At 73.0% G+C, this 115,343-nt stretch carries 99 protein-coding genes, 1 pseudogene and 1 riboswitch (1 of these 101 running past the window's edge); of the genes and pseudogenes, 71 read left to right on the top strand and 29 right to left on the bottom strand.

What is annotated here, in order from left to right:
* The 14 genes from rpsD to nusB all read left to right on the top strand — a co-directional run.
* On the top strand, positions 1-493 hold the 3' portion of the coding sequence (rpsD, locus tag ACGFSH_RS21910; RefSeq protein WP_069771900.1) for a 30S ribosomal protein S4. 122 nt of this gene lie to the left of the window's left edge; 493 of the gene's 615 nt are visible here — the last part of the coding sequence; its start codon lies beyond the left edge, outside the window; it ends in the stop codon at positions 491-493.
* 197 nt (positions 494-690) lie between these two features.
* The gene (locus tag ACGFSH_RS21905; protein WP_329407914.1) at positions 691-1,131 is read left to right on the top strand and encodes a DUF948 domain-containing protein; all 441 of its coding nucleotides are present in this window, start codon (positions 691-693) and stop codon (positions 1,129-1,131) included.
* 9 nt (positions 1,132-1,140) lie between these two features.
* A complete protein-coding gene (locus ACGFSH_RS21900; protein WP_393351065.1) occupies positions 1,141-1,512 on the top strand; it encodes a hypothetical protein in 372 nt (123 codons plus the stop codon).
* A complete protein-coding gene (gene alaS / locus ACGFSH_RS21895) occupies positions 1,512-4,184 on the top strand; it encodes an alanine--tRNA ligase (protein ID WP_393351063.1) in 2,673 nt (890 codons plus the stop codon). The genes ACGFSH_RS21900 and alaS overlap by 1 nt, the downstream gene beginning before the upstream one ends.
* 8 nt (positions 4,185-4,192) lie before the next feature.
* Positions 4,193-4,657, top strand: a complete 465-nt coding sequence (gene ruvX, locus ACGFSH_RS21890; RefSeq protein ID WP_393351633.1) for a Holliday junction resolvase RuvX — start codon at positions 4,193-4,195, stop codon at positions 4,655-4,657.
* Positions 4,658-4,780: 123 nt separating this feature from the next.
* Positions 4,781-6,580 carry an endolytic transglycosylase MltG gene (mltG, locus tag ACGFSH_RS21885; protein WP_393351062.1) on the top strand — a complete coding sequence of 600 codons (1,800 nt, stop codon included), beginning with the start codon at positions 4,781-4,783 and terminating at the stop codon, positions 6,578-6,580.
* Positions 6,561-7,418 carry a shikimate dehydrogenase gene (locus ACGFSH_RS21880; RefSeq protein ID WP_393351060.1) on the top strand — a complete coding sequence of 286 codons (858 nt, stop codon included), beginning with the start codon at positions 6,561-6,563 and terminating at the stop codon, positions 7,416-7,418. The genes mltG and ACGFSH_RS21880 overlap by 20 nt, the downstream gene beginning before the upstream one ends.
* 172 nt (positions 7,419-7,590) lie before the next feature.
* The gene (gene aroC / locus ACGFSH_RS21875) at positions 7,591-8,775 is read left to right on the top strand and encodes a chorismate synthase (RefSeq protein ID WP_393351058.1); all 1,185 of its coding nucleotides are present in this window, start codon (positions 7,591-7,593) and stop codon (positions 8,773-8,775) included.
* Complete coding sequence (locus ACGFSH_RS21870) at positions 8,772-9,287, top strand: shikimate kinase (protein WP_393351056.1); 516 nt, start codon at positions 8,772-8,774, stop codon at positions 9,285-9,287. Before aroC ends, ACGFSH_RS21870 begins: the two co-directional genes overlap by 4 nt.
* Complete coding sequence (gene aroB, locus ACGFSH_RS21865; protein WP_393351054.1) at positions 9,284-10,378, top strand: 3-dehydroquinate synthase; 1,095 nt, start codon at positions 9,284-9,286, stop codon at positions 10,376-10,378. The genes ACGFSH_RS21870 and aroB overlap by 4 nt, the downstream gene beginning before the upstream one ends.
* A gap of 228 nt (positions 10,379-10,606) precedes the next feature.
* Positions 10,607-11,500 (top strand): Pro-rich N-terminal domain-containing protein, encoded by an 894-nt coding sequence (locus tag ACGFSH_RS21860; RefSeq protein WP_393351052.1) that lies wholly within the window; start codon positions 10,607-10,609, stop codon positions 11,498-11,500.
* A 144-nt stretch (positions 11,501-11,644) separates the two neighbouring features.
* Entirely contained in the window at positions 11,645-12,751 is a 1,107-nt protein-coding gene (locus ACGFSH_RS21855; RefSeq protein ID WP_393351050.1) for a M24 family metallopeptidase, read from the top strand.
* A 51-nt stretch (positions 12,752-12,802) separates the two neighbouring features.
* Complete coding sequence (efp, locus tag ACGFSH_RS21850) at positions 12,803-13,369, top strand: elongation factor P (RefSeq protein WP_020117452.1); 567 nt, start codon at positions 12,803-12,805, stop codon at positions 13,367-13,369.
* A 2-nt stretch (positions 13,370-13,371) separates the two neighbouring features.
* On the top strand, positions 13,372-13,800 hold the full coding sequence (gene nusB, locus ACGFSH_RS21845; protein ID WP_393351048.1) for a transcription antitermination factor NusB: 429 nt from the start codon (positions 13,372-13,374) through the stop codon (positions 13,798-13,800).
* Between the two features lie 222 nt (positions 13,801-14,022).
* On the opposite strand, the gene bldD is transcribed toward nusB, so the two are convergent.
* Positions 14,023-14,523: a transcriptional regulator BldD gene (bldD, locus tag ACGFSH_RS21840; protein WP_030785871.1), complete on the bottom strand. Its 501-nt coding sequence runs from the start codon at positions 14,521-14,523 to the stop codon at positions 14,023-14,025.
* A gap of 240 nt (positions 14,524-14,763) precedes the next feature.
* Between bldD and pyrR the strand changes: the two genes are divergently transcribed.
* The 14 genes from pyrR to ACGFSH_RS21770 all read left to right on the top strand — a co-directional run bounded on the left by pyrR (position 14,764) and on the right by ACGFSH_RS21770 (position 31,694).
* Entirely contained in the window at positions 14,764-15,342 is a 579-nt protein-coding gene (gene pyrR / locus ACGFSH_RS21835) for a bifunctional pyr operon transcriptional regulator/uracil phosphoribosyltransferase PyrR (RefSeq protein ID WP_393351046.1), read from the top strand.
* Between the two features lie 105 nt (positions 15,343-15,447).
* Complete coding sequence (locus tag ACGFSH_RS21830; protein ID WP_393351044.1) at positions 15,448-16,428, top strand: aspartate carbamoyltransferase catalytic subunit; 981 nt, start codon at positions 15,448-15,450, stop codon at positions 16,426-16,428.
* Positions 16,429-16,432: 4 nt separating this feature from the next.
* The gene (locus ACGFSH_RS21825) at positions 16,433-17,719 is read left to right on the top strand and encodes a dihydroorotase (protein WP_393351042.1); all 1,287 of its coding nucleotides are present in this window, start codon (positions 16,433-16,435) and stop codon (positions 17,717-17,719) included.
* Complete coding sequence (locus tag ACGFSH_RS21820; protein ID WP_393351039.1) at positions 17,716-18,339, top strand: hypothetical protein; 624 nt, start codon at positions 17,716-17,718, stop codon at positions 18,337-18,339. Before ACGFSH_RS21825 ends, ACGFSH_RS21820 begins: the two co-directional genes overlap by 4 nt.
* Positions 18,336-19,493, top strand: a complete 1,158-nt coding sequence (gene carA, locus ACGFSH_RS21815) for a glutamine-hydrolyzing carbamoyl-phosphate synthase small subunit (RefSeq protein WP_393351037.1) — start codon at positions 18,336-18,338, stop codon at positions 19,491-19,493. Before ACGFSH_RS21820 ends, carA begins: the two co-directional genes overlap by 4 nt.
* Positions 19,486-22,794, top strand: a complete 3,309-nt coding sequence (carB, locus tag ACGFSH_RS21810; RefSeq protein ID WP_393351035.1) for a carbamoyl-phosphate synthase large subunit — start codon at positions 19,486-19,488, stop codon at positions 22,792-22,794. The genes carA and carB overlap by 8 nt, the downstream gene beginning before the upstream one ends.
* A gap of 63 nt (positions 22,795-22,857) precedes the next feature.
* Positions 22,858-23,964: a quinone-dependent dihydroorotate dehydrogenase gene (locus tag ACGFSH_RS21805; protein ID WP_393351034.1), complete on the top strand. Its 1,107-nt coding sequence runs from the start codon at positions 22,858-22,860 to the stop codon at positions 23,962-23,964.
* Positions 23,961-24,803, top strand: coding sequence for an orotidine-5'-phosphate decarboxylase (gene pyrF, locus ACGFSH_RS21800; RefSeq protein WP_393351032.1), 843 nt, complete (start codon positions 23,961-23,963; stop codon positions 24,801-24,803). Before ACGFSH_RS21805 ends, pyrF begins: the two co-directional genes overlap by 4 nt.
* A gap of 309 nt (positions 24,804-25,112) precedes the next feature.
* The gene (locus ACGFSH_RS21795; protein WP_003977346.1) at positions 25,113-25,436 is read left to right on the top strand and encodes an integration host factor; all 324 of its coding nucleotides are present in this window, start codon (positions 25,113-25,115) and stop codon (positions 25,434-25,436) included.
* 60 nt (positions 25,437-25,496) lie between these two features.
* Complete coding sequence (gene gmk, locus ACGFSH_RS21790; protein WP_329407881.1) at positions 25,497-26,090, top strand: guanylate kinase; 594 nt, start codon at positions 25,497-25,499, stop codon at positions 26,088-26,090.
* 70 nt (positions 26,091-26,160) lie between these two features.
* On the top strand, positions 26,161-26,433 hold the full coding sequence (gene rpoZ / locus ACGFSH_RS21785) for a DNA-directed RNA polymerase subunit omega (protein WP_003988945.1): 273 nt from the start codon (positions 26,161-26,163) through the stop codon (positions 26,431-26,433).
* A gap of 124 nt (positions 26,434-26,557) precedes the next feature.
* Positions 26,558-27,760 (top strand): bifunctional phosphopantothenoylcysteine decarboxylase/phosphopantothenate--cysteine ligase CoaBC, encoded by a 1,203-nt coding sequence (gene coaBC, locus ACGFSH_RS21780; protein WP_393351028.1) that lies wholly within the window; start codon positions 26,558-26,560, stop codon positions 27,758-27,760.
* 240 nt (positions 27,761-28,000) lie between these two features.
* Positions 28,001-29,209: a methionine adenosyltransferase gene (gene metK / locus ACGFSH_RS21775; RefSeq protein ID WP_329407877.1), complete on the top strand. Its 1,209-nt coding sequence runs from the start codon at positions 28,001-28,003 to the stop codon at positions 29,207-29,209.
* Positions 29,210-29,531: 322 nt separating this feature from the next.
* Positions 29,532-31,694, top strand: coding sequence for a primosomal protein N' (locus ACGFSH_RS21770; protein WP_393351026.1), 2,163 nt, complete (start codon positions 29,532-29,534; stop codon positions 31,692-31,694).
* A 201-nt stretch (positions 31,695-31,895) separates the two neighbouring features.
* Here the strand turns inward: ACGFSH_RS21770 and ACGFSH_RS21765 are convergent, their stop codons facing one another.
* On the bottom strand, positions 31,896-32,495 hold the full coding sequence (locus tag ACGFSH_RS21765; RefSeq protein ID WP_393351023.1) for a hypothetical protein: 600 nt from the start codon (positions 32,493-32,495) through the stop codon (positions 31,896-31,898).
* Positions 32,496-32,759: 264 nt separating this feature from the next.
* Here ACGFSH_RS21765 and fmt point away from each other — a divergent pair, with 264 nt between their 5' ends.
* Positions 32,760-33,692 (top strand): methionyl-tRNA formyltransferase, encoded by a 933-nt coding sequence (gene fmt, locus ACGFSH_RS21760; RefSeq protein WP_393351022.1) that lies wholly within the window; start codon positions 32,760-32,762, stop codon positions 33,690-33,692.
* Between the two features lie 270 nt (positions 33,693-33,962).
* Positions 33,963-35,390, top strand: a complete 1,428-nt coding sequence (locus ACGFSH_RS21755) for an RsmB/NOP family class I SAM-dependent RNA methyltransferase (RefSeq protein ID WP_393351020.1) — start codon at positions 33,963-33,965, stop codon at positions 35,388-35,390.
* A gap of 120 nt (positions 35,391-35,510) precedes the next feature.
* Here the strand turns inward: ACGFSH_RS21755 and argG are convergent, their stop codons facing one another.
* A complete protein-coding gene (gene argG, locus ACGFSH_RS21750) occupies positions 35,511-36,965 on the bottom strand; it encodes an argininosuccinate synthase (protein ID WP_393351018.1) in 1,455 nt (484 codons plus the stop codon).
* Between the two features lie 27 nt (positions 36,966-36,992).
* A complete protein-coding gene (locus ACGFSH_RS21745; protein ID WP_393351016.1) occupies positions 36,993-39,143 on the bottom strand; it encodes an MMPL family transporter in 2,151 nt (716 codons plus the stop codon).
* A 161-nt stretch (positions 39,144-39,304) separates the two neighbouring features.
* Here ACGFSH_RS21745 and rpe point away from each other — a divergent pair, with 161 nt between their 5' ends.
* The 6 genes from rpe to ACGFSH_RS21715 all read left to right on the top strand — a co-directional run bounded on the left by rpe (position 39,305) and on the right by ACGFSH_RS21715 (position 45,328).
* Entirely contained in the window at positions 39,305-39,991 is a 687-nt protein-coding gene (gene rpe / locus ACGFSH_RS21740) for a ribulose-phosphate 3-epimerase (protein ID WP_393351014.1), read from the top strand.
* 90 nt (positions 39,992-40,081) lie between these two features.
* Entirely contained in the window at positions 40,082-41,125 is a 1,044-nt protein-coding gene (locus ACGFSH_RS21735; protein WP_393351012.1) for a sugar-binding transcriptional regulator, read from the top strand.
* Positions 41,126-41,273: 148 nt separating this feature from the next.
* Positions 41,274-41,579, top strand: coding sequence for a barstar family protein (locus ACGFSH_RS21730; protein ID WP_393351010.1), 306 nt, complete (start codon positions 41,274-41,276; stop codon positions 41,577-41,579).
* Positions 41,580-41,710: 131 nt separating this feature from the next.
* Positions 41,711-43,153, top strand: coding sequence for a GuaB1 family IMP dehydrogenase-related protein (locus ACGFSH_RS21725; protein ID WP_393351629.1), 1,443 nt, complete (start codon positions 41,711-41,713; stop codon positions 43,151-43,153).
* Between the two features lie 236 nt (positions 43,154-43,389).
* Positions 43,390-44,865, top strand: a complete 1,476-nt coding sequence (locus ACGFSH_RS21720; RefSeq protein WP_393351008.1) for an amino acid permease — start codon at positions 43,390-43,392, stop codon at positions 44,863-44,865.
* Between the two features lie 10 nt (positions 44,866-44,875).
* Positions 44,876-45,328, top strand: a complete 453-nt coding sequence (locus ACGFSH_RS21715) for an Lrp/AsnC family transcriptional regulator (RefSeq protein WP_055638498.1) — start codon at positions 44,876-44,878, stop codon at positions 45,326-45,328.
* Here the strand turns inward: ACGFSH_RS21715 and ACGFSH_RS21710 are convergent.
* On the bottom strand, positions 45,317-45,784 hold the full coding sequence (locus tag ACGFSH_RS21710) for a hypothetical protein (RefSeq protein WP_393351006.1): 468 nt from the start codon (positions 45,782-45,784) through the stop codon (positions 45,317-45,319). The genes ACGFSH_RS21715 and ACGFSH_RS21710 overlap by 12 nt on opposite strands.
* Before the next feature lie 169 nt (positions 45,785-45,953).
* On the opposite strand from ACGFSH_RS21710, the gene ACGFSH_RS21705 reads away from it, so the two are divergent.
* The 3 genes from ACGFSH_RS21705 to ACGFSH_RS21695 all read left to right on the top strand — a co-directional run bounded on the left by ACGFSH_RS21705 (position 45,954) and on the right by ACGFSH_RS21695 (position 50,259).
* Positions 45,954-47,114: an MFS transporter gene (locus ACGFSH_RS21705; protein WP_393351627.1), complete on the top strand. Its 1,161-nt coding sequence runs from the start codon at positions 45,954-45,956 to the stop codon at positions 47,112-47,114.
* Positions 47,115-47,719: 605 nt separating this feature from the next.
* Positions 47,720-48,508, top strand: coding sequence for a carbon-nitrogen hydrolase family protein (locus tag ACGFSH_RS21700; protein WP_393351004.1), 789 nt, complete (start codon positions 47,720-47,722; stop codon positions 48,506-48,508).
* Between the two features lie 53 nt (positions 48,509-48,561).
* The gene (locus ACGFSH_RS21695) at positions 48,562-50,259 is read left to right on the top strand and encodes a flavin monoamine oxidase family protein (RefSeq protein WP_393351002.1); all 1,698 of its coding nucleotides are present in this window, start codon (positions 48,562-48,564) and stop codon (positions 50,257-50,259) included.
* 23 nt (positions 50,260-50,282) lie between these two features.
* Here ACGFSH_RS21695 and ACGFSH_RS21690 read toward each other — a convergent pair whose 3' ends face one another.
* Together ACGFSH_RS21690 and ACGFSH_RS21685 are read right to left on the bottom strand one after the other, a co-directional pair.
* Entirely contained in the window at positions 50,283-50,933 is a 651-nt protein-coding gene (locus ACGFSH_RS21690; RefSeq protein ID WP_393351625.1) for a DUF5995 family protein, read from the bottom strand.
* 181 nt (positions 50,934-51,114) lie between these two features.
* On the bottom strand, positions 51,115-52,494 hold the full coding sequence (locus tag ACGFSH_RS21685; RefSeq protein WP_393351000.1) for a uracil-xanthine permease family protein: 1,380 nt from the start codon (positions 52,492-52,494) through the stop codon (positions 51,115-51,117).
* Positions 52,495-52,624: 130 nt separating this feature from the next.
* On the opposite strand from ACGFSH_RS21685, the gene ACGFSH_RS21680 reads away from it, so the two are divergent.
* On the top strand, positions 52,625-53,083 hold the full coding sequence (locus tag ACGFSH_RS21680) for an acyl-CoA thioesterase (protein ID WP_393350999.1): 459 nt from the start codon (positions 52,625-52,627) through the stop codon (positions 53,081-53,083).
* Here ACGFSH_RS21680 and ACGFSH_RS21675 read toward each other — a convergent pair.
* Positions 53,043-54,263 carry an MFS transporter gene (locus ACGFSH_RS21675; RefSeq protein ID WP_393350997.1) on the bottom strand — a complete coding sequence of 407 codons (1,221 nt, stop codon included), beginning with the start codon at positions 54,261-54,263 and terminating at the stop codon, positions 53,043-53,045. The two genes, ACGFSH_RS21680 and ACGFSH_RS21675, sit on opposite strands and share 41 nt — an antisense overlap.
* 133 nt (positions 54,264-54,396) lie before the next feature.
* Here ACGFSH_RS21675 and ACGFSH_RS21670 point away from each other — a divergent pair, with 133 nt between their 5' ends.
* From ACGFSH_RS21670 to ACGFSH_RS21625, 10 genes are all read left to right on the top strand, one after another.
* The gene (locus ACGFSH_RS21670; protein ID WP_393350994.1) at positions 54,397-55,776 is read left to right on the top strand and encodes an ROK family transcriptional regulator; all 1,380 of its coding nucleotides are present in this window, start codon (positions 54,397-54,399) and stop codon (positions 55,774-55,776) included.
* 292 nt (positions 55,777-56,068) lie between these two features.
* Positions 56,069-56,199: riboswitch (FMN riboswitch) on the top strand.
* Between the two features lie 146 nt (positions 56,200-56,345).
* A complete protein-coding gene (locus tag ACGFSH_RS21665; protein WP_393350991.1) occupies positions 56,346-56,969 on the top strand; it encodes a riboflavin synthase in 624 nt (207 codons plus the stop codon).
* Positions 56,966-57,607 (top strand): nicotinamide riboside transporter PnuC, encoded by a 642-nt coding sequence (gene pnuC, locus ACGFSH_RS21660; protein ID WP_393350989.1) that lies wholly within the window; start codon positions 56,966-56,968, stop codon positions 57,605-57,607. Before ACGFSH_RS21665 ends, pnuC begins: the two co-directional genes overlap by 4 nt.
* Complete coding sequence (locus ACGFSH_RS21655) at positions 57,604-58,893, top strand: bifunctional 3,4-dihydroxy-2-butanone-4-phosphate synthase/GTP cyclohydrolase II (RefSeq protein WP_393350988.1); 1,290 nt, start codon at positions 57,604-57,606, stop codon at positions 58,891-58,893. The genes pnuC and ACGFSH_RS21655 overlap by 4 nt, the downstream gene beginning before the upstream one ends.
* Positions 58,894-58,978: 85 nt before the next feature.
* Positions 58,979-59,464 (top strand): 6,7-dimethyl-8-ribityllumazine synthase, encoded by a 486-nt coding sequence (gene ribH / locus ACGFSH_RS21650; RefSeq protein ID WP_109001591.1) that lies wholly within the window; start codon positions 58,979-58,981, stop codon positions 59,462-59,464.
* A 33-nt stretch (positions 59,465-59,497) separates the two neighbouring features.
* Positions 59,498-59,770 carry a phosphoribosyl-ATP diphosphatase gene (locus ACGFSH_RS21645; protein ID WP_018534786.1) on the top strand — a complete coding sequence of 91 codons (273 nt, stop codon included), beginning with the start codon at positions 59,498-59,500 and terminating at the stop codon, positions 59,768-59,770.
* Positions 59,771-59,839: 69 nt separating this feature from the next.
* A complete protein-coding gene (gene hisG / locus ACGFSH_RS21640) occupies positions 59,840-60,697 on the top strand; it encodes an ATP phosphoribosyltransferase (protein WP_393350985.1) in 858 nt (285 codons plus the stop codon).
* 14 nt (positions 60,698-60,711) lie between these two features.
* Entirely contained in the window at positions 60,712-61,194 is a 483-nt protein-coding gene (locus ACGFSH_RS21635) for a PH domain-containing protein (RefSeq protein ID WP_393350983.1), read from the top strand.
* Positions 61,195-61,400: 206 nt separating this feature from the next.
* Positions 61,401-62,726, top strand: a complete 1,326-nt coding sequence (locus ACGFSH_RS21630) for a hemolysin family protein (RefSeq protein WP_393350981.1) — start codon at positions 61,401-61,403, stop codon at positions 62,724-62,726.
* Positions 62,723-63,808, top strand: coding sequence for a hemolysin family protein (locus ACGFSH_RS21625; protein ID WP_393350979.1), 1,086 nt, complete (start codon positions 62,723-62,725; stop codon positions 63,806-63,808). Before ACGFSH_RS21630 ends, ACGFSH_RS21625 begins: the two co-directional genes overlap by 4 nt.
* A gap of 18 nt (positions 63,809-63,826) precedes the next feature.
* On the opposite strand, the gene ACGFSH_RS21620 is transcribed toward ACGFSH_RS21625, so the two are convergent.
* Entirely contained in the window at positions 63,827-65,704 is a 1,878-nt protein-coding gene (locus ACGFSH_RS21620; protein ID WP_393350977.1) for an AAA family ATPase, read from the bottom strand.
* A gap of 440 nt (positions 65,705-66,144) precedes the next feature.
* A complete protein-coding gene (locus tag ACGFSH_RS21615; protein ID WP_393351624.1) occupies positions 66,145-66,765 on the bottom strand; it encodes a uridine kinase in 621 nt (206 codons plus the stop codon).
* 294 nt (positions 66,766-67,059) lie between these two features.
* Between ACGFSH_RS21615 and ACGFSH_RS21610 the strand changes: the two genes are divergently transcribed.
* The 3 genes from ACGFSH_RS21610 (at position 67,060) to ACGFSH_RS21600 (ending at position 69,416) form a co-directional block, all read left to right on the top strand.
* The gene (locus tag ACGFSH_RS21610) at positions 67,060-68,436 is read left to right on the top strand and encodes a peptidase C39 family protein (RefSeq protein WP_393350975.1); all 1,377 of its coding nucleotides are present in this window, start codon (positions 67,060-67,062) and stop codon (positions 68,434-68,436) included.
* Between the two features lie 90 nt (positions 68,437-68,526).
* Positions 68,527-68,667, top strand: a complete 141-nt coding sequence (locus tag ACGFSH_RS21605) for an SCO1431 family membrane protein (protein ID WP_329407820.1) — start codon at positions 68,527-68,529, stop codon at positions 68,665-68,667.
* 74 nt (positions 68,668-68,741) lie between these two features.
* The gene (locus ACGFSH_RS21600) at positions 68,742-69,416 is read left to right on the top strand and encodes a TetR/AcrR family transcriptional regulator (protein ID WP_393350972.1); all 675 of its coding nucleotides are present in this window, start codon (positions 68,742-68,744) and stop codon (positions 69,414-69,416) included.
* Between the two features lie 84 nt (positions 69,417-69,500).
* On the opposite strand, the gene ACGFSH_RS21595 is transcribed toward ACGFSH_RS21600, so the two are convergent.
* Together ACGFSH_RS21595 and ACGFSH_RS21590 are read right to left on the bottom strand one after the other, a co-directional pair.
* Entirely contained in the window at positions 69,501-69,716 is a 216-nt protein-coding gene (locus ACGFSH_RS21595; RefSeq protein ID WP_393350970.1) for a hypothetical protein, read from the bottom strand.
* Positions 69,717-70,092: 376 nt separating this feature from the next.
* Complete coding sequence (locus ACGFSH_RS21590; protein WP_329407814.1) at positions 70,093-70,548, bottom strand: hypothetical protein; 456 nt, start codon at positions 70,546-70,548, stop codon at positions 70,093-70,095.
* Between the two features lie 241 nt (positions 70,549-70,789).
* Here ACGFSH_RS21590 and ACGFSH_RS21585 point away from each other — a divergent pair, with 241 nt between their 5' ends.
* From ACGFSH_RS21585 to fxsA, 4 genes and pseudogenes are all read left to right on the top strand, one after another.
* The gene (locus tag ACGFSH_RS21585) at positions 70,790-71,230 is read left to right on the top strand and encodes an Lrp/AsnC family transcriptional regulator (RefSeq protein WP_393351622.1); all 441 of its coding nucleotides are present in this window, start codon (positions 70,790-70,792) and stop codon (positions 71,228-71,230) included.
* A 45-nt stretch (positions 71,231-71,275) separates the two neighbouring features.
* Positions 71,276-72,892: an amidohydrolase gene (locus ACGFSH_RS21580; RefSeq protein ID WP_393350966.1), complete on the top strand. Its 1,617-nt coding sequence runs from the start codon at positions 71,276-71,278 to the stop codon at positions 72,890-72,892.
* A gap of 569 nt (positions 72,893-73,461) precedes the next feature.
* Positions 73,462-74,265 (top strand): annotated as a pseudogene (locus ACGFSH_RS21575) (polyprenol monophosphomannose synthase); the annotation flags it as partial.
* Between the two features lie 310 nt (positions 74,266-74,575).
* Positions 74,576-75,106, top strand: a complete 531-nt coding sequence (gene fxsA / locus ACGFSH_RS21570) for an FxsA family membrane protein (protein ID WP_393350963.1) — start codon at positions 74,576-74,578, stop codon at positions 75,104-75,106.
* A 299-nt stretch (positions 75,107-75,405) separates the two neighbouring features.
* Here fxsA and ACGFSH_RS21565 read toward each other — a convergent pair whose 3' ends face one another.
* The 4 genes from ACGFSH_RS21565 to ACGFSH_RS21550 form a co-directional block, all read right to left on the bottom strand.
* Complete coding sequence (locus ACGFSH_RS21565) at positions 75,406-75,780, bottom strand: RNA polymerase-binding protein RbpA (RefSeq protein WP_020128921.1); 375 nt, start codon at positions 75,778-75,780, stop codon at positions 75,406-75,408.
* A 279-nt stretch (positions 75,781-76,059) separates the two neighbouring features.
* Entirely contained in the window at positions 76,060-77,415 is a 1,356-nt protein-coding gene (locus ACGFSH_RS21560) for an MFS transporter (RefSeq protein ID WP_393350960.1), read from the bottom strand.
* A gap of 52 nt (positions 77,416-77,467) precedes the next feature.
* On the bottom strand, positions 77,468-78,235 hold the full coding sequence (locus ACGFSH_RS21555; protein WP_393350958.1) for a glycerophosphodiester phosphodiesterase: 768 nt from the start codon (positions 78,233-78,235) through the stop codon (positions 77,468-77,470).
* Positions 78,232-78,918, bottom strand: coding sequence for a YitT family protein (locus tag ACGFSH_RS21550; protein WP_393350956.1), 687 nt, complete (start codon positions 78,916-78,918; stop codon positions 78,232-78,234). The genes ACGFSH_RS21555 and ACGFSH_RS21550 overlap by 4 nt, the downstream gene beginning before the upstream one ends.
* A gap of 99 nt (positions 78,919-79,017) precedes the next feature.
* On the opposite strand from ACGFSH_RS21550, the gene ACGFSH_RS21545 reads away from it, so the two are divergent.
* Positions 79,018-80,514, top strand: a complete 1,497-nt coding sequence (locus ACGFSH_RS21545; RefSeq protein WP_393350954.1) for a PLP-dependent aminotransferase family protein — start codon at positions 79,018-79,020, stop codon at positions 80,512-80,514.
* Between the two features lie 205 nt (positions 80,515-80,719).
* Here ACGFSH_RS21545 and ACGFSH_RS21540 read toward each other — a convergent pair whose 3' ends face one another.
* Both ACGFSH_RS21540 and ACGFSH_RS21535 read right to left on the bottom strand, forming a co-directional pair.
* Complete coding sequence (locus tag ACGFSH_RS21540) at positions 80,720-82,687, bottom strand: hypothetical protein (protein WP_393350951.1); 1,968 nt, start codon at positions 82,685-82,687, stop codon at positions 80,720-80,722.
* 40 nt (positions 82,688-82,727) lie between these two features.
* Positions 82,728-82,922, bottom strand: a complete 195-nt coding sequence (locus ACGFSH_RS21535) for a hypothetical protein (RefSeq protein ID WP_069772012.1) — start codon at positions 82,920-82,922, stop codon at positions 82,728-82,730.
* A 263-nt stretch (positions 82,923-83,185) separates the two neighbouring features.
* On the opposite strand from ACGFSH_RS21535, the gene ACGFSH_RS21530 reads away from it, so the two are divergent.
* Entirely contained in the window at positions 83,186-83,593 is a 408-nt protein-coding gene (locus tag ACGFSH_RS21530; protein WP_329407794.1) for an ankyrin repeat domain-containing protein, read from the top strand.
* A gap of 311 nt (positions 83,594-83,904) precedes the next feature.
* Positions 83,905-85,326: a HEAT repeat domain-containing protein gene (locus ACGFSH_RS21525; RefSeq protein WP_393350948.1), complete on the top strand. Its 1,422-nt coding sequence runs from the start codon at positions 83,905-83,907 to the stop codon at positions 85,324-85,326.
* A gap of 747 nt (positions 85,327-86,073) precedes the next feature.
* Here the strand turns inward: ACGFSH_RS21525 and ACGFSH_RS21520 are convergent.
* Genes ACGFSH_RS21520 through ACGFSH_RS21500 form a run of 5 tightly spaced genes read right to left on the bottom strand, consistent with a single transcriptional unit; the run spans position 86,074 to position 90,536 of the window.
* Positions 86,074-86,943, bottom strand: coding sequence for a biotin-dependent carboxyltransferase family protein (locus tag ACGFSH_RS21520; RefSeq protein WP_393350946.1), 870 nt, complete (start codon positions 86,941-86,943; stop codon positions 86,074-86,076).
* Positions 86,940-87,566 (bottom strand): allophanate hydrolase subunit 1, encoded by a 627-nt coding sequence (locus ACGFSH_RS21515; protein WP_393351620.1) that lies wholly within the window; start codon positions 87,564-87,566, stop codon positions 86,940-86,942. Before ACGFSH_RS21515 ends, ACGFSH_RS21520 begins: the two co-directional genes overlap by 4 nt.
* 2 nt (positions 87,567-87,568) lie before the next feature.
* Positions 87,569-88,363 carry a LamB/YcsF family protein gene (locus tag ACGFSH_RS21510; RefSeq protein WP_393350944.1) on the bottom strand — a complete coding sequence of 265 codons (795 nt, stop codon included), beginning with the start codon at positions 88,361-88,363 and terminating at the stop codon, positions 87,569-87,571.
* A 20-nt stretch (positions 88,364-88,383) separates the two neighbouring features.
* Complete coding sequence (locus ACGFSH_RS21505) at positions 88,384-89,238, bottom strand: putative hydro-lyase (RefSeq protein ID WP_393350941.1); 855 nt, start codon at positions 89,236-89,238, stop codon at positions 88,384-88,386.
* Complete coding sequence (locus ACGFSH_RS21500; RefSeq protein ID WP_393350939.1) at positions 89,235-90,536, bottom strand: MFS transporter; 1,302 nt, start codon at positions 90,534-90,536, stop codon at positions 89,235-89,237. The genes ACGFSH_RS21505 and ACGFSH_RS21500 overlap by 4 nt, the downstream gene beginning before the upstream one ends.
* A gap of 176 nt (positions 90,537-90,712) precedes the next feature.
* On the opposite strand from ACGFSH_RS21500, the gene ACGFSH_RS21495 reads away from it, so the two are divergent.
* The 4 genes from ACGFSH_RS21495 to ACGFSH_RS21480 all read left to right on the top strand — a co-directional run bounded on the left by ACGFSH_RS21495 (position 90,713) and on the right by ACGFSH_RS21480 (position 98,979).
* Complete coding sequence (locus ACGFSH_RS21495; protein WP_393350937.1) at positions 90,713-91,420, top strand: GntR family transcriptional regulator; 708 nt, start codon at positions 90,713-90,715, stop codon at positions 91,418-91,420.
* A gap of 332 nt (positions 91,421-91,752) precedes the next feature.
* Positions 91,753-93,279 carry a hypothetical protein gene (locus tag ACGFSH_RS21490; RefSeq protein ID WP_393350935.1) on the top strand — a complete coding sequence of 509 codons (1,527 nt, stop codon included), beginning with the start codon at positions 91,753-91,755 and terminating at the stop codon, positions 93,277-93,279.
* A gap of 124 nt (positions 93,280-93,403) precedes the next feature.
* Positions 93,404-94,282, top strand: a complete 879-nt coding sequence (locus tag ACGFSH_RS21485) for a hypothetical protein (protein WP_393350933.1) — start codon at positions 93,404-93,406, stop codon at positions 94,280-94,282.
* A 65-nt stretch (positions 94,283-94,347) separates the two neighbouring features.
* Positions 94,348-98,979, top strand: a complete 4,632-nt coding sequence (locus ACGFSH_RS21480) for a hypothetical protein (RefSeq protein ID WP_393350931.1) — start codon at positions 94,348-94,350, stop codon at positions 98,977-98,979.
* 128 nt (positions 98,980-99,107) lie between these two features.
* Here ACGFSH_RS21480 and ACGFSH_RS21475 read toward each other — a convergent pair whose 3' ends face one another.
* The gene (locus ACGFSH_RS21475) at positions 99,108-99,686 is read right to left on the bottom strand and encodes a hypothetical protein (protein WP_393351618.1); all 579 of its coding nucleotides are present in this window, start codon (positions 99,684-99,686) and stop codon (positions 99,108-99,110) included.
* A 421-nt stretch (positions 99,687-100,107) separates the two neighbouring features.
* Between ACGFSH_RS21475 and ACGFSH_RS21470 the strand changes: the two genes are divergently transcribed.
* The 4 genes from ACGFSH_RS21470 to ACGFSH_RS21455 all read left to right on the top strand — a co-directional run bounded on the left by ACGFSH_RS21470 (position 100,108) and on the right by ACGFSH_RS21455 (position 104,526).
* Positions 100,108-102,957, top strand: coding sequence for a nitrate- and nitrite sensing domain-containing protein (locus ACGFSH_RS21470; RefSeq protein WP_393351615.1), 2,850 nt, complete (start codon positions 100,108-100,110; stop codon positions 102,955-102,957).
* Positions 102,954-103,385: a roadblock/LC7 domain-containing protein gene (locus tag ACGFSH_RS21465; protein WP_329407772.1), complete on the top strand. Its 432-nt coding sequence runs from the start codon at positions 102,954-102,956 to the stop codon at positions 103,383-103,385. Before ACGFSH_RS21470 ends, ACGFSH_RS21465 begins: the two co-directional genes overlap by 4 nt.
* A 9-nt stretch (positions 103,386-103,394) precedes the next feature.
* Positions 103,395-103,790 carry a DUF742 domain-containing protein gene (locus ACGFSH_RS21460; RefSeq protein WP_393350929.1) on the top strand — a complete coding sequence of 132 codons (396 nt, stop codon included), beginning with the start codon at positions 103,395-103,397 and terminating at the stop codon, positions 103,788-103,790.
* 130 nt (positions 103,791-103,920) lie between these two features.
* A complete protein-coding gene (locus ACGFSH_RS21455) occupies positions 103,921-104,526 on the top strand; it encodes an ATP/GTP-binding protein (protein WP_393350927.1) in 606 nt (201 codons plus the stop codon).
* A 41-nt stretch (positions 104,527-104,567) separates the two neighbouring features.
* Here the strand turns inward: ACGFSH_RS21455 and ACGFSH_RS21450 are convergent, their stop codons facing one another.
* The gene (locus ACGFSH_RS21450; RefSeq protein ID WP_393351613.1) at positions 104,568-105,758 is read right to left on the bottom strand and encodes a lipid-transfer protein; all 1,191 of its coding nucleotides are present in this window, start codon (positions 105,756-105,758) and stop codon (positions 104,568-104,570) included.
* Positions 105,755-106,201, bottom strand: a complete 447-nt coding sequence (locus ACGFSH_RS21445; protein WP_393350925.1) for a Zn-ribbon domain-containing OB-fold protein — start codon at positions 106,199-106,201, stop codon at positions 105,755-105,757. Before ACGFSH_RS21445 ends, ACGFSH_RS21450 begins: the two co-directional genes overlap by 4 nt.
* A 209-nt stretch (positions 106,202-106,410) precedes the next feature.
* Between ACGFSH_RS21445 and ACGFSH_RS21440 the strand changes: the two genes are divergently transcribed.
* Positions 106,411-106,947: an NUDIX domain-containing protein gene (locus tag ACGFSH_RS21440; RefSeq protein WP_393350923.1), complete on the top strand. Its 537-nt coding sequence runs from the start codon at positions 106,411-106,413 to the stop codon at positions 106,945-106,947.
* Here ACGFSH_RS21440 and ACGFSH_RS21435 read toward each other — a convergent pair.
* Positions 106,938-109,313 carry a TIM-barrel domain-containing protein gene (locus ACGFSH_RS21435; RefSeq protein WP_393350921.1) on the bottom strand — a complete coding sequence of 792 codons (2,376 nt, stop codon included), beginning with the start codon at positions 109,311-109,313 and terminating at the stop codon, positions 106,938-106,940. The genes ACGFSH_RS21440 and ACGFSH_RS21435 overlap by 10 nt on opposite strands.
* Before the next feature lie 214 nt (positions 109,314-109,527).
* On the opposite strand from ACGFSH_RS21435, the gene ACGFSH_RS21430 reads away from it, so the two are divergent.
* A complete protein-coding gene (locus tag ACGFSH_RS21430; protein ID WP_393350919.1) occupies positions 109,528-111,495 on the top strand; it encodes an acetoacetate--CoA ligase in 1,968 nt (655 codons plus the stop codon).
* Positions 111,496-111,707: 212 nt separating this feature from the next.
* Positions 111,708-112,604 carry a hypothetical protein gene (locus tag ACGFSH_RS21425; protein ID WP_393350917.1) on the top strand — a complete coding sequence of 299 codons (897 nt, stop codon included), beginning with the start codon at positions 111,708-111,710 and terminating at the stop codon, positions 112,602-112,604.
* Between the two features lie 87 nt (positions 112,605-112,691).
* Here the strand turns inward: ACGFSH_RS21425 and ptsP are convergent, their stop codons facing one another.
* A complete protein-coding gene (gene ptsP / locus ACGFSH_RS21420; RefSeq protein ID WP_393350915.1) occupies positions 112,692-114,362 on the bottom strand; it encodes a phosphoenolpyruvate--protein phosphotransferase in 1,671 nt (556 codons plus the stop codon).
* Between the two features lie 80 nt (positions 114,363-114,442).
* On the bottom strand, positions 114,443-114,892 hold the full coding sequence (locus tag ACGFSH_RS21415; RefSeq protein WP_393350912.1) for a PTS glucose transporter subunit IIA: 450 nt from the start codon (positions 114,890-114,892) through the stop codon (positions 114,443-114,445).
* Between the last annotated feature and the right edge of the window lie 451 nt (positions 114,893-115,343).

Below are 115,343 nucleotides of genomic sequence, written 5' to 3'. Positions count from 1 at the left end.
CAAGCAGAACTCGGACTACAAGGTCCGTCTGCTCGAGAAGCAGCGTCTGCGCGCGCAGTACGACGTGTCCGAGCGTCAGCTCGTGCGCGCCTACGAGCGTGCCTCCAAGGTCCAGGGCAAGACCGGTGAGGCCCTGATCATCGAGCTCGAGCGCCGTCTCGACGCGCTGGTCCTGCGTTCGGGCATCGCCCGCACGATCTACCAGGCCCGCCAGATGGTCGTCCACGGCCACATCGAGGTCAACGGCCAGAAGGTCGACAAGCCCTCCTTCCGCGTCCGTCCCGACGACGTCGTGATGGTCCGCGAGCGCAGCCGCGGCAAGACGCTCTTCGAGGTCGCCCGCGCCGGTGGCTTCGCCCCCGACGGCGAGACCCCGCGCTACCTCCAGGTGAACCTCGGCGCCCTGGCCTTCCGCCTGGACCGCGAGCCGAACCGCAAGGAGATCCCGGTGATCTGCGACGAGCAGCTCGTCGTCGAGTACTACGCCCGCTGATCCCCTCCCGGATCGGTCCGCGGCCGTCGTAGGACTTCCGCGCCCCGGCCCGTCGTCCCGCTGCCCTTCGGGGCGGGCGGGGCGGCGGGCCTTCGCGCACCCCTAATCCGGTACGGAACGGCCGCGTCGGCGCGATAGGCTCGCCTCCAGAGGAGCAGCAGAGACAGCTGTCCGTCAGCACAGGGAGCGGGTGCGCAGTGTCCGGTGGAGAGGTGGCCGGCATCCTGGTGGCCGTGTTCTGGGCGATCCTGGTCTCCTTCCTCGCCGTCGCGCTGGCGAGGCTGGCCCAGACGCTCAGAGCGACGACCAGGCTCGTCGCGGACGTGACCGAACAGGCCGTCCCGCTGCTCGCCGACGCCTCCGCCGCGGTCCGCTCCGCGCAGACCCAGATCGACCGGGTCGACGCGATCGCCACCGACGTCCAGGAAGTCACGTCGAACGCCTCGGCGCTGTCCACCACCGTCGCCTCCACCTTCGGCGGCCCCCTGGTGAAGGTCGCCGCCTTCGGCTACGGCGTGCGGCGGGCCCTCGGCGGCCGCAAGGACGGCATGCCCGCCGGGGACCCCCGGCGTACCGTGATCGTGGGCCGCACGGTCTCCCGGCGGGAGAAGCGCAAGCCCCGTGGAAAGAGGGACTGAGAGCCAGCGATGTTCCGCCGCACCTTCTGGTTCAGCACGGGCGTCGCCGCCGGTGTCTGGGCCACCACCAAGGTCAACCGCAAGCTGAGGCAGCTGACCCCCGAGAGCCTCGCCGCCACCGCGGCGAACAAGGCGCTCGAGACGGGCGCCCGCCTCAAGGACCGGGCGGTCGGCTTCGCGCTCGACGTCCGCGACAACATGGCCCAGCGCGAGGCCGAACTGGGGGAGGCGCTCGGGATCCACGAGGACCCCGCGCTCCCCGCACCCAGGCGGTATCCCGCCATCGAGAACGGCCGCGGCCCGTCCGGGCGCTCCGGCCGCCTCGACGACACGACGTACTCGCAGCAGAAGAACCCGTACAACCGGAATGAGGACCACTGATGGAGTCGGCCGAGATTCGCCGCCGCTGGCTGAGCTTCTACGAGGAGCGCGGGCACACCGTCGTCCCTTCGGCGTCGCTCATCGCGGACGACCCGACTCTGCTCCTCGTCCCCGCCGGCATGGTCCCCTTCAAGCCGTACTTCCTCGGTGAGGTCAAGCCGCCGTGGGCGCGCGCCACCAGCGTGCAGAAGTGCGTGCGCACGCCCGACATCGAAGAGGTCGGCAAGACCACCCGCCACGGCACGTTCTTCCAGATGTGCGGCAACTTCTCCTTCGGCGACTACTTCAAGCAAGGCGCCATCGAGTACGCCTGGGAGCTGCTCACCAGCGCCCAGGACAAGGGCGGTTACGGCCTGGACCCGGAGCGGCTCTGGATCACCGTCTACAAGGACGACGACGAGGCCGAGCGCATCTGGCACGAGGTCGTCGGCGTGCCCAAGGAGCGCATCCAGCGCCTCGGCATGAAGGACAACTACTGGTCCATGGGCGTCCCCGGACCCTGCGGCCCCTGTTCCGAGATCAACTACGATCGCGGCCCCGAGTTCGGCGTCGAGGGCGGCCCCGCCGTCAACGACGAGCGGTACGTGGAGATCTGGAACCTCGTCTTCATGCAGTACGAGCGCGGCGAGGGCATCGGCAAGGACAACTTCGAGATCCTCGGCGAGCTGCCGAGCAAGAACATCGACACGGGCCTCGGCCTGGAGCGCCTCGCCATGATTCTGCAGGGCGTGCAGAACATGTACGAGATCGACACGTCCATGGCCGTCATCAAGAAGGCCACCGAGCTGACCGGCGTCGCCTACGGCGAGGCCCACGACTCGGACGTCTCGCTGCGCGTGGTCACCGACCACATGCGCACGTCCGTGATGCTCATCGGCGACGGCGTCACCCCCGGCAACGAGGGCCGCGGTTACGTGCTGCGCCGCATCATGCGCCGCGCCATCCGCAACATGCGCCTCCTGGGCGCCACCGGCCCGGTCGTCAAGGACCTCATCGACACCGTCATCGAGATGATGGGGCAGCAGTACCCGGAGCTGGTCACCGACCGGCAGCGCATCGAGACGGTCGCCCTCGCCGAGGAGGCCGCCTTCCTCAAGACGCTGAAGGCCGGCACGAACATCCTCGACACGGCCATCAGCGAGACGAAGCAGTCCGGCGGCGCCGTCCTCGCCGGCGACAAGGCCTTCCTGCTGCACGACACGTGGGGCTTCCCGATCGACCTCACCCTGGAAATGGCCGCCGAACAGGGCCTCTCCGTGGACGAGGACGGCTTCCGCCGCCTGATGAAGGAGCAGCGGGACAAGGCCAAGGCCGACGCCCAGGCCAAGAAGACCGGCCACGCCGGCGTCGGCGCCTACCGCGAGATCGCCGACCAGGCCGGAGCCACCGAGTTCATCGGCTACTCCGACACCGAGGGCGAGTCCACGATCGTCGGCATCCTCGTCGACGGCGCCTCCTCGCCCGCCGCCTCCGAGGGCGACGAGGTCGAGATCGTCCTCGACCGCACCCCGTTCTACGCCGAGGGCGGCGGCCAGATCGGCGACACCGGCCGGATCCGGGTGGACACCGGCGCGATCGTCGAGATCCGCGACACCCAGAAGCCGGTGCCCGGCGTGTACGTCCACAAGGGCGTCGTCCAGGTCGGCGAGGTCACGGTCGGGGCCAAGGCCCACGCCTCGATCGACCGGCGCCGGCGCACGGCCATCGCCCGCGCCCACTCCGCCACCCACCTCACCCACCAGGCGCTGCGCGACGCCCTCGGCCCGTCGGCCGCCCAGGCCGGTTCCGAGAACCAGCCCGGCCGCTTCCGCTTCGACTTCGGCTCCCCGGCCGCCGTTCCGACGGCCGTGATGACCGACGTCGAGCAGAAGATCAACGAGGTGCTCGCCCGCGAACTCGACGTCCAGGCCGAGGTCATGGGCATCGACGAGGCCAAGAAGCAGGGCGCCATCGCCGAGTTCGGCGAGAAGTACGGCGAGCGCGTCCGCGTCGTCACCATCGGCGACTTCTCCAAGGAGCTGTGCGGCGGCACGCATGTGCACAACACCGCCCAGCTGGGTCTGGTGAAGCTGCTGGGCGAGTCGTCCATCGGTTCCGGCGTGCGCCGGATCGAGGCCCTCGTCGGCGTCGACGCCTACAACTTCCTCGCCCGCGAGCACACGGTCGTGGCCCAGCTCCAGGAGCTGATCAAGGGCCGCCCGGAGGAGCTCCCGGAGAAGGTCTCCGCCATGCTCGGCAAGCTCAAGGACGCCGAGAAGGAGATCGAGAAGTTCCGCGCGGAGAAGGTGCTTCAGGCCGCCGCCGGTCTCGTGGACTCCGCCAAGGACGTCCGCGGCGTCGCCGTCGTCACCGGGCAGGTCCCGGACGGCACCACGCCGGACGACCTGCGCAGGCTGGTCCTCGACGTGCGCGGCCGCATCCAGGGCGGCCGGGCCGCCGTGGTCGCCCTCTTCACGGTCAACAACGGCAAGCCGCTGACGGTCATCGCCACCAACGAGGCCGCCCGCGAGCGTGGTCTGAAGGCCGGCGAGCTGGTCCGCACGGCCGCCAAGACGCTCGGCGGCGGCGGTGGCGGCAAGCCGGACGTCGCCCAGGGCGGCGGCCAGAACGCGGCCGCCGTCGGCGACGCCGTGGACGCCGTGGAGCGGCTCGTGGCGGAAACGGCCAAGTGAGCGAGCCGATGCGCAGGGGCCGGCGGCTCGCGATCGACGTCGGGGACGCCCGGATCGGGGTCGCCTCGTGCGACCCCGACGGGATCCTCGCCACTCCGGTGGAGACGGTCCCCGGCCGGGACCTCCCGGCCGCCCACCGCCGGCTGAAGCAGCTGGTCGAGGAGTACGAGCCGATCGAGGTCGTCGTCGGCCTCCCTCGCTCCCTCAAGGGGGGCGAGGGGCCCGCCGCGGTGAAGGTGCGCGGATTCGCACAGGAACTGGCGAACAGGATCGCGCCCGTATCCGTACGTCTGGTCGACGAGAGGATGACGACCGTGACGGCCGCTCAGGGACTGCGCGCCTCGGGCGTGAAGGCCAAGAAGGGCCGTTCGGTGATCGACCAGGCAGCGGCCGTGATCATCCTTCAGCAGGCGCTGGAATCCGAACGAGTGTCAGGCGAGGCGCCCGGCGAGGGCGTCGAAGTGGTCGTCTGATCGCGATACGGTAACGTTCCGCGCGATGTGGTGGTGTTCGAACAGCCACCGCACAGAGAGAGGCGGCACGGTGACGGACCCGCGACAGCCGAGTGATCGCCGCCTCGCGGCTCTAGGGGATCGATGACTGAGTATGGCCGGGGCCCAGGCTCCGAACCGTGGCATCCGGAGGACCCGTTGTACGGGGACGGCGGATGGGAGGGGCAGCAGGCCCCCACGGGTCATCAGCCTGCCTACGGCGGCCAGCAGCACCACTACCCGCAGCAGCAGCACCCCCAGCAGCAGCATCCCCAGCAGGGCGAGTACGGAGACTGGAGCCAGGGTCAGGGGCAGGGCCAGCAGTACGACGGGCAGCAGGCCCCGTACGACCCGCAGTACCAGCAGGGCTACGGCCGGCAGCAGTACCCCGACCAGGGGCAGCAGCAGTACGCCCAGCAGAACCAGCAGCACGGTTACCACGAGGGATACCAGGAGGGCGGCTGGGACGGGACGGGCACGCACGCCCACGTCCCCTACGCGGCCGACCCCGGTGACCCCTACGGCCAGCAGGCCGCCGCCTACGGCGCGCAGCAGCCGGACTTCTACGGCACCCAGGACGCGTATCCGCCGCCGGAGCCGCCCGCCCGGCGGCGTCCCGAACCCGAGCGCGAACCGGAGCCCGAGGCGGCGCCGGAGACCGGAGCGGGGCAGAACACCGACTGGGACCCGGGACCCGACCAGGGTGAGCACGCGTTCTTCGCGGGCGACGACGAGGCCGACGAGGACGAGGAGCCGGGCCGCGGGAAGAGCCGCGGCCGGGGCGGCAAGGGCGCCGGCGGCGCGAAGAGCGCCAAGGGCAAGAAGAAGAGCCGCAACGGCTGCGCCTGTCTCGTCGTCGTCCTGGTGTTCGCCGGCGGCCTCGGCGGCGTCGGCTACGTCGGGTACCACTACTACAAGAATCGTTACAGCGCGGCTCCCGACTTCGCGGGCGCGGGCACCGCCCAGACGGTGAGCGTGCAGGTGCCCAAGGGCTCGGGCGGCGCGGACATCGGCAGACTGCTGAAGGAGGCCGGCGTCGTCAAGAGCGTCGACGCCTTCGTGTCCGCGTGCACCAGCAACCCCGACGGCGGGAAGATCCAGGCGGGCGCCTACATCCTGAAGAAGCAGATGTCGGCGAAGAGCGCCGTCGCGATGATGCTCGACCCCAAGAGCCAGGCCAACGTGCTGGTGACGCCGGGACAGCGGAACGTGGCGGTCTACCGCGCCATCGACGCCAAACTCGGCCTCGCCCCCGGCACGACCCGGAAGGTCGCGGAGACCAAGTACGCGTCGCTCGGGCTGCCCAAGTGGGCCGGTGACAATGAGGACATCAAGGACCCGCTGGAGGGCTTCCTCTTCCCGGGCACCTACGGCGCGGCCAAGGGCATGAAGCCCGAGACCGTCCTCAAGGCGATGGTCGACCACGCCAACGACGTCTACGGCACGTACGACTTCGCGGCCAAGGCCAAGGAGCTCAAGCTGGAGAGCCCGCTCCAGGTCGTCACGGTCGCCAGCCTGGTCCAGGCCGAGGGCAAGACGCACGACGACTACCGCAAGATGGCGGAGGTCGTCTACAACCGGCTCAAGCCCACCAACGACCAGACCAACCAGCTGCTCCAGTTCGACTCGACCTTCAACTACCTGAAGGGCGAGAGCAAGATCCACATCAGCGAGTCCGAGATCAACAAGAACAAGGACCCGTACAACACCTACACCAACAAGGGCCTGCCGCCCGGTCCGATCGGCAACCCTGGCGAGGACGCGCTGAGGGCCACGCTCAAACCGACCTCGGCCGGCTGGATCTACTTCGTCGCCACCGACGGCAAGAGCAACACCGAATTCGCCAAGACCTACGCCGAGTTCAAGCGACTCAAGGAAAAGTTCGATGCCAGCTCGGGCAACTGACGCCCGCCGGGCCGCCGTGCTCGGCAGCCCCATCGCCCACTCCCTCTCCCCGGTGCTGCACCGCGCCGCGTACGAGGCGCTGGACCTCACGGAGTGGACGTACGACCGCTTCGACGTCGACGAGGAGGCCCTGCCCGCCTTCCTCGACGGGCTGGGCGCCGAATGGGCCGGTCTGTCGCTGACCATGCCGCTCAAGCGCGCGGTCATCCCGCTGCTCGACGAGATCAGCGAGACCGCCGCCTCCGTCGAGGCCGTCAACACCCTCGTGTTCGCCGAGGACGGCCGCCGCCTCGGCGACAACACCGACATCCCCGGCATGGTCGCCGCCCTGCGCGAACGCGGGATCGAGCAGGTCGAGTCGGCCGCGGTCCTCGGCGCCGGCGCCACCGCGTCCTCCGCGCTGGCCGCCCTCACCCGGGTCTGCGCCGGCCGGATCGTCGCCTACGTCCGCAGCGAGGCCCGAGCCGCCGAGATGCGGCAGTGGGGCGAGCGGCTCGACGCCGAGGTCGTGATCGCCGACTGGGCGGACGCCGCCGACGCGCTGCGCTTCCCGCTGGTCGTCGCCACCACCCCGGCGGGCGCCACGGACGCCCTCGCCGCCTCGGTGCCGGAGCGTCCCGCCGCCCTCTTCGACGTGCTCTACGACCCCTGGCCGACCGAGCTGGCCGCACGCTGGTCCATGGCCGGCGGCGCCGTGGTCGGCGGCCTCGACCTGCTGGTGCACCAGGCGGTGCTCCAGGTGGAGCGGATGACCGGCCGGGCCCCGGCGCCGGTGGAGGCCATGCGCAGGGCGGGCGAGCGGGCCCTGGCCGCCCGCGGGGCGTCGCACCACCCGTAGCCGCCCCGCGCGCCCCCGCGTCCGCTTGCTGGACCGGCGACCGGCGCCGCGGCCCGGACGTGGGAGGATCGGGGGTGGCGGGCCAGGGCCGCGCACCCGGTCACGCCGACGACGTACGCGAAGGACACGCGTGCGCAGAGCAGTACCAGGGCGCGAGCACTGAGGAGCATCGTTGAGCAGGCTGCGTTGGCTGACCGCGGGGGAATCCCACGGTCCCGCACTTGTCGCGACGCTGGAGGGCCTTCCCGCCGGCGTGCCGATCACCACCGAGATGGTCGCCGACCACCTCGCGCGGCGGCGGCTCGGCTATGGACGCGGCGCGCGGATGAAGTTCGAGCGCGACGAGGTCACCTTCCTCGGCGGTGTCCGCCACGGTCTGACCATGGGCTCTCCCGTCGCCGTCATGGTGGGCAACACCGAGTGGCCCAAGTGGGAACAGGTCATGGCGGCCGACCCGGTCGATCCGGAGGTCCTCGCCGGCCTCGCCCGCAACGCCCCGCTCACCCGCCCGCGCCCCGGCCACGCCGACCTCGCCGGCATGCAGAAGTACGGCTTCGACGAGGCCCGGCCGATCCTGGAGCGGGCCTCGGCGCGGGAGACGGCCGCCCGGGTAGCGCTGGGCGCGGTCGCCCGGTCGTACCTGAAGGAGACGGCCGGCGTCGAGATCGTCTCCCACGTCGTGGAGCTGGCCGCGGCCAAGGCGCCCTACGGCGTCGTGCCGACCCCGGCCGACGTCGAGAATCTGGACGCCGACCCGGTCCGCTGCCTGGACGCCGACGCGTCGAAGGCGATGGTCGCCGAGATCGACCAGGCCCACAAGGACGGCGACACCCTCGGCGGCGTCGTCGAGGTGCTGGCCTACGGCGTCCCCGTCGGGCTCGGCTCGCACGTGCACTGGGACCGCCGCCTGGACGCCCGGCTGGCCGCCGCGCTGATGGGCATCCAGGCCATCAAGGGCGTCGAGGTCGGCGACGGCTTCGACCTCGCGCGCGTGCCCGGCTCCAAGGCGCACGACGAGATCCTCGCCACCGGCGACGGGATCAGGCGCGCCTCCGGCCGCTCCGGCGGCACCGAGGGCGGGCTGACCACCGGCGAGCTGCTGCGTGTGCGCGCCGCGATGAAGCCGATCGCGACCGTGCCGCGGGCCCTTCAGACCGTCGACGTCGCCACGGGCGAGGCGACCCAGGCCCACCACCAGCGCTCCGACGTGTGCGCGGTCCCGGCCGCCGGGATCGTCGCCGAGGCGATGGTGGCGCTGGTGCTCGCGGACGCGGTGGCGGAAAAGTTCGGCGGCGACAGCGTCGCCGAGACCCGCCGCAACGTGCGCTCGTACCTCGACAACCTGCACATCCGATGAGCGGGCCCCGGGTCGTCCTGGTCGGCCCCATGGGCGTCGGCAAGTCGACCGTCGGCCACCTGCTCGCCGAGCGGCTCGGCGTCGCCTTCCGCGACACCGACGACGACATCGTCGCCGACGCGGGCCGCGCCATCGCGGAGATCTTCGTCGACGAGGGTGAGGACGCCTTCCGCGCGATGGAGAAGCGGGCCGTGCGGCGCGCCCTCACCGAGCACGACGGCGTCCTGGCGCTGGGCGGCGGCGCGATCCTGGACCCGGACACGCGCGGCCTGCTGGCCGGGCAGCGCGTGCTCTACCTGGCCATGGACGTGGAGGAGGCCGTCAAGCGGACCGGCCTGAACGCGGCCCGCCCGCTGCTCGCCGTCAATCCGCGCAAGCAGTGGCGCGAGCTGATGGAGGCCCGCCGCCATTTGTACGAGGGCGTCGCCACCGCGGTCGTCGCCACGGACGGCCGCACCCCCGAAGAGGTCACCCGAGCAGCCCTGGACGCACTGGAGTTGAAGGAAGCATGAGCAGCGAATCCGTGACGCGGATCCGGATCGGCGGCAGCGCGGGGTCGGAGCCCTACGAGGTGCTGGTCGGCCGCCGGCTGCTGGGCGAGCTCGGCGCGCTGATCGGCGACCGCGTCAAGCGGGTCGCCGTGATCCACCCCGAGGCGCTCGCCGAGACCGGGGACGCGCTCCGCGCCGACCTGGCCGAGCAGGGCTTCGAGGCCGTGGCCATCCAGGTGCCCAACGCGGAGGAGGCCAAGACCGCCGAGGTCGCCGCGTACTGCTGGAAGGCGCTCGGCCAGTCCGGCTTCACGCGCACGGACGTCGTCGTGGGCGTCGGCGGCGGCGCGACCACCGACCTGGCCGGATTCGTCGCCGCGACCTGGCTGCGCGGGGTGCGCTGGATCGCCGTCCCGACGACCGTGCTCGCCATGGTCGACGCGGCCGTCGGCGGCAAGACCGGCATCAACACCGCCGAGGGCAAGAACCTCGTCGGCTCCTTCCACCCGCCGGCCGGGGTCCTCTGCGACCTCGCCGCGCTGGACTCGCTCCCGGTCAACGACTACGTCTCGGGACTCGCCGAGATCATCAAGGCCGGCTTCATCGCCGACCCGGTGATCCTCGACCTCATCGAGTCCGACCCGGAGGCGGCCCGCACCCCGCAGGGCCCGCACACCGCCGAGCTGATCGAGCGGTCCATCAGGGTCAAGGCGGACGTCGTGTCGTCCGACCTCAAGGAGTCCGGGCGGCGGGAGATCCTCAACTACGGCCACACCCTGGCGCACGCCATCGAGAAGAACGAGCGCTACAAGTGGCGGCACGGCGCGGCCGTCTCCGTCGGCATGCACTTCGCCGCCGAACTGGGCCGCCTCGCGGGCCGGCTGGACGACGCGACGGCGGACCGGCACCGCACGGTCCTGGAGTCGGTGGGCCTCCCGCTGCACTACCGCTACGACCAGTGGCCCAAGCTGCTGGAGAACATGAAGGTCGACAAGAAGTCCCGCGGCGACCTGCTGCGCTTCATCGTCCTGGACGGCCTGGCCAAGCCGACCGTCCTGGAGGGCCCCGACCCGGCCGTCCTGCTCGCCGCCTACGGCGAGGTGGGCGAGTAGGACCCGCCGGACGCCCGCGCGGGACCGCCCGGGCGCCCTCGCGGCCCTTGTGCCGGATTCGCCGTGCGCACCGGGCACTTCGGACCGCCCCCGGCCGTTCACCGAACGACAGCCGGGGGCGATACCGTTCGGACGGGGCCACCTCCCACGCCCTTTAGGCTGTGATCCGAACGGGGGTCCGCCCCCACAGCCAGCGCCCATTGCCTGTACGAGACGGAGTGGCACCGGATGCAGCACGCAGTGGGTTCTCCGCTGCCGCCGCCCCACCAGCCGGGGCACGGTCCGGCCGCCGGCTGGTCGCCGGCCGCCCAACACCCGGGCCCGCACCAGCCGGGCGGCGCCCCGCACCAGCCGGGTCAACTCGGCGCCCCCGCGGGCCCCGTCCCGCCCGCGCCCCAGCCGCCGGTCCCGGCGGCGCCGCCGCCCGCCCCTCAGCACGCCCCGGCCCCCCAGCACGCCCCGGCCCCGCAGGCCCCGGACGCCACCGGGCACGTCCCGCTGCCGCCCGGCGCGCCCGTCCCCATGCCCGGCGCGCCGCCCGCCGCCGCGGTCCCCGACCCGGCGGGCACCACGCTGGCGGTGCTGCTGATCGGCCCGGCGGGCGCGGGGAAGACCAGCGTCGCCAAGTTCTGGGCCGAGCACCGCCGGGTGCCCACCGCGCATGTCAGCCTCGACGACGTGCGCGAATGGGTCCGCTCGGGCTTCGCCGACCCGCAGTCGGGATGGAACGAGCACTCCGAGGCCCAGTACCGGCTCGCCCGCCGCACCTGCGGCTTCGCCGCCCGCAACTTCCTGGCCAACGGCATCTCGTGCATCCTGGACGACGCGATCTTCCCCGACCGCCCGGCCGTGGGCCTCGGCGGCTGGAAACGCCATGTGGGGCCGGGCCTGCTGCCCGTCGTCCTGCTGCCCGGTCTGGAGGTCGTCCTGGAGCGCAACGCCGAGCGCTCCGGCAACCGCCGCCTCACCGACGAGGAGGTCGCCCGCATCCACGGCCGGATGGCCGGCTGGTACGGCTCCGGCCTGCCCATCATCGACAACTCCCAGCTCGACGTCCCCACCACGGCCAGGGTCCTGGACGACGTACTGGCGCGGGCGATCGCCAGCCCGCCCAAGTGGTGACCGGCGCGGCGGGGGAGCGGCGCGGCCGCTGACGACGGCCCGGCGGTCCCGCGCCGGAGGGGAGCGGTGCGCGCCCGGGGGCGCCGCGTCCCCCGAACGCCTTCCCAACCGGCGCGATCCGGTCGGCGCTCCTACGCTCGTGTCATGTCAGAGGTGCACGAGTCCCGCCGAAACCGCCTACGGGAACGTTGCCGCGCGGCCGGCACCGCGGCGGCGCTGATCTCCCGTCCCGCCAACGTGAGGTATCTCGCGGGCGCCGCCCCGAACGGCTCCGTCCTGCTGCTGGGCGGACGCGAGGATCTCCTGGTCTGCTCCGGACCGCTCGACGAACGTCCCGGCGACGCCCGGCCGGACGACGCCCTGCGCGTCCACTGCCTGCCGCACGCCGACGGCGACCCGGCGGTCGCCGCCGCCGGCCTCCTGGCGGCCGGGGGCGACGACTCCCTCGCCATCGAGGAGCACCACCTCACCGTCTCCCGGCACCGCGAGATCCGCTCCGTCGCGCCCCGGCTGCGCCTGGCCGACCTCGGCGGCGCGGTGGAGCAGGCGAGGGTGGTCAAGGACGAGGAGGAGATCTCCTGCCTGCGGATCGGCGCAGAGATCGCCGACCAGGCCCTCGGAGAGCTGCTGGAGTCCATCCTGGTCGGACGGACCGAACGCCATCTCGCCCTCGAACTGGAGCGGCGTCTCGTCGACCACGGCGCGGACGGCCCGGCCTTCCCCACGTCCGTGGGCACCGGCCCGAACTCCGGCCGCCGGGGGCACCGGCCGACGGACCGGCGGGTCGAGGAGGGCGACTTCCTGTCGGTCTGCCTGGGAGCCGCCTACCGCGGCTACCGCTGCGAGATCGGCCGCACGTTCGTGATCGGCACCTCTCCGGCCGATTGGCAGATCGAGCTGTACGACCTCGTCTTCGCCGCCCAGCGTGCCGGGCGGGAGGCCCTGGCACCCGGTGTGGCCTGCCGTGACGTGGACCGCGCGGCACGCCAGGTGCTGGCCTCGGCGGGGCACTGCGAAGGGCTCCCGGCGTTCGTCGGGCACGGTGTCGGACTCGAAATCGAGGAGGACCCGCAGTTGACTCCCGCGGCCATGGGTAAACTGGACGCTTGCGTGCCGGTCACCGTCGAACCCGGGGTCCACCTACCGGGTCGGGGCGGCGTCCGGATCGATGACACGCTCGTCGTGCGCCCCGAGGCGGACGGCGGACCCGAGCTACTCACCATCACGACCAAGGAGCTGCTCGCCCTCTAGGCAGGTGCGTGCCCCGGGGTCGTCCACGTCAGTCCAGGAGATTCCGCAACCGTGGCTTCCACGAACGACCTCAAGAACGGCCTGGTGCTCAAGCTCGAAGGCGGCCAGCTCTGGTCCGTCGTCGAGTTCCAGCACGTCAAGCCCGGCAAGGGCCCGGCCTTCGTGCGCACCAAGCTCAAGAACGTGCTGTCCGGCAAGGTGGTCGACAAGACCTTCAACGCCGGCGTCAAGGTCGAGACGGCCACTGTCGACAAGCGCGACATGCAGTTCTCGTACATGGACGGCGAGTACTTCGTCTTCATGGACATGGAGACCTACGACCAGCTCATGGTCGACCGCAAGGCCGTCGGCGACGCCGCCAACTTCCTGATCGAGGGCTTCACGGCCACCGTCGCGCAGCACGAGGGCGAGGTGCTCTTCGTGGAGCTGCCGGCCGCCGTCGAGCTCGTGGTGCAGGAGACCGAGCCGGGCCTTCAGGGCGACCGCTCCACCGGCGGCACCAAGCCCGCCACCCTGGAGACCGGTCACCAGATCCAGGTCCCGCTCTTCATCACCACCGGTGAGAAGATCAAGGTCGACACCCGCACCAGCGACTACCTCGGCCGGGTGAACAGCTAACCGTGGCTGCCCGCAACACGGCCCGCAAGCGCGCCTTCCAGATCCTCTTCGAGGGCGACCAGCGCGGAGCCGACGTCCTGACGGTCCTCGCGGACTGGGTGCGGCTCTCCCGGGCCGACACCCGGCAGCCGCCGGTGAGCGAGTACACGATGCAGCTGGTCGAGGGCTACGCGGAGTACGCGCGGCGCATCGACGACCTGATCTCGCAGTACTCGGTCGGCTGGACGCTGGACCGGATGCCGGTCGTCGACCGCAACATCCTGCGACTGGGCGCCTACGAGCTGATCTGGGCCGACGAGACCCCGGACGCCGTCGTTCTCGACGAGATGGTGCAGCTGGCGAAGGAGTTCTCGACGGACGAGTCGCCCTCGTTCGTCAACGGCCTGCTCGGCCGCCTCAAGGAGCTCAAGCCGTCCCTGCGGCGCGAGTAGTCCGCGCCGGGCGGGCCGGGACGCCGCAGGCCGTCACAGGCGGTCTGCGGGCCGTCAGCGGCTCGTGGCGGTGTCCCCGCGTCTCTCGGGGGCGTGACCATGCCGGAGGGCCCACAGCGCACGCTGTGGGCCCTCCGGCATGGTCACGCCTTTCGCGGACGTGGCCGGAACCGTCGGGTTCCGGCCACGGCGAGGGGACGTTTCTGCTCAGCCGCTGGGCGGCTAGTTCTCCTCGTGGGAGACGGCGCGGCGCGCGTCCGCGTCCAGGACGCCCCAGCTGATCAGCTGCTCGGTCAGGACCGAGGGCGACTGGTCGTAGATGACGGCGAGGGTGCGCAGGTCGTCCTGGCGGATCGACAGCACCTTGCCGTTGTAGTCGCCGCGCTGCGACTGGATGGTGGCCGCGTAGCGCTGGAGCGGGCCCGCCTTCTCGACCGGCACGTGGGCCAGTCGCTCCAGGTCCAGGACCAGCTTCGGCGGGGGCTCGGCCGCTCCGCCCGGGGTGGTGCCCGGCAGCAGTTCCTGCACGGGGACGCCGTAGAAGTCCGCCAGTTCGGCAAGGCGCTGCACGGTCACGGCGCGGTCGCCGCGCTCGTACGAACCGACCACGACCGCCTTCCAGCGTCCCTGGGACTTCTCCTCGACACCGTGGAGGGAAAGGCCCTGCTGGGTGCGGATCGCGCGGAGCTTGGCCCCGAGCTGTTTGGCGTATTCGCTGGACATATAGCTCCCCGGCACTGGGTCGACGCGGCACGAGCCGCGTGCTGGTAACTCACTGTGAGGTTACGCAGCGTGATTCTCCCGCGTCAAGCCGAATGGTCCACACCGACTCTTCCGTGGTAGTGGCGACCGGTTAGGCCAAGGGGGTGACGGCGCCGCCCTCCCGGCCTGCTACCGTGGATGGCGCAAATCCGACGTCCTTTAAGGTCCGTCCCGTGAGGCGGAGAAGGAGGTCCGTTTCGTATGGACAAGCAGGACATTGAGCAGGACCCCCGGCAGGCCGACGCGCGGCCCGTCCTCGAGGGCCCCGACATCGCGCGTGTGCTGACCCGTATCGCCCACGAGATCGTCGAACGCGCCAAGGGCGCCGACGACGTGGTGCTGCTCGGCATCCCGACCCGCGGCGTGTTCCTCGCCCGGCGGCTCGGCGCCAAGCTGGAGCAGATCACCGACCGCAAGATCCCCGTCGGCTCCCTCGACATCACCATGTACCGCGACGACCTGCGCATGCACCCCCCGCGCGCGCTGGCCCGCACCGAGATCCCCGGCGACGGCCTCGACGGCAGACTGGTCGTCCTCGTCGACGACGTGCTCTTCTCCGGCCGCACCATCCGCGCCGCCCTCGACGCGCTGAACGACCTCGGGCGCCCGCGCGCGGTGCAGCTCGCGGTCCTGGTCGACCGCGGCCACCGCGAACTGCCCATCCGCGCCGATTACGTCGGCAAGAACCTCCCCACGTCGCTGCGGGAGACGGTCAAGGTCCAGCTCGCCGAGGAGGACGGACGCGACACCGTCCTGCTCGGCGTCAAGCAGACCCAGTAGCAGACGGATCGCGTACGCCGCCGTCGTGCGCACGTACGCCCCTTCGGCACGCCTCCGCCTGCCCGGAACCTCCCGAATCCTGAACTGCCTTACGGAGCCTGACAGATGCAGCGTCATCTCATCTCGGCCGCCGACCTCACCCGCGACGACGCCGTCCTGATCCTCGACACCGCCGAGGAGATGGCCCGGGTGGCCGACCGGCCCATCAAGAAACTGCCGACCCTGCGCGGCCGCACGATCGTCAACCTCTTCTTCGAGGACTCCACGCGCACGCGCATCTCCTTCGAGGCCGCCGAGAAGCGGCTGTCCGCGGACGTGATCAACTTCTCCGCCAAGGGGTCGAGCGTGTCCAAGGGCGAGTCCCTGAAGGACACCGCCCAGACGCTGGAGGCCATGGGCGTCGACGCCGTCGTCATCCGGCACGGCGCCTCCGGGGCGCCCTACCGGCTGGCGACCTCGGGCTGGATCGACGCCGTCGTCGTCAACGCCGGCGACGGCACCCACCAGCACCCCACCCAGGCCCTCCTGGACGCCTTCACCATGCGCCGCAGGCTGGTCGGCCGGGACGCCGGGATCGGCCAGGACCTCTCCGGCAGGCGCATCACCATCGTCGGCGACGTCCTGCACAGCCGGGTCGCCCGCTCCAACGTGGACCTGCTGCACACCCTCGGCGCCGAGGTCACCCTGGTCGCCCCGCCCACTCTGGTCCCGGTCGGCATCGAGAGCTGGCCCTGCGCGGTCTCCTACGACCTCGACAGCACGCTGCCCAAGTCCGACGCGGTGATGATGCTGCGCGTGCAGCGCGAGCGGATGAACGCCGCGTTCTTCCCGACCGAGCGCGAGTACTCGCGCCGCTACGGCCTCGACGGCGACCGGATGGCGCGCATGCCCGAGCACGCGATCGTGATGCACCCCGGCCCGATGGTGCGCGGCATGGAGATCACCGCCGAGGTCGCCGACTCCGACCGCTGCACCGTCGTCGAACAGGTCGCCAACGGCGTGTCCATCCGGATGGCCGTCCTCTACCTGCTCCTGGGCGGCAACGAACCCGCCGTCAGCCACGCCCGCACCACCGAGGAGAAGTAAGAACATGAGCAAGATCCTGATCCGTGGTGCGAAGGTGCTCGGCGGCGAGCCCCAGGACGTCCTCATCGACGGGGACACGATCGCCGAGGTGGGCACCGGCCTGAGCGCCGACGGCGCCGAGGTCGTCGAGGCCGCGGGCAAGGTGCTGCTGCCGGGCCTGGTCGACCTGCACACCCATCTGCGCGAGCCGGGCCGCGAGGACTCCGAGACCGTGCTGACCGGCACCCGCGCCGCCGCCTCCGGCGGTTACACGGCCGTCTTCGCCATGGCCAACACCTTCCCCGTCGCCGACACGGCCGGCGTGGTCGAGCAGGTCTACCGCCTGGGGCAGGAGCACGGCTACTGCGACGTGCAGCCCATCGGCGCGGTCACCGTCGGACTGGAGGGCCGCAAGCTCGCCGAGCTGGGCGCCATGCACGAGTCGGCAGCCGGGGTCACCGTCTTCTCCGACGACGGCAAGTGCGTCGACGACGCCGTGATCATGCGCCGGGCCCTGGAGTACGTGAAGGCCTTCGGCGGGGTCGTCGCCCAGCACGCGCAGGAGCCGCGGCTGACCGAGGGCGCCCAGATGAACGAGGGCGTCGTCTCCGCCGAGCTGGGGCTGGGCGGCTGGCCCGCGGTCGCCGAGGAGTCGATCATCGCCCGGGACGTCCTGCTCGCCGAGCACGTCGGCTCCCGCGTCCACATCTGCCACCTCTCCACCGCGGGATCCGTCGAGATCGTCCGCTGGGCCAAGTCCCGCGGCATCGACGTCACCGCCGAGGTCACCCCGCACCACCTGCTCCTCACCGACGAGCTGGTCCGCTCCTACAACCCCGTCTACAAGGTGAACCCGCCGCTGCGCACCGAGCGGGACGTCCTCGCCCTGCGCGAGGCGCTCGCCGACGGCACGATCGACATCGTGGCCACCGACCACGCCCCCCACCCGCACGAGGACAAGGACTGCGAGTGGGCCGCGGCCGCCATGGGCATGGTCGGCCTGGAGACCGCGCTGTCGGTGGTCCAGGAGACCATGGTGCAGACGGGCCTGCTGGACTGGGCCGGAGTCGCCGACCGCATGTCCTGCGCGCCCGCCCGGATCGGACGGGCCGCCGGCCACGGTCGTCCCGTCTCGGCTGGTGAGCCCGCCAACCTCACGCTCGTCGACACGGAATACCGTGGGTCCGTGGACCCCGCGGGCTTCGCCTCGCGCAGCCGCAACACCCCGTACGAGGGGCGTGAGCTGCCGGGCCGGGTCACGCACACCTGGCTGCGGGGCAAGGCCACGCTCGTCGACGGGAAGCTCACGTGACATCTGCAGCACTACTGCTCGCGGCCGAGAAGGAATCGGCCCAAGTGACCGACTGGGCCGCACGGGTCGGCTGGGTGGTCGGCCTCGGCCTCTTCGTCGCGCTCGTCTACTGGCTGATGCGCGAGGGCTGGAAGTGGCGCGGGACCCTCCAGGGCGACCTGCCCGAGCTGCCCGCCCGCCCGTCTCCCACCACCACCCTCAACGGAGGCGGCGAGCCGCCGCTTCCTGGAATGCCGGACGAGCCGGGCCCGGTGAGACTGGGCATGAGCGGCCGCTACCACGGCTCCACCAGCGCCGGGCAGTGGCTCGACCGCATCGTGGCGCACGGCCTGGGCACCCGCAGCCGGGCCGAGCTCACCCTGACGGACGCGGGACTGGACGTCGTGCGCCCCGGCGCGAGCGACTTCTTCGTCCCGGCCGCCGCCCTGCGCGGGGCCCGGCTCGACAAGGGCATCGCCGGCAAGGTCCTCACCGAGGGCGGGCTGCTGGTGGTGACCTGGGCGCACGGCGACCGGCTGCTCGACTCCGGGTTCCGCTCGGACCACGCGGCCGAGCACACCGCCTGGGTCGACGCCATCAACTCCATGATCAAGAACGACACGACGGAAGGCGCACGATGACGACCTCCACCAGGGGAGCCGCCAGGACTCCCGCCGTACTCGTCCTGGAGGACGGCCGCATCTTCCGCGGACGCGCCTACGGGGCCGTGGGGGAGACCTTCGGCGAGGCGGTGTTCTCCACCGGCATGACCGGCTACCAGGAGACCTTGACCGACCCGTCGTACGACCGCCAGATCGTCGTCGCGACCGCCCCGCAGATCGGCAACACCGGCTGGAACGACGAGGACGACGAGTCGGGCCGCATCTGGGTCGCCGGCTATGTCGTGCGCGACCCCGCGCGCGTGCCGTCCAACTGGCGCGCCAAGCGCTCCCTGGACGACGAGCTGGCCGCCCAGGGCGTCGTCGGGATCTCCGGCGTCGACACCCGCGCTCTCACGCGCCACCTGCGCGAGCGCGGCTCCATGCGCGCCGGCGTCTTCTCCGGCGAGGCGATCGCCCCCGACGGCGAGCTCCTCGCGCGCGTGCAGGCCCAGCCCCACATGAAGGGCGCGAGCCTGTACGAGGAGGTCGCCACCAAGGAGGCCTACGTGGTGCCCGCGGTCGGCGAGAAGCGCTTCACCGTCGCCGCCATCGACCTCGGCATCAAGGGCATGACCCCGCACCGCATGGCCGAGCGCGGCATCGAGGTGCACGTGCTCCCGGCGACGGCGACCGTCGACGACGTCTACGCCGTCGCCCCGGACGGCGTCTTCTTCTCCAACGGTCCGGGCGACCCGGCCACCGCCGACGGCCCCGTCGCGCTCATGACCGCCGTGCTGGAGCGCAGGACGCCCGTGTTCGGCATCTGCTTCGGCAACCAGATCCTCGGCCGCGCCCTCGGCTTCGGCACCTACAAGCTGAAGTACGGCCACCGGGGCATCAACCAGCCCGTGCAGGACCGCACGACCGGCAAGGTCGAGGTCACCGCGCACAACCACGGCTTCGCCGTGGACGCGCCGCTCGACAAGGTCAGCGAGACGAAGTTCGGCCGCGTCGAGGTCTCGCACGTGTGCCTCAACGACGACGTCGTGGAGGGGCTGCACCTGCTCGACCAGCCGGCCTTCTCCGTGCAGTACCACCCCGAAGCGGCAGCGGGCCCGCACGACGCCGCCTACCTCTTCGACCGCTTCACGACCTTGATGAGCACCGTCCCGATGGAGGGCCAGCGTGCCTAAGCGCACCGATATCCAGTCCGTCCTGGTCATCGGCTCCGGCCCGATCGTCATCGGCCAGGCCGCCGAGTTCGACTACTCCGGCACCCAGGCGTGCCGCATCCTGCGCGCCGAGGGCCTGCGGGTGATCCTGGTCAACTCCAACCCGGCGACGATCATGACCGACCCGGAGATCGCCGACGCCACCTACGTCGAGCCGATCACCCCCGAGTTCGTCGAGAAGATCATCGCCAAGGAGCGGCCCGACGCCCTGCTGCCCACCCTGGGCGGCCAGACGGCCCTCAACACGGCGATCTCGCTCGCCGAGAACGGCGTCCTCGACAAGTACGGCGTCGAACTGATCGGCGCCAACGTCGAGGCCATCAACAAGGGCGAGGACCGCGACCTGTTCAAGGGCGTCGTGGAAGCCGTCCGTGCCAGGACCGGTCACGGCGAGTCCGCCCGCTCGGTCATCTGCCACACCATGGACGAGGTGATCGCCGGAGTCGACGAACTGGGCGGCTACCCGGTCGTCGTGCGCCCGTCCTTCACCATGGGCGGCGCGGGCTCCGGCTTCGCCCACGACGAGGAGGAGCTGCGCCGCATCGCCGGCCAGGGCCTCACCCTCTCGCCGACCACCGAGGTGCTCCTGGAGGAGTCCATCCTCGGCTGGAAGGAGTACGAGCTGGAGCTGATGCGCGACAAGCACGACAACGTCGTGGTCGTCTGCTCCATCGAGAACTTCGACCCCATGGGCGTGCACACCGGCGACTCGATCACCGTCGCCCCCGCGATGACGCTGACCGACCGCGAGTACCAGGTGCTGCGCGACGTCGGCATCGCGATCATCCGCGAGGTCGGCGTCGACACCGGCGGCTGCAACATCCAGTTCGCGGTGAACCCCGAGGACGGCCGCGTCATCGTCATCGAGATGAACCCGCGCGTGTCGCGGTCCTCGGCGCTCGCCTCCAAGGCGACCGGCTTCCCGATTGCGAAGATCGCGGCCAAGCTCGCCGTCGGCTACACCCTCGACGAGATCCCCAACGACATCACGCGGGAGACCCCGGCCTCCTTCGAGCCCACCCTCGACTACGTCGTCGTCAAGGCTCCGCGATTCGCCTTCGAGAAGTTCCCCAGCGCCGACTCCACGCTGACCACGACCATGAAGTCGGTCGGCGAGGCCATGGCCATCGGCCGCAACTTCACCGAGGCCTTCCAGAAGGCGCTGCGCTCCCTGGAGAAGAAGGGCAGCCAGTTCACCTTCGTCGGCGACCCCGGCGACAAGGACGAGCTGCTGCGCGAGGCCGAGCGCCCCACCGACGGCCGCATCAACACCGTCATGCAGGCCATCCGCGCGGGCGCCACGCCCGAGGAGGTCTTCGAGTCCACGAAGATCGACCCCTGGTTCGTCGACCAGCTCTTCCTGATCAAGGAGACCGCCGACGAGCTGGCCGCCGCCGACCGCCTCGACGGCGAACTGCTCGCCGAGGCCAAGCGCCACGGCTTCTCCGACCAGCAGATCGCCGAGATCCGCGGGCTGCGCGAGGACGTGGTGCGCGAGGTCCGCCACGCGCTGGGTGTGCGCCCGGTCTACAAGACGGTCGACACCTGCGCCGCCGAGTTCGCCGCGAAGACGCCGTACTTCTACTCCTCCTACGACGAGGAGAGCGAGGTCGCGCCGCGCGAGAAGCCCGCCGTGATCATCCTGGGCTCCGGCCCCAACCGCATCGGCCAGGGCATCGAGTTCGACTACTCCTGCGTCCACGCCTCCTTCGCGCTGAGCGACGCGGGCTACGAGACCGTTATGGTCAACTGCAACCCCGAGACCGTCTCCACCGACTACGACACCTCCGACCGCCTGTACTTCGAGCCGCTGACGCTCGAGGACGTGCTGGAGGTCGTCCACGCGGAGGCGCAGGCCGGCCCGATCGCCGGCGTCGTCGTCCAGCTCGGCGGACAGACCCCGCTCGGCCTGGCGCAGGCGCTGAAGGACAACGGGGTGCCGATCGTCGGCACCCCGCCCGAGGCCATCCACGCGGCCGAGGACCGGGGCGCCTTCGGACGCGTCCTCGCCGAGGCGGGCCTGCCGGCCCCCAAGCACGGCACCGCCACCACCTTCACCGAGGCCAAGGCCATCGCCGACGAGATCGGCTACCCGGTCCTCGTCCGGCCGTCCTACGTGCTCGGCGGCCGCGGCATGGAGATCGTCTACGACGAGACCCGGCTGTCGTCCTACATCGCCGAGTCCACCGAGATCAGCCCCACCCGGCCGGTCCTGGTCGACCGCTTCCTCGACGACGCCATCGAGATCGACGTCGACGCCCTGTACGACGGCGAGGAGCTGTACCTCGGCGGCGTGATGGAGCACATCGAGGAGGCCGGCATCCACTCCGGCGACTCGGCCTGCGCCCTGCCCCCGATCACCCTGGGCGGCTTCGACATCAAGCGCCTGCGGGCCTCCACCGAGGCGATCGCCAAGGGCGTCGGCGTGCGCGGCCTGATCAACATCCAGTTCGCGATGGCCGGCGACATCCTCTACGTGCTGGAGGCCAACCCGCGCGCCTCGCGCACCGTGCCCTTCACCTCGAAGGCCACCGCGGTGCCGCTGGCGAAGGCCGCCGCCCGGATCTCGCTGGGCGCGACCGTCGCCGAGCTGCGCGCGGAGGGCATCCTCCCGGCGACCGGCGACGGCGGCGAGCTGCCGCTGGACGCGCCGATCTCCGTCAAGGAGGCCGTGATGCCGTGGACCCGCTTCCGGGACACCTCCGGCCGCGGCGTCGACACCGTCCTCGGCCCCGAGATGCGCTCCACCGGCGAGGTCATGGGCATCGACTCCGTCTTCGGCACGGCGTACGCCAAGTCGCAGGCGGGCGCCTACGGCCCGCTGCCCACCAAGGGCCGCGCGTTCATCTCGGTCGCCAACCGCGACAAGCGCTCGATGATCTTCCCCGCGCGCGAACTGGTCGCCCACGGCTTCGAGCTGCTCGCCACCTCCGGCACCGCCGAGGTCCTGCGGCGCAACGGCATCAACGCCACGGTGGTGCGCAAGCAGTCCGAGGGCACCGGCCCCAACGGCGAGAAGACCATCGTCCAGTGCATCCACGACGGGGAGGTCGACCTCATCGTCAACACCCCGTACGGCACCGGCGGCCGTCTCGACGGCTACGAGATCCGCACGGCGGCCGTGGCCCGGTCCGTGCCGTGTCTGACGACGGTCCAGGCGCTCGCCGCCGCCGTCCAGGGCATCGACGCCCTCAACCACGGCGACGTGGGCGTCCGCTCACTCCAGGAACACGCCGAACGGCTGACCGCGGCCCGCGACTAGCAGCCCTGAGGGGGACACCGGAAACGGTGTCCCCCTCTTCATGAGGCTCTTCATGAGGGAACCATGTACAAGATCTTCTTCAAGCTCGTCTTCCGCCGGATGGACCCCGAACGGGCCCACTACCTCGCCTTCCGCTGGATCCGCCTCGCCGTCCGCGTCCCCGTGCTGCGCACCTTCGTCGCCGCCGCCCTCGCCCCCCGCTACAAGGAACTGCGCACCGAGGCTTTCGGGCTGCGCATGCACGGCCCCTTCGGACTCGCCGCCGGCTTCGACAAGAACGCGATCGCGATCGACGGCATGGCGATGCTCGGCTTCGACCACGTCGAGATCGGCACCGTCACCGGCGAGCCGCAGCCCGGCAACCCCAAGCGGCGGCTCTTCCGTCTCGTGAAGGACCGGGCGCTCGTCAATCGGATGGGCTTCAACAACGACGGCTCGCTCGCCGTCGCCGCCCGCCTGGCCTCCCGCACGCCCGTCTTCAAGCCCGTGGTCGGCGTCAACATCGGCAAGACCAAGGTCGTCCCCGAGGAGGAGGCCGTCGGGGACTACGTGAAGTCGGCCGAGCGGCTCGCGCCCTACGCCGACTACCTGGTCGTGAACGTCTCCTCGCCGAACACGCCCGGCCTGCGCAACCTTCAGGCCACCGAGGCCCTGCGGCCGCTGCTCGTCGCCGTCCGCGAGGCCGCCGACCGCGCGGTGCGCGCGCGCCGGGTCCCGCTGCTGGTGAAGATCGCCCCGGACCTGGCCGACGACGACGTCGACGCGGTCGCCGACCTGGCCGTGGAGCTGGGCCTGGACGGCATCATCGCCACCAACACCACCATCGCGCGCGAGGGCCTCGGACTGACCTCCGACCCCGCGCTGGTCAAGGAGACGGGCGGACTGTCCGGCGCCCCGCTCAAGGCCCGCTCCCTGGAGGTGCTGCGCCGCCTCTACGCGCGCGTGGGCGACCGGATCACCCTGGTGGGCGTCGGCGGCGTGGAGAACGCCGAGGACGCCTGGCAGCGCGTCCTGGCCGGCGCCACGCTGGTCCAGGGGTACAGCGCGTTCGTCTACGAAGGGCCCTTCTGGGGCCGGGCCGTCCACAAGGGCCTCGCCGCCCGCCTGCGGACGAGCCCGTACGCCACCCTCGCCGACGCGGTCGGCGCCGACGTGAGGAGGACGGCATGACCATGGAGCCCTTCGGCGCCCGGCTGCGCCACGCGATGGACGAGCGCGGCCCGCTGTGCGTGGGCATCGACCCGCACGCCTCCCTGCTCGCCGAGTGGGGCCTGAACGACGACGTCAGCGGTCTGGAACGGTTCAGCCGCACGGTCGTCGAGGCGACGGCCGACCGGGTCGCCCTCCTGAAGCCGCAGAGCGCCTTCTTCGAGCGGTTCGGCTCGCGCGGGGTGGCCGTCCTGGAGAAGACGGTCCAGGAGGCGCGGGCGGCCGGCGCCCTGGTCGTCATGGACGCCAAGCGCGGCGACATCGGCTCGACCATGGCCGCCTACGCCGAGTCGTTCCTGCACAAGGACGCGCCGCTGTTCTCCGACGCCCTGACCGTCTCGCCGTACCTGGGCTACGGATCGCTGGCGCCGGCCGTGGAGCTGGCCCGGGAGAGCGGCGCGGGCCTGTTCGTCCTGGCGCTCACCTCCAACCCGGAGGGCGGCGAGGTCCAGCACGCGGTGCGCGCCGACGGGCGGGACGTGGGCGCGACGATGCTGGCGCACCTGGCGGCGGAGAACGCGGGGGAGGAGCCCCTGGGCTCCTTCGGGGCGGTCGTCGGGGCCACTCTGGGCGATCTCTCGGCGTACGACCTGGACGTCAACGGGCCGCTCCTCGCGCCCGGCGTCGGGGCCCAGGGGGCGACCCCGGCGGATCTGCCCCGGGTCTTCGGGTCCGCGGTGCGCAACGTGGTGCCGAACGTGAGCCGGGGCGTGCTGCGCCACGGCCCCGACGTCGTCGCTCTGCGTGACGCCGTGGAGCGGTTCGCGCGAGATGTGCGCACGGCCCTGACCTCCGCCTGACGGGCGCGGGCCGCCCGACCGGGGATTCGGCCGGGCGGCCGAGGGCGGACTCGGGCAGGGATACATCCTCGAATCCAGGGCAGTATGTCCTAAATGTCCGGCCCTACGGAGGCTGACCAGGACTTTTCCGCTGTTCTCGCTGACTCTGGCGGAGTTGGCCGCTAGTCTCCGACGAGTGGGGGCACCCCCACGCTTTTCGAAGCAGTGGGGGAGAACGGGCAAGCGTGTCGCCCGTGCCTCCCTGGTGAGGGGCGATCACGTTCCTCGCCGGTCCGTATCCGACAGTTCGACATCCGAGGTGACGTAGGCGTGGCTCTTCCGCCCCTTACCCCCGAACAGCGCGCAGCCGCGCTCGAAAAGGCCGCCGCGGCTCGCCGGGAGCGGGCCGAGGTCAAGAATCGACTGAAGCACTCCGGCGCCTCTCTTCACGAGGTCATCAAGCAGGGTCAGGAAAACGACGTCATCGGCAAGATGAAGGTCTCCGCCCTCCTGGAGTCGCTCCCCGGCGTGGGCAAGGTCCGCGCCAAGCAGATCATGGAGCGACTCGGCATCTCCGAGAGCCGCCGGGTTCGCGGCCTCGGTTCCAACCAGATCGCCTCCCTGGAGCGTGAGTTCGGCAGCACCGGCTCCTGATGGCCGGGTCTTGCCGGCAGGGAGTCCCGGGCACTCCGGGATTGCTGGAATAATCGCTGCATGGCTGCAACATTCCGGGGGACGACCCCCGAGCCCCCGGACGTACGTCCGCGGCTGACCGTGCTCTCCGGCCCCTCCGGGGTCGGCAAGAGCACGGTCGTCGCTCATATGCGCAAACAACACCCTGAGGTGTGGCTCTCGGTGTCGGCGACGACCCGCAAGCCCCGCCCCGGCGAACAGCACGGCGTCCACTACTTCTTCGTCACCGACGAGGAGATGGACAAGCTGATCGCCAACGGCGAGCTGCTGGAGTGGGCCGAGTTCGCCGGCAACCGCTACGGCACCCCGCGCGCCGCCGTCCTGGAGCGCCTGGAGTCGGGCGAGCCGGTGCTGCTGGAGATCGACCTCCAGGGCGCCCGGCAGGTCCGCGAGTCCATGCCCGAGGCCCGGCTGGTGTTCCTGGCCCCTCCGTCCTGGGAGGAGCTGGTGCGCCGGCTCACCGGGCGGGGCACCGAACCGCCCGAGGTCATCGAACGCCGGCTGGCCGCGGCGAAGATCGAACTCGCCGCCGAGCCGGAGTTCGACGTGACCCTCGTCAACACCTCCGTCGAGGACGTGGCGCGTGAGCTGCTAGCCTTGATGGATGTTGTGTGATCGCGAGCCCGTTCTCCTCGCGGCCTTCGTGATCACGACCGGTCTTTTCCCATCCATCGGAAGGTAGAGCGTGTCCTCTTCCATCTCCGCGCCCGAGGGCATCATCAACCCGCCGATCGACGAGCTCCTCGAGGCCACCGACTCGAAGTACAGCCTCGTGATCTACGCGGCCAAGCGGGCCCGCCAGATCAACGCGTACTACTCGCAGCTCGGCGAGGGCCTCCTCGAGTACGTCGGTCCGCTCGTGGACACCCACGTCCACGAGAAGCCGCTCTCGATCGCCCTCCGCGAGATCAACGCCGGACTGCTGACGTCCGAGGCCGTCGAAGGCCCCGCCCAGTAGTATTTTCGGCTCGCAGTTGGTTTTTCCACAGGCCCGGCAGCACGACTGCCGGGCCTGTGGTGTGTGATGGACTCGTACGCCGGCAGTCACGGCGGACGCAATCGTCGAGGTCCGGGGAGAGACGGTGGACACACCGAAGGTCGTTCTGGGGGTCAGCGGCGGCATCGCCGCCTACAAGGCCTGTGAGCTGCTGCGCCGGCTGACGGAGTCCGGGCACGACGTGCGCGTCGTCCCCACCGCCTCCGCGCTGCACTTCGTCGGCGCCGCCACCTGGTCCGCCCTCTCCGGCCACCCGGTCTCCACCGAGGTCTGGGACGACGTCCACGAGGTCCCGCACGTGCGCATCGGCCAGCACGCCGACCTCGTCGTCGTCGCCCCGGCCACCGCCGACATGCTCGCCAAGGCCGCCCACGGCCTGGCCGACGACCTCCTCACCAACACCCTCCTCACGGCCCGCTGCCCGGTCGTCTTCGCCCCCGCGATGCACACCGAGATGTGGGAGCACCCCGCCACCCAGGAGAACGTGGCGACGCTGCGCCGCCGGGGCGCCGTCGTGATCGAACCGGCCGTCGGGCGGCTCACCGGCGTCGACACGGGCAAGGGCCGCCTGCCCGACCCCGGCGAGATCTTCGAGGTCTGCCGCCGCGTCCTGGCCAGGGGCGTGCGCGAGCCCGACCTGACCGGCCGGCACGTCGTCGTCAGTGCCGGCGGCACCCGCGAACCCCTGGACCCGGTCCGCTTCCTCGGCAACCGCTCCTCCGGCAAGCAGGGCTACGCCCTGGCCCGCACCGCCGCCGCCCGCGGCGCCCGCGTCACCCTGGTCGCGGCGAACACCGGCCTGCCCGACCCGGCGGGCGTCGACGTCGTCCAGGTCGGCACGGCCGTCCAGCTGCGCGAGGCGGTCCTGAAGGCGGCCGCCGACGCGCACGCCGTCGTCATGGCCGCCGCCGTGGCCGATTTCCGGCCGGAGACCTACGCGGCCGGAAAGATCAAGAAGAAGGACGGCAAGGAACCGGACCCGATCGTTCTCGTGCGGAATCCGGACATCCTCGCGGAGCTGTCCGCCGACCGGGCGCGCGCCGATCAGGTGGTCGTCGGCTTCGCCGCCGAGACCGACGACGTCCTGGCCAACGGCCGGACGAAGCTGCGGCGCAAGGGGTGCGACCTGCTGGTGGTGAACGAGGTGGGGGAGCGCAGAACGTTCGGTTCCGAGGAGAACGAGGCGCTCGTGCTGGGCGCCGACGGCAGCGAGACACCCGTGCCCCACGGGCCCAAGGAGGCCCTGGCCGAAATCGTGTGGGACCTGGTGACGCAGCGGCTGGGCTGACTGTTTGATGCGCTTCGTCGTCGGCCATCGCCCGGCTCGATCGGGACGCGGCGCCCCTGGCCAAGCGTGCTCGGCTTTCGGCACAATGCCCGTGCCGCAGGTCACAGCGCTCCCGAGAGGCGAGACGGGTGGGCCGGTGGCGGGGTATCACCGATAAACTGTTCTCGGACGACGCCGGGCGCAGCTCCCGTCGCGTCCGCCAATGATCAGCCAGCAGCCGCTGCAACCCCAGGGAGCGTTGTGTCCCGTCGCCTGTTCACTTCGGAGTCTGTGACCGAGGGTCACCCCGACAAGATCGCTGACCAGATCAGCGACACCATTCTCGATGCCCTGCTGCGTGAGGACCCGACCTCCCGGGTCGCCGTCGAGACCTTGATCACGACCGGTCTGGTGCACGTCGCCGGCGAGGTCACCACCAAGGCCTACGCGCCCATCCCCCAGCTGGTGCGCGACAAGATCCTCGAAATCGGCTACGACTCCTCCAAGAAGGGCTTCGACGGCGCCTCCTGCGGCGTCTCGGTGTCCATCGGCGCGCAGTCCCCGGACATCGCCCAGGGCGTCGACACCGCGTACGAGAACCGCGTCGAGGGCGACGAGGACGAGCTGGACCGGCAGGGTGCGGGCGACCAGGGCCTGATGTTCGGCTACGCGTCCGACGAGACCCCGACCCTGATGCCGCTGCCGATCTTCCTGGCGCACCGCCTGTCGAAGCGCCTCTCGGACGTCCGCAAGAACGGGACCATCCCCTACCTGCGCCCCGACGGCAAGACCCAGGTCACCATCGAGTACGACGGCGACAAGGCGGTCCGCCTGGACACCGTCGTCGTCTCCTCGCAGCACGCCTCCGACATCGACCTGGAGTCGCTGCTCACCCCCGACATCCGCGAGTTCGTCGTGGAGCCGGAGCTCAAGGCGCTGCTCGACGACGGGATCAAGCTCGACACCGAGAACTACCGTCTGCTGGTCAACCCGACCGGCCGTTTCGAGATCGGCGGCCCGATGGGCGACGCCGGCCTCACCGGCCGCAAGATCATCATCGACACCTACGGCGGCTTCGCCCGCCACGGCGGCGGCGCCTTCTCGGGCAAGGACCCGTCCAAGGTGGACCGCTCGGCGGCCTACGCCATGCGCTGGGTGGCGAAGAACGTCGTCGCGGCGGGTCTCGCGGCCCGCTGCGAGGTCCAGGTCGCCTACGCGATCGGCAAGGCCGAGCCGGTGGGTCTCTTCATCGAGACCTTCGGCACCGCCAAGATCGACGCCGAGAAGATCGAGAAGGCCATCGACGACGTCTTCGACCTCCGCCCGGCGGCGATCATCCGCGACCTCGACCTGCTGCGTCCGATCTACGCCCAGACCGCCGCCTACGGTCACTTCGGCCGTGAGCTGCCCGACTTCACCTGGGAGCGCACGGACCGCGTGGACGCCCTGCGCAAGGCCGCGGGCCTGTAGGACCGCACAGGCCGCGCCGGACCGCACGCCTGCCCGCCCCGGAGCCCTCCGGAGCGGGCCGGGCCGTCCGTCCGGCTCCCGTCGTGCGTGACGTCGGCTCCCGAGACCCGGTGCGGTCTCGGGAGCCGACGTCGTCTGCGGCCTCCGCCGCCGGGTCGCGCCCTTGCGCCCCGGCGCCCTCGGACCGTCGTCCGGCTCCTGCCGACCGGTGACGAGGTGATGCGGGGCACGGTCCTTCGGTGTGAGTGACGGTGTCGGTTTCGGAGTCGGTCGGTTCGGGCGTCGGCGACCGTTGTCAGTGGCGTTTGGTAAGAATGCAGGCGTGAGCAGCGAGAACGGGCAGGGGGGCGGTGGGGCGGCCGGGGAGGGCGCCCCGCCGGAGCAGCTCGCGCTCATCCGCGAGAGCGTGCGCAGGGCCAAGACGCCCCGGGCCAAGCCCCGGACCTGGCGGGGGGCAGCGCTGGCCGAGGAACTGCCGGTCGCGCGGGTGCTCGTCGACAAGGGCGTCCTGCATCTCGACCGCTACTTCGACTACGCCGTCCCGGCCGAGCTGGACGCGGACGCGCAGCCCGGAGTCCGGGTCCGGGTGCGGTTCGGGGCAGGGCGGGGCCGGGTGCGCGACGGTCGGCGTGAGGGAGGCGGGCTGATCGACGGGTTCCTCGTCGAACGGCTCGCGGTCTCGGACTACTCGGGGCCGCTCGCGGCGCTCGCCCAGGTGGTGTCGCCCGAGCCGGTGCTGGGGCCGCGGCTCCTCGGGCTGGCGCGGGCCGTCGCCGACCGCTACGCGGGGAGCCTCGCCGACGTGCTGCAACTGGCCGTGCCGCCGCGCAACGCCAGGGCCGAGCAGCGGCCCTCGCCCGCTCCGCTGCCGCCGCCGGCGGTGCCTCGCACGGGCACCTGGTCCCGGTACGAGCAAGGAGGCGCGTTCCTGGAGTCGCTGGCGTCCGGCGGCGCGCCGCGCGCCGTGTGGAACGCGCTGCCCGGGCCCGAGTGGAGCGAGGAACTGGCGCGGGCCGTCGCCGCCACGCTCGCCTCGGGGCGCGGGGCGCTGGTCGTCGTGCCGGACGGACGGGCCGCCGCGCGGGTCGACGCGGCGCTGACGGCGTTGCTGGGGGAGGGACGGCACGCCCTGCTCACCGCGGACGCGGGCCCCGAGAAGCGCTACCGGGAGTGGCTGGGGGTGCGACGCGGGTCCGTGCGCGCCGTCGTCGGAACGCGCGCCGCGATGTTCGCGCCGGTCCAGGACCTCGGCCTGGTCGCGCTCTGGGACGACGGGGACGACAGCCACAGTGAGCTGCACGCCCCGCAGCCGCACGCGCGCGAGGTGCTGCTGCTGCGGGCCGCGCAGGACAAGTGCGGCTTTCTGCTGGGGGGTTGGAGCTGCACCGTGGAGGGCGCCCAGCTCGTCGAGAGCGGGTGGGCGCGGCCACTGGTCGCCGGACGGGAAGCGGTACGACGGGCGGCCCCGCTGGTGCGGACGGTGGGCGACCACGACCTCGCGCGGGACGAGGCGGCCCGGGCCGCCCGGCTGCCCACCCTCGCCTGGCAGACGGTCCGTGAGGGGCTGCGGCACGGGCCGGTGCTCGTGCAGGTGCCCCGGCGCGGGTACGTGCCGCGGATGGCGTGCGCGCAGTGCCGGGCCGCGGCCCGCTGCCGTCACTGCTCCGGCCCCCTGGAGGCGCGGGACGGGGACGCGGGAGGCGCGCTGTGGTGCGCCTGGTGCGGGCGCGAGGAGAACGCCTGGCACTGTCCGGAGTGCGGCTCGTTCCGGTTGCGGGCCCAGATCGTGGGAGCGCGACGGACCGCCGAGGAGCTGGGCCGGGCGTTCCCCGCCGTGCCCGTGCGCACCTCGGGGCGCGAGCAGGTGCTGGACACGGTGTCGGCGTCGCCCGCGCTCGTCGTGACCACGCCCGGCGCGGAGCCGGTCGCCGAGGGCGGGTACGCGGCGGCCCTGCTGCTGGACGGCTGGGCCATGCTGGGCCGTCCCGACCTGCGGGCCGGGGAGGACGCCCTGCGCCGCTGGATCGCCGCCGCCGCGCTCGTGCGCCCGCAGGAGGCCGGGGGGACCGTGGTCGTCGTCGCCGAGCCGACGCTGCGGCCGGTGCAGGCGCTGGTGCGGTGGGACCCCGTGGGGCACGCGGTGCGCGAACTCGCCGAGCGGGCAGAGCTGGGCTTCCCGCCGGTGTCGCGGATGGCGTCCGTCGCGGGGACCGCGGAGGCGGTGACGGGGTTCCTGGGGGCGGTCGAACTGCCCAGGGAGGCCGAGCTGTTGGGGCCGGTCCCGGTCCCGGCGGCCCCCGCCGGCCGGCCCCGCCGGCCCGGTTCGCCGCCGCCGGGGGAGCAGTGGGAGCGCGCGCTGATCAGGGTGCCGCCGGGCCGGGGCGCCGCGCTGGCCGCCGCGTTGAAGGCGGCTCAGGCGGCGCGGATGGCCCGCGGTGGCGAGGAAGCGGTGCGGGTGCGGATCGACCCGCCGGACATCGGATGAGCCCTTGCGGCCGGTGCCGCCCGGTGGGCTGAGGCCTGTGCCGCTCGGCGCCGCCCGAGGCCCGTGCGGGGTGTGGCACCGGTGGGCCGGTCGGAACCGGCGGGCGCGCAGGCGTCGGCGGGGGCGAGCCGGCCGCGCCGGGAATGCGGCTGCCCTCTCGGATGCGGCCGAGAGGGCAGAGGGGGGTTCGGGGCGAAGGCGTCAGCCGTTGCGGGGGCCGGGGAAGGCGGTCGGCCGCACCTCGTCGCGCAGGGCGGGGCTGCCGGCCGTCGGCTGGGTCGGCATCGATCGCGCGGCGGGGACCGTGGGGACGGTCGGGAACCCCGTGTTGACGCCGAGCGGGCGCCCGACCGCGGGCTCCGCCGGACGTTCGGCCTCGGCCGTCACCGTGGCCGCGCCGGCGCCCGTGGCCGTCGTGGCGGCCGTGCCCGTGGCGGCCGCGCTCTGCGCGGTGGCGCGGCGGGCGCCGTAACGGCGGTGGACCGCCTGCTTGGTGACGCCGAGCGCGGAGCCCACCGCGTCCCAGGAGAAGCCGAGCGAGCGGTCGAAGTCCACGGCCGCCGTGACGAGCGTCTCGACGCTGTCGCGCAGTTCCTGGGCGAGGCGGACGGTGGGGGCGGGGGCGCGTCCGTAGACGACGAAGCCCGTGGAAGGGCCGGAACGGCGCGGGCGGTAGACGTTGCCCAGCTGGGCGGTGAGGGTGCGCAGCGCGTCCACCTGCCGGCGGACCCGCTCGATGTCCCGCACCAGCAAGTGCAGGCTGGCCCGGGCCTGGGCGTCGTGGGTTGCATGGTCGGCCATGAACAAGCCTCTCGAACCGGCGTCGAAGAAAGTGGGTCAACTCTTTCTTGACAACGCGGGGGCGCTCCGCTGGTCACGGTGTGGGGGCGTATGGGCATATGCGTACGCCCCTGGGGGCCCGGTGCGCGCGGCTCGGCCCCGGCGGGGCGCGCGGCCGTCGGCCGACCCCGCCGGGCGGTGACGAGCCGTCTGCGGCGGTCGCGGCGGTCGTCATAAACTTGTGTGCTGCCCGCCGTCCGTCCCTTCGAGAGGCACCGCCCACTCATGAAGCTCGTCTTCGCCGGCACCCCCGAGGTCGCCGTTCCCGCCCTGGACGCTCTGATCGCCTCCGGGCGCCACGAGGTGGCCGCCGTCGTGACCCGGCCGGACGCGCCGGCCGGCCGCGGGCGCAGGCTGGTCGCCTCCCCGGTCGCCCAGCGGGCCGAGGAGGCCGGCATCGAGGTCCTCAGGCCCGCGAAGCCCCGGGACCCGGAGTTCCTGGAGCGGCTGAGGGAGATCGCGCCGGACTGCTGCCCCGTCGTGGCCTACGGGGCGCTGCTGCCGAAGGCGGCGCTGGACATCCCGGCGCACGGCTGGGTCAACCTGCACTTCTCGCTGCTGCCCGCCTGGCGCGGAGCCGCTCCGGTGCAGCACGCCATCATGGCGGGCGACGAGATCACCGGCGCCTCCACCTTCCTCATCGAGGAGGGCCTCGACTCGGGGCCGGTGTACGGGACGGTCACCGAGGAGATCCGGCCCACCGACACCAGCGGCGACCTGCTCACCCGGCTGGCGTTCGCCGGCAGCGGCCTGCTCGCCGCGACGATGGACGGCATCGAGGACGGCGCCCTGAAGGCCGTGCCGCAGCCGGGCGACGGCATCACCCTCGCACCGAAGATCACCGTGGAGGACGCGCAGGTCGACTGGGCCACGCCGGCCCTGCGCGTGGACCGCGTCGTGCGCGGCTGCACCCCGGCCCCGGGGGCGTGGACCACGTTCCGCGGCGAACGGCTCAAGCTGATCCAGGTCCACCCCGTCCCCGAGCGGACCGACCTCGCGCCGGGCGCGCTCGCCGTCGGCAAGAACAGCGTGCACGTCGGCACGGGCTCCTGCGCGGTCGAGCTGGTGTGGGTGCAGGCCCAGGGCAAGAAGCCGATGCGGGCCGCCGACTGGGCGCGCGGCGTGCGGATCGCGGACGGCGAGACCGTCGGGGCGTAACGCTCCTGCACGGACCGGTGCCGTGAGCGGCCCGGCCCTTCCCGCCGTGTGCGGCTCACCGGAGCGTGCCCGTTCGTCCGGCGGAACCGGGCGTCCGTGCGGCCCGGCCCGGCGAGGAGCACCGGCGTTCCCCTGCCGGGCGGGCCCCGTTCGTCCCTGTGCCCCCGCCGTCACTCCCGCCCGCCCTTGCCCCGCCCCTCGACACCGTCCCGCGTGTGCGTCGACGTACGCTGGACGCGTCTTCCCTCCTGCAATCCGGAGCACCTTTTCGTGAGCGATCAGCCACAGCGTCCCCGCAAGTCGGGCAAGCCCTACCGCCGGCCCCAGAAGGACCCGGTCCGTCTCCTCGCCTTCGAGGCGCTGCGGGCCGTGGACGAGCGGGACGCGTACGCCAACCTCGTGCTGCCGCCGCTGCTGCGCAAGGCGCGGGAGAAGGAGGGGCCCGACAAGTTCGACGGGCGGGACGCGGCCCTCGCCACCGAGCTGGTCTACGGCACGCTGCGCCGGCAGGGGACGTACGACGCCGTCATCTCCGCGTGCGTCGACCGGCCCCTGCGCGAGGTCGACCCGCCGGTCCTCGACGTCCTGAGCCTCGGCGCGCACCAGCTGCTGGGGACGCGGATCCCGACGCACGCCGCCGTGTCCGCGTCCGTGGACCTCGCCCGGGTGGTGCTCGGCGACGGGCGCGCCAAGTTCGTCAACGCCGTGCTGCGCAAGATCGCCCAGCACGATCTCGACGAGTGGATCGAGAAGGTCGCCCCGCCCTACGACGACGACCCCGAGGACCACCTCGCCGTCGTGCACTCCCACCCGCGCTGGATCGTCTCCGCGCTGTGGGACTCGCTCGGCGGCGGCCGGGCCGGCATCGAGGACCTGCTGGAGGCCGACAACGAGCGGCCCGAGGTGACGCTGGTCGCCCGGCCGGGACGCGCCACGACCGAGGAACTCCTGCGGGAGGACGCCGCCGTCGCCGGGCGCTGGTCGCCGTACGCCGTCCGGCTGACCGAGGGCGGCGAGCCGGGCGCCGTCGACGCCGTCCGGGAGGGACGGGCGGGCGTCCAGGACGAGGGCAGTCAGCTCGTGGCGCTCGCGCTGGCCGCCGCGCCGCTCGACGGGCCGGACACGAAGTGGCTGGACGGGTGCGCCGGCCCCGGCGGCAAGGCCGCGCTGCTCGCCGCGCTCGCCGCCGAGCGCGGAGCGGTCCTGCTGGCCTCGGAGAAGCAGCCGCACCGGGCGGGCCTCGTCGCCCGGGCGCTGGCCGGCAACCCCGGCCCCTACCAGGTCATCGCCGCCGACGGGACGCGGCCGCCGTGGCGGCCGGGCTCCTTCGACCGGGTGCTGATGGACGTGCCGTGCACCGGCCTCGGTGCGCTGCGCCGGCGGCCGGAGGCGCGCTGGCGGCGCCGGCCGGAGGACCTCGACGGGTTCGGGCCGTTGCAGCGCGGACTGCTGCGCACGGCCCTGGATTCGGTCCGGGTCGGGGGCGTCGTCGGGTACGCGACCTGTTCGCCGCACCTCGCCGAGACGCGGGCCGTCGTCTCCGACGTCCTCAAGCAGTGCCCGGAGGCCGAGCTGATCGACGCGCGGCCGCTGCTGCCCGGCGTGCCGGCCCTGGGGGACGGCCCCGACGTGCAGCTGTGGCCGCATGTGCACGGCACCGACGCCATGTACCTGGCGCTGATCAGGAAGACCGGCTGACACCTCCCGACCGCGAAGCGAAGCAGGGCCGGGCCGCACGCTGTGGGCGTGCGGCCCGGCCCTGCTTCACGGTCCTCGCCGGGCTTCGGCCCCGCAGGGGCCGGCCCGTGCCGAGGGCGTTCAGTCCGTGCCGAACTCCATGGCGGCGCGGTCCAGCAGCGCGTCGTCCTCGGAGACCTCGCCGCGCGAGGCGATGGCCTCGGCGCCGCCCTCGGGCATCTCCGGCATGGTGCCGATCAGACCGGTCGCGGCCGCCTGGGCCGCGCCGATGGCCGGGCTGCCGGTGCCGATCAGCCCGAGCCCCGCGTACTGCTCCAGCTTGGCGCGCGAGTCGGCGATGTCGAGGTTGCGCATGGTGAGCTGGCCGATCCGGTCCACCGGACCGAACGCGGAGTCCTCGGTGCGCTCCATGGACAGCTTGTCCGGGTGGTAGCTGAACGCGGGGCCCGCGGTGTCGAGGATCGAGTAGTCCTCGCCGCGCCGCAGCCGCAGGGTGACCTCGCCCGTCACGGCCGCGCCGACCCAGCGCTGGAGCGACTCGCGGATCATCAGCGCCTGCGGGTCCAGCCAGCGTCCCTCGTACATGAGGCGGCCGAGGCGCCGGCCCTCGTTGTGGTACTGGGCGACGGTGTCCTCGTTGTGGATCGCGTTGACCAGCCGCTCGTAGGCGGCGTGCAGCAGGGCCATGCCGGGCGCCTCGTAGATGCCGCGGCTCTTGGCCTCGATGATGCGGTTCTCGATCTGGTCGGACATGCCCAGGCCGTGCCGGCCGCCGATGGCGTTGGCCTCCATGACCAGGTCGACGGGGGAGGCGAACTCCTTGCCGTTGACGGTGACCGGGCGGCCCTGGTCGAAGCCGATCGTCACGTCCTCGGCGGCGATCTCGACCTGCGGGTCCCAGAACCGGACGCCCATGATGGGCTCGACGGTCTCGACGCCGGTGTCCAGGTGCTCCAGGGTCTTGGCCTCGTGGGTGGCGCCCCAGATGTTGGCGTCGGTGGAGTAGGCCTTCTCGGTGCTGTCCCGGTAGGGCAGGTCGTGGGCGACCAGCCACTCCGACATCTCCTTGCGCCCGCCCAGCTCGGTCACGAAGTCCGCGTCCAGCCAGGGCTTGTAGATGCGCAGGTGCGGGTTGGCGAGCAGACCGTAGCGGTAGAACCGCTCGATGTCGTTGCCCTTGAAGGTCGAGCCGTCGCCCCAGATCTGGACGTCGTCCTCGAGCATCGCCCGGACCAGCAGCGTGCCGGTGACGGCACGGCCCAGCGGCGTGGTGTTGAAGTACGCGCGCCCGCCCGAGCGGATGTGGAACGCCCCGCAGGTGAGCGCGGCCAGGCCCTCCTCGACCAGCGCGGCGCGGCAGTCGACCAGGCGCGCGATCTCGGCGCCGTACGTCTTGGCGCGGCCGGGCACCGAGGCGATGTCGGGCTCGTCGTACTGGCCGATGTCGGCGGTGTAGGTGCACGGGACGGCGCCCTTGTCACGCATCCACGCGACCGCGACCGAGGTGTCGAGCCCGCCGGAGAAGGCGATGCCGACGCGCTCGCCGGCGGGAAGGGAGGTGAGGACCTTGGACATAGGAAGATTATGCATGAACTCGCATGGTCATGCAAAGGGCTCTTTCTGCTCTTCCGGTTCCGGCGGCCGCCGCGCCTCGGCGGCGCCGTCCTCGCGGGACAGCCGGTGCGGCCACCACACCCGTGGGCCGACGTCCAGGAACAGCGAGGTGACCAGGATCGAGCGCACGATGAAGGTGTCCAGGAGGACGCCGAGGGCCACCGCGAATCCGATCTCCGCGAAGGCGACCATGGGCAGCGTGCCGAGCGCCGCGAAGGTCCCGGCCAGGACCAGGCCCGCCGAGGTGATCACCGCGCCGGTCGCCGCCAGGCCCGTCACCACGCCCTCGCGGGTGCCCTGGTGGACGGCCTCCTCGCGGATCCGGGTGGTCAGGAAGATGTTGTAGTCGATGCCCAGGGCCACCAGGAAGACGAAGACGAACAGCGGGAAGTCGGTGGACTCGCCCGCGTAGTCGAAGACATGGCGGAACGCCAGCGCGCTGAGGCCCAGGGCCGCCGCGAACGACAGGATGACCGTGCCGACCAGCAGCAGCGGCGCGACCAGGGCGCGCAGCAGGCCGCACAGGATCAGCAGGACCACGGCCAGGACCAGCGGGATGATCACGAGGTTGTCGTGCGTGGTCGCCGCGTCCATGTCCAGCAGGGCCGCCGTGCCGCCGCCGACGAGGGCGTCGGCGCCGGGCACCGCGTGCACCGCGTCCCGCACCCGTTCCACGGTCCGCTTCGCGGCCTCGCTGTCCGACGGCGCGGTCGTCGTCGCCTCGAACAGCACCTTGCCGTCATGGACCGGCCGGGTTCCCGGCGGCACTGCGAGGGACGTCGGCACGACCCCGTCGGTGGCGGCCACCGCCCGGCTCACCTGCCGGGCCCGCGCCTGGTCCGCCACGATGACGAGGGGGTCGCCGCTGCCCGCCGGGAAGTACCGCTCCGACACCTCCTGGCCGGTGATCGAGTCGGGCTTGCCGGTGAAGGCGTCCGCGTTGGAGATCCCCTCGGCGCGCAGCTGGATCAGCCCCAGGGAGCAGACCGCGAGCACGAGCGTCGTCACGGCCCAGATCATGCGCGGGCGGCGGGCGATGCCCCGGCCGGTGCGGGCCCAGGCGCCGCGCCCGGTGGGGTCGGCCGAGCCGGAGTGCGGGATCACCGGCCAGAAGATCCAGCGGCCCAGGATCACCAGCAGCGCGGGGAACAGGGTCGTCATCGCGAGCAGCGCGACCGCCACGCCGATGGCCGCCACCGGGCCCAGCCCCGCGGTGGAGTTCATCTCGGCGACGGTCAGCACGAGCATGCTCAGCACGACCGTGGCGCCCGAGGCCAGCACCGCCGGGCCCGCCCGGTGCAGGGCGCGGGCCATCGCCTCGTGCCGGTCCTCGTGACGGCGCAGCTCCTCCCGGTAGCGGGCGACCAGCAGCAGGGCGTAATCGGTCCCCGCGCCGAACACCAGCACCGTCAGGATGCCGGCGCTCTGGCCGTTCACCGTCAGACCGGCGTGCTGCGCCAGGAAGTAGATCAGCGCCTGTGCGGTGAAGAGCGCGGCGACCACGCCGAGCACCGGGACGAGCAGCAGCGTGGGGCTGCGGTAGGTGATCAGCAACATGACCACGACCACGCCCATCGCGGACAGCAGCAGGGTCGAGTCGATGCCCTCGAAGGCCTCGGAGAAGTCGGCCGAGGTGCCGCCCGGCCCGGTGATGTGCACGGCCGGCCCGGCGCCGCCGTCGTCGACGACGTCCCGGATCGAGTCGACGGCCGGCACGATGCGCTGCCAGCCCTTCTCGTCCATGGTGATCGGCACGTAGATCTGGGCGGCACGCGGGTCGGCCGGGCGGTCGTAGACGGGGCCGCGGGTCTCGGCGCCCCGGATGCCGTGGTCGGTGAGCCGCCGCAGAGCGGCGGCGTCCTCGGCGATCCGGGCCCGGTCCCGCGCCGTCAGGCCGTCGTCGCGGGCGTAGACGACGACCGCCGGGATCTGTTCCGGCCTGAAGTCCTGCGAGATCTCCAGGACCTGGGTGGACTCGGCCGACCCCGGCAGCCAGGAGGCCGCGTCGTTGTCCTGGGCGTCGGAGAGCTTCGAGGCGAAGGGCGCCGTCAGGAACAGCACCACCACCCACAGCGCGAGCACCAGCCACTTGGCCCGCCGCCCGCAGACCAGATGTGCGACCCCGCGCCGCTGGTTCATCGCCGCCCCCCGAGTCCGTTCCCCGCCGCCGGCCGCGACCGCGTCCCGCGCGAGGCGCGCGGCGCCGCAGGACCGGCCGCGCCCGGTCCGCCGACGACGAACCACGTTCGCCCCGCCGGACCGGTGCCCGCAACCCCCGCGGGGCATGGCAGGCTTGGGTCATGGCCGTGCAGATCAACCCCAGCATCCTGTCCGCCGACTTCGCCCGCCTCGCGGACGAGGCGAAGGCGGTCGAGGGAGCCGACTGGCTCCACGTCGACGTCATGGACAACCATTTCGTCCCGAACCTCACGCTCGGTGTGCCGGTCGTAGAGTCACTGGCCCGTGCGACGGACACTCCGCTGGACTGCCATCTGATGATCGAGGCCCCCGATCGCTGGGCCCCGCAGTACGTCGAGGCGGGCGCCTCGTCCGTCACCTTCCACGTCGAGGCCGCCGCCGCGCCCGTGCGGCTCGCCCGCGAGATCCGGGCGAAGGGCGCGCGCGCCTCCATGGCGCTCAGGCCCGCCACGCCGATCGAGCCGTACGAGGACCTGCTGCCCGAACTGGACATGCTGCTGATCATGACGGTCGAACCCGGCTTCGGCGGTCAGGCCTTCCTCGACATCATGCTCCCCAAGATCCGCCGCACCCGCGAGTTGATCAGCAAGCACGGTCTCGACCTGTGGCTGCAGATCGACGGCGGGGTCTCGGCGGCCACGATCGAGCGGTGCGCCGAGGCGGGCGCGGACGTCTTCGTCGCGGGCTCGGCCGTGTACGGTGCCGACGACCCGGCCGAGGCGGTCCGTGGCCTGCGCGCTCAGGCGGAGGCGGCGACCGCCGGCGCCACCTGGGGTTGTGCCCACTGAACCGACCAGTTGCCGACAGGAATGTGAACGGCTCCCACCAGAGCTGATCAACTGCGCCGGATCTGCGAGGATGAACGGCGTATCCAGAGTGTGAACAGCAGTGAGGAGAACGCCGTGTCGGGTATGTCGGCGGGCCGGTCAGCCATGCGGATGGGACCCGCTGAGCTGGTGCAGGCGGCGGCCATGGCCCGCCGCTTCTACCTCGAGGGCAAATCCAAGATCCAGATCGCGGAGGAGTTCGGCGTCAGCCGCTTCAAGGTGGCCCGGGTCCTGGAGACCGCCCTCGAACGGGATCTCGTACGGATCGAGATCCGCGTGCCGGCCGAACTGGACGCCGAGCGCTCCGACGCGCTCCGCGCCAGGTACGGCCTCAGGCACGCCGTCGTGGTCGAGTCCCCGGCCGAGGCCGAGGAGACCACGGACCCCGAGAACCTGGGGGAAGTGGCCGCCGACCTGCTCGGCGAACTGGTCGACGAGGGGGACGTGCTGGGACTGGCCTGGGGCCGGTCCACGATCCACATGGCGGCGGCGCTGGACCGGCTTCCGCCCTGCACGGTCGTGCAGCTGACGGGCGTCTACGACGCCGGGACCGCCGAGCGCGGCTCCGTCGAGGCGGTGCGCCGTGCCGCCCAGGTGTCCGGCGGCGACGCGCACCCCATCTACGCGCCGATGCTGCTGCCGGACGCGGCCACCGCGATAGCGCTGCGCCACCAGACCGGGATCGCCCGGGCCTTCGACTACTTCGACAAGGTCACGGTCGCCTGCGTCTCCATCGGCTCCTGGGAGCCGGGCATCTCGACGGTCTACGACATGCTCAGCGACGAGGAACGGGGGCACTACGCCTCCCTCGGCGTCGCCGCGGAGATGTCCGCCCACCTCTTCGACGCCGACGGCCGCAGGGTCGGCCGTGACCTGGGCGAGCGGTGCATCACGGTCAAGGCCGACCAGCTGCGCCGGATCCCCGAGGTCGTCGCGATCGCCGGCGGCCAGCGCAAGGCGGCCGCGATCGACGCGGTGCTGCGGTCCGGGCTCGTCACCAGCCTGGTGACGGACACGTCCGCGGCCGACTTCCTGATGACGGCCGGACCGACGCCCAAGCCCGCCCTCAACCGGTCGGACCCCGACGGCATCTGACCGGCAGCGGACGGGATCCGGCAGATCGCGGCGGATCCCGTCGGATTCCGGTGGGCGCCGGGAATGATCAGAGAGAAGAGAAGAGGGGGGCGGGTCTTCGGACCGCCCCCCTCCGCCGTGACCACGACTCGCTAGGGACGGTGCCCGGATGACGGAGCACATGCTCGAACTGGACCTCGACGGCGTCCTGGACAAGGCGGCCCTCATGGACCGCTGCGCCCGCCATCTCGAACTGCCCGACGGGTTCGGCCGCAACTGGGACGCCCTCGCCGACAGCCTCACCGGCCTGCCCGACGGGCCCGGGTCCGGGCCGGTGCTCGTCGTCGTGCGCAACTGGCGGCAGTACGCCAGGTCCCGGCCCGAGGAGTGGGAGATCGCCCAGGAGGTGTTCGCCTCCGCCGTGGACCGCACGCCCGCCCTGTCGGTCGTCCTCGCCCTCGGAGGATCCTCCTAACGCCCCCGTGAGCTGCTTGGACGTTCCGTCCGGGCATCGCATCCCGGCCTTCATGGGAGAATGAAGTACGTGCTTCTCCCCCTGGCTGACCTGTCCGGGGGTCACCTCTGATCGACTGGGATGTGCAGCACGTGCGTTTCCTCAACGACATCCAGCCCGCCTACGACCTCACCTACGACGACGTCTTCATGGTGCCGAGCCGCAGCGCGGTCGGGTCGCGTCAGGCCGTGGACCTCGGCGCCCCGGACGGCACGGGCACCACGATCCCGCTGGTCGTCGCCAACATGACCGCCGTCGCCGGTCGCCGCATGGCCGAGACCGTGGCCCGCCGCGGCGGACTCGTGGTGATCCCGCAGGACATTCCGATCGACGTCGTCACCGACGTCGTCACCTGGGTCAAGAGCCGCCATCTGGTGCTGGACACCCCGATCGTGCTCGCCCCGCACCAGACCGTCGCCGACGCCCTGGCCCTGCTGCCCAAGCGCGCGCACAACGCCGGCGTCGTCGTCGACGACGACTTCCGTCCGGTCGGCGTCGTCACCGACGCGGACCTCAGCGGCGTCGACCGCTTCACGCAGCTGGAGGTCGTCATGTCGCGCGACCTGCTGCTCCTCGACGCCGCGATCGACCCGCGCGAGGCCTTCAACACCCTCGACGCGGCCAACCGGCGCTACGCCCCCGCCGTCGACGCCGAAGGGCGGCTCGCCGGCATCCTCACCCGCAAGGGCGCCCTGCGCGCCACGCTCTACACCCCGGCCGTCGACGCACAGGGCAAGCTGCGCATCGCCGCGGCCGTCGGCATCAACGGCGACGTCGCGGGCAAGGCCAAGCAGCTCCTCGACGCCGGTGTGGACACCCTCGTCATCGACACCGCGCACGGCCACCAGGAGTCGATGATCAGCGCGATCCGCACCGTGCGCGCCCTCGGCCCCCGGGTGCCCATCGTGGCCGGCAACATCGTCTCCGCCGAGGGCGTCAGGGACCTGATCGAGGCCGGCGCCGACATCATCAAGGTCGGCGTGGGCCCCGGCGCGATGTGCACCACCCGCATGATGACCGGCGTGGGACGGCCGCAGTTCTCGGCCGTCCTGGAGTGCGCGGCCGAGGCCAGGAAGCACGGCAAGCACGTGTGGGCCGACGGCGGTGTCCGCCACCCCCGCGACGTCGCCATGGCGCTCGCCGCGGGCGCGTCCAACGTGATGGTCGGTTCCTGGTTCTCCGGCACCTTCGAGTCCCCGGGCGACCTCCAGCACGACGCGAACGGCCGCCCCTACAAGGAGTCGTTCGGCATGGCGTCCGCGCGGGCCGTGCGCAACCGCACCTCCGAGGAGTCCTCCTACGACCGGGCCCGCAAGGCCCTGTTCGAGGAGGGCATCTCCACCTCCCGCATGTTCCTCGACCCGGCCCGCCCCGGCGTCGAGGACCTGGTCGACTCGATCATCGCGGGCGTGCGGTCGTCCTGCACCTACGCGGGCGCGGCGTCCCTGGAGGAGTTCGCCGAGAAGGCCGTCGTGGGCGTCCAGAGCGCGGCCGGCTACGCGGAGGGCAAGCCGCTGCACGCCAGCTGGAGCTAGAACCTCCCGTTCGCGGCACCCCGCACGGGGTGCGCAACGAACACCCGCCGTGCCGGGATGAACGCAATGATCATGCGGGCACGCGCAAGGTTGCTGCATTACAGCGGCAACGTCCCGGCTCGTAGGGTTCTGCGCTGTACGCAGTGTGGCGGGGACCCCGCTCGGCGGGTCCCTGAACGCACAGGTGCGCCGCCGGTCCCCGCGACGCCGCAAGGCAGCGACGAAGGAGTCAGCGCGTGCTCGACCAAGGCGCACCCCCGCACCAGCGCAACAACCCCGCCCCCGCGTCCCCGGGGCCGTTCGCGCGCCTCATGCGGCGCAAGCCCGTGGAAGCCCTGGTCGCCGAAGGCGGCCAGGGCGAGGGCGGATCCCTGCGCCGCTCGCTCGGGCTGTGGCAGCTCACCATGATCAGCATCGGCGCCACGCTCGGCACCGGCATCTTCGTCGTGCTCGGCGAGGCCGTCCCCAAGGCCGGACCGGCCGTCACCCTCTCCTTCGTGATCGCCGGTCTCACGGCCCTCTTCTCGGCGCTCTCCTACGCGGAGCTGGCCGGCACCATCCCGGTCGCCGGGTCCTCGTACTCGTACGCATACGCGACGATGGGCGAACTGATCGCCTGGATCTGCGGCTGGTGCCTGGTCCTGGAGTACGGCGTCTCGGTGGCCGCCGTCGCCGTCGGCTGGGGCGAGTACCTCAACGAACTGCTCGACGGGACCATAGGCGTCACCATCCCCGACGCGCTGTCGGCGCCGCCCGGCGACGGGGGCGTGTTCAACCTGCCCGCCCTCCTCGTCGTCCTGCTGGCGATGGCCTTCCTGCTCGGCGGCGCCCGCGAGTCCGCCCGCGCCAACACGATCATGGTCACCGTGAAGATCGCCGCGCTGGTGATGTTCTGCGCCATCGGCGTCCAGGGCCTGCGCTCCGGCAACTACGAGAACTTCATGCCGATGGGCATGGCCGGCGTCAGCGCTGCCGGGGCGACCCTGTTCTTCTCGTACATCGGCTTCGACGCCGCCTCCACCGCCGGCGAGGAGGCCAAGAACGCCCAGCGCGACCTGCCGCGGGCCATCATGCTGTCGCTGGTCGTCGTCACCGCGCTGTACGTGCTCGTCGCGGCCGTGGCCGTCGGCGCCAAGCCGTGGCGGCAGTTCGGCGACTCCGAGGCCGCCCTCGCCCAGATCATGCGCGAGGTGACCGGACAGTCCTTCTGGGGGACCCTCCTCGCCTTCTGCGCCGTCATCGCCATCGCCAGCGTCGTCCTGACCGTCCTGTACGGCCAGACCCGAATCCTCTTCGCGATGTCGCGGGACGGCCTGGCGCCCAAGGTGTTCTCCAGGGTTCACCCGAGGACCGGCACGCCGCGCGCCAACACGGTGATCGTGTCGCTCTTCTGCGGCGTCCTGGCCGCCGCGATCCCGCTCGGCCAGCTGGCGGACGCCACCAGTATCGGCACCCTGTTCGCCTTCGGCCTCGTCAACATCGCCGTCGTGGTGCTGCGCCGGACCCGCCCGGAGATGCCCCGCACCTTCCGCGTACCGCTGTCGCCGGTCCTGCCCGCCGTGGGCTTCGGCCTCTGCGTGTGGATGATGGGCAGCCTGTCGGCCGTCACCTGGGTGGTCTTCGGAGTCTGGATGGCGGTCGGGCTCGTGTTCTACTTCCTTTACGGCCACCGCCGCTCCCGACTCGCGTCACCCGCACCATCTGAGAAGTGATCGACCCACTGTGCTGAACGATCTCGACGAACGCATCGTGCACGCCCTCGCCGAGGACGCCCGCCGCTCCTACGCGGACATCGGGCACCTGGTGGGCCTGTCCGCGCCCGCCGTCAAACGGCGCGTGGACCGGCTGCGGGCGACCGGAGCCATCACCGGCTTCACCGTGCGGGTCGACCCGGCGGCCCTCGGCTGGGAGACCGAGGGGTTCGTCGAGATCTACTGCCGGCGCAACACCTCCCCGGAGACCATCCAGCGGGGCCTGGAGCGCTACCAGGAGGTCGTGGCGGCGTCCACCGTCACCGGCGAGGCGGACGCCGTCGCCCAGGTCTTCGCCGCCGACATGCGCCACTTCGAACGCGTCCTGGAACGGATCGCGGGGGAGCCCTTCGTGGAACGCACGAAGTCGGTGCTGGTGCTCTCCCCGCTGCTGCGCCGCTTCTCCTCGGGCTCACCCACCTGACCTGCCGGCCCGCGCGCACCGGCGGACCCCGGCCAGCATCCGCAGCACGAGGACCCGGTGGCCGCCCGTGCCGATGACCAGAGCCCGGTACAGGGTTCCGGCCCGGCCGGGGAACACGGCCCGCGTCTCGGCGCTCAGCCGGGTGCGGCCCGGCCCCGCCTCGTCGAGTCGGAAGGCCAGCGAGTACGACGCGAAGCGATGCCCTCCCACCAGGACCAGCCGCCGGTCCGGGACCACCTCGGCCACCCGGAAACCGGCGAGCGTCGCCCCCGCGGCGAGCGGCCACGGCCCGGACGCCGTGCGCTCGTCGGCCCCGACCAGACGGGCGTAGCGGGCCCAGCCCCGCCCGGCGAAGGCACGGCCGAGCACCTCGCCGAGCGCGCGCCAGACCTCCGCGCGCTCCGCCGGGACGACCGTCGCGAGCTCGTCCACGCGGGGCAGTGCGGTGTTCTCCATCAGGACCTCCGTGACGTCGGACCCGTCCCCCACCGCGACTGTCCCACAGGACGCGAACGCCCGGCCGGGCGGGTGGGCCGGAAAACCCCTGGGCGGCCGGACCGGACGCCGCTAGCATCGACGCATGACCTGGCGACATTGATCCACGACCGGCTCCGGCGTCCGTCGACTGACCGCCACGCTCTACGCGTACGCGTTCCTCGACGAGTTCGTGCTGCTCTACCCGGTGTACGTCCTGCTCTTCGCGGACAGCGGGCTGTCCGTCGGGCAGATCTCCTCCCTCTTCGTCCTGTGGTCGCTGACCGGCGTCATGCTGGAGGTCCCCTCCGGCGCCTGGGCCGACGCCGTGTCCCGGCGCCTGCTCCTGTGGCTGGGCCCGCTGCTGGGCGCGGCCGGCTTCGCGCTGTGGGTGCTCGTCCCGTCGTACGGGGCCTTCGCGGCCGGGTTCGTCCTGTGGGGAGCGCGCGGCGCGCTGGCCTCCGGCGCGCTGGAGGCGCTGGTCTACGAGGAGCTGGAACGGGCCGGCGCGGCGGACCGCTACGCCCGCATGACGGGCCGCGCCCACGCCCTGGGCCAGGCGGCCGTGATGACGGCGACGGCACTGGCGGGCCCGGTCCTCGCGGCCGGCGGCTACCGGGCCGTCGGCGCGGCGAGTGTGCTGGCCGCCCTGCTCTGCGCCGCGGCCGCCACCCGCTTCCCCGAGCACCGCACCCCGGCCGCGCCGTCCGAGGGCGGCTGGGCCGCCACCCTGCGCGCCGGGTTCGCCGACGTCCGGGCTGACCGGCGGGTCCTCGGTGCCCTGCTGCTCGTGCCGGCCGTCACGGCGGTGTGGGGGGCGCTGGACGAGTACACCCCGCTGCTGGTCGGGGAGACCGGCGTCCCCGACGCCGAGGTCCCCCGTCTGCTCGTGCTGATCTGGGCCGCGGTGACGGCCGGCAGCCTGCTCGCCGGCCCGGCGGAACGCCTCGGCCGCACCGGACTCGCCGTGCTCCTCGCGGGCGCCGCGCTCGCCCTGGCCGCGGGCGCGCTCACGGGCAGGCCCGTCGGCATCGTCCTCGTCGCCCTCGCCTTCGGCGGCTTCCAGCTCGCGACCGTGCTGGCCGACGTCCGCCTCCAGCGCCGCATCGAGGGCGCGGGCCGGGCCACCCTGACCTCGGTGGCGGGCCTGGGCACGGACGTGCTGACCATCGGCGTGTACGGGGTGTACGGGTTCCTGGGCTCGGCCTTCGGCCACGGCACCGCGTTCGCGGCGTGCGCGGTGCCGTACCTCATGACGGCGCTGGCGCTGGCGGGGGCGCGGAGGCCGAGGGCACGGTCGGGGCCGCGCTGACCTAGGGTGCGAGGGCGTCGGCGTCTACGGCGTGTGCGGGTTCGCCGGATCGCCCTCGGGCGCGGTGCGCGATGCCCGGTGCGTGGTGTGCTCGGCCCGGCGCCGTTCCCGATGGCGGCGCCGGCCACGGCCGTGGGGTCGGCGACCGTGAGCGCGATGCCGCGGCCACGGCGACGGTCCTGGCCACGCCCGGGTCGGCCGTTCCGGGCAGGGCGCGGTGGGCTGTCCAGGGCGGTGGCCGCGGCGGTGACCACGGCCGGGTCGGCGACCGGGGAGCCGGCACGGTGAGGCGCGGTGGGCGGACGACGGGCTTGGCCACGCCCGGGTCGGCCGTTCCGGGCAGGGCGCGGTGGGCGTTCGTCGGCCTTGGTCGTGGCCGGGGCGGCGGCCCCGGGGGGAGAAGGGCCGGTGGGTGCGCAACGAATCGCCGTCGTGGCCCCCGCGCACGCAACAATCCGCTCACGGGTGCGCAACGGCTCCTGCTTGTCGGGCCCGCGCGACCGACCGTACGGTCTATCTGGCCCCCGCGACGGTCTCGCGACGGCCCTCCCGGCAGCCCCCGCGACGGCTGCCCCCGCCCCCTCGTACCCCGGTGAGGATCACGCATGCGCACCGCCCTGCTCCAGAGCTCCGGCCGCCCCGGATCCGTCGTCGAGAACCTCAAGGTGCTCGACGAGGCCGCGGAGCGGGCGGCTGCCGCGGGCGCCGCGCTGCTGGTCGCCCCCGAGCTGTTCCTCACCGGCTACGCGATCGGCGACGACGTCGCCCGCCTCGCCGAGCCCGCCGACGGCGACTCCGCGGACGCCGTGGCCGAGCTCGCCACGCGGCACGGCCTCGCGATCGCCTACGGCTACCCCGAGCGGGACGGCGAGACGGTCTTCAACTCCGCGCAGCTGATCTCCGCCGAGGGCGTCCGGCTCGCGAACTACCGCAAGACCCACCTCTTCGGCTGCTTCGAGCGCGAGCAGTTCAGCCCGGGCGGGCAGACCGTGGTCCAGGCCGAGCTGAACGGCCTCACCGTCGGCCTGATGATCTGCTACGACGTCGAGTTCCCGGAGAACGTGCGCGCCCACGCCCTGGCCGGCACCGACCTGCTCGTCGTGCCGACCGCGCAGATGCACCCCTTCCAGTTCGTCGCCGAGTCGATGATCCCGGTGCGCGCCTTCGAGAACCAGATGTACGTCGCCTACGTCAACCGGGCCGGGCGGGAAGGGGAGTTCGAGTTCGTCGGACTGTCCGCGCTGGCCGGGCCCGACGGGATCGTCCGGGCCCGCGCCGGACGCGAGGAGGAGCTGGTGTTCGCCGACGCCGACCCCGTCGCCCTCGCCGCGTCCCGGGCGGCCAACCCGTATCTGCACGACCGCCGCCCCGGCCTCTACGGGTCCCTGGTCTGAAGCCCCCTCGCTCCCCGAGTCCCCTCGTCTTCGCCGCAAGGAGTCCGCACCCCATGACGTCCACCGTGCCCAACGCCGTCGAGCACGCAGACGAGCACCAGCCGCCGATCACCATGTTCGGCCCGGACTTCCCGTACGCGTACGACGACTTCCTCGCCCACCCGGCGGGGCTCGGCCAGGTCCCCGCGACCGAGCACGGAGCCGAGGTCGCCGTCATCGGCGGCGGTCTTTCGGGCATCGTGGCCGCCTACGAGCTGATGAAGATGGGCCTCAAGCCGGTCGTCTACGAGGCCGACAAGATCGGCGGGCGGCTGCGCACCGTCGGCTTCGAGGGCTGCGACCCCTCCCTGACCGCCGAGATGGGCGCGATGCGCTTCCCGCCGTCCTCCACGGCGCTCCAGCACTACATCGACCTGGTGGGCCTGCAGACCGAGCCCTTCCCCAACCCGCTGGCCGAGGCGACGCCCTCGACGGTCGTCGACCTCAAGGGCGAGTCCCACTACGCCGAGACGATCGACGACCTGCCGCAGGTCTACCGCGACGTCGCCGCCGCCTGGAACAAGTGCCTGGAGGAGGGCGCGGACTTCTCCGACATGAACCGGGCCATGCGCGAGCGCGACGTGCCGCGCATACGCGAGATCTGGGCGAAGCTCGTCGAGAAGCTCGACAACCAGACCTTCTACGGCTTCCTCTGCGACTCCGAGGCGTTCCGGTCCTTCCGCCACCGAGAGATCTTCGGCCAGGTCGGCTTCGGCACGGGCGGCTGGGACACCGACTTCCCCAACTCCATCCTGGAGATCCTCCGGGTCGTCTACACCGAGGCGGACGACCACCACCGCGGGATCGTCGGCGGCAGCCAGCAGCTCCCGCTGCGGCTCTGGGAGCGCGAGCCGCAGAAGATCGTCCACTGGCCGTACGGCACGTCGCTGGCGAGCCTGCACGAGCGCCGCGAACCGCGTCCGGCCGTGACCCGGCTGCACCGCACCGCCGGAAACCGGATCACCGTGACGGACGCGGCGGGCGACATCCGCACCTACCGCGCGGCGGTCTTCACCGCCCAGTCCTGGATGCTGCTGTCGAAGATCGCCTGCGACGACTCGCTCTTCCCGATCGACCACTGGACCGCCATCGAGCGCACCCACTACATGGAGTCCAGCAAGCTCTTCGTGCCCGTGGACCGGCCGTTCTGGCTGGACAAGGACGAGGAGACGGGCCGGGACGTCATGTCGATGACGCTCACCGACCGCATGACGCGCGGCACCTACCTGCTCGACGACGGCCCCGGCAAGCCCGCCGTCATCTGCCTGTCGTACACCTGGTGCGACGACAGCCTGAAGTGGCTGCCGCTGTCGGCGAACGAGCGGATGGAGGTCATGCTGAAGTCGCTCGGGGAGATCTATCCGAAGGTCGACATCAGGAAGCACGTCATCGGCAGCCCGGTGACGGTGTCCTGGGAGAACGAGCCCTATTTCATGGGCGCGTTCAAGGCCAACCTGCCCGGCCACTACCGCTACCAGCGCCGCCTGTTCACACACTTCATGCAGGACCGGCTGCCCGAGGACAAGCGGGGCATCTTCCTGGCGGGCGACGACATCTCCTGGACGGCCGGCTGGGCCGAGGGCGCGGTCCAGACCGCGCTGAACGCGGTCTGGGGCGTGATGCACCACTTCGGCGGCACGACCGACGCGACCAACCCCGGTCCGGGCGACGTGTACGACGAGATCGCGCCGGTGGAACTGCCGGAGGACTGAGGGCGGGCCTCGTCCCCCGGGGCTCAGAGCGGGGTGAGCATCATCCGTCCCGCGAACCCGACGGCCGTGTCGAGCCGTTCGGTGAACTCCTGTGCCACGTCGGGCAGTCGGCGCAGCGCCCACAGGGCCCGGGCCGCCGTCCAGGTGGCGTCCCGGGCCCGTTCCAGGCTCCAGGCACCGAGCAGGTGGGTCAGCGGGTCGGCGATCTGCAGCAGGTCGGGGCCCGGCATCAGCTCCTCGCGGACGCGCTCCTCCAGCGAGACGAGGACGTCGCCCACCCGGTCGAACTCGTCCTCCAGGTCGGCCGGTTCGCAGCCGAGGCTGTGACAGGCGTCCACCACGGCGAGCGCGAGGTCGTGCCCGATGTGCGCGTTGACGCCCGCGAGCGCGAACTGCAGCGGCCGCACGCCGGGATGGCGGCGGAACTGAAGCAGCGGACGCCAGCAGGCCGGCGCGCGCCCGTCCGACGGCGCCGGGTCGACCGCGTCCAGGTAGCGCTGGGCGAACCGCACGTCCAGCGTGGCCGCGGCTTGCGGGTCCGGGAAGCGACCCCGGTCGATGCGCCGGTCCACTTCCCGGGTCACCGCCAGGTAGACGCGGTTGAAGACCGCGACGCCGTCCCGGGCGGGCAGGGCCGCGTCCAGGGCGCGCATCCGGGCGAGCACGTCGTCGATGCTCACGGCGAGCGGCACGGACGGGTCGGCGTCCGCCTCGGCGGGCGGGGGGAACTGTGTCAATCGCGGCATGGGGGCAGGGTGGCAGTCCGGGACGGCCCCGCGGGGCGGCGAGCCCGACGCTTCCCCGGAACGGGCGAACGGGCCCGTCGCGCCGGGCGGGTTCGGCCCGGAACGCGCCCTAGGAACCGGCGTCGTCGTAGCTGCTCGTGCCCTCGTCGAGCAGCGGCCGCTGCGCCTTGAGATGGTCGGGCGCGAAGGCGCGCAGCGCGTGGTAGCCGGTGATGACGACGACGGTGCCGAGCGCGATGCCGCTCAGCGAGAACGTGTCGGTGAACGTCATCGTGACGTTGCCGACGCCGATGATGATGCCCGCCGCGGCCGGCACCAGGTTCAGCGGGTTGCGCAGGTCGACGCCGGCGGTGATCCAGATCTGCGCGCCGAGCAGGCCGATCATGCCGTACAGGATGACGGTGATGCCGCCGAGGACGCCGCCGGGGATCGCGGCGACGATCGCGCCGAACTTCGGGCACAGGCCGAACAGGAGGGCGAACCCGGCGGCGGCCCAGTACGCGGCCGTCGAGTAGACGCGGGTCGCGGCCATCACGCCGATGTTCTCGGAGTACGTCGTGTTGGGCGGGCCGCCCAGGGCGGTGGACAGCATGGAGCCGACGCCGTCGGCGGAGATCGCCGTGCCGAGCCGGTCGTCCAGGTCGTCGCCGGTCATCTCGCCGACCGCCTTGACGTGCCCGGCGTTCTCCGCGACCAGCGCGATCACCACCGGCAGGGCCACCAGCACCGCCGACCAGTCGAAGGACGGGCCGTGGAAGGAGGGCAGGCCGATCCAGTCGGCGTGGGCGACGCCGGACAGGTCGAGCCGCCAGTGGTCGGTGACCTTGCCGCTCGCGTCGGCGGAGTGGATCCGGCCGAAGATCCGGTCGAACGCCCAGGACACGGCGTATCCGAGGACGAGACCGAGGAAGATCGCGATGCGCGACCAGAACCCGCGCAGACAGACCACGGCCGCGGCGGTGCACGCCATGACCAGCAGCGCGGTCCACTGGTCCTGCGGCCAGTAGGTCGAGGCGGTGACCGGGGCGAGGTTGAAGCCGATCAGCATCACCACGGCGCCCGTGACGATCGGGGGCATCGCGGCGTGGATGATCCGCGCCCCGAACCGCTGCACGGCCAGTCCGACGGCGAACAGCGCGACCCCGACGACGAACACCGCGCCGGTGACCGTGGCGCTCGTCCCGCCCTGCGCGCGGATGACCGCCGCGACGCCCACGAACGACAGGGAGCACCCGAGGTAGCTGGGCACCCGGCCGCGCGTGGCGAGCAGGAAGACGACGGTCGCGACGCCCGACATCATGATGGCGAGGTTGGGGTCCAGGCCCATGAGGACCGGTGCCACGAAGCTCGCGCCGAACATCGCCACCACGTGCTGGGCGCCCAGACCCACCGTGCGCGGCCAGGACAGCCGCTCGTCGGGGCGGACGACCGCGCCGGGCGCGGGGGTGCGTCCGTCGCCGTGCAGTTTCCAGCGGACGCCGAGATCCATGGGTGCGGGTCGCTTTCGTGAGGGAACGGCTGTCCTGGTCATTCTCACGTGCCCGGGGGAGGGTGAGCGACCGCTTAGGGGCGGCTTAGGATGGTGGCCGTTGTTCCGTACCCGCACAGGAGTGCCCGCCGTGACCGCCGAAGCCCCGCCCGCCCCCGCTGTGTCGTACGGCCGGCTCGTCCCCGTCACCGTCCACTTCGACGACCTGGACGCGCTCGGACTGCTGCACAACGCCCGCTACCCGCTCATGGTCGAACGCGCCTGGACGGGGCTGTGGCAGGAGTACGGCGTGCGCTTCGAGGGCGACTGGGCCACCGCCGGCGACGCCTGCAACGCCGTCAGGGAACTGCGGATCAGCTACGAGGCCCCGGTCACCAGGACGGGCGCGTACGCCGTGCACCTGTGGCTGGAGCGGCTCGGCACCACGGGGCTGACGTACGGCTTCCGGTTCTGTTCGTCGGACGGGACGCTGACCTACGCGCGCGGGGAACGCGTCCTCGTGCGGCTGGACGCGGCGACCATGCGCCCCGCGCCCTGGAGTGAGACCCTCAGGAGCGGGGGCCGGGCACTGCTGCGGCCTGCGGACTGACCTTCGCACCCGTGCGCTCGCCGCCGCGCAGCACGCCGGCGAAGGCCACCAGTCCGAGGGCGAGCGCCGTCACGACGACGAACGACACCGTCAGGCTGGTCGCCTGCGCCACCCCGCCGATCAGGCTGGGGGCGATCAGCCCCGAGGTGTACGTGATGGTCGCGACGCCCGCGATGGCCTGGCTGGGGTTGGGCCCGCTGTGGCCGGCCGCGGCGAAGCACAGCGGTACGACGACCGCGATGCCGAGCCCCATCAGCCCGAACCCGCCGATCGCCACCGCCGGATGACCCGCGACGACGATCAACAGCCCGCCCAGCGCGGCCAGGACGCCTCCCGCACGCACCGTGCGCACCGCCCCGAACCGGTTCACCACCGCGTCCCCCGCGATCCGGGCCACCGCCATGGTGAGCATGAAGCCGGTGGTGCAGGCCGCCGCGACGCCCGCCGAGGAGGCGAGCCGGTCGCGCAGGTACACCGCCGACCAGTCCAGGCTCGCGCCCTCCGCGAAGACCGCGCAGAACCCGACGGCGCCGATCAGCAGGGCCGAGCGCGGCGGCAGCGCGAACCGCGGGGGCGGCTCCTCGTCCTCGGTCGGCCTGATGTCCAGCACCCATCGGCAGGCCAGGAGCCCGAGGGCGGTGAGCACGGCCGCGGCGAGGGCGTGATGCAGACGGGCGTCCGCGCCCAGGTGCGCGGCGAGCGTGCCGCCGGCCGAGCCGACCAGCGCACCCGCGCTCCACATGCCGTGCAGGCCCGACATGATCGACCTGCCCAGCCGGCGTTCCACCTCGACGCCGAGGGCGTTCATCGCGACGTCCGCCATGCCGGCCGCGGCCCCGTACGTGAACATCGCCAGACACAGCAGCGGCAGGTTGGGCGCGAGGGCGGGCAGCAGCAGCGACAGCGTCCACAGCGCGAGCAGTACGCGCAGGGCGGTGCGGCTGCCGAGCCGATGGCTGACCGAGCCGGCCAGGGGCATCGCACAGGCCGCGCCGAACGCGGTGAAGGCCAGGGCGAAGCCGAGCTGCCCGGTGGAGACGTCGGCGTGGTCCTGGATCCACGGCACCCGGGTGGCGAACGAACCGGTGACCGCGCCGTGCACGGCGAACACCGCCGCGACGGCGTACCGGGCCCGCCGCACCTGCGTGGGGGTGTGGTCCACGTCGCCCGCTCCGCTCATTCCTCGCCCTTTCCGGGTTCGCGCCGCCTCGTCGCGATGCCGACGTAAACTATCAGGAACCCTGCCTGATAAATAGAGGGAACGGTCGCGACCCGTCGGCCGAGTCCCCCTCGGCCGTGGGAGGATTCCCGCCATGCCCGCATCCCCGAGCACCGCCCGGGTCATCAACGACCGGCTCGCCCTGCGGCTGCTGCAACGCGAAGGCCCGTTGACGGCCGGGCAGTTGAAACAGCTCACCGGTCTGTCCCGGCCGACCGTCGCCGACCTCGTCGAACGTCTCACCGCCTCGGGGCTGATCGAGGTCGCGGGGGAGACGGGGGAGCGGCGCCGCGGACCGAACGCGAGGCTCTACCGCATCGTCGCGGGCCGCGCCCACCTGGCCGCCCTGGACGTGCGCACCGAGGGCGTCGCGGTGCTCGTCTCCGACCTCGTCGGGGAGGTGCTCGCCGAGGCGTCCGTGCCGATCGGCGGCGACCTCGGCACGGGCACGGCCGTCGAGCGGGCGGTCGCCCTCGTCGAACGGGCGGCCAAGGACGCGGGGGCCGACCCGCTGCACACCCTGGGCGTCGGCGCGCCCGGCCTCATCGACCCGGTGAGCGGCGAGCTGCACGACTCCAGCGGGCTGCCCGAATGGCACCGCCGGCTGATGGCGGCCCTCCGGGAAAGGTTCCCCGACGCCCGCCTGCACGTCGAGAACGAGACCAACCTGGCCGCGCTGGCGGAACAGCGCGAGGGCGGCGCCCGCGACCGCGACACCTTCGTCCTGCTGTGGCTCGGCCACAGCGTCGGCGCGGCCGTCGTGCTGGACGGCACCCTGCGCCGGGGCGCCTCCGGAGGCACCGGCGAGATCGGCTTCCTGCCGGTCCCGGGCACCGACGGCCTGCCCTCGGCCACGGGATGCGAGGGAGGCTTCCATTCCCTGGCCGGCTCGGCGGCGATCACCGCCCTGGCGGACGAGCACGGCCTGGCGGCGGGGCCACCGACCCGGACCGGCGAACCGGCCGCCGCCGAACTGGTGCGCCGGGCAGTGGCGGCGACCCGCCCGGCCCCGCCCGACGACCACCCTCCGGCGGCCACGACCGCCCCGACCGACGTGCCCGCCCCCGCCGAAGCCGGCGTCGACCGCCGCACGGACGTCTGGAACGCCTCCGCCGCCCCGGCGGGGAGGCGGTCGGGCGACGCCGCCGACCGGTTCCTCGACGCCCTCGCCGACCGGCTGACCCTCGGCGTCGCCTCCGTCGTCGCGGTCCTCGACCCCGGCTGCGTGGTCCTCGGCGGTGAGGTCGGGCGGGCCGGCGGCGAAGAGCTGGCGCTCCGGGTGGCGCGGCGGCTGCGCCGGATGGCGCCCCTGCCGACCGAGGTGCGCCCCAGCGCCCTGGGCGGCGGCGCGGTCCTGCGCGGAGCGCTGCTCACGGCCCGCGAATCCGCACAGGACGAGCTGTTCGGCAGCGGTGAGCGAGAGCCGCGCGCCCTGCCGGAGGCCGCTCAGCGACGGATGCGCGTCGCCAGGTAGTCCTCGGCTCGTACGCGCGCGGTCGCCCCGCGCACGCCCCGTCGGATCCGCGTGCGCCGAGGGGGACCCGGCGGCGGGCAAGGGCCGTCGTCACCGCCGCCGGGCCGTACGCGTCGACCCTAGAAAGGACTAGACCAAAGCGTCAATAGGTATGGACCAATGGCGAGTTCGGCGGGCGGGCGGAGGCGGCGGTGACGCACGCGCACGCGGTCGCGACGCTCTGTGAGGCAGCCCACATCCTTCACCTGTATGGACGCGCATCCGGCATGGCACACTGACCCTGTACCTAAAGCAGCGCACTCCGGGGTCGGTGAAAGTCCGAACCGGCGGTTACAGTCCGCGACCCGGCCGCTTCCAGCGGCCGGTTGACCAGGTGAAATTCCTGGACCGACGGTTAAAGTCCGGATGGGAGGCAGTGCGCGGCGGGCGGGCATTCGTGCGCGCCGTCGTAGATGTACTCGTCCGTGGACGAGTCTGTCCGGCGTCGCTCCCGGTGTCCTCGCCCGTACCTGCTGTCGTCATCGACAGGCCCCGGAGTTCGTGCCCGAAGAGGCAGGAGGACCCGGGAAGTGTTCACCGGAATCGTCGAAGAGCTGGGTGAGGTCACCGCCGTCGAGAATCTCGGCGACGCCTCCCGCTTCCGGCTGCGCGGCCCCGTCGTGACCGACGGCGCGAAGCACGGCGACTCCATCGCCGTGAACGGGGTCTGTCTCACCGTCGTCGAACACGAGGGCGACGAGTTCACCGCCGACGTCATGGCGGAGACCCTGAACCGTTCCAGCCTCGGCGCCCTCGGCGTCGGCTCCCGGGTCAACCTCGAACGCCCCACCGCCGTCGGCGCACGCCTCGGCGGGCACATCGTGCAGGGCCATGTCGACGGCACCGGCGCGGTACTGGAGCGCAGGCCCTCCGAGAACTGGGAGATCGTCAAGATCTCGCTGCCCGACGGCCTCGCCCGCTACGTCGTGGAGAAGGGCTCGATCACCGTCGACGGCATCAGCCTCACGGTCGTCGACGCCGGCTCCGACCACTTCACCGTCAGCCTCATCCCCACCACCCTCGCCCTGACCACGCTCGGCCTCAAGCAGCCCGGCGACCCGGTCAACCTCGAGGTGGACATCGTCGCGAAGTACGTGGAACGCCTGCTGGCGAGCACGCAGGGCGCGACCGGCACCCCGGGAGCGGCGCTGTGAACTGGCTGAACTCCGAGGCCTTCGTCATGTTCGACCAGCACATCATCTGGTCGGACATGATCGGGAACATCCTCGGCCTGATCACGCTCGCCCTCGGCTGGCGCCGTTCGCTGCTGACCTGGCCGGTGCAGTTCCTCTCCGGCCTCGTCCTCTTCGTCGCCTTCTACGGCCATCTCGCCGGCAGCGCCGGCAAGCAGGTCGTCGTGATGGTCGTCGCGCTGTACGGGTGGTGGCAGTGGAACCGCAGCAGGGGGCGCTCGGCGGACGGGCAGATCACCCCCCGCTTCGCCACCTGGACCGAGCGCGCGGCCATGGCCGGCGCGGCGGCCCTCGGCACCGTCGCCGTGGCCCTGCTCTTCAAGGCCTACCCGTCCCTGTCCTGGGACCCGTGGCCCGACGCCTACATCTTCGTCGGCACCGTCGTCGCCATGTACGCCCAGGCGCGCGGCATGGTCGAGTTCTGGATCGCCTGGCTCCTCGTCGACGTCGTCGGCGTCCCCCTCAACTTCGCCAACGGCTACGCCTTCTCCGGCTTCGTGTACGTCATCTACGGCGCGCTGGTCCTGTGGGGCATGCGCGACTGGTGGCTGCGCTCCCGCAAGGCCTCGCAACCCGCTCTGGAAGGAGCGCCGGCATGAGCACAGCACCGATCCTCTACAGCACCGAGGGCGTCGAGGACTTCTCCCTCGACCCGGTCGAACAGGCCATCGCCGACATCGCGGCCGGCCGCCCCGTCGTGGTCGTCGACGACGAGGACCGCGAGAACGAGGGCGATCTCGTCGTCGCCGCGGAGATGGCCACCCCCGAGATCGTCGCCTTCATGATGAGCGAGTGCCGCGGCCTGATCTGCGCCCCCATGGAGGGCGAGGAGCTGGAGCGGCTGGAGCTCCCGCAGATGGTCCAGGACAACACCGAGTCGATGAAGACCGCGTTCACGGTCTCCGTCGACGCGAGCGCCGCCCACGGCGTCACCACCGGCATCTCCGCCGCCGACCGCGCCACCACCCTCCGGCTCCTGGCGGGCGGCCGGGCGCAGGCGGCCGACTTCGTCCGGCCCGGTCACGTCTTCCCGCTGCGGGCCAAGTCCGGCGGCGTGCTGACCCGCAACGGCCACACCGAGGCCGCCGTCGACCTCGCCCGCCTCGCGGGCCTGCGGCCGGCCGGCGCCATCGTCGAGATCGCCGGCGAGGACGGCCGGATGCTCCGGCTGCCGGAGCTGATCCCCTTCGCCCGCAAGCACGGCCTGACGATCATCTCCATCGAGGACCTGATCGCCTACCGCCGTGGCTCGGAGCCCACCGTGCGCCGCGAGGCCGAGACCCGACTGCCCACCGTCCACGGCACGTTCACCGCCTACGGCTACCGCTCCACCGTCGACGGCGTCGAGCACGTCGCCCTCGTCCACGGTGAGATCGGCGACGGCGCGGACGTCCTGGTCCGCGTCCACTCCGAATGCCTCACCGGCGACGTCTTCGCCTCCCAGCGCTGCGACTGCGGGCCCCAGCTGGACGCGTCCCTGGAGCGCATCCAGAGCGAGGGCCGGGGCGTGGTCGTCTACCTGCGCGGACACGAGGGCCGGGGCATCGGCCTGCTGTCCAAGCTGCGCGCCTACGAACTCCAGGAACAGGGCCACGACACCCTGGACGCCAACCTGGAGCTGGGCCTGCCCGCCGACGCCCGCGACTACGGGGCCGGGGCGCAGATCCTCGACGACCTCGGCGTGCACAGCGTCCGCCTGATGACCAACAACCCCGAGAAGACCGAGGCGCTGGTCCGGCACGGCATCGAGGTCACCCGGCGCGAGCCCATGCCCGTGCAGGCCGGCGAGCACAACATCCGCTACCTGCGCACCAAGCGGGACCGGATGGGACACGACCTGCCCTGGCTGGACGCGGCCCCCGTGTCCCCCTGCGGCAACCAGTGACCACCGCCGGCGCCGACGGCATCACCGGCGCCGGCAGCACCCCCAGCACCGACAGCACCGAACGACACCGAGGAGAGACGAGAACGTGAGCGGCAAGGGCGCACCGGAACTGTCCGTACGCAATGTGGGTGACCTCCGGGTCGCCGTCATCGCGGCCCAGTGGCACGAGAAGGTGATGGACGGCCTGGTCGACGGCGCGCTGCGCGCCCTGCACGACCTCGGCATCGACGAGCCGACCCTGCTGCGCGTCCCCGGCAGCTGGGAACTCCCGGTCGTGGCCAAGGCGCTGGCCGGCCGCGGGTACGACGCGATCGTCGCCCTCGGCGTCGTCATCCGGGGCGGCACGCCGCACTTCGAGTACGTGTGCCAGGGCGTCGTCCAGGGCCTCACCCAGGTGTCCGTCGAGACCGGGGTGCCCGTCGGCATGGGCGTCCTCACCTGTGACACCGAGGAGCAGGCCCTGGACCGGGCCGGCCTTGAGGGCTCCAACGAGGACAAGGGGCACGAGGCGGTGACGGCGGCGGTGGCCACCGCGGCCACCCTCCGCTCAGTATCCGAACCCTGGCACTGACCGACCCGGTGTTGGAGCTAGGCTGACCTCACCATGTCGAACAAGACTTTCGAGGAGCTCTTCACCGAGCTCCAGCAGAAGGCCGCCACCGGCGACCCCGCCACCTCCCGCACCGCCGAACTGGTCGGGAAGGGCGTCCATGCCATCGGCAAGAAGGTCGTCGAAGAGGCCGCCGAGGTCTGGATGGCCGCCGAGTACGAGGGCAAGGAAGCCGCCGCCGAGGAGATCTCGCAGCTGCTCTACCACGTCCAGGTGATGATGGTCGCCCGCGGAATCTCGCTGGACGACGTCTACGCCCACCTGTAGAAACGCTCCCGGCACCCCCCTCTGCACACACCCGCCCCCGCCCCGTACCACGCGAAGGAAGCCGACCTCATGCTGCGCATCGCCGTCCCCAACAAGGGTTCCCTGTCAGGCCCCGCGGGGGAGATGCTGCATGAGGCCGGCTACCGGCAGCGCCGCGAGTCCAAGGAACTGCGGATCGTCGACCCGGTCAACGACGTGGAGTTCTTCTACCTCCGCCCCCGCGACATCGCGATCTACGTCTCCTCCGGCCGCCTCGACATCGGCGTCACCGGCCGCGACCTGCTGGTCGACTCCGGCGCCGAGGCCGAGGAGATCCTCCCCCTCGGCTTCGCCCGCTCCACCTTCCGCTTCGCCGCCAAGCCGGGCACGGCGCACTCCCTGGAAGACCTCAAGGGCCGCACGATCGCCACTTCCTACGAGGGGATCGTCGCCAAGCACCTGGCCGAGCAGGGCGTCGACGCCTCCGTCGTCCACCTCGACGGCGCCGTCGAGACGGCCATCGAACTGGGCGTCGCCGAGGTCATCGCCGACGTCGTGGAGACCGGCACCTCGCTGCGCAACGCCGGCCTGGAGGTGTTCGGCGACCCGATCATGCAGTCCGAGGCCGTCGTCATCCGCCGCACGGGCGCCGACGCCGAGGACGCCGCCGAGCCCCGAGTCCAGCAGTTCCTGCGCCGCCTCCAGGGCGTCCTGGTCGCGCGGACCTACGTGATGATGGACTACGACTGCCGCGTCGAGCAGCTGGAGAAGGCCGTCGCGCTGACCCCGGGCCTGGAGTCGCCGACCGTCTCCCCGCTGCACAACGAGGGCTGGGTCGCCGTCCGCGCCATGGTCCCCGCCAAGGAGGCCCAGCGGATCATGGACGACCTCTACGACATCGGCGCCCGCGCCATCCTGACCACGGCCATCCACGCCTGCCGACTCTGAACGCATCCGGGAACATGTCCGATCTCACAGGTGGCGACCTGCCCACCCTCCCCGTCACCTTCCGGCCGGGCCGCACCCGCGCGGTGCTCCTCACCGCCGGGGTCGCGATCCTCGTCGTCATCTCCGCCGTGGCCCTGCTGCTGGAGCAGCTCGGCCCGGGGGAGCGGCTCAGCTTCATCCTGACCGGCGCGCTCATCTTCTGGGCGCTGGCCCAGATCGCCCGGGTACGGGTCGTCGCCGACGAGGCGGGCGTCACCGTGGTGAACATCGCCGGCCGGCGACGCCTGGCGTGGGCGGAGATCCTCCGGGTGAACCTCCGTCCGGGCGATCCCTGGGTCTTCCTCGACCTCAGCGACGGCACCAGCCTGCCGGCCCTCGGCATCCAGCCCGGCATCGACAAGCGGCAGGCCATCGCCGACGCGCGCAGCCTGCGGGCGCTCGCGGAAGCACGGTCGCTCCGTGACCCCGAGACGCCCCCGCAACAAGATCAGGGCTGACTCGGGGCCGTCCACCCTGCCGTTCATGGCCCTGTCTTGATTAATCTGGTGACGGAGGCGCTGCCCTTGCGCCTCCGCCCCTGTTGTGCCCTGCCGGGCTCACGGGGGTTCCTGCTACCCGAGGAGTGACTCCCTCCGGCGATGGACGGTTCGTCCTGTAGTACCTGCGCCGCCCCTGTCCGACCTGAATCGCAGGCGGCGGCATCATGACCCATCCCCTGCTGCTCCTGGCAGCCGCGTTCCTGCTCATTCTCGCCAACGGCTTCTTCGTCGCCGCCGAGTTCGGCCTCGTCACGGTCGAGCGCCCGGACGCCGAGAAGGCCGCCGCCGAGGGCGACCGACGGGCCGGCACGGTCGTCGGATCGCTGAAGGAACTGTCCTTCCAGCTCTCCGGCACCCAGCTCGGCATCACCATCACCTCCCTCGTCGTCGGCATGCTCGCCGAACCGGCGCTCGCGGAGCTGCTGCGCGGTCCGTTCACCACGATCGGCGTCCCCGCGGGCGCCGTCTCCGGCGTGGCCGTCGTCGTCGGCATGCTGCTGGCCTCCGCCGTGCAGATGGTGATCGGCGAGCTGGTGCCCAAGAACTGGGCGGTGTCCAAGCCCCTCCAGGTCGCGCGCTTCGTCGCGGGCCCGCAGGCCGGCTTCTCCCGCCTCTTCCGGCCGGTGATCGCCGCGCTCAACACCGTCGCCAACCGGCTGGTGCGCGCCCTGGGCGTCGAGCCCACCGCGGAGCTGGCCTCCGCGCGCACCCCCGGTGAGCTGGTGTCCCTGGCCCGCCACTCGGCCCAGGCCGGCGCGCTCGAACAGGACACGGCCGACCTCTTCGTGCGGACGCTGTCACTGGCCGAGCTGACGGCGCAGCACGTCATGACCCCGCGCGTGAAGGTCAGTGCCCTCCAGGCGTCGGCGACCGCCGAGGACGTCGTCAACCTCACCCGCGCCACCGGCCTGTCCCGGTTCCCGGTCTACCGCGAGAGGATCGACGAAGTCGTCGGCATGGTCCACCTCAAGGACGCCCTGGCGGTCCCGGTCCACGACCGGCTGCGCACCCCGGTCGTCCGGATCGCCCGCCCGGCCCTCCAGGTTCCCGAGACGCTGCCCGTGCAGCCCCTGCTGGCCCGGCTGCGCAGCGAGCAGCCCATCGCCGTCGTCGTCGACGAGTACGGCGGCACGGCCGGAGTGGTCACCCTGGAGGACATCGTCGAGGAGATCGTCGGCGAGGTCCGCGACGAGCACGACGGCCAGGACGCCCCGGAACTGGCCGCGGCCCCGCCCGAGGAGGGCAGGCCCGCCTGGGACGTGGACGGCAGCTGCCGCGTCGACACCCTCCAGCGCATAGGGCTGGAGGTCCCCGAGGGGCCGTACGAGACGGTCGCCGGCCTGGTCGCCGACCTGCTCGGCCGCATCCCGGCCGTCGGCGACCGGGCCGAGCTGCCCGGCTGGCGGCTCTCGGTGCGCCGGATCGGCCACTACCGGGCCGAACGGGTCCGGCTGGTGCGCACCGGCCAGGTCGTGGAGGTCGCCCGGTGAGCGCCCTGCAACTGCTCTTCGCCGCGCTGCTCGTGCTGGCCAACGGGTTCTTCGTCGGCGCCGAGTTCGCCCTGGTCTCCGTGCGCCGCAGCCAGATCGAGCCCCTCGGCACCGCGCGGGCCCGCCAGGTGCTGTACGGCCTGGAGACCCTGCCGCAGATGATGGCGGCGGCCCAGTTCGGCATCACCGTCTGCTCCCTCACCCTGGGCGCGGTCGCCGAGCCCACGGTCGCCGAGCTGCTGGAGCCGCTGTTCGAGTGGATCGGCCTCCCGCAGGGGGCGATCCACCCGCTCGGCTATGTCATCGCCCTCGCGGCCGTGGTCTTCTTCCACCTCGTCATCGGCGAGATGGTGCCGAAGAACCTCGCCATGGCCGCCCCCGAGAAGGCCGCGCTGTGGCTCGGTCCCGGCCTGGTCGCCTTCGCCCGGGTCTGCCGGCCGATCACCGTGGCCCTCGGCGCCTGCGCCCAGGGCATCCTGCGGCTCTTCCACGTGGAGCCCAGGGACGAGGTCGAGGCCGTCGTCACCAGCGAGCAGATGAACCGGCTGCTGGAGGACTCCGGCGAGGCCGGCCTGCTCGACCCCGAGGAGCGCGAACGGCTGGAGGACGCGCTGGAGCTGGGCTCGCGTCCGGTGACCGACGTGCTCCTCACCCGCGAGTCGCTGGTCACGGTCAGCCCGTCGGTCACCCCGGGCGAGATCGTGGAGCTGACCGCCCGCACCGGCTACTCCCGCTTCCCGGTGGCCGCCGAGAACGGCGCCTTCATGGGCTACCTGCACGTGAAGGACGTCCTCGACGTCGAGAACTCCGAGCGGGCGGTGCCCCAGCAGGTGTGGCGCCCGATGACCAAGCTGCGCTCCGACCTGCCGCTGGACGACGCCCTGACGGTGATGCGCCGGGCGGCCACCCATCTGGCGCAGGTCGCCGACGCGTCGGGCAGGGTTCTCGGCCTGGTCGCCCTGGAGGACGTCCTGGAGCTCCTCGTGGGCGAGGTCACCGACCCGGCGCACCGGGAGGTTCCCGAGGTGCGGCTGACGGAGCCGGCGGCGCGCGGCGGAACGGAGCAGGCGCTGGCGAGCTGAGCGGGGCCGCGGGATCCGTCATCTCGCCGACGGATCCTGCGGCCCCCTCCCCGACAGCACCTCGCCGTAGGCCTGCATCAGGTCCGGCAGCCGCAGTGTCGACAAGTCGTCCCGGGTCAGTGCGCCCGGGTAGGCCGACAGGCGCAGATCCCGGTAGGCGCAGCTCTTCTCGTACAGCGTCCGCAGGAACCGCCCGTTGCCCAGCTCGTCGATCCAGCCCTGGTCGACGACGTGCCCGGCGATCGAGCGCAGCTCGTCCAGCGCCTCCTCGTCCCACCCGTCGCCGTTCTCCGCGGCCAGCACCTCGCCGATGGAGGTCAGTTCCAGGGGCCGGTAGGAGGGGAAGTCGACGCGGGTGGTGAACCGGGAGGAGAGCCCGGGGTTCGCGGCGAGCAGCCGGTCCATGCCCTCCGGGTAGCCGGCCAGGATCACCACCAGGTGGTCCCGGTTGTCCTCGGCCCGCTTCAGCAGGACCTGCAACGCCTCGTCGCCGTACGCGTCGCCCTTGCCGTAACCGGAGTTGGAGAGCGAGTAGGCCTCGTCGACGAAGAGCACGCCGCCCAGGGCCGAGTCGATCAGCTCGTTGGCCTTCACCGCCGTCTGGCCCAGGTACTCGCCCACCAGGTCGGCCCGCTGGGCCTCCACGAGGTGGTCGCCGCCCAGCAGGCCGAGAGCGTAGAAGACCCGGCCGAGGATGCGCGCCACAGTGGTCTTCCCGGTGCCCGAGGGGCCGGAGAAGACGAAGTGCCGCTTGGGCGGCTGGACCGGAAGCCCCTGCCCGGCCCGCAGCCGGGCCATGTTGAGCTGCGCCGACAGCGCCTTGACCTGGCGCTTCACCGGCTCCAGTCCCACCATGCGCTCCAGCTCGGCGAGCGCCGCCTCCAGGAGGGCGGGGTCGGTGGGCCCGGCCGGCAACGGCACGGAGGGGGCGGGGTTCGCGTTTCGCGCGACGGGCTGGGCCACCGGCGCCGGCGGGGCGGCGGGGGAGGGGTCGACCGGATCGGTGAGCCGCAGATCGCGCCCCTCGGCGCCGAACACGGGGTCGAAGCCCTCCGGCCCGTCCACCGCGTCCTGACCGAGCCCCGTGAGGGTGATCGCGGCGAGGTCGGCCGTGTCGTCGTAGCCGTCGCAGCCGTCGCCCTCGGCGATCGCGGCGAGCCGGGCCGAGGTGTCCATGAACGCGGCGTCGACCCGGTGCACCGCCCGGTACAGGGGCAGGGCGGCCGCCGACCGGCCGGTGCCCTCATGGGCCCTGGCCAGCCAGTACCGCAGTTCCTTGCGCTGCGGCTGCTCACTGCGGCAGCGCATCAGCGCCGCCGACAGCAGCGGCTCGGCCTGCCCGTACATCTCCAGGCGCACCCGGGCCATCCCGCCGAACAGCCCGGCCTCGATGCCCAGCAGGGAGTCGTCCAGCAGCGGGTCGGTGTGCCGGACCAGCTGCTCCCAGTCCTTGACGAGGTAGGCGCGGCAGGCGTGCAGGAAGCGCACCTGGTGGTCGGCGTCCACGGGCGGGAGTCCGGCGAGCGCCCGGTCCAGCTCGGGCACATGGCGGCCGTCCAGCCAGTGTGAGGCGTGGGCGAGCAGCAGGTCGCGCGGGCTCTCCAGCACGGGCTGCACCCACCAGCCCAGCCAGTACCAGGAGTTGAGGGTGCGACGGTGCCGGGTGCGCTGTTCTCCGAAGCGCTCGCGGTGGCGGAACATCCGCAGCAGGGCGGTCGTCGTGTCGACGCGCAGCGCGTGCAGCCCGAGCCAGCCGTCGGCCATCCCGGGGTCGATCCGCACCGCCGTGCGGAACTCCTCCTCCGCCTGCGGATAGGCGCCCATGGTGTAGGCGTCCACGCCTCGCAGCCAGGCCAGGTCGGCCGGGGCCTCGGGGCCCTGCGTGCCGAAGTCCATCACGTCCCCCACAAACCGTGCCCCGTCGGTCTGCCGCCGGGCCGTCGCCCGCCGGCTGCCTTGGTCGAACCGCTGTACCGCGGACCGGAGTTGCAAGGTGCGCGCAGCAGTCGTCCAGGTCGCACCGAGGGCATCGTACCCGCGCGGGAGGTGCCCGCCGTAGGGTGCCGCACAGGACGTTCCACGAGGTGGGAGCACATGGGGCGCACGGCGAAACCGTGACCCAGGGTGAGCGGAAGGCCCCGCACAGCGCCCGGAAACGGGGGCCGGGGACCGGGAGGAGGGCAGAACGAAGCCCCCGATCACGGGGGAACAACCGGGGGCTTCGCGTCTGAGAGCGGCTGCGATGCCGCACATTGAGAACGTAAGACCTGTACGGGCCGCCGGTCAAGCGCAGTTGAGGCAGTTGGCGAACTTCGAACGCAAGAGTCTTCACAGGTTCACCACATCGCGGCCGGTCCCTCACCATGAGTGACATCCGGGTGCGGACCAGGCCCTCCGCGCGGTCCCGGCAGCACCTCGTATCCCTCGGGCAACTGCCGTACCAGCGCGTCGGCGTACGGTCGCGACGGATCGGCGGCGAAGTGGCCGAGTTCGGCCGCAACCCAGCCGTCCCAGAACTCCCGCTGTTCCTCCCCGTCCCGTGATCGGCCGCGCGCCCAGGCCTGCTCCGCCGGCACGTCCATCCACAGCAGGCACGAGAGCACGGGCCGCAGGGCCCGGCGTCCGGCGCCGACCCCCTCCACGAGGACGACGGGGTCGGCGGGCAGGGTCCGCGGGGCGCCGAAGCGGCGGGCGCGCCAGTCGTAGGGGGTGTACCGCGCGCTCTCGCCGCGCTCGAAGGGCTCGATCACCTGGGCGAGCAGCCGCTCGGTCCACGCGAACAGCTGCGCGTGCGAGGCGATGTCGTCGAGGTGCAGCACCGGCGCCCCGCCCGTCGCCTCGGCCAGTGCCGCGGCGAACGTGGACTTCCCCGAGCCGGCGTGGCCGTCGACGCCGATCAGACGGACCGGCCCGCAGGCCGGCGGCAGGCGGCGGAGGCGGGAGGCGAGCTGGCGGATGGCGGGTCCAAGGGGAGAGGGGGAGCAGGGGGCAGGGAAGGAGGAACGAGGGCGCGCGGCCGGCGGGAGGGCCGGGGGCCGGTATCCGCCGGCCGGGACGGTCCGCGAGCACGTCCTGGCGGCATCCCGGCCGGGACGATCCCCGCGTCCCCCCAGATCCTACGTGCGTACGCCACACCGGTGGTTCGGTCCCACGTCCGTGGGCGTGGCCAGGGCGGCGGTGCTGGAAGGCGTGTCCGCGGCCGTTCATAGTGGGCGCACAGCCGCGCCGAGACCTCGGGGGTCCTTCCGCCCATGAGCAGAGCCGAACAGCCGTCCCGCAGGAGAGTCCTCGCCGTCACGGTCGCCGCCGCGGTGGCCGGTGCGTCGGCCCCGGCCGCGACGGCCGCCCCGGCCGCCGGCGCGGGGGACGCCGGCGACGCCGAAGCGCTCCCGGCCCGGTCCGTCGACCATCGCGCCTGGACCACGCACGCCGACTGGTCCGGCGGTGCCGCACAGGGAACCCGTGCCGTGGCAGGGGCCCGCCCCGGCGTCGTCATCGCCGCCCCGTTGGGCTCGGTCGAGTACACGGACCCGCACACCAAGGCCACCGCCGCCTGGGATTACGCGACCTGGACGTCACCGGCCCGGGCGCTCGCGGTCCCGGCCACGGAGGTGGTCGCCTCCTGGAACGCGAGCACCCCGGCCGGCACCTGGCTCCAGGTCGAGCTGAAGGGCACGTACTCCGACGGCAAGGACACCCCCTGGTACGTGATGGGCCGCTGGGCCTCCGGCGACCAGGACGTCCGGCGCACCTCGGTCGACGGCCAGAGGGACGGCCGCAGCACCGTCTGGACCGACACCCTCGCCGTCGACGACGCGGCCACGGGACTGCGGATCGCCGCCGTCAGGCTCCGGCTCACCCTGTACCGCCGCCCCGGCTCCGGAGCCACCCCCACCGTGTGGCGGCTGGACGCCATGGGCTCCGACGTACCGGACCGCTTCACCGTGCCGGCCTCCGTCCCCGGCGTCGCGCGGGAACTGATCGTGCCGCGCTACTCGCAGGAGATCCACCGGGGCCGCTACCCCGAGTACGACAGCGGCGGCGAGGCCTGGTGCAGCCCCACCTCCACGCAGATGGCCGTCGAGTACTGGGGCGGGCGGCTCACGCCCCGGCAGCTGGCCTGGGTCGACCCCTCCTACAGCGACCCTCAGGTGTGCCACGCCGCCCGGTACACGTACGACTACCAGTACGGCGGCTGCGGCAACTGGCCGTTCAACGCCGCCTACGCGGCCACCTTCACCGACCTGCGGGGCGTGGTGACCCGGCTCGGCTCCCTCACCGGCCTCGAGACGCTGATCGCCGCCGGCATCCCCGTCATGACGTCGCAGTCGTTCCTCAAGGAGGAGCTGACCGGGGCGGGTTACGGCACCTCCGGGCACCTGATGACGGTGATCGGCTTCACGGCCCGGGGCGACGTGATCGCCAACGACCCGTTCTCGGCGGACGACGCGGCGGTGCGGCGCGTGTACCGGCGGCGGGAGTTCGAGAACGTCTGGCTGAGGACCCGGCGTCACGACGCGAGCGGCAAGGTCGCCTCCGGCAGCGGAGGCGTCTGCTACGTCTGCTTCCCGGCGCGGCCCACCGCCCGCCAGTGCGAGGCCCTCGCCGCGGTGGGCATCCCCGTGTGAGCAAGGTCTCCGCCGCAAAGGTCCCGGGAGGTGGCAAGGTGGACGGATCGTGGGGGGATCCACCAGTACGTCCGACCTCAGCGAGCCGCCATGACCGCACAGACAGCCACCGCCGCCCGAGTCCGCACCGGGGGCCCCGACGCCGACGGCCCGAAGATCCTGGAGCACGTCGCGGGCTGGGTCCTCGTCGCGGTCGTCGCGATGCTGGTCACCCAGCTCGGACTGCTGTGACGGGCGTGTCCTGACGCACGGTTGACCTGACATACTGCGGACGTCCCGCCGACCGCCCGAGACCAGGGTCGACATTGAACATCAGTGAACAGCGCGAAGTCGTCCGGCCCCGGGCGCGCGGCACCGAGCGCTCACTGGCGCGCCGCGCCGAACTCATCTCCATCGGGCGGAAGTTGTTCGCCGACACGTCGTACGACGCCCTCTCGATGGACGACATCGCCCGGCAGGCGCACGTCGCCAAGGGGCTGATCTACTACTACTTCCAGTCCAAGCGCGGCTACTACCTGGCGATCATCCAGGATTCCGTCGCCGACCTGGTCGCCTTCGCGGCGAGCCGCGCGGACCTGCCCCAGGTGGACCGCGTGCACCGCACCATCGACGGCTATCTGCGCTACGCCGAGCACAACCAGGCCGCGTACCGCACGATCGTCAGCGGCGGCGTGGGCTTCGACACCGAGGTGCACGCCATCCGCGACGGCGTGCGCGCGGCGATCGTGACGACCCTCGCCGAGGGCGCGTACGGCAGCGGGGACATCCCGCCGCTGCCCCGGATGGCCCTGCTGTCCTGGGTGTGCAGCGTGGAGGGGGCCACCCTGGCGTGGATCGACCGGCCCGAACTCTCCCGCGAGGTCATGGGCGACCTGCTGGTGAAGACGCTGGGCGGCTGCCTGCGCGCCATCGAGGAGCTGGACCCCGCTTTCCCCGCCCCGGCGCCCGCCCGCCGCCCGTCGGCCACCGGACGGCCCTGACCGGTCCACCGCCGGCGGTGTCCCCGCTCGATTCCCGGCGAAGGCGCCCGCGCCCCCGAGCCGCCGCCGGTCCTCCCGCCTCACTCAGTGCATGTCGCCCAGCGGGTCCGCGGAGCCGCCGAACTGCCCCGGCCGCACCTGCGGAGCCGCCAGCCGCACCCATTCCGGGTCGTGGCGGCCCGGCAGGGTCCGGCCCCGGTCGGCCCAGACGCGCAGCAGGTCGCGGTAGATGGGCGGGTCCTGAGCGGCCGGCGGAACCGATCCTGCACCGGCTGGTTCCGGGCGCGGCGCAACGAACAACTGGCGGTGACGCCCGGGTGCAGCCGAATAGGTGGGGGCCATACCAGCGCAACGGCGACGCCGCGGGGCAGGTCACCGGCCACCGTCGTAGAGCGTGAGTTCGGGGGGTGTCCCGGCCCCCCGTTCGCTCACGCCGTGTCAGAGACGCGGGCCGCGGCGGTGCGCCCGACGCGACCCGGGGCGATCGTCCTGTCCCGACGCGACCGGCGGGCGTGACCCGTCATCCGACGAGAGCCCAACACGCCGTGTTCTCAAGGCTGCTGACGTGCTGACAGAAGCACGCCGTCCGGCAGTGGTCGGCGTCGGACACGGGCACGACCGCACCCGGTGCGCAGCACGGACCGGCCGACTGCCCTCGGGTGCGCGAGGGTTCGCCTCAGGCCGCGGCGCGGCGCATCGCCGGGACGCGCATCGGGCGCGAGCCCTGGCCGCCGACGTGCGAGAAGGGCTGCGTGCGCCAGTCCAGTCCCTGAGGGAGCGTCAGCAGCAGTGCCGTGTCCTGCTCCTGGGGTTCCGCGGACTCGTCGGCGGAGCGGGCCTCGGACGCCGCGCGTCCCGTTCCGGCGCAGACCGTGAGCCCGAACGGGTTCCACGGCGAGGCGCACAGCGCGTGCTCCGGCAGGATCTCCTCGTCCGCCAGCAGCGCGATGGGCTGCGCGCAGTCCGGGCAGATCACGCGGTACATCTCGAAGGTGTCGTAGGCGTCGAAGTGGTCGGCGTCATCGGCGTCGAAACCGTCGGCGTCGAAGGGTTCGACGCCCTCCGGCTCGGGTTCGACGACCGACTGGAGCCGCTTGGGCGCGGTGCGACCAGGGCGCTTGGGATTCTGCATGGGATTCTCCCCCTCGGACTGGGCCGTGAAGGCACTGCGGCCTCGACCACAGCAAGCACTTCCCAGCAGGTACGCGCGGTAACCACCAGGCCCTCACCAAGCCTTGACAAGAGCTGTGGCATTCGTCACATGCCCTGTGCGGTGCCGCACGCCCCACACGCCCCCGCCACATCACGAACCGGCTATGACCAGGGCTGCATACGTATACGCGGAGATCGCCCGCACGGTAGGTTCTTGCGTCATGGAGGAGCTGGACCGACAAATCGTGCAGCTGCTCGTCAAGGACGGGCGGATGAGCTACACCGATCTGGGCAAGGCCACGGGCCTGTCCACGTCCGCCGTGCACCAGAGAGTGCGCCGGCTGGAACAGCGCGGCGTCATCCGCGGGTACGCGGCCGTCGTCGATCCGGAGGCCGTCGGGCTGCCGCTGACCGCGTTCATCTCGGTGAAACCGTTCGATCCCAGCGCCCCCGACGACATCGCCGAGCGGCTGGCGGGCCTGCCCGAGATCGAGGCCTGTCACAGCGTCGCCGGGGACGAGAACTACATCCTCAAGGTGCGCGTGGCCACCCCCCACGAGCTGGAGGAGCTGCTGGGACGGCTCCGGACGCTGGCCGGGGTGTCGACGCGCACGACGGTCGCCCTGTCCACCCCGTACGAGGCCCGGCCGCCGAAGATCTGAGGGACCCCGTGCCGGGCGCCCGCCGCGAGGCGCGAGACTGTTCCCATGAGTGAGCGCGCCCCCCAGCCGAAAACCGTCCTGCTCCGCCGCGGAGAGGTCCACAGTCCCGCCGACCCGTTCGCGACCGCGATGGTGGTCGAGCGCGGCCAGGTCGCCTGGGTCGGCTCCGAGGGCGCCGCCGACGCCTTCGCGGACGGCGTGGACGAGATCGTCGACCTGGACGGCGCGCTGGTCACCCCGGCGTTCACCGACGCCCATGTGCACACCACGTCCACCGGCCTCGCGCTGACCGGCCTCGACCTGTCCGGCGCCCCCTCCCTGGCCGCCGCCCTCGCCCGCGTGCGGGACTTCGCGGCCGCCCGCCCGCTCGACAAGGTGCTCCTCGGGCACGGCTGGGACGCCTCCGGCTGGCCGGAGGGGCGTCCCCCCCGGCGCGACGAACTGGACGAGGCCACCGGTGGCCGGCCCCTGTACCTCAGCCGCATCGACGTCCACTCGGCCGTCGCCACCACCGCGCTGCTCGACCTGACGCCCGGCGTGCGCACCGCGGCCGGGCACGCCGACGGGGAGCCGCTGACCCGCGACGCGCACCACGCCGTCCGGGCCGCCGCGTTCGCAGCCGTGACGCCCGCACAGCGTACCGAGGCCCAGCGGGCCGCCCTGGCGCACGCCGCCTCCCTCGGCATCGGCTCCGTCCACGAGTGCGGCGGTCCCGAGATCTCCTCCGAGGACGACTTCACGGACCTGATGCGGCTCGCCGCCGAGGAGAGCGGCCCGCGGGTGGTCGGCTACTGGGCGGAGCAGGACGTCGACAAGGCCCGGGAGCTGGGCGCGCTCGGCGCCGCGGGGGACCTGTTCGTCGACGGCGCCCTCGGCTCCCACACCGCCTGTCTGCACGGCCCCTACGCCGACGCGGACCACACCGGAGCCGCCTACCTGGGCGCCGCCGAGGTGGCCGCGCACGTGGTGGCCTGCACCGAGACCGGACTTCAGGCCGGGTTCCACGCCATCGGCGACGCCGCCGTCGGCGCCGTCGTCGAAGGGATGCGCGCCGCTGCGGACAAGGTGGGCCTCGCCCGGATCCGCGCCGCCCGCCACCGGGTGGAGCACGCCGAGATGCTCACCCCGGAGACGATCGCCGCCTTCGCCGAACTGGGCCTCACCGCCTCCGTGCAGCCCGCCTTCGACGCGCTCTGGGGCGGCGAGGAGGGCATGTACGCCCAGCGCCTCGGCGTCGAGCGGGCCCGCACGCTGAACCCCTTCGCCGCCCTGCTGCGGACCGGTGTGCCGCTCGCCTTCGGCTCCGACAGCCCGGTCACCCCTCTCGACCCGTGGGGCACGGTCCGCGCCGCCGCCTTCCACCGCACGCCCGGGCACCGGGTCTCCGTGCGGGCCGCGTTCACCGCCCACACACGCGGCGGATGGCGGGCGATCGGCCGCGACGACGCGGGCGTCCTGGTGCCGGGCGCACCCGCCGACTACGCGGTCTGGCGGACGGACGAACTCGTCGTCCAGGCCCCCGACGACCGGGTCGCCCGCTGGTCGACCGACCCGCGCTCCGGCACCCCCGGGCTGCCCGATCTCACCCCCGGGGCCGGACTGCCGGAATGTCTGCGCACCGTGGTGGGCGGGCGGACCGTGTTCGTGCGCCCGGGCGAGTGATCTCCCGGGCCTGCGCGGCGAAGATCACCCGTCCGCAGGGCCTCGTGCCGACGGCTTCTCCTCCCCTCTGACCAGGGCGTTGACGAAAGACGCGCAGGTCGAACGGCTGTTGACAGCCGACTGCGGAAGGCCGGTAGGTTCGGCGGAGTCCACCGCCGGACGCCCCGCCGGAGAACGTCCACGCACTCGCCGCGGCGCCGCTGGGTCAGGGACGGTGCGCCGAGCCGGCGCACCGCCGCTGGCAGCCAGGCTCAGCGCCCGTGCCGCAGCGAGGGAACGTTCTGGCCGGTCGGGGAGGTGTGACCCGGGTGGGGCCCGGGCGCTCAGTAGACAACGGCTTTCGGTCGACCCGCAGCCAGCGGATCCCGGGCCGGCCCGAAGAGCGCCGGGCCCCCATCCGCAGCGGGCGTACGCCCCGCCCCGCGCGGGCAGGGGCGTACATACGAACCCAAAAGCGCGTTCTTACCCCGCTTTCGGGGACTCGACACCACCATTCGAACGTCCTGTCACGTCATCGCAGGCGGCGGCCACTATGGTGGTCCCTTGCGTACGGACTTGAAGGGGCAGCAGTGAACGACGGCGACGGGACCCGCGCGGCACAGGACCGGGGACGGCAGTTCGGTCCGCTCGGCACGGCCTTGGTGATCATTCCGACCTACAACGAGGCGGAGAACATCAAGAGCATCGTCGGCCGGGTACGCAAGGCTGTCCCGGAGGCCCACGTCCTCGTGGCCGACGACAACAGCCCGGACGGCACCGGCAAGCTCGCCGACGAACTGGCCGCCGGGGACGAGCAGGTGCAGGTGCTCCACCGCAAGGGCAAGGAGGGCCTCGGCGCCGCCTACCTAGCGGGCTTCCACTGGGGCCTGGACAACGGCTACGGCGTCCTGATCGAGATGGACGCCGACGGCTCCCACCAGCCCGAGGAGCTGCCGCGGCTGCTCACCGCGCTCAAGGGCGCCGACCTCGTCCTCGGCTCGCGCTGGGTGCCGGGCGGCCGGGTCGTGAACTGGCCCCGGTCCCGCGAGGTCATCTCCCGCGGCGGCAGCCTGTACTCCCGCCTCGCCCTCGACCTTCCGCTGCGCGACATCACCGGCGGCTACCGCGCCTTCCGCCGCGGGACCCTGGAGGGCCTCGGCCTCGACGAGGTGGCCTCGCAGGGGTACTGCTTCCAGGTCGACCTGGCCCGCCGCGCGGTCAAGGCCGGCTACCACGTGGTGGAGGTGCCCATCACCTTCGTCGAGCGCGAACTCGGCGACTCCAAGATGAGCCGCGACATCCTCGTCGAGGCGCTGTGGCGGGTCACGGCGTGGGGCGTGGGGGAGCGGGTCGGCAAGATCACCGGCCGCGGGGCCGGCAAGCCGGAGCGCCCGCGGACGGCGCCCGCCCCCGCCCACGGCGCCGCCGCGCGGACCTCGGAGTCCGGCGGCGACCCGGCGCGGGCCGAGGGAGCCGCCGGCGACGCCCCGGAACCCGAGGGCGCCGGCAGTGGGCCCGCCCGGACCGCGGACGACACCCCGGTGGCCGGGAGCGCGGACGGCGCGGCGGTCGAGCCCGCCGGTGACGCCGCCGACGTGCGGACGGAGGGCGGATCCGGCGGATCCCGGCCCGGCGGCGCGTCGCACAGCGACAGCTGATCCTGCCCTTACGCCGCTCTGAGCCGCGTCCGGGCACACTGGAGGCATGACGACTGGCTCTCCGATCCGCGCGTACCCGACCGACGCCCAGCCCCGCCGTCCCCAGCCCCGGCGCTCCCGCCTGCGGACGTTCCTGCCGCTGGGCCTTGCCGCGTGGCTGGTGCTGGAGATCTGGCTGCTGACCGTCGTCGCGGGCGCGACGAGCGGCCCGGTGGTCCTCCTGATCCTCGTCGCCGGGTTCGTGCTCGGCGGCGTCGTGATCAAGCGTGCGGGGCGGCGGGCCTTCCAGAACCTGAACGAGGCGCTCCAGCGCGGCTCGGCCCCGCGCAGCGGCGGCGGCAACGGCCTCATGATGCTCGGGGGTCTTCTGCTGATGATCCCGGGCCTCGCCTCCGACGCGATCGGCCTGCTCCTGCTGCTCCCGCCGGTCCAGAAGGCGGTCAGCGGCTTCGGGGAGCGCAAGCTGCGCGAGGCCGCCGGCACGCCGGGCACCCTCGGTGACGCGTTCCAGCAGGCCCGCATCCACCGCCCCGACGGCAAGGTGGTCCAGGGCGAGGTCATCAGGGACGAGCAGTGACCCTGAGGGCTGGTGACTCGGCTGGTGACCCGGCCCGGCTCGGCTGCCCCGGGTCTTCAGAGGCGGCAAGGGCGTCGGGCTGAGCCCTCGGGCTTGGGCGCCGGGTCCGACGGGCGGTGGGGGCCGGGCTCGGCCTCGGGCTCCGGGTGCGTGCGACCGATCCCCATGGGGGCCGGGCCTGGACGACGGCCCGGGCTGCGGGCCCGGACAGCGCCAAGACCGCGGGCGCCGTACGTGGATCACGTACGGCGCCCGCGGTCGTTGTCGTGCGCTGTGAAGCCGGCGCAGCCCCTCAGGAGCTACGCGCTTTTGCGGCTGTCGCGGGGATGTACCGCAAGGTTCATCGCCCCTGACCGCAGAACGGCCAGGCGCTCCTCGAGGACCTCTTCCAGTTCCTCGCGGGTCCGCCGCTCCATCAGCATGTCCCAGTGCGTACGCGCGGGCTTGGCCTTCTTTTCCTCAGGGCCGTCGCCGTCGACGAGAAGTGCAGGGGCTCCGCAGACCTTGCACTCCCACTCCGGCGGAATCTCCGCCTCGACCGAGAAGGGCATCTCGAACCGATGCCCCTTCTCGCATGCGTACTCCACGGCCTGGCGCGGGGCCAGGTCGATACCGCGGTCCGTCTCGTAGCTGGTCACCACGAGGCGCGTGCCGCGAAGAGCTCGCTCACTCATGAATCGTGCCTCCCGGGCTTGTCGCCCACAGGACAGGTGTGTCGCTGTCGTCGTCATCCGGTCAACGTCCGGGCGGCGGTAAAGATTCCCGATCCGAGTCCGTTACGGGTCGTGCGTCGCCGTCGTAGCCGCAGCCTTGTCAACCAGTGCAGTACCCACCGGCGCCCGGTTTGTCACATCTGAAAGGAGATGTGACCCAGCGTTTCGGCATCTTTGACGCGCAGTAACGGTACGCCTGGCAGGCCAAACGCGTACACTACCGCCCTTTCGCCTTGAGTGCTAAATCCTCTCGGGCAACGGGTTCCCCGCGTCGCGGATCGCCCGCCGTACGGGTACCCGCGCGAGCAGGACGAATCCGATCAGGAAGAAGGCGACCAGCGAGACGATCGCGTCCCGGTAGCTGCCGGTGAGCTGGTAGGTGACCCCGAACAGCAGGGGCCCGAGCCAGCTCATGCCCCGGTCGCTCATCTCGTACGCCGAGAAGTACTCGGCCTCCTTGCCGGGCGGGACGAGATGGGAGAACAGGGAGCGGGACAGGGCCTGGCTGCCGCCGAGGACCAGTCCGATGGCGGACGCGAGCAGGAAGAACCCCACCGGCGCGCCGGCCGGCAGGAAGTAGCCCGCGCCCAGGGTGAGCGTCCAGGCCGCCAGCGAGCCCAGGATCGTCCGCTTCGCGCCGTACGTCCGGGCCAGCCGCCCCATGCCCAGTGCGCCCGCGACCGCCAGCACCTGCACCAGCAGGACGGCGCCGATCAGCGTGGACTGCCCGAGGCCCAGCTCCTCGGAGCCGTAGACCGAGGCCTGGGAGATCACCGTCTGGATGCCGTCGTTGTAGACGAGATAGGCCAGGAGGAACGAGAGGGTCAGTGGATGGCGGCGCATGTCGCGCACCGTCGCGGCGAGCTGCCGCAGCCTCGGCGCCGTCGCCTCGGCCCGCGCGGAGGCGGGCGGACGGTCGCGCAGCCGCAGCAGCGGGATCAGCGTGAAACCGCCCCACCACAGTCCGGCCGAGGCCAGGCAGATGCGGACGGCCGTGGACTCCGAGACGCCGAAGGAGCCGTGCGCGAGGTAGAGGACCAGGTCCACGACGAGGACCAGCGACCCGGCCGCGTAGCCGAAGGCCCAGCCTCGGGAGGAGACGGCGTCGCGTTCCTGCGGCGGGGCGATCTGCGGCAGATAGGAGTTGTAGAGCATCATCGCCACCGACTGGGCCGCGTTGGCCACGATCAGCAGCGCCCCGCCCAGCAGATACCGGTCGCCGCCGAGGAGGAACATCGCGGTCGTCGCCGCGGCGCCCGTGTAGGCGGCCGCGCCGAGCAGCGGCTTCTTGCGGCCGGTGCGGTCGGCGGCCGCACCCACCAGCGGCATCACGACGACGGCCACGATCACCGACAGGGACACCGAGTAGGCGAAGAAGGATCCCGCCCGGACGGGAACGCCCAGGGGGTGCACGTATCCGTCCGCATCCGCCGCAGCCTTGGCCACCGAGGTCAGGTACGGGCCCAGGAACACCGTGAGCACGCTCGTCGAGTAGACGGAGCAGGCCCAGTCGTAGAAGTACCAGCCGCGCTGCTCGCGCCGCCGCCCGTCGGCCTCTTCGCCGGACGTCGCCGTCCGCACGGTCTCGATGCCCACCCGCGCCCTCGCTTCCCGGTGCCGGAGCCGCGTGCGGGCGGTGGGCCCGAGGTCAGACCCAGACGCCCCGGTCCTCCATGACCTTGCGCAACGCGTCGATGTGATCGGTCATGATGCCATCGACCCCCAGGTCCAGGAGCCGGTGCATCCGATCCGGATCGTTGACCGTCCACACGTGCACCTGGAGCCCGCGCGCGTGCGCCGCGCGCACGAAGCGGCGGTCCACCACGGGGATGCCCGACTGGACCTCGGGCACCTGCGCGGCGACCGCCGAGCGGCGCGGCCACACGGGCAGGCCCCAGGACCGCAGCCGCAGGTCGAGAACGCCCCTGGTGCCGAACGACGTCGCCAGTCGCGGGCCGGCCAGCCGCTGGGCCCGCGCGACGCGCGCCTCCGAGAACGAGCCGACGCAGACGCGGTCCCACGCCCGCGCGCGGCCGATCAGGTCGAGCAGAGGGTGCAGGGCGGGTTCCGCCTTGAGGTCGACGTTCCACCGCACCTCGGGGAACGTCTCCAGGAGCTCCTCGAAGAGCGGCACGGGCTCCCGGCCCCCCACGCGCGCGTGGCTCACCTGCGACCACGGCAGGTCGGCGATACGGCCCGCGCCGTCGGTGACCCGGTCCAGCGTGGTGTCGTGGAAGGCCACCAGCCTGCCGTCACGCGTGGTGTGCACGTCCGTCTCGATGTAGCGGTACCCCGTCTGCACCGCACGCCGGAACTGCGCCACGGTGTTCTCCCGCCCGGCCCCGGCCCCGCCGCGGTGCGCGAACGGGATGGGCCCCGGATGGTCGAGGTAGGGATGGCGTTCGAGGCTGGTCACGGTCGCAGTATCGCTCCCCGCGGTGTCCCGCCGGCAACGACCGCGCTGCCGCCCGCCGCCGCGGGAAGGGCGAAGACGCGCAGGAAGAACTGGGCGAGCGGTCCGATCGTCACCGCGTACAGCAGCGTGCCGACGCCGATCGTGCCGCCGAGGGCGAAACCGGTGGCCACCACGGCCACCTCCACAGACGTCCGCATCAGGCGGACCGAACGGCCCGTCCGCCGGTGCAGACCGGTCATCAGCCCGTCCCGCGGGCCCGGCCCGAAGCCGGCCGCGATGTACAGGCCCGTGGCCACGCCGTTGAGGACGAGACCGGCCACCAGCAGCGGCGCCTGCGCGGCCATCGTGCGCGCCTCCGGGACGCACGCGAGGGTGGCGTCCATCGCGAGCCCGACGACGAACACGTTGGAGACCGTGCCGAGCCCCGGCCGCTGACGCAGCGGGATCCACAGCAGCAGCACCGCCGCGCCCACGCCGATCGACACGACGCCGATCGACAGGCCGGTCAGCTCGGCCAGGCCCTGGTGCAGCACATTCCACGGTTCCAGGCCGAGGCCCGCCTGCACGAGCAGGGCGGAGCTGGCGCCGTAGAGGGCGAGCCCCGCGTAGAGCTGGAGCAGCCTGCGGACGACGCGGCCCTTCGGTTCCCGCGAGGACCGCTCCTGCGGTGACGGCTCGGACAAGGGGTCCCCCTGGTGGTGGCAGTGGCCTGACTCGTGACACTCTGTGGCGTGGAAGCGCACCGCATCCATGGCCAATTCGGGGAAGGTGGACTGGTAGACATGGCGCAGTGGACCTCTGCGGTGGGAGCCGCGCAGCTCGCCCGGCTCCTGAAGTCCCAGCAGGACCGTCCGGCCGGGCCCGGTGCCCGCCGCCCGCCCGCCTACCGCGCGCTCGCCGACGGCGTCCGGCTGCTGGTGCTGGAGGGCCGCGTCCCCGTCGCGGCCCGGCTGCCCGCCGAGCGGGAACTGGCCCTCGCCCTCTCCGTGAGCCGTACGACCGTCGCCGCCGCCTACGAGGCGCTGCGCGCCGAGGGCTTCCTGGAGTCCCGGCGCGGCGCGGGCAGCTGGACGGCCGTGCCCGCGGGCAACCCCGTCCCGGCCCGCGGCCTGGAACCGCTGCCCCCCGAGTCCCTGGGGTCCGTGATCGACCTGGGCTGCGCGGCCCTGCCCGCCCCCGAACCCTGGCTCACCCGGGCCGTGCAGGGCGCACTGGAGGAACTGCCCCCTTACGCCCACACGCACGGCGACTATCCGGCGGGCCTGCCCGCGCTGCGTGCGATGATCGCCGACCGCTACAGCGCGCGCGGGATCCCGACGATGCCCGAGCAGATCATGGTCACCACCGGCGCCATGGGGGCCATCGACGCCATCTGCCACCTCTTCGGCGGACGGGGCGAGCGCATCGCCGTCGAGTCGCCCTCCTACGCCAACATCCTTCAGCTCATGCGCGAGGCGGGCGCCCGGCTGGTGCCCGTGGCGATGGCGGACGGCCTGGCCGGCTGGGACATGGACCGGTGGCGCCAGGTCCTGCGCGACGCCGCGCCGCGCATCGCCTACGTCGTCGCCGACTTCCACAACCCGACCGGCGCGCTCGCCGACGACGACCAGCGGCGCCGGCTGGTGGAGGCGGCCCGCTCGGCCGGCACGGTGCTGGTCGCCGACGAGACCATGAGCGAACTGTGGCTCGACGACGTGGCGATGCCGCGCCCGGTGTGCGGCTTCGACCCCGGCGGCTCGACCGTGATCACGGTCGGTTCCGCGAGCAAGGCCTTCTGGGCCGGCATGCGCATCGGGTGGGTACGGGCCGCTCCGGACGTCATCCGCAGCCTGGTGGCCGCCCGCGCCTACGCCGACCTGGGCACCCCGGTGCTGGAGCAGCTGGCGGTGAACTGGCTGTTCAGCACCGGGGGCTGGGAGCAGGCCGTGGAGCTGCGCCGCCGCCAGGCCCGCGGCAACCGGGACGACCTGGTCACCGCCGTGCGCCGAGAGCTGCCGGAGTGGGAGTTCACCGTCCCCGAGGGCGGCTTGACCCTGTGGGTGCGGGCCGGCGGACTGTCCGGGTCCCGGCTCGCCGAGGCCGGGGAGCGCGTCGGGCTGCGGGTCCCCTCCGGCCCGCGGTTCGGGGTCGACGGCGCCTTCGAGGGGTACGTCCGGCTGCCGTTCACCGTGGGCGGCGCCGTCGCGGACGAAGCGGCCACGCGCCTGGCCGCCGCCGCGCGGATCGTGGAGAGCGGGGGCGCGGCGGGCGGCGAGGGACCGCGCACCTTCGTGGCGTAGCCAGCGGCCGCGGGAGGTGCGGGGGCCGGGGGACTAAGAAGACGGAGCGGCCGGGGCGGGCCGGCGGACGGCGGGCCCTCCGGCCCGGCCCGGGGGACGGGACGCGGGCCGGGCCGGGCCGGGGGATGGGATCGGTGCGGTGCGCGGGCGAGCCGGCTGGGGCGCGGTCGCCCCCGGTCCGGCCGGCCGGCGTTCGGCCGCCCCGCTACTCCGCGGCGGCCGGCTCCGCCACGGCCGCTTCCGGCACCGCCGGCTCCAGGACGGGCCGCTCCAGAAGCGCCGTTTCCGGGGCGGCCGTCCGCGCGGGCCCGGCCGTCAGCGCGGCCACCGGCTGCGGAGCCGTGGCGGGCGGCGCCGGAGACGGCGGGGTGGCGGGCGGGGTGCTGGGCGGCGGGGGTGCGGTCTTCGTGACGATGATCTTCGGGACGGCGGTTCCGACCGGCGCCGGCGTCGGAGCCCCGCCGCTCCACCCGTCGTCGGACGCCTGGACGTCGTCCGGACGTTTCGGGGTCTCCGGGTTCTCCGGGGCGCCCGTGTCCTCCCGGCCGTCCGGCGTGGTCTGGGTGTCGTCGGCCGTCTCGGCGCCGGAAGCGGTGGCCGCTTCGGCCGGGGCGTCCGTCTCGACGGGAGCCTCCGTGCCGGACGCCGTCCCGGCGTCGGCCGGTGCGGTGCGCGGCGGGAGGAGGTCCAGCACGGCCTGTCGGTGCGCGTCGCTCGTCGCGTCGTCGTACGGGTCCGGTGTGGCCGGGACCTGGAGGCGGTGGACCGGCGCGGAGCCCAGCCGGGCGTAGCCGCGACCCGGCGGGAGGTCGTCGACCGGGGTGGTGTGCGGGGGTGCTCCGAGCACCGCCGTCAGCTGTTGCGCCGGGGCGGGGCCGAGGGTGACCCGCGCGCGGGTGTGCTGGCACACCGCGTCGCTCAGGGAGTCCAGGGCGTCGAACTGCTCGGCCACGACCACGGTCACGGCTGCGGCGCGGCCGTGCCGCAGCGGGACCTGGAGGAGGGACTGCGGATCCTTGCGGCCCTCGGCCTCGGCCAGGTGGGTGAAGGCGGTGGGCCGGTCCAGGAGGATCCACAGCGGGCGTTTGGCGTCCTGCGGCGCCGGATGCCCCGCCTGGCGGGCCTCGTTCGCCGCGAGGAGCCTGCGCTCGGTCTCGCCGGTCGCCCACTCCAGCGCGGCCAGTGCGCCGTCGAGTCCGATCTCGACGCCCAGCACGCCCTCGCGGCCGGCCAGGCAGGCGTACTCGCCCGTCCCGCCGCCCTCGACGATCAGCACGTCGCCGTGGCGGAGGGCCTGGAGGGCGATGGAGCGCAGGAGGGTCGAGGTGCCGCTGCCCGGCTGGCCGACCGCCAGCAGGTGCGGCTCGGTGGAGCGGATACCGGTGCGCCACACGACCGGCGGGACGTCGCGGTGGTCCGCGCCGAAGGCGAGCGGGAGGGTGCGCTGCACCCGGGAGGGGTCCGTGAAGCCCAGGACCGTCTCGCCCGGCGCGGAGACGAAGCGCTGGGCCGCGATATCGGTGGGCAGGGGGGACAGGACGCTGACCGTGAGTTCGTTGCCCTCCTCGTCCCAGACGAAGAGGTACTCGCGGCCGCGGCCGGACTTCGCGGCGAGCAACTGCTCGATCCGCGCGCGGGAGGCGGCCTCGCCGTCCGGGAAGTAGGCCGGATAGCGGATCACCAGGTGGGCCACGCGGCCCGAGTCGTCGAACTCCTGGGTGGGGAAGACCGTCTCCCAGTCGCCGCCGTGGACGTAGAGGGGAGACGGGTCTTCGGCCGTCGAGAAGTACGGGACGAGGGCCTCGTACAGCACCTGGAGTCGCTGGATCTGCGATTCGTCAGGGCCTTCGGGAGCCGGTGGGGTGCGGTCCCTGCCCTGCCAGGCCGCCGCCGACGTCAGGGTGACGGCGGCGAGCAGCGGGCCGTACGGCACGAGCACCACGACCAGGATCACCGAGGCCGCCAGGAACAGCAGCGGACCGCGTCTGTCCCTGGGGGTCTCGGTCCATCTGCGCCGTCCGGCCGAGGCCAGCCGGCGCAGTCCGCGGGTCGTCGTGATCAGCGGATGGAGGACATCGGTGGCACTGTCGGCCGCCGTCCGGGCCAGCTCCCGGCTCCGGGCGATCTGTGCGCTGCCTGTGCTCAGGATGCGGGGGAGGGGGCGCCGGGCCACTTCTGTCTCCTGGAGGTGCGTGCGGACGGGACGTGCGGCGTCAGAACTTGATGCCGCCGAGGAGGCTGGCCAGGCTCTCGCCGCCGGCCTTGATGCTCGGGGCGATGGCCGTGCTGGCCATGTAGAACCCGAACAGGGCCGAGACGATGGCGTGCGACCCCTTCAGGCCGTCCTTGCGGAAGAAGAGGAAGACGACGATGCCGAGCAGGACCACGCCTGACATGGACAGGATCATTTGGTTTCTCCTGGTTCGCGGGGGACAGTCACCATGAGTACTTCCAGGCTCACAGGATGTATCCATACGATAAAAGGTGCAACTGGGTGAAATAGGGCTGATTTCCCCCAGGCGGCGGCACGTCCGGTGGGCTGCCCGAGCACGAGAATTGCGGCGAAAGGGGGCTCAGGTGATCTTTGCCGCGTACGACACCGGCCGGGTGACCGACGAGCCAGTACGCTGGCGATTCACCTGAACGGCAGTAGCGAGAGGCGGTCCGGCCGATGACCGAAGCCCCCGACCCGGAGGTCGTGGAGCTGGCGACCAAGATCTTCGATCTGGCCCGCCGGGGACAGACCGAGGAGCTCGTGGCGTACGTCGACGCGGGCGTCCCGGCCAATCTCACCAACGACCGGGGCGACTCGCTCCTGATGCTCGCCGCGTACCACGGCCACGCCGACGCGGTCCGGGCCCTGCTGGCCCGCGGCGCCGAGGCGGACCGCATCAACGACCGCGGCCAGACCCCGCTCGCCGGAGCCGCGTTCAAGGGCGAGACGGACGTCGCCGAAGCCCTGATCGAGGCCGGCGCCGACCCCTCCCAGGGCACGCCGTCGGCCGTCGACACGGCCCGCATGTTCGACAGGACGGAGCTGCTCGACCTGTTCGGCGCGCGCCGCGCGGACCGTTCGTGAGCAGTCCGGCAAAGAGGTTCTGACCGGGAAAATCGACCACCACGGGGGAGGCGGTACGAGGCCGCCGGAAATTTCGGTCGCGGCAGGCAGAAGAGCCGGGTCATCATGACGTCGTGATTCACGGACGCGATGGCTGGGCAGGTGTTGCCGCACCGCGCGGGCCGTGATGCGGTCCGCATGGGCCACCGACGAGAGGCAGAGGAAGATGGTCTACAGCAAGCAGGAAACGGCGGGCGCCCCGACGTGTTGTCACGCGGCCAGGTAATGCACGTCCCCCGGTTGCGTCGACGCTTGATGTGAGGCTGTTTCCCATGTTCGATCCGGTCATAGCGCCCAGCGGCACGCTGCTCGGCCTGCTCCAGAGGGGCCGCGGCGACGGCACGCTGCACGCGCTCACCGCACCGCGCGCCGAGGCGCTCGCGGCGCTGAACCACTGTGTGCGGCGGGATCCCCGCCACGACTGGCAGGTGGAGAACCGCTCCCTCTACTACGCCCGTCTCTACCTCGACCTCAACGGCGAGCTGGACGAGATCGAGGCCCACCTCTTCGACGTCCAGGACGTCTTCGACACCGAGGAGTCACGCACGGGCCTCGCCCTGGCCGTCCTCGGCCACCTCGCCTCCTACGGCAGGCGCGACGCCCTCGACCTGCTGCGCCGGTACGCCGCCACGGGCGCCAACTGGGCCTGGGCCCTGGACGAGCTGGCCCTGCGCGACGACGACGCCGGACTGCGCGCCCTCGCCGCACCGGTGCTCGCCAGGTTCGCCACGGACGCGGAGGGCGAGGCCGAACTCGCCGCCGCCGTGCGGGACGCCTTCGAGCCACGGCCCTGGCGGCTGTGGGCCGAAGACCCCCGCGAGTACGTCTCCGCCCGCGTGCGCGCCGCACACGAGGCCGGCTGTTTCGACCGCTGGCAACGCCAGATGAGTCCCACCGGACCACGGCCCGGCTGGAGCGTGCGGGCAGTCTTCGAATGGGCGCAGCAGGGCGTCGAGCGCGGTGCCGCGCTGCACGTCCCCGCCGCCCGCTGCCTTTCCGCCGTGGCGGGCCCCGAGGACCGCCCCGAGATCGTGCAGGCCGCCAAGGACGGCGATGACGGCGCCCGGTGCACCGCCCTGCGCTACCTCGCCGACTGCAACGACCCGGACGCCCTCCTCCTCGTCGAACAGGCCGTCGCCGCCGGTTCGGCGACCGTCGTCGAGGCCGCCGTCGACGCCTTCGAACGCATGCGCAGCGTCGCCGCCGTCGACCGGGCCCGGGGCTGGGTCCACCGGCCCGACGCCCTCGGCGCGGCCGCCGGCCGCATGCTCGCCTGCCGGGGCGGCGCGAAGGACAGGGAACTGGTCCTCGGCGCGCTGCGCGAGGCCGTGCGCGGGGAGGGCTGCGACGCGCCCACCCTGTGGACCCTCGTCGACGGCGCCGGGCGGCTCGGCATCGCCTGCGCGGCGCCCGTGCTCCGCCACATCTACCGCGAGACGGCCTCGTCCCATCTGCGCGGGCGCTGCGCCCGCGCCCTCGCCGCCACCGACCCCTCCTACGCCACCGGATTCGCCGTCGAATGCCTGTGGGACTGCGAGGAGGGCACCCGCGAGATCGCCGCCCGCCACGCCGAGACCGGTGACGCCCGGGTCGTGGAACGGCTTCGCCGGCTCGCCGCGGACCCCGCCGAGGAGGCCGAGGTCCAGACGGCCGTACGGAGCCGGATCGGACCCGACGCGGCATCCGCCATGTGATCGCGGGCCAGGCCGCCGCCCGAGCACTCCCGGCGGCGGCCCGCCCGGCGGCGGACCGCGGATGACCGACGGCCGGAGGGCGCGCGACCTGTCGGCCGCCGGCCTTCGGCCGGAATCCGTTCGATCCGCGCGCGGTGTGCGAGGCCGGCGTGCGACGCCCGCAGCGCGCGCACCGACGACAGGCGCTGCTCCTCCGCACGCCGCCGGCCGAAGCGGGACGTCCCGCCGAAGCTCCCGCGCCGGCCCGAGCCCGCAGCGCCCGGCGGCGCCTCCCGTCGGTCGCGCGTCCCGTGCCCGCCCGAGCCGCAGCTCCCGCGGCGCACGCGTCGGCAAGCCCCGTCCGGGCAGCCGAGGCGCGCGGGCCCGCCCGGTCGCCTTCTCTCGCTTCCACCCCTCGCTGTCCCCCTGTGGGCCTACGAGGCGTGTCCCCACGCGCGTGGGGACACGACGGCCGGACGCCGCCCGGGTGCGATCCGGAAGGCCGTTCGCCCGGTCGACGAGGCATCGCCCTGTGGCCGACGAGGCACCCTCCTCACGCGCGTGCGGCGCACGAGCGCTCCGGTCGGCCTACTGACGTCCGGCGGTGCCGGGCCGCCCCCGACGGAACGCCGTTCACCGCGCCGTGCCGGCCGGACTCGACCCGAGGGCGGTCCCGCCCGGTGCGCCGGGACCGCGAGAGCGCGGGCGGACGGCCGGCACACCCGTTGCGGGCGACCCCGCGGCCTCGTCGGTGAGCGGGCGCCGGTGTCACCGTCTGCGCACGGCCACGAAGCGGACCGGTGTCCCGGGCCGTGCCTGCGCCGCGGCCGGGAGGTCGGCCGCACGGACCACGGCGATCACCGGGTAGCCGCCGGTGGTCGGGTGGTCGGCGAGGAAGACCACCGGCCGACCCGCGGGCGGCACCTGGACGGCGCCCAGCACCATGCCCTCGCTGGCCAGCTCGCCGTCCACGGCGCGCTCCAGCGCGGGCCCCTCCGTGCGCAGCCCGATCCGGTTGCTCGCCGAGGAGACGCGGAACGTCCGGGACGTGAAGATCCGCAGGGCTTCGGGGGTGAACCAGCCCTCGCGCGGGCCGGGTGTCACCCGCAGCACCAGCTCGGCCGGTGGCGCCGGCTGGGGACCGACGTCCACGCGCGTGTACGGGGCGGGTTCGCGCCCCAGGTGCACGACCGTGCCGTTCGTGAGCGGCGCGGGGCCGAGACCGGACAGCAGGTCGGTGGAACGGCTGCCGAGGACGGGTTCGACGGCGATGCCGCCGGCCACGGCGACGTATCCGCGCACCCCGCTCAAGGCCGGTCCCACCTCCAGCACCGCTCCCGCGGGCACCCGCACCGGGGCGCCCCACGCGACCGGCCGGCCGTCCACGGCGACCCGGCACGGCGCGCCCCCCACGGCGACGGTCACGTCCGAGCGCGGTCCGAGGGCGCAGCCGTCGAGCGTGGTCTCCAGGACGGCCGCGTCGGCCGGGTTGCCCACCAGCCGGTTGACGAGGGCCGCCGCGGGCCGGTCCAGCGCCCCGGACCGGGGCACCCCGAGGTGCGCGTACCCGGGGCGGCCGCGGTCCTGCACCGTGGTGAGCGCCCCGGCGCGTACGACGACCAGTGCGCGGTCGTTCATGCCGTTCCCGCCGGGCCGACCGGGACGAACCGCACGCGCGTGCCCGGCGACAGCAGGGCGGCCGGCTCGCGCGCAGGGTCGAACAGCACCGCGTCCGTGCGCCCGATCAGCTGCCAGCCGCCGGGCGACGAACGCGGGTACACGCCCGTGTACGGCCCGGCCAGCGCCACCGAGCCCGCCGGTACGGCCGTGCGCGGAGTCGCCCGGCGGGGGACGTCGTAGCGGGACGCGAGTCCCGTCAGGTAGCCGAAGCCGGGCGCGAACCCGCAGAAGGCGACCCGGAACTCCGCGGCCGCGTGGACACGGGCCACGTCCTGTTCGCGCACCCCCCAGTGGGCCGCGACCACGGCCAGGTCGGGACCGTCGTAGCGGGTGGGGATCTCCACGACGGTGTGTTCGCGCGGGGGAGCGGGCGGGACGACCGCGACGGCGAGCTCGGACGCCACCCGCCCGGGATCGCTCAGGCCGTCCAGGAGGACCGTGCGGGCCGCCGGAACGATCTCACGCGCCCGGAGCAGGCCCGCCGCACGGCGGCGCAGCAGCTCCGCGTGCAGGGCCTCGGCCTGCTCGCCCGAGGCGACCTCGACGAGCAGGGCGTCGTCCCCGACGGGCAGCACACGCATGCTCACGCGAAGGCCTCCACCCGGACGCCCGACTCCTCCAGCCGGCGGCGGACCCGGCGCGCCAGCTCCACCGCGCCGGGCGTGTCGCCGTGCAGGCAGAGGGAACGCGCGTGTACGGCGACGGAGGAACCCGCGTGGGAGTCGACCCGGCCGGAACGGGCCAGGCTCACCGACCGCGACACGACGGCCTCCGGGTCGCTGATCACGGCGCCGGGCCGGCCGCGCGGCACCAGCGTGCCCTGCTCGGTGTACGCGCGGTCCGCGAACGCCTCCGGCACGACCGGCAGCCCCGCCTCCCGGGCCAGGTCCAGCAGGCGCGAACCGGGCAGCCCCAGCACGGGCAGCGCGGCGTCCGCGAGGAGCACACCGGCGACCACCGCGCCGGCCTGCTCCTCGTCGTGCACCACCCGGTTGTAGAGCGCGCCGTGCGGCTTGACGTACGCCACGCGCGCGCCCGCCGCCCGGGCGAACACCTCCAGTGCGCCGATCTGGTAGGCCACCTCGGCCGCCAGTTCCTCGGCCGGCACGTCCATCGCGCGCCGGCCGAAGCCGGCCAGGTCCCGGTAGGAGACCTGCGCGCCGATCGTCACGCCGCGCTCGGCCGCCAGCGCGCACACCCGCCGCATGGTGACCGGATCCCCCGCGTGGAAGCCGCAGGCCACGTTGGCGCTGGTGACGACGGACAGCAGGTGCTCGTCGTCCGTCAGCCGCCAACGCCCGAAGCCCTCCCCGAGGTCGGCGTTCAGGTCGATTGCGGTCGTCTCGGGCGAGGCGGTCGTCACGGGCGTCCCGGTCATGGTTCCTTCGTATCTCCTTGTCAGGCCACGCGGTACTGCTCGTCGCGGGCGTCGGTGACGAACATCTGTCCCGGGGCGTGCGTGAGGGCGAACGGCGGGCGTGAGGCCGTCACCGCGGCCTGCGGGGTCACCCCGCAGGCCCAGAACACCGGGATGTCGTCGGGCTCGGCGTCCACCGGATCGCCGAAGTCCGGCCGCCCGAGGTCGGCGATGCCCAGACCCGACGGATCGCCGCAGTGTACGGGGCCGCCGTGCACCGCGGGCAGCAGGCTGCTCTCCCGGATGGCGGCCGCCAGGCGCCGCGGCGGCACCGGACGCATCGACACCACCATCGGTCCGTGCAGCGGCCCCGCCGGACGGCACTGACGGTCGGTCACGTACATCGGGACGTTGCGCCCCTGTTCGACGTGGCGGATGGGCACGCCCGCCCCCGACAGCGCCCACTCGAACGTGAAGCTGCAACCGATCAGGAACGACACCAGGTCCTCGCGCCAGTACGCGCGCGCGTCCGTCGGCTCGTCCACCAGCTCGCCGTCCGCCCACACGCGGTAGCGGGGCAGGTCGGTGCGCAGGTCCGCGCCCTCGGCCAGGACGGTCGTCCAGGAGCCGGCGTCCGTGACGTCGAGGACGGGGCACGGCTTCGGATTGCGCTGGCAGAACAGCAGCATGTCGTAGGCCCAGTCCACGGGCACCGAGATCAGGTTGACCTGTGTGTGGCCCGCCGCGATCCCGGCCGTGGGGCCGACCAGGCCCGCCCGGAAGCGGGCCCGGGCGGTTTCGGGGCTCCACGCGTGCGCGTGCGGCTCGGCGAGCGCGACGGGACGGTCCCCGCCCGAGGGCGGACGGCGGTCCCGCGTGACGAGGGGACGGTTCACTCCAGCTCCTTGCCGCGCGTCTCGGGGAGGCCCAGGAGCGCCAGGGCGGCGATCGCGTAGCCGATCGCGCCGAAAGTCAGCGCGCCGCCGACGCCCCAGCTGTCGGCCAGGAAGCCGACCGTGGTGGGGAAGACCGCGCCCACGGCGCGGCCGGTGTTGTACGTGAAGCCCTGCCCGGTGCCGCGCAGGGCCGCCGGGTACAGCTCGCTCAGGAAGGACCCGAAGCCGCTGAAGATGGCCGACATGCAGAAGCCGAGCGGGAAGCCGAGGACGAGCAGCAGGGTGTCCGCGCCGCTCGGGATGTTGGCGTACGCCAGGATGCACACCGCCGACAGCAGGGCGAACAGCCAGATGTTGCGGCGCCGGCCCAGCCGGTCGGTCAGGTAGCCGCCGGTGAGATAGCCGAGGAAGGCGCCCGAGATCAGGAAGGTCAGATAGCCGCCGGTGCCGACCACCGAGAGTCCGCGTTCCGACTTCAGATAGGTCGGCACCCAGGTGGCGAGGGTGTAGTAGCCGCCCTGCACGCCCGTGGAGAGCAGGCCCGCGAAGAGCGTCGTCCGCAGCAGTGGACCCTTGAAGATCGCCGGGAACGAGCCCTTCCGGGCGCTGCGTTCCCGGACCGCCGCGGCCTGCGGCGCGTCCTGGACCCGGCGCCGCATCCACACGACGAGCAGGGCGGGCAGCGCACCCGTCCAGAACATGATCCGCCAGGCCGTGTCGTCGCCGGCGAACGAGAACACCAGCGTGTAGGCGATCGCCGCGAGGCCCCAGCCGACGGCCCACGAGCTCTGGATCGCGCCGAGGGTACGGCCCCGGTGCCGCGCGCTCGCGTACTCGGCGACCAGGACCGCGCCCACCGCCCACTCGCCGCCGAAGCCGAGCCCCTGGAGGGAGCGCAGCACCAGCAACGCCTCATAGGTGGGCGCGAAGCCGCAGGCGACGGTGAACACCGCGTAGGTGATCACCGTGATCATCAGGGCCCTGACCCGGCCGATCCGGTCGGCCAGGACGCCCGCCACCGCGCCGCCGATCGCCGACGCAACCAGGGTGACGGTGGTGAACAGGCCGGTCTGGCCGCTGTCCAGGCCGAAGTACGCGGCCAGCGCGACCATGCTCAGGGGCAGCGTGAAGTAGTCGTAGGAGTCGAGGGCGTAGCCGCCGAACGCACCGGCGAAGGCGCGGCGGCCGCGCGGTCCGAGGGCGCGCAGCCAGGCCAGGGCGCCGTCGTCGGGGGAGGGGCCGGTCGTCGCCGGCCGTGCTTCGGCGCTCGGGGCCCGCGGTGGAGTGGGAGTGCTCATGTGCACCTCGCTGACGGAGGACGGAGGGTGCTGGGACTGAGCCGTGCCGTGCAGGACGCACACCGCCGCGTGTGGAGGACGGGGCGGTGCCTTGTGGAACCGAAGGTAGAGGATCGTTGAACGATTCTTCAATACCCGTGTTGTCTCGTTCTCCGGTCTGCGATTGAATTCCGGGCATGGCAGAGCAGCTGGCGGGACTGGCCGACGACCGCGCCCTCCTGGGCCGCACGAGCACGGCCGAACGGGTTTCCGACATCCTCAGGACCCGCATCGCCGACGGATACTTCCCGCCCGGGACTCGGCTCTCGGAGGACAGCATCGGCGGGGCGCTCGGCGTCTCGCGCAACACCCTGCGCGAGGCGTTCCGGCTGCTCACCCATGAGCGCCTGCTCGTCCACGAGCTGAACCGGGGCGTGTTCGTCCGGGTCCTGACCGTGGAGGACGTCGAGGACATCTACCGCACCCGCGCCCTCGTCGAGTGCGCCGTCGTGCGAGGGCTCGGAGAGCCGCCCCACGCGCTGGAGGGCCTGCGCGCGAGCGTCACCGAAGGGCAGCTGGCCGCCGTCGGGAACGACTGGAAGGCCCTGGGCACCGCCAACATCCACTTCCACCGCGAACTCGTCGCCCTGGCCGGGAGCGCGCGCACCGACGAACTCATGCGCAGCGTCTTCGCCGAGCTGCGCCTGGCCTTCCACCTCGTGGACGAGCCCCGCCGGCTGCACGAGCCCTACCTCCAGCGCAACCGCCAGATCCTCCAGGCCCTGGAGGCGGGGGACACGGCGGGCGCCGAACGACTGCTCACGGTCTACCTCGCCGACTCCCTGGAACGGGTGGTCGACGCCTACCGGCGAGGGGTGGGGGAGGACCGCGGCCGCGCCCTGTAGCGGCGCGGCCGCGGAGCACCGCACGACGGGTTCCGTGGACCGCGTGCGCCCACGGCACACGCGCCGGGGATGTCCCGGCCCGGCGGGCGCGAACGCCACGCAACCCGCGGCGAGGGGAGGGGGCCGGCCGCAGACGCCACGGATCACGGGGCGCGGACGTCACGGGCCGCGGGTAGACGTCGGGGGCCACCGGACGCGGACGTGACGGGCAGCGGCCGCCGGCGTCACGGCCGCGGACGTCCGCTCGTCCGCCGCGCGCACCCCGGCCCGGCCGCCGGAGGCGATCCGCGCCGTTTGGGTCGATGTCAGACCGAGGACCTAGTCTGTGCACCGTGACTTCGCCTGCTTCGACGGACCGTGTTCCGCCCCAGCTCAGCGCGGGGCCGCGCCCCGCGCAGGGTCCGGCCGCCGACGAGGGGCTGGCGCGGCGGCTGCGCGCGCTCGCCTGCACGGCGCCGATCCACGACCTCGACGCGCGCAAGGCCAACCTGGCCGGCGAGTACTCGGTCTACGGCATGGCGGAGATCGCCCTGGCCGCCATCGACCTCGTCACGCTCAACATGGACTTCGACACCGGTGCCGACCACGACCAGATAGTGGCCCGTCTGCTGCCCCGCATCGCCGCGCAGGCCCCGCGAAGGCCCGTCGCCGAGCACGAACGGGTGGGCCGCTGGGTCCTGGAGAACCTGATCAACGTCGGCAGTGTGGACCGCGGCTTCCGCGCCGCCTACGGCATGTTCGCGCCGGACGGCACATACGTGCGCCGTGACTACGACTTCAAACTGATCGAGGAGGTCCCCGGCTACGGCGGTGCGGTCTACCTGCGCACCACCGACGAAGCGGTCAACGTGCTCGTCGGCGCCCTCGACACGGACGTCACCAGCGCGCAGATCGCCGCCGAGGTCAAGCTGGAGGTGCTCATCCGCCGCGGCCGCCTCGCCGACGCCCAGCTCGCCGCCGAGCAGGCCCGCTACCGCACGGTGCAGTACTCCGAGACGCTCCGCCGCGCCCTGGAGGCCACCCGTCGCAACGTGCGGGCGGTGGACTGGCTGAACGCGGTGCCCGACATGATCGCCGAGGCCCTGGACCACGTAGCCGACCGCTACCGCCACGAGAACGCGATCCTCACCAACATCCGCAAGGCACGCGACGAGATCGAGGACGCGGAGAACAAGCGCCGTGCCGCCGAACTCGTCGACATCGTCAAGGACTGCATCCGCCGCCACACCCAGTTGCAGTCCCGGCTGCTGGAGGCCGGCCCGCTGTTCCGCGCCGAGCAGGACCGGCAGGCCTTCGCCACCCCCATGACGTCGTCGGGTACGGACCTCTACGGGCACCTCGTCGCCCCCCTCCTGCCGCTGCCGGTGGAACAGGCGGTCCGGGTCACCGACGCGTTCTTCGCGCACGGCACCGGGCTGCGCACCCCGGTGTCCGTGCGCATGGGCGACCTCGTCGACCTCCTGCTGACCCCGCCCCAGGAGCGGGAGCACCTCGGCGCGGAGATGCCCGAACCCGACCTGATCGCCACGCCGGACGACAGCCGCTTCAGCGAGGAACAGCTGGCCGCCGCGACGCGCCTGCTGGACCTGCCCGCGGACGCCCCGCGGCGGCTGTCCGGGCTGCTGGCCGAGGCCCGCCGCTCCGACCCCGATCTTCCGTACCTGGTGGCCCTGTTGGCCGTGCACGCGGCCAGCCCGGCCGTCGGCACCGCCTACCGTCAGGGCGAGGAGAAGCTGCTGTTCGCCGTCGACGACGGGACGGAGCTGGACGACCCGGAATTCGGCGGCGCCGACCTCATCGTCGGCACGGCCCTGCTCGACTCCGCCGGGATGGCCGCGGACCGCACGGAGGCGGCATGAGCCCGCCCCCGAACCGCAGGAACGCACCCGTTTCGGGCGAACCCCGCATGACCGAACCCCAGCACACCCGCACGCACACGCAGCGGCACGCCCACGCGAGCCGCGACAGCAAGGAGCCGAGGCCGTGACCGAGCACGTCGACCGGAGTGAGCCGGAGGCCGCGACCGTACCGGCCTCCGCCGCCGTCACCCCCGCCGACGCCGCCGACGCGGCGCGGCTCGTCGCCTTCGGGCTTCAGCCCAAACTGCAGCCCGCGCGCGACCAGGAGTACGCCGACCTGCTGCGCCGCCACCGCGAGGACCCCGCGTTCGCGCGGCTCGCCGACGCCGTCGCCGCGGGCCTGGGGCTGATCGTGCTGGAAGTGTCCCCCCGCGCGGGCATGGCCGTGACCGCCGCCGAGGACTCCGTGTTCGCCGTCCGCATGGGCGACTACGCCCGCCGCACCTCCGCCGACGGCGGCGACCGCTTCCTGCACGGCCTCGCCCACCTCTGCGTCGCCGCGATGGCCTTCCCGCGCCCCGAGGACCTGGCCGACGACGGATACATCGGCCGCGTCAGCGTCAACGGGGTCGACTCCTTCGTCCGCCAGGCCTGTCACCGCCTCGAGCGGCGCGCGCAGGAACAGGGCGAGAACACCGACCCCGCGAGCGACGCACCCGGTCTCGAGGCCGCCTGGCGGATCTGGGCCAGACGCAGCTCCACCGGCGCCACCAAGGACGCCCGCAGACTCGCCGGCTCGACGACCGGGATCGTCGGCAAGGCCGTCGCCTTCCTCACCGACTCCGGCTTCCTCCAGCGCACCGGCGACGACAACGGCGGCACCTACCGCACGACCGCCCGCTACCAGCTCCAGGTGCGCGACATGGCGGGCAGCGCCGCCATGGCCGAACTGCTGGAACTCGGCGTCGTCCCGGTCACCGACGGAACACCGACCCTGCTGCCCGCGGAGGAGAGCGACGACCTGGAGCTGGTGGCCGACGCCGGTCTTCCCTTCCACTCCTAGCCCTCGCGCGTCCGCGCACCTCACTCCTGATCCGCCGATCTGCCGAAGACTTACGAGAGTCCGCCATGTACGAGCTGTCCCGGGTCCGCCTCTACTCCATCGGTCCCGCCGGTGCGCGCTACGCCGACACCGTGCTTGACCTGCGGGGCGTCGGCGACGTCGTGCCCGACCCCGCCCCCACCCAGGCGGAGTTCTTCGCGGACGAGCCCGTCGGCCCGCCGCGCCGCCCCGCGCCCGCCGGCGTGCTCTTCCTGGAGAACGGCGGCGGCAAGTCCGTCCTGCTGAAGCTGATCTTCTCGGTCATGCTGCCCGGCCACCGCAACACCCTTGGTGGAGCCAGCTCCGGCGTGCTGCGCAAGTTCCTGCTCGCCGACGACTGCGGACACGTGGCCCTGGAGTGGCAGCACGTGCTCACCGGCGAGTGCGTCGTGGTCGGCAAGGCGAGCGAGTGGCGCGGCCGCCAGGTCTCCAACGACCCGCGCAAGTTCGCCGAAGCCTGGTACTCCTTCCGGCCGGGCCCCGGACTGAGCCTGGACAACCTGCCCGTCGCGGAGTCCACCGCCGTGCGCCCGCCCGTCGAGGGCGCCTCCGGCGCGCGCGGCCGACGGCGCACCATGAAGGGCTTCCGGGACGCCATCACCGAGGCGGGCAAGGCGTACCCGCACCTGGAGGTGCACTGGGAGGAGATCCACGACCGGTGGATCGAGCACCTCGGCGACCTCGGCCTCGACCCCGAACTCTTCCGCTACCAGCGGGAGATGAACGCCGACGAAGGCGAAGCGGCCGGCCTCTTCGCCGTCAAGAAGGACTCCGACTTCACCGACCTGCTGCTGCGCGCGGTGACCGACACCCGCGACACCGACGGCCTCGCCGACCTCGTCAGCGGCTTCGGCAGCAAGCTCGGCCGGCGCGCCGAGCTCATCGCCGAACGGGACTTCACCGCCGGGTCCGTGGACCTGCTGGGCCGGATCGTCGAGGCCGCGGAGACGAGGGCCCGGGCGCGGGACGTCCACACCGGCGCCGAGCGGCGCACCCGCGCGCTGGCCCGCCGGCTCTCCGCGCGCGGACTGCGGGAGAAACAGCGGGCCGGCGACCTCGCCCAGCGGGTCACGGCCGCCGCCTACGCCGTCACCCACTCCGAGGGCGCACGCGGGCGAAGCGCCCTGATCGCCGCCGAACTCGCCTACCGGAACGCCTCGCTGGCGCTGTCGGCCGCCGAGAAGTCGGCCGCCGCGCAGAAGCGGGAACTCGCCGACGCCCGCACCCTGCACGCCGCCTGGCAGGCCGCCGAGGCGGTGCTGCGCCACCGCACCGCCGCCGACCGCGTCGCGCGCGTGGCCGCCGCGATCCAGGAGGCCGAACGCGACGCCGCCCCCGCCCTCGCCGCGCGCGCCAGGGCCGCCGTCGACCTCGTACGCGCCCTGCACGCGGCCGCGGAGAGCGCCGAGAGCCTCGCCAATGAGGAGGAGGAGCGGTCGGCCGCCCTCCAGGAGGCCGGCGAGTCGGCCCACCGCGACGCCACATCAGCCGCCACCGACGCCCAGCGTGCCCGCAGCGAGGTCGGCCACCTGCGCCAGCGTCTCGCCGAGGTCGAGCAGGAGACCGCCGAAGCCGTCCGCGCGGGCTGGCTCGACGACAGCGCGCCCGACGCCGACCCCGCCCGCGCCGCGCTGGCCGCCAGCGACGCCGAGAAGACGGCCGTCGCCGCCTGGGACACCGCAAGGGAGGCATCGCGCCGGGCGGGCGAGCACGCGCGCGAGGCCGCCTCGGCCGAGTCCCGCGCCGAGCTCACCGCGGCCCGCGCGGCCGACGCCGCCACCGCCGCCCAGCGCGCCTACGACGCCGAGCGTCGGCTCGCCGTCTCCCTGGCCGGCGAGGAACGGCTCGCCGAACTGCTGGGGCTGACCGGCGCCCGGCCGCACCGGCACATTCCGCAGCCGCGGCAGGACGGCGAGTCCTCCGACGGCGCCCTGCTGTCCCCCGAGGACCTGGACCGCTGCGCCGACGAGCTGCGCGAACTCCTGGACAACGCCGTCTCCTCGGCCGAACGGCAGCTCTTCGAGCTGCGCACCGCCGCCGCCGACGACGCCCGCATCCTCGGCGCCCTCGGCGACGGCGGACTGCTGCCGCCCGGCCCGGACGTCCTGGCCACCGTCGAGTTCCTCGGCGAGCACGGCATCCCCGCGCTGCCCGGCTGGCGCTACCTCGCGCAGGCCGTCGCCCCGGCCGACCACGCCCGGGTGCTCGCCGCCCGCCCCGAACTGGTCGACGGCGTGATCATCACCGATCCCGGCTCGCACACACGCGCGCGGGAGGTGCTCGGCGAGGCCGCGCTGCTGCCGCGCTCGGCCGTCGCCGTCGGCACCGCCGCCGCCCTCCTCGCGCCCACCCCGCCGGCCGGCTCCGACGGCGGGGAGGTCTTCCTCGTCCCGCCGAACCCGGCCATGCACGACGAGCACGCCGCCGACGAGGAGCGGCAGACGCTGCGTGCGCGGGCGACCGCGCGGGACGAGGACATCCGGCGGCTCGCGGCGCGGCTCGGCAAGGACCGGGAACTGGCGGCGCGGCTCGCGTCCTGGCGGACCGGCTGTCCCGCCGGGCGCCTCGCCGAACTGGCGCGGGCCGCGGGGGAGGCCCGCGCGTTCGCCGACGAGACCGAGGCCGAGCTGGCCGAGGCGCGGAGCGTGCGCGCGGAGGCCGAGGAGACCGCCGCCGAGGCCGCCCAGGCACGCGACGAGCGCCAGGAGGCCGCGCAGAAGGCCCGCCGGGCCGCCGACGCGCTCGCCGGACTCGCCTTCCGGCTGCGCGAGCGCGCCGGCTGGCAGGTCAAGGTGCGTGAACTCACCGACGAGGCGGCCGAGTCGGAGGCCCGCGCCCAGGCCTGCCTGGAGCGCGCCCGCGCCGCCGACGAGGACCGGCGCGGCGCGCAGCGGGCCGCCGACGACGCCCGCCGCACCGCGCGGGCCCTGCGCGCCGAGCGCGCCGAGATCGCGGGCGCCCCCGACGACGTCCCCGCGGACGACGCGAACGCCTCCGGGGCCTCCCTGCCCGCCCTCCGCGAGGCCTACCGGGCCGCCTCCCAGCTGTACGAGAAGGTCGGCGTCGGCGCCGACCTGCGGGCCGAGCAGGCCCGCGCGGAGAGCGACGAGAGCGCGGCCCGCGCCGAACTGGACCGGCTGAGCAACAAGGTCCGCACGCGCGCGGAGCAGTTGCTGCAGTCACCCGACGGCTCCGACGGACCGTCCCGGCAGGCCGCCGCCGCACGCGCCGAGGAACTGGTGCAGCTCCTGGAGACCCGCGTCTCCACCGCGAGCGAGCAGCTCGGCCGCCTGCGCGGCGAGGCGGAGCGGCACGCGCCCGAGGACGGCGCGGCGCACACCGATCTCGCCGAGGAGCTCCAGCCCCGCGACGCGGAGCACGCGCAGGCGCTGCTGCGCACCGCGACCTCCGAACTCGCCTCCCGCACCGAGGCTCTGGAGCGCTCGCGCGAGGCGCACGCCGAACTCCTGGCCGCCCACCGGGCCGCCGAGGACGCGGCGGGCGGGTTCGACGAGACCGCCGCCATGCTGCGCGACCTGCTGCGCGAGCACACTGCGGAAGAGGAGCAGGAGGAGGCCGAGCCCTACCCCGGCACGCTGGAGGAAGCCCGCCAGTCGGCCGCCGAGGCCCGCCGCTCCCTGCGCGGCTGCGCCGCGGACCTGTCCGCCGCCGAGTCCGCCGTCCGCGAGGCGAGCGACATCCTCGTACGGCACGCCAACTCCACCCGCTACGAGCAGGTGCGCACCCCCGCCCGCCAGCAGATCCGCGAGCTGCCCGCCTCCGCGCTGCCGGAGCACGCCAAGAGGTGGGCGGACGCCTTCGCGCCCCGACTGCGCGTCCTCACCGACGAGTTGGCGCAGCTGGAGCGCAACAGGGACTCGATCGTGGACCGGCTGCGGGGACTCGTGGAGTCCGCCCTCGCCACCCTGCGCTCGGCTCAGCGGCTCTCCCGGCTGCCCGAGGGGCTCGGCGAGTGGTCCGGCCAGGAGTTCCTGCGCATCCGCTTCGAGGAGCCCGACCAGGCCACCCTCACGGAACGGCTCGGCGAGGTCATCGACGACGCGACCCGGGCGGCCGTCAAGAAGAACTCCGACCTGCGACGCGACGGCATGTCGCTGCTGCTGCGCGGGGTCGGGGCGGCGCTCCAGCCCAAGGGCGTCGCCGTCGAGATCCTCAAGCCGGACGCCGTTCTGCGCGCCGAGCGCGTCCCCGTCGGCCAGATGGGCGACGTCTTCTCCGGCGGTCAGCTGCTCACCGCGGCGATCGCCCTGTACTGCACCATGGCCGCCCTCCGCAGCAACGACCGGGGCCGGGACAAGCACCGCCACGCCGGCACGCTGTTCCTGGACAACCCCATCGGACGCGCCAACGCGACCTACCTGCTGGAACTCCAGCGCGCCGTGTCGGACGCCCTGGGCGTCCAACTGCTCTACACCACCGGCCTGTTCGACACGACGGCGTTGGCGGAGTTCCCGCTGGTCATCCGTCTGCGCAACGATGCCGACCTCAGGGCGGGCCTGAAGTACATCAGCGTCGAGGAGCACCTGCGCCCCGGCCTGCCCCAGCAGTCCGCGCCCGCGGAAGGCGACACGGCACAGGTGCACAGCGAGATCACGGCGACCCGGATGTACAAACGCCCCGTACCCGACGCCGGCTGATGACGGCCCGGTCCGTCGTCGCGGCCCGGGCGGCGGCGGAGGGCGCGGCCTCACAGCCGCGTCCCCTCCGCCGTCTCCCACACGGCTCCGGCAACGTGATCCGCTGTCAGGAGCGCAGGAGCGCCCCCTCAGGAGTGGGAGAGCCGCCCGGCGGCGCCGGCCTGCCTGCGTATCCGCTCCTGCCCGCGCGCGGTGATCCGTGCCTGCCTGCGGGCCCGGCGCCGCTCGCGCCGCAGGGAACGCGCGGTGCTGCTCGGCGTCGACACCACCCCGTTGCGCTGGTTCCAGACCTGCCGGGTCACCCAGACGTCCAACGCGCCCCAAGTGGCCAGCACCGTGCTCACCACACTGCTGATCACCATGGGGAAGGCCAGCCACGAGCCGGCCATCGTGCACAGGAAGGCGACCATGGCCTGAATCAGCGTCACGGCGATGACCAGCACCGCGCGTACGGCCGCCGTGCGCACCGGATCAGGCATCCGGCGGCGGCGCGCCGGTTCCTCGACCCACAACGGCCGGTAGGCCACCCGTGCCGGCCGGGCGGCACGCTCCGCCGACGCGGCACGCTCCCCGCCACGGACCTGTCCGTACACCGTTCTGTTCCCGTCCGCGGGACGGCCGCGATCCGGTGCCTCGGGTTCCCGCAGCGCCGTACCGGCCGCCACTGTGCCGTCCTCGGGCGCTTCGCGCCGCTCCGCCGTGCCCATCACCGTGTCACTCCCCACCGCCAGCAGACCGCTCGCCTTCGGGTCGAATGACCCTGCTCCCCAGTGGCTGCCCGGCTTGCGCTGATTTACGCCGCCCAGGTGCGGCATGCGGCTCGTGTGGCCGGTTCCGCCCCCGCTTCCCGATCAATAGGACGCGTGACCAGCCCGGAAGATTCCCGAGTTGCGAAAAATTCTGGCCAACTCGTGTGTGCGGCCGCTCGGATCCGGCCGGAACCCGAGGTCCGGATCCGTGGAGGCAATCTCCCACAATGGCCGGACAACACACCATGTCCTGCCCTCGGTACGGTAGTTCGCCTTCGGGACGGCTCTTCGAGATATCTGCCCGTCGGTAGTAGGCTCGCGCCGTTTGTTGACGCACATGTGTACCCCCTGCCTGTGGGGGGCCGAGCAGGGGGAGGCCATGCGCTTTCGCGGGAAGTCGATCCGCCGGAAGATCGTGGCGCTGCTTCTCGTGCCGCTGGTTTCCCTGACGGCGATCTGGGGTTTCGCCACGGTGCTCACGGGACGTGAGGCGAGCCGGCTGTTCACGGTCTCGTCCCTCGTCGAGAAGGTCGGCTACCCCATCGAGGACACGGTCCGCGTCGTCCAGCAGGAACGCCGCCAGACCCTCGTCTTCCTCGCCGATCCCCGTGCCGCCGACGCGCTGACCGCCCTGCGCCGCACCCGGACCGCCACGGACGAGGCCATGGCCGAGATCCGCGGCAACGCCCGCGATCCCGAGGTGCGCGACGTCCTGGACCAGGACGACAGCGAGGGCCTCACCGCCGTCCTCGACGCCTTCGACGGAATCGCGGCCCTGCGCCGCAGCGTGGAGGAGCGCACCGTCACCCGGGCCCAGGCCCTCGCCCTCTACACCCAGCTGATCGACCCCTGCTACTCCCTGCTGGTCAAGCTGGACGTCGTCGACAGCGTCGAGATGGACAAGCAGTACCGGGCCCTCGTCGGCGTCGCCCACGCGCGGGAGCTGCTCTCCCGGGAGGACGCCCTGCTCGGCTCCGCCCTCGTCGTGGGCCGGCTCAGCCGCGAGGAGATCCGTGAGGTCTCCGACCTGAAGGCCCAGCGGGAGGTGCTCTACGACATCAGCCTCGTCCAGCTGCCCACCGCGGAGCGCGATCGCTACGAGAGCTTCTGGAAGAACGCGGCCACCGCCCCGCTGCGCAGGGTCGAACAGGCCGTCGTCGGAGCCACGCCCGGCGACCCGCCCCGCGGGGTCGGCGCGAGAAGCTGGGACACCGCGGCCGGCAGCGTCCTGGACGAACTCGGCGCCCTGGACGAGCAGGCCGACGACCGCTACCAGGACCGGGTCCGCCCGGTGGCGACCGAGGTCATCGTCAGGGCGGTCGTCGCGGGCGTCTTCGGACTGGTCGCCCTCCTCGTCTCCCTCGTGCTGTCCGTGCGCATCGGCCGGGGCCTCATCCGCGACCTGCGCCAGCTCAGGATGGAGGCCCACGAGGCGTCCGGGGTGCGGCTGCCCAGCGTGATGCGCAGGCTGTCCGCGGGCGAACAGGTCGACGTCGAGACCGAAGTACCGCGCCTGGAGTACGACAAGAACGAGATGGGCGAGGTGGGCCAGGCCCTCAACACCCTTCAGCGCGCCGCCGTCGAGGCCGCCGTCAAACAGGCCGAACTGCGCTCCGGCGTCTCCGAGGTCTTCGTCAACCTGGCCCGTCGCAGCCAGGTGCTGCTGCACAAGCAGCTCACCCTGCTCGACACCATGGAACGCCGCACCGAGGACACCGAGGAACTCGCCGACCTCTTCCGCCTCGACCACCTCACCACCCGCATGCGCCGGCACGCCGAAGGACTGGTGATCCTGTCGGGGGCCGCCCCCTCCCGGCAGTGGCGCAAGCCCGTACAGCTCATGGACATCGTGCGCGCCGCCGTCGCCGAGGTCGAGGACTACGAACGCATCGAGGTCCGCCGGCTGCCACGGCTGGCCGCCACCGGACCGGCCGTCGCCGACCTCACCCACCTGGTCGCCGAACTCCTGGAGAACGCCACGGTGTTCTCCCCGCCGCACACCGCCGTCCAGGTGTACGGGGACCGCGTGGCCAACGGCTTCACGCTCGAGATCCACGACCGCGGCCTCGGCATGGCGCCCGAAGCCCTACTGGAGGCCAATCTCCGGCTCGCCGAGACCCCGGAGTTCGAGCTGTCCGACACCGACCGCCTCGGACTGTTCGTGGTGAGCCGGCTCGCCCAGCGGCAGAACGTCCGCGTCTCCCTGCAACCCTCGCCGTACGGCGGGACGACCGCCGTCGTCTTCATCCCGGACGCGCTGCTGACGGACGACGTCCCCGACACCAACGGCATCGGCTTCCGCCTCGACCGCCCCAGGCCGCCGAAGGAGACAGCGTCGGCGGACAACCGCAGGTCCGCGCCGGCCCCGGGCTCCGGTCAGCTCCCGGGAGTGCCCGCCTCGCTGCTCGACGGACCGGTCGAACTCGAGGCCCCCGTCGATCTGGGAGCCCTCGGCGAGTTCCAGGTCCCCCTTGCGGAGGACGACGACGACCAGGGCGTCATGTTCCGCCCCCGCCGTTCGCTCACCGACCCCGGCGAGCCGGGCGCCGAAGCCGGCCAGCACCGCAGGCCGCCCACCGCACCGGGTGCCCCCGACGGACCGCTCGGTGACGTCCCCGCCGCGCCCGTGCCGCTGCTCCCCGGGCGCCGTACGCCGAAGCTGGTCAGCTCGCACGGGCGCCCGGTCCACGACCAGCGGTCCCCGCGCGCGGACAGCGACCCGGAGCCCGCGGCCCGGCCCGGCCCGCGCCGCGTCGACGACGGCACGCCGGCGCCCCTGCCGTCACGCCGGCGCGGCACGGCCGCCCGCATTCCGCACGCCGGTGACGCCGACGACGCCCTCGCGGGGCAGGAGCACGCCGGACGCGGCGCGCGGGACCCGTCCACGCCCCCCGCGCTTCCGCGGCGCGCACGGCAGACCGCGGCCCCGTCCGAGGGCCCCGACGGCGGCGCCGGCCGGCGAGGGGACGCAGATCCGGACGCCGGCTCCGGCACGGGAGCGCTGCCGCGGCGCGTGCGTCAGGCGAACCTGGCCCCGCAACTGCGGCAGGGCCCGTCCCCGCGCGCGGAGGACCGCACGGACCCGGCGGACCGGGACGCCGACGAGGTACGCAGCCGCATGGCCTCGCTCCAGCGCGGCTGGCAGCGCGGCCGCGTCGAGAACGCCGCGGGCGACGACGCCCACAGCGGCACAGCACCACAAGGAACGACAAAGGGGGACGGTCGATGACCGCACCGAACACGACCGGCCACACCAGCACCAACGGTGAGCTGAACTGGCTCCTCGACGAACTCGTCGACCGCGTCGCGGGCATCCGCAAGGCCGTCGTCCTCTCCGGAGACGGTCTGCCGACGGGAGTGTCGAAGGACCTGTCCCGCGAGGACGGCGAGCACCTCGCCGCCGTCGCGTCCGGGTTCCACAGCCTCGCCAAGGGGGTGGGCCGCCACTTCGAGGCCGGCAGCGTGCGCCAGACGGTCGTCGAGCTCGACGAGGCGTTCCTGTTCGTCACCGCCGCCGGTGACGGCAGCTGCCTCGCCGTGCTGGCGGACGCCGACTCGGACGTGGGTCTCGTGGCGTACGAGATGACGCTGCTGGTCAAGCGGGTCGGCGTACATCTGGGCACCGCCCCGCGCACCGATCTGCCCTCGGGCGGGTAGTGGGACGGCATGAGCACTGACGGTCAGGGAAGCAGTCATTGGTTCGACGACGAGGCCGGGCCGGTCGTCCGTCCGTACGCCATGACGCGCGGCCGTACCACCAGTGCGGTCCAGCATCGTCTCGACCTGATCGCGGTCGTCGTCGCGGAACCGCATGCGGACGACGCGGAAGCGGACCCCTCGCTGTCGCCCGAGCACGTGGACATCGCGGCGCTGTGCCGGGACGCGCCTCAGTCGGTCGCCGAACTGGCGGCCGAACTGAACCTCCCCATCGGGGTGGTGCGCGTCCTGGTGGGCGATCTCGTGGACGGGCGGTTCGTCCATGTGAACCGGCCGGTGCCGCCGGCCGAACTGCCGGACGAAAGCATTCTGCGTGACGTGATCGACGGCCTGCGCGCCCTGTGAACACCGCGGACGAGGCGAGGCCCGCTCCCGGCGCCCCGCCCGCCCCCGATCAACCCGTCCGGCCACCGAACCGGTCGTCGAACCGGCCATCGAGCCACGAGCCACAAGCCATCGAGCAGGAGAGAGATCGATGATCTTCGGGCGTTCTGAGCGCGGCAAGCCCCCGGTCGAGCCCGTCACGCTCAAGATCCTGGTCGCCGGTGGTTTCGGCGTGGGCAAGACGACCCTCGTCGGCGCCGTCAGCGAGATCAGGCCGCTGCGCACGGAGGAGCACCTCACCGAGGCGGGGCGGCCCGTGGACGACACCACCGGCGTCGAGGGCAAGCACACCACCACCGTCGCCATGGACTTCGGGCGCATCACCCTGCGTGAGGACCTGGTGCTGTACCTGTTCGGGACGCCCGGCCAGGAGCGGTTCTGGTTCATGTGGGACGAGCTGTCCGAGGGCGCGCTCGGCGCCGTCGTGCTCGCCGACACCCGCCGACTGGATGACTGCTTCGCCGCCGTCGACTACTTCGAACGGCGCTCCATACCGTTCCTCATCGCGGTCAACTGCTTCGAGGGCGCGGTGCGTTACCCCGAACAGGACGTGCGCGGGGCACTCGACCTCGACGACGACGTCCCGGTGATGTTGTGCGACGCCCGGGACCGCATATCGGTCAGAGACGTCCTCGTGGGCGTCGTCCAGCACGCGATGGACTACGGATCCGAACGCCGCGAGACCGTCACCACCTGACCCCTGACCCGCCGTCACCACCGCGCGCGCGGCCGCGGGTCTCACCGCACCGCGACCACCGCCGAGCCATGGCCGAACAGCCCCTGGTTGGCCGTCACGGCCACGCGCGCGTCCGGGATCTGCCGGTCGCCCGCCTGCCCCCGCAACTGCCAGGTGATCTCGCAGACCTGGGCGATGGCCTGAGCCGGCACCGCCTCCCCGAAGGAGGCCAGGCCGCCGCTCGTGTTCACCGGTATGCGGCCGCCCGGCGCGGTCGCGCCCTTCCGCAGCAGTTCGGCGGCCTCGCCGTCGCCGCACAGGCCCAGGTCCTCGTACCACTGCAGTTCCAGGGCGGTCGACAGGTCGTAGACCTCGGCGAGCGACAGATCCTCGGGGCCGACGCCCGCCTCCTCGTACGCGGCCCGCGCGATCGACGCGCGGAACGGCTCGGCGTCCGGCGCGGCCTCTCCCGCGGAGTCGGTCGCGATGTCCGGCAGGTCGAGCACCGTACGGGGGTAGCGGGGGGTCACGGTGGACACGGCCCTGATCCGCACCGGGTCCGCCACCCCGTGCCGACGGGCGAACTCCATGCTCGACAGCACCAGGGCCGCACCGCCGTCGGAGGTGGCGCAGATGTCCAGCAGCCGCAGCGGATCGGCGACGACGGGGGAGGCGGCGACCTCCTGGGCGGTGACCCGTCTGCGGTAGCGCGCGTACGGGTTCAGCGCTCCCAGGGCCGAGTTCTTCACCTTGACCTGCGCGAAGTCCTCCGGGGTATCCCCGTGCACCGCCATGCGCCGGCGCGCGTACAGCCCGAAGTACGCCGGATTGGTCGCGCCGAGCGCGCGGAAGCGCAGCCAGTCCGGGTCGTCCGGCCGGTCTCCTCCGGCCGGGCGGAAGAACCCCTTGGGCGCCGCGTCGGCGCCCACCACCAGCACCACGTCCACCCGGCCCGCGAGGATCTGGGACCGGGCCGCGTCGATCGCCTGCGCCCCGGACGCGCACGCCGCGTACACGCTCGTCACCCGCGCCCCCTGCCACCCCAGCGCCTTGGCGAACGTCGCTCCGGCCACATGGCCCGGGTATCCGCCGCGCACGGTGTCCGCGCCGACGATCGACCCGACGTCCCGCCAGGCCACGCGCGCGTCCGCGAGAGCCGCGCGTGCCGCCTTCACCCCGTACTCGACGAAGCCGCGCCCCCACTTGCCCCACGGATGCATTCCCGCGCCGAGCACCGCCACCTCCGCCGTCATCCCGCCACCCCCGTCGGCCGCCATCGCCAGATCGTCCAGGTCGTCTCCGCGTCCTCGTGGAGCACGCCCGGGACGACCTCCACCTCCATGCCCACCGTCAGATCGGCGACGGTGATCCCGGGAACCGCCTGTCCCAGCACCACGATCCGCTCGGACTCCAGCTCCACAGCGATCAACGCGTACGGCTCCCACGGAAGTTCCAGATCCGTCACATAGGGTGACGGAGGCCGGTACCGGCTGTCCGTGTACGACCACACGCGTCCGCGCCGCGACAGCGGCACCTCCTCCAGGTCACCGCTCTGGCAGTCCGGATTGCGGCAGTAGACGTCCTCACGGGGGAAGAAGACCGCGCCGCACGCCGAACATCGCGTGCCGAGCAGCGCGAAGTCGTCTCCCTCCCCGGTGAACCATCCGGCGACGACGGGCGTGCGTGTCCGCGACAAGGTTCCTCCCGAACTCGTCATCTGACGACTCGTCAGGAGTGTGGCACGGTGACGGGCAAATGGGCAGAGAGCGGCAGCGAGCACACGGTGACAGCGGACACGACCGCAGACCCGGCGCGCCCCCGACGGATTGCTGCGCCGGCGCACCTCCCCAGGGGCCGAGCCGCCGCCGTACGCCGCCCTCCCCAAGATCGGATACGCTCCGCCGCGTGTCCGAAACTCTGCACTCCCCTTCGAACTCCGCGCGCGGCTCCCACTGTTCGAGCTGCGGAGCGCCCTACGGCGAGGGCGTCACCGGCTGGCCACGCACCTGCCGGGTCTGCTCCACCGTGGTCTACCGCAACCCGCTGCCGGTGGCCGTCGCGCTCCAGCCCGTGTACGACACCAAGGGCACCGCCCTCGTCGTCATCACCCGGACGATCGCCCCCGCGCGCGGAGGCATCGCCCTGCCCGGCGGCTTCATCGACGACCGCGAGGACTGGCGGCAGGCCGTCGTCCGCGAGCTGATGGAGGAGACCGGCATCGAGGCCGCCTCCCGCGACGTGCGGCTCGCCGACGCCATGAGCTCGCCCGACGGTCACCTGCTGCTGTTCGGCCTCCTCCCCGAACGCCCCGCGGACCGACTGCCGGCGTCCGCAGCCACCGACGAGACCGAGGGCTGGCTCCTGCTGCACCGGCCGGAGGAACTCGCCTTCCCGCTCCACACCGTCGCGGTGCGGGCGTTCTTCGAGGGCCGCTACATCTGACGTCGCCGCTCGCCCAGCCCGCGCACGCGGACCGGGTGGGACGGCTTCCGCGGCGCGTCCTCACCTTCCAGCTCCACGACGACCCCCGAGCCCTCCCAGCGGCTGACGTACCGCTCGATCTCCGGCTCCTCCCGCCCGTCGACAGCCTCCCGCGCCACCAGACCCCCGCCCGTCCGCCCGGGCGCGGGCGCCCACACCTCCAGTTCCAGCCCGCCGTCGTCGCTGCGCACCGGCAGCACCGCGCCCGCGCGCGCGAACACCGGAACACGCGACAACGGGGCGTCCACGACCACCTCACCGGGCCCCTCGTACGCCCGGCCCGTCGCCGTGTCGTACCAGCGCCCGCGCGGAAGCCGCACCGTACGCCGGTCGGCGCCCGGTTCCAGCACGGGCGCCACCAGCAGACACTCGCCCAGCAGGAAGACGTCCTCGCAGTCCCGCAACGCCCGGTTCCGCGGCGATCCCCACCACACCGGACGCACGCAGGGAACGCCCGTACGGCTCGCCAGATGCGCCAGCGTCACGAAGTACGGCAACAGCCGGCGACGCTCGACGAGCACCCCACGCGCGTGCGCCAGCACCTCCGTGCCGAACTCCCACGGCTGCCGCCCGCCGCCTCGCCCGCCCGCGCGCGTGCGGAACAACGGCAGATACGCCCCCAGTTGCAGCCGGCGCAGATACAGCTCCGGCGAAGGACCGCCGTCGAAACCGGCCGTGTCCGGCCCCGAGAAGGGCACCCCGCACAGCCCCAGGCCCATCACCAGCGACAACGACGCCCGCAGCCCCGGCCAGCCCGTGCCGACGTCCTCGCACCGGACACTCCCGTAGCGCTGCACGCCCGCCCAGCCGGACCGGGACACCACGAAAGGGCGCCGCTCCGGCTCCAGCCCCCGCAGGCCCTCGTACGCCGCGCGGGCCATGCACAGCCCGTACACGTTGTGCGCCTCGCGGTGATCGCCACCGCGCCCCTCCAGCGAGTGCCGGGCCGACCTGGGCAGCGTCGGCTCCCCGAAAGCGGCGAACGACGTCGGCTCGTCCCTGTCGTGGCAGACACCGGCGAAGCCCTGCGCGGTCCGCTCGGCATGGAGACCACCCCACCACTCGCGCACACGCGCGTGCGTGAAATCCGGGAACACCGACTCCCCGGGCAGCCCCACACCCTCCACGAGCTCCCCCGACGCGCCACGCACGAACGCGTCCTCGGCGACCCCGCCGTCGAACACGGCGGTGCCCGGCGCGGCCTTGACCGCCGGATCCACGACGGACACCAGACGCGTCCCCTCCCGCCGCAGCTCCTCCGCCAGGACCGGCAGTCGGGGGAAGCGGTCGCTATCGACGCTGAACACCTGGTGCCCGTCGTAGTGGTCGACGTCCAGCTGGACCGCGTCCAGCGGCAGCCCGTGCTTCCGGTAGCCCTCGACGACCCGGCGGACCTCCCGCTCGCCGAGCCCGAGCGGCGCGTGCTGATGACCGAGGGCCCAGCCGGGAGGCGCCGCCGGCGCCCCGGTGAGCGAGGCCCAGGTGAAGAGCACGCGCGCGGGGGTGCCCACCATCACCCAGCAGCGCAACGGCCCGCCGTCCATCCGCACCTCGCACGCCCCCGGCCGGTCGTGCCCGGACCCCGCGCCCACCTCACCCTCCCGCAGCACGACCCTGCCGTCCCAGGACGAGTCGTGGAACACCAGATGCGAGCCGGCGTCGGCCACCACCAGCTGCACCGGCATCGTCAGACGGGCCCGATCGCCTCCGACACCGCCCCCGCGCCCGGGACCGGAGTTCCAGAGCCGGTACGTCCCGTCGCGCAGCCGCGGCCCGGACGCCCGGCCGCCGAGGCCGAAGAACCGCGCGTCCGCCGCGACCTCCGAGCGCTGCATCCACCGTGCCGCACCGCCCTCCCGCCGCTCCCACCACCGGGGCGGCAGATCACGCCGCAGCACCACGCCCCCCGGCGTGCACACCTCGACGGCGCCCCGCCGGGAGACCACCACCGTCACCCGCTCCGCCACCAGCCGCCAGCCGCCGTCCTTGTCCGGCTCCAGCACCACGCGCCGGTCCGGCTCCGGACACGGACCGGCCAGCGCGTACGACGGCTCGGGCTCCGCCCCGTCCCACCCCCAGAACACGGCCCCGTTCACGGCCACCCGGACCCGCAACTCCGAACGGCTGAACCGGAGCGTCCCTCCACCGGGACCCGGCCGCGCCTCCTGGAGCAGGCCGGGCACCCGCGCGCGCTCGGGCCCCCGTGCCGGCAGCCCGGCCGCGTCGGCACGCCTCCTGCGCCACGACGCCCGCACGGTGCGCAACCCCTGGGCGACCCCCGCGGAACCGACCGCTTTCACCGAACGCACCAGGTCACGACCGCTCATACCGCTCACCCTGTCACTGACCGCGTCCCGCGCGCGGGTCGTTCAACTGCCGTTCACCTGGGACGGGAGCGCCCCTCACCCCACGCACTGCGGGGCACCCGCCCTGGTGCAGAAGTCGATCACATGGCATCGTCCGTGTCAGCCGCGTCACGCGCACCACCCCCTGCTCGTGCGCGGGCGACGCACACGACGCGCACAGTCCGGGAGCCGATTCATGCCCACCGCGAACCCCGAGCCGCTCTGGCGGCCAGACCCGCAGCGCACGGCCCAGGCCCAGGTCACCGCATTCCAGACCTGGGCGGCCGAGCATCACGGAGCCCCCTCCGACGGCGGATATCCGGCGCTGCACCGCTGGTCCGTCGACGAGCTGGAGACGTTCTGGAAAGCCGTCACGCAGTGGTTCGACGTGCGGTTCTCGACGCCGTACACGCGCGTGCTGGGCACGCGCACCATGCCCGGCGCAGAGTGGTTCCCCGGCGGGACGCTGAACTACGCCGAACACGCCCTGCGCGCCGCCGCCACCCGACCGGACGAGCCGGCCCTGCTGCACGTCGACGAGATCCACGAACCGAGCCCGCTCACCTGGGCCGAGCTGCGCCGCCAGGTCGGCTCACTGGCCGCCGAACTGCGCGCGCTCGGCGTCCGCCCCGGCGACCGGGTCAGCGGATACCTGCCCAACATCCCGCAGGCCGTCGTCGCCCTCCTCGCCACCGCGGCCGTGGGCGGCGTGTGGACCTCCTGCGCGCCCGACTTCGGCGCGCGCAGCGTCCTCGACCGGTTCCAGCAGGTGGAACCCGTCGTCCTGTTCGCCGTCGACGGCTACCGCTACGGCGGGAAGGAGCACGACCGCCAAGCGGTCGTCGCCGAACTCCGTGCCGAACTGCCCACCCTGCGCGCCGTGGTCCACATCCCGCTCCTCGGCGCCGAAGCGCCCGAAGGAGCCCTGGACTGGTCGGCCCTGACCTCCGCCGACGAGGAGCCCGTCTTCGAACAGGTCCCCTTCGACCACCCGCTCTGGGTGCTCTACTCCTCCGGCACGACCGGCCTGCCCAAGGCCATCGTCCAGTCCCAGGGCGGCATCCTCGTCGAGCACCTCAAGCAACTCGGCCTGCACTGCGACCTCGGCCCCGAGGACCGCTTCTTCTGGTACACCTCGACCGGCTGGATGATGTGGAACTTCCTCGTCTCCGGCCTCCTGACGGGAACCACGATCGTCCTGTACGACGGCAGCCCCGGCCACCCCGACACAGGCGCCCAGTGGCGCGTCGCCGAACGCACAGGGGCCACGCTCTACGGCACCTCGGCCGCGTACGTCATGGCCTGCCGCAAGGCGGACGTCCACCCCTCCCGCGACTTCGACCTCTCCAAGATCCGGTGCGTGGCCACCACGGGTTCCCCGCTCCCGCCCGACGGATTCCGCTGGCTGCACGACGAGGTCCGCGACGACCTGTGGATCGCCTCCGTCAGCGGCGGCACCGACGTCTGCTCCTGCTTCGCCGGAGCCGTCCCCACCCTCCCGGTGTACATCGGCGAGCTCCAGGCCCCCGGCCTCGGCACCGACCTGCAGGCCTGGGACCCCGACGGCCGACCCGTGATCGACGAGGTCGGCGAGCTCGTCGTCACCAACCCGATGCCCTCGATGCCGGTCCGGTTCTGGAACGACCCGGACGGCAGCCGCTACCACGACAGCTACTTCGACACCTACCCCGGCGTATGGCGGCACGGCGACTGGATCACGGTGACCTCGCGCGGCTCCGTCGTCATCCACGGCCGCTCCGACTCCACGCTCAACCGCCAGGGCGTGCGCATGGGCTCGGCGGACATCTACGAGGTCGTCGAGCGCCTTCCCGAGATCAAAGAATCCCTGGTCATCGGCGTCGAGCAGCCCGACGGCGGGTACTGGATGCCGCTCTTCGTCCACCTCGCCCCCGGAGCGGTCCTCGACGAGGCGCTCCTGGACCGCATCAAGCGGGCCATCCGCGAGCAGCTCTCCCCGCGCCACGTCCCCGACGAGGTCATCGAAGTGCCGGGAGTCCCGCACACCCTCACCGGCAAGCGCATCGAGGTCCCGGTCAAGCGACTCCTCCAGGGCACCCCGCTGGAGAAGGCCGTCAACCCCGGCTCCATCGACGACCTCGGCCTCCTGCACTTCTACGAGGACCTCGCCCGCAAGCGATCCTGACCACGCCCCCGGCCGGGCCGCCGGCCGAACACCGCGGGTGGTCCGAGCCTCGCCGAGCCCGACCGCGCAGGCCCGGACCACCCCCGCTCCCCCTGTGACCAGGACTTTTCCGTGTGGCACCGGTCAGCCGCCGACCTCTCACCCCCCTCACTGTCAGTGCCGCCGGTTACTGTGAGTGAGCATTGATCGACGTGCACACCAGGGGGAAAACCGTGGCAGACACCGACCAGCACACCATGCGGCGCGACCTGCGCCGGGAGATCGCCGGAACCATCGGCGTCCTCACCGACGAACACGACTTCGGCGTCATGCGGCGCTACCGCACCTTCACGTTCGACGACCACGCCGCCTACCTCCAGCAGATCGAAGGCCTGCTCAGGACGCGCGCCCGGCAGGGCAGCCACACCACGCTGGCCCTCTTCGACCCGCAGGACTACGCCGACTACTGCAGGACCAAGGGCCTCGACGCCGACGATCCCGCCAACCGGACCCGTTTCACGGCCGCACTCGCGACCACCGGCCCCACCGTCCCCTACGAGGGCCAGCCCCTCGCCGACCTCCTGCCCACCCTCGTCGACGAAGCCGTCCGACAGGCCACCTGGGAATACGCCGCCACGCTGCTCGCCCGCCTCGGACCCTGCGCCACCTGCGGCGAGGACATCGGCCGCGCCGCCTTCACCCGCGCCTCGGACCTCCTCGCCCGCATTCTCGACACCGCGCCGCCGGGGGACAGGCACCTCGTCTGCAGCGTCACCGCCCCACCCGAAACGCTCGTCGCCGTCCTCCAGGCCGACGACGAGAGCGACGACACCGGCCTTCCGCTCGACGACGCCGAGGCCCTGGAGTTCACCACCGTCCTCGCCCTCGGCCTCGCCACCCAGAGCCCGGGCGGACTGGTCATGCGTACCACCGCCCCGGGCGCCCGCGACCAGATCTACGGCTGGCGCCTGCGCGGCGAAGGCCTCGAACCCCTGACCGCAGGCGAAGTCTTCGACGCCTACTGCACCGACGTCGAGTCCGGCGAGCTCATCTCACCCGAGTCAGGCGTCGACTACTGCTTCCCACCGGACCTCGGCCCAGGCGGTCGGCCTCCGGGCCACGCCCACTGACCCGCGTACCACACACCCGTGCACGCGCCAGGGGCGCCCCACCCGAAAGCGGAGCGCCCCTGCCCACCTGCCGACGACCGGCCGTGACTACTCGCCGGACAGCACGGCCTGCGCCGCGTCCCGCGCCTCTTGCGCGCTGTCGCACGCCCGAGCGGCGGCCGCGGCACGCTCGCACTGAGCCAGCGTGTACTTCGCCAGCGCGCTGCGCACGTACGGAATCGACGCCGACCCCATGGAAAGGGAGGTGACGCCGAGTCCCGTCAGCACACATGCCAGCAGCGGATCGGCGGCGGCCTCGCCGCACACACCGCAGCTCTTGCCCTCGGCCTTGGCCGCCTCGGCGGACACGGCGACGAGGTCGAGCAGCGCCGGCTGCCACGGGTCCTGAAGCCGGGACACCGCACCCACCTGCCGGTCCGCTGCGAACGTGTACTGAGCGAGGTCGTTCGTCCCGAGGGACAGGAACTCCACCTCCTGAAGGATCGAACGAGCCCGCAGTGCTGCCGACGGAATCTCGACCATCGCGCCGAACTTCGCCCGCAGTCCCGCCTCGCGACAGGCGTCCGCGAACGCCTTGGCGTCGGTGCGGTCCGCCACCATGGGCGCCATCACCTCGAGGTACACGGGCAGCCCCTCGGCGGCCTTCGCCAGCGCGGTCAGCTGCGTCCGCAGCACGTCGGGGTGGTCCAGCAGCGTCCGCAGCCCCCGCACACCCAGCGCCGGGTTGGGTTCGTCGGCCGGAGTCAGGAAGTCGAGCGGCTTGTCCGCCCCAGCGTCCAGGACCCGCACGACGACCCGGCCCTCCGGGAACGCCTCGAGCACCTGGCGATAGGCCTCGATCTGCTTCTCCTCGCTCGGCGCGTTCTTGCTGTCGTCGAGGAAGAGGAATTCGGTACGGAACAGTCCGACGCCTTCTGCCCCGGCGTCCAGGGCAGCCGGCACGTCGGCCGGTCCGCCGACGTTCGCCAGCAAGGGCACCTTGTGGCCGTCGGCGGTCGCACCCGGCCCGCTCGAGGCGGCCAGCGCGGCCCTGCGCTCGGCGGCCGCCGCTTCGAGCCGTGCCTTCTTCTCGTCGCTGGGATTTACATGGACGTCGCCCGTGCTGCCGTCGACCGCGATCATCGTGCCCTCGGCGAGCTCGCCGGCGCCCGGCAGAGCCACGACGGCCGGCACCCCGAGCGCGCGGGCGAGAATCGCACTGTGACTCGTCGGCCCGCCCTCCTCGGTCACGAAGCCGAGCACCAGCGTCGGGTCCAGCAGCGCGGTGTCCGCCGGAGCCAGGTCCCGGGCGACGAGCACGTACGGCTCGTCGCTGTCGGGCACTCCGGGCATCGGAACGCCCAGCAGCCGGGCGACGATACGGTTGCGCACGTCGTCCAGGTCCGCCACGCGACCCGCCAGATACTCGCCGGCCCCGGCGAGCAGTTCACGGTAGGCGGCGAAGGCGTCGTACACGGCACGCTCGGCCGTGCTGCCCACGGCGATACGTCGGTCCACGTCGACCATCAGCTCGGGGTCCTGGGCCATCATGGCCTGCGCCTCGAGTACCGCCTGGGCCTCGCCCCCCGCCAGATTGCCGCGCGCCGTCAGGTCGGCCGCCACCGCCTCCACGGCCTTGCGGGCACGCCCCTGTTCGCGCTCCGCGTCCTGCGCCGGGTTCTGCTTGGCGGGCGGTTCGAGCACCGCCGTTCCCATGTGCCGAACCTCGCCGATCGCCACACCGTGGCTCACACCGACGCCTCGCAGCGTTGTCTCCATCTCACCCGTCTCCCATAGTGCGGCGGGCCCCGCCGCCGCGGTGGTTGTCCTGCGTGCCGTCGACCGGGACGGCGTCGGCGTCACTTCCAGGAAAACAGAGTGTCGCCGGCCCCGACCTCGCCGTCCTCGCGGAGATCGCCGAGGGAATCTGCCGTGGCTTCCAGGGCGACGACCGGGCACACGGGGGACTTCCCGGCCGCTTCCACCGCACTCGGGTCCCATCGCACGATGCCCTGCCCGCGCGTGACGCTGTCCCCCTTGTTCACGAGGAGCTCGAAGCCCTCGCCGTTGAGCTGGACGGTGTCGATCCCGAGATGGGTGAGCACGCCATGACCGTCGGCGTCGACGACGACGAAGGCGTGCGGGTGGAGGGAGACGATGACTCCGTCCACGGGCGCGACGGCCTCGGAGGGCTCGCGCAGCGGGTCGATCGCCATGCCCGGGCCGACCATGGCCCCGGCGAAGACCGGATCCGGCACCGCGGCCAGTCCGATGGCGCGTCCTGCAAGCGGGGACGTCACGGTGGTCATGGAGAACCTCCCGGGGTGGAGTTGTATGTATATGGGCCGTTACTGCCTGCCAGGACGGCGGACTGTGCAGCAGGGTATGTCACAGGGTGTACCGGTTCTGCACGAGAACAACCGATCGTGGTCTAGACCACTACCCTAGTCGATTTGCGGCGCCTCCGCGGCCCCGTGTACTGTCGTACTCCTGCTCAGGGTGAGCGAAGCGGTCAAACGCGCTCGCCGGGCAGCATCCAAACTTGTCAGATCCTTTCTCTGGATCATCTTCCGCATGTCTGCGGGACGGTGGTCAGGAGGCCGGAAAAACCCTGATAGAGTTTGGAACGCAAGACCGGAGGGAAGCGCCCGGAGGAAAGCCCGATAAGTTCGGGTGAGTACAAAGGAAGCGTCCGTTCCTTGAGAACTCAACAGCGTGCCAAAAATCAACGCCAGATATGTTGATACCCCGTCCCCGGCC

This window comes from Streptomyces sp. NPDC048481, assembly GCF_043200075.1.
In the GTDB taxonomy this organism is placed as follows: Bacteria; Actinomycetota; Actinomycetes; order Streptomycetales; family Streptomycetaceae; genus Streptomyces.
This window is presented reverse-complemented; position numbering and strand designations above follow the sequence as displayed.

What these genes read in the sequence shown, in the direction of transcription:
- ACGFSH_RS21900 (WP_393351065.1), top strand. Translation starts at nt 1,141, where the DNA reads ATGTTCCGCCGCACCTTCTGGTTCAGCACGGGCGTCGCCGCCGGTGTC.
- alaS (WP_393351063.1), top strand. Translation starts at nt 1,512, where the DNA reads ATGGAGTCGGCCGAGATTCGCCGCCGCTGGCTGAGCTTCTACGAGGAG.
- ruvX (WP_393351633.1), top strand. Translation starts at nt 4,193, where the DNA reads ATGCGCAGGGGCCGGCGGCTCGCGATCGACGTCGGGGACGCCCGGATC.
- mltG (WP_393351062.1), top strand. Translation starts at nt 4,781, where the DNA reads ATGACTGAGTATGGCCGGGGCCCAGGCTCCGAACCGTGGCATCCGGAG.
- ACGFSH_RS21880 (WP_393351060.1), top strand. Translation starts at nt 6,561, where the DNA reads ATGCCAGCTCGGGCAACTGACGCCCGCCGGGCCGCCGTGCTCGGCAGC.
- ACGFSH_RS21870 (WP_393351056.1), top strand. Translation starts at nt 8,772, where the DNA reads ATGAGCGGGCCCCGGGTCGTCCTGGTCGGCCCCATGGGCGTCGGCAAG.
- aroB (WP_393351054.1), top strand. Translation starts at nt 9,284, where the DNA reads ATGAGCAGCGAATCCGTGACGCGGATCCGGATCGGCGGCAGCGCGGGG.
- ACGFSH_RS21860 (WP_393351052.1), top strand. Translation starts at nt 10,607, where the DNA reads ATGCAGCACGCAGTGGGTTCTCCGCTGCCGCCGCCCCACCAGCCGGGG.
- ACGFSH_RS21855 (WP_393351050.1), top strand. Translation starts at nt 11,645, where the DNA reads ATGTCAGAGGTGCACGAGTCCCGCCGAAACCGCCTACGGGAACGTTGC.
- bldD (WP_030785871.1), bottom strand. Translation starts at nt 14,523, where the DNA reads ATGTCCAGCGAATACGCCAAACAGCTCGGGGCCAAGCTCCGCGCGATC.
- pyrR (WP_393351046.1), top strand. Translation starts at nt 14,764, where the DNA reads ATGGACAAGCAGGACATTGAGCAGGACCCCCGGCAGGCCGACGCGCGG.
- ACGFSH_RS21830 (WP_393351044.1), top strand. Translation starts at nt 15,448, where the DNA reads ATGCAGCGTCATCTCATCTCGGCCGCCGACCTCACCCGCGACGACGCC.
- ACGFSH_RS21825 (WP_393351042.1), top strand. Translation starts at nt 16,433, where the DNA reads ATGAGCAAGATCCTGATCCGTGGTGCGAAGGTGCTCGGCGGCGAGCCC.
- carA (WP_393351037.1), top strand. Translation starts at nt 18,336, where the DNA reads ATGACGACCTCCACCAGGGGAGCCGCCAGGACTCCCGCCGTACTCGTC.
- ACGFSH_RS21805 (WP_393351034.1), top strand. Translation starts at nt 22,858, where the DNA reads ATGTACAAGATCTTCTTCAAGCTCGTCTTCCGCCGGATGGACCCCGAA.
- pyrF (WP_393351032.1), top strand. Translation starts at nt 23,961, where the DNA reads ATGACCATGGAGCCCTTCGGCGCCCGGCTGCGCCACGCGATGGACGAG.
- gmk (WP_329407881.1), top strand. Translation starts at nt 25,497, where the DNA reads ATGGCTGCAACATTCCGGGGGACGACCCCCGAGCCCCCGGACGTACGT.
- ACGFSH_RS21765 (WP_393351023.1), bottom strand. Translation starts at nt 32,495, where the DNA reads ATGGCCGACCATGCAACCCACGACGCCCAGGCCCGGGCCAGCCTGCAC.
- fmt (WP_393351022.1), top strand. Translation starts at nt 32,760, where the DNA reads ATGAAGCTCGTCTTCGCCGGCACCCCCGAGGTCGCCGTTCCCGCCCTG.
- argG (WP_393351018.1), bottom strand. Translation starts at nt 36,965, where the DNA reads ATGTCCAAGGTCCTCACCTCCCTTCCCGCCGGCGAGCGCGTCGGCATC.
- ACGFSH_RS21745 (WP_393351016.1), bottom strand. Translation starts at nt 39,143, where the DNA reads ATGAACCAGCGGCGCGGGGTCGCACATCTGGTCTGCGGGCGGCGGGCC.
- rpe (WP_393351014.1), top strand. Translation starts at nt 39,305, where the DNA reads ATGGCCGTGCAGATCAACCCCAGCATCCTGTCCGCCGACTTCGCCCGC.
- ACGFSH_RS21730 (WP_393351010.1), top strand. Translation starts at nt 41,274, where the DNA reads ATGACGGAGCACATGCTCGAACTGGACCTCGACGGCGTCCTGGACAAG.
- ACGFSH_RS21710 (WP_393351006.1), bottom strand. Translation starts at nt 45,784, where the DNA reads ATGGAGAACACCGCACTGCCCCGCGTGGACGAGCTCGCGACGGTCGTC.
- ACGFSH_RS21700 (WP_393351004.1), top strand. Translation starts at nt 47,720, where the DNA reads ATGCGCACCGCCCTGCTCCAGAGCTCCGGCCGCCCCGGATCCGTCGTC.
- ACGFSH_RS21695 (WP_393351002.1), top strand. Translation starts at nt 48,562, where the DNA reads ATGACGTCCACCGTGCCCAACGCCGTCGAGCACGCAGACGAGCACCAG.
- ACGFSH_RS21685 (WP_393351000.1), bottom strand. Translation starts at nt 52,494, where the DNA reads ATGGATCTCGGCGTCCGCTGGAAACTGCACGGCGACGGACGCACCCCC.
- ACGFSH_RS21675 (WP_393350997.1), bottom strand. Translation starts at nt 54,263, where the DNA reads ATGAGCGGAGCGGGCGACGTGGACCACACCCCCACGCAGGTGCGGCGG.
- ACGFSH_RS21670 (WP_393350994.1), top strand. Translation starts at nt 54,397, where the DNA reads ATGCCCGCATCCCCGAGCACCGCCCGGGTCATCAACGACCGGCTCGCC.
- ACGFSH_RS21655 (WP_393350988.1), top strand. Translation starts at nt 57,604, where the DNA reads ATGAGCACAGCACCGATCCTCTACAGCACCGAGGGCGTCGAGGACTTC.
- ACGFSH_RS21645 (WP_018534786.1), top strand. Translation starts at nt 59,498, where the DNA reads ATGTCGAACAAGACTTTCGAGGAGCTCTTCACCGAGCTCCAGCAGAAG.
- hisG (WP_393350985.1), top strand. Translation starts at nt 59,840, where the DNA reads ATGCTGCGCATCGCCGTCCCCAACAAGGGTTCCCTGTCAGGCCCCGCG.
- ACGFSH_RS21635 (WP_393350983.1), top strand. Translation starts at nt 60,712, where the DNA reads ATGTCCGATCTCACAGGTGGCGACCTGCCCACCCTCCCCGTCACCTTC.
- ACGFSH_RS21630 (WP_393350981.1), top strand. Translation starts at nt 61,401, where the DNA reads ATGACCCATCCCCTGCTGCTCCTGGCAGCCGCGTTCCTGCTCATTCTC.
- ACGFSH_RS21620 (WP_393350977.1), bottom strand. Translation starts at nt 65,704, where the DNA reads ATGGACTTCGGCACGCAGGGCCCCGAGGCCCCGGCCGACCTGGCCTGG.
- ACGFSH_RS21610 (WP_393350975.1), top strand. Translation starts at nt 67,060, where the DNA reads ATGAGCAGAGCCGAACAGCCGTCCCGCAGGAGAGTCCTCGCCGTCACG.
- ACGFSH_RS21605 (WP_329407820.1), top strand. Translation starts at nt 68,527, where the DNA reads ATGACCGCACAGACAGCCACCGCCGCCCGAGTCCGCACCGGGGGCCCC.
- ACGFSH_RS21590 (WP_329407814.1), bottom strand. Translation starts at nt 70,548, where the DNA reads ATGCAGAATCCCAAGCGCCCTGGTCGCACCGCGCCCAAGCGGCTCCAG.
- ACGFSH_RS21585 (WP_393351622.1), top strand. Translation starts at nt 70,790, where the DNA reads ATGGAGGAGCTGGACCGACAAATCGTGCAGCTGCTCGTCAAGGACGGG.
- ACGFSH_RS21580 (WP_393350966.1), top strand. Translation starts at nt 71,276, where the DNA reads ATGAGTGAGCGCGCCCCCCAGCCGAAAACCGTCCTGCTCCGCCGCGGA.
- fxsA (WP_393350963.1), top strand. Translation starts at nt 74,576, where the DNA reads ATGACGACTGGCTCTCCGATCCGCGCGTACCCGACCGACGCCCAGCCC.
- ACGFSH_RS21565 (WP_020128921.1), bottom strand. Translation starts at nt 75,780, where the DNA reads ATGAGTGAGCGAGCTCTTCGCGGCACGCGCCTCGTGGTGACCAGCTAC.
- ACGFSH_RS21545 (WP_393350954.1), top strand. Translation starts at nt 79,018, where the DNA reads ATGGCGCAGTGGACCTCTGCGGTGGGAGCCGCGCAGCTCGCCCGGCTC.
- ACGFSH_RS21535 (WP_069772012.1), bottom strand. Translation starts at nt 82,922, where the DNA reads ATGATCCTGTCCATGTCAGGCGTGGTCCTGCTCGGCATCGTCGTCTTC.
- ACGFSH_RS21530 (WP_329407794.1), top strand. Translation starts at nt 83,186, where the DNA reads ATGACCGAAGCCCCCGACCCGGAGGTCGTGGAGCTGGCGACCAAGATC.
- ACGFSH_RS21525 (WP_393350948.1), top strand. Translation starts at nt 83,905, where the DNA reads ATGTTCGATCCGGTCATAGCGCCCAGCGGCACGCTGCTCGGCCTGCTC.
- ACGFSH_RS21520 (WP_393350946.1), bottom strand. Translation starts at nt 86,943, where the DNA reads ATGAACGACCGCGCACTGGTCGTCGTACGCGCCGGGGCGCTCACCACG.
- ACGFSH_RS21515 (WP_393351620.1), bottom strand. Translation starts at nt 87,566, where the DNA reads ATGCGTGTGCTGCCCGTCGGGGACGACGCCCTGCTCGTCGAGGTCGCC.
- ACGFSH_RS21510 (WP_393350944.1), bottom strand. Translation starts at nt 88,363, where the DNA reads ATGACCGGGACGCCCGTGACGACCGCCTCGCCCGAGACGACCGCAATC.
- ACGFSH_RS21500 (WP_393350939.1), bottom strand. Translation starts at nt 90,536, where the DNA reads ATGAGCACTCCCACTCCACCGCGGGCCCCGAGCGCCGAAGCACGGCCG.
- ACGFSH_RS21495 (WP_393350937.1), top strand. Translation starts at nt 90,713, where the DNA reads ATGGCAGAGCAGCTGGCGGGACTGGCCGACGACCGCGCCCTCCTGGGC.
- ACGFSH_RS21480 (WP_393350931.1), top strand. Translation starts at nt 94,348, where the DNA reads ATGTACGAGCTGTCCCGGGTCCGCCTCTACTCCATCGGTCCCGCCGGT.
- ACGFSH_RS21475 (WP_393351618.1), bottom strand. Translation starts at nt 99,686, where the DNA reads ATGGGCACGGCGGAGCGGCGCGAAGCGCCCGAGGACGGCACAGTGGCG.
- ACGFSH_RS21470 (WP_393351615.1), top strand. Translation starts at nt 100,108, where the DNA reads ATGCGCTTTCGCGGGAAGTCGATCCGCCGGAAGATCGTGGCGCTGCTT.
- ACGFSH_RS21465 (WP_329407772.1), top strand. Translation starts at nt 102,954, where the DNA reads ATGACCGCACCGAACACGACCGGCCACACCAGCACCAACGGTGAGCTG.
- ACGFSH_RS21460 (WP_393350929.1), top strand. Translation starts at nt 103,395, where the DNA reads ATGAGCACTGACGGTCAGGGAAGCAGTCATTGGTTCGACGACGAGGCC.
- ACGFSH_RS21455 (WP_393350927.1), top strand. Translation starts at nt 103,921, where the DNA reads ATGATCTTCGGGCGTTCTGAGCGCGGCAAGCCCCCGGTCGAGCCCGTC.
- ACGFSH_RS21450 (WP_393351613.1), bottom strand. Translation starts at nt 105,758, where the DNA reads ATGACGGCGGAGGTGGCGGTGCTCGGCGCGGGAATGCATCCGTGGGGC.
- ACGFSH_RS21435 (WP_393350921.1), bottom strand. Translation starts at nt 109,313, where the DNA reads ATGAGCGGTCGTGACCTGGTGCGTTCGGTGAAAGCGGTCGGTTCCGCG.
- ACGFSH_RS21430 (WP_393350919.1), top strand. Translation starts at nt 109,528, where the DNA reads ATGCCCACCGCGAACCCCGAGCCGCTCTGGCGGCCAGACCCGCAGCGC.
- ptsP (WP_393350915.1), bottom strand. Translation starts at nt 114,362, where the DNA reads ATGGAGACAACGCTGCGAGGCGTCGGTGTGAGCCACGGTGTGGCGATC.
- ACGFSH_RS21415 (WP_393350912.1), bottom strand. Translation starts at nt 114,892, where the DNA reads ATGACCACCGTGACGTCCCCGCTTGCAGGACGCGCCATCGGACTGGCC.